The sequence below is a fragment of the Mycobacterium gordonae genome, from assembly GCF_017086405.1.
GTDB lineage: Bacteria > Actinomycetota > Actinomycetes > Mycobacteriales > Mycobacteriaceae > Mycobacterium > Mycobacterium gordonae_D.
The window spans coordinates 4,203,621-4,318,963 of sequence record NZ_CP070973.1 but is presented as its reverse complement, the minus strand read 5'-3'; the positions used below and the strand labels follow the sequence as shown (position 1 = coordinate 4,318,963).

The window sequence follows — 115,343 nt, the reverse complement described above, 5'->3', positions numbered from 1 at the left end:
AGCACGCCGCCGCTGCCGCCGCTGCCACCCGCACCCCCGACGGTGCCCAGCCCCCCGGTTCCGCCGGCCCCGCCGGTGCCGACCAGCCCGGTCACGTTGCCGCCGGTGCCGCCGGCCCCGCCGGCCCCGCCGAGGCCGAGACCGCCGATACCGCCCGAGCCGCCGTTGCCGTACAGCCACCCGCCCGCGCCCCCGGCGCCACCGGCCGTGCCGCCGCCGCCGGCACCGCCCGATCCGCCATTGCCGAACAGGCCGGCGGCCCCACCGTTACCGCCCTGCTGGCCTGCCGCGCCTGAACCGCCGTTACCGCCGTTGCCGAACAACAGCCCACCGGCCCCGCCGCTTTGGCCGGTACCTGGCCGCCCGTTGACGCCGTTGCCGATCAGCGGCCGTCCCAGCAGCGTCTGAGTCGGCGCGTTGATCGCGCCGAGCGGATTCTGCTGAATCGTCTGCAGGGACGCATTCACCGCGTCGGCGCTGCCGTACGCGATCCCGCCCGCGGTCAAGACCCGCACAAACTCGTCGTGGAAGGTCGTCGCCTGGGCACTGACGGCGCGATAGACCTCGCCATGGCCGTTGAACAGTTCGGCGATGGCGAGCGACACCTCGTCGGTGCCGGCGGCCAGCAACTCGGTCGTCGACGCCACCGCGGCGTGGCTGGCCGCACTGACGGCCGACCCGATGCCCGACAGATGAGAAGCCGCGGCCGCCACCCTGTCCGACGACACGATCACAAACGACACTGCTGTCCTCCCGCCCTTGAGACCCGGATACCGAGTCGCGTTGAACTGCTCGGAATATCAGCCGCAAACGTACGGGGGAATATGACAGAATTGATACTAGTTTATCAAATTGTTATCAACGGTGTGCTATCGACGATGCCAATGTTGATTGCGTATACAAATTGCCGCAATGGGACAATTTATCAGCAATTTGTCAAATGGCTTTACAGTGCGAAAACTATTACAGGCACCACGAACATGCTGGCAGGCGACACCAGACCCGGCTCTTCCTCGGTGCCGCAGATGGGGCGTCGCAACCACGGCAGGCACGACAAATACACCCGCAAACTGAATTCAAATCAGGCGAATTTCAGCCGACTGCGACACGAGGGCCGAATTACTTGCGGCGCACTGTGCGCTGTACACCGCGCATCTTGCCGGAGTTGGGCAGCGGCCCTTTTGGCATCATGGCGGCGCCGGCCCGCGAACCGAGCGCAGCCAACCGGGATTCCAACGTATCCATCTGCTTGGCCGTGATGTTCGCCGGAAGGCGATTCAAGTGACGCTCCAACTTCGCCAACGCGACCTCGCCGTCGCCATTGCCCACGATGATGTCGTAGATCGGCACATCGCCGACCACCCGCGCCGTGCGCTTCTTCTCCTGCGCGAGCAGGGGTTTGACGCGAGTCGCCGAACCCTCACCGACCAGGATGACACCGGGCCGGCCGATTACGCGGTGCACCGCATCGAAGTGGCCGGTCGCGGCCACCCCGGGGGTGACGCGCCACTTACCCCGCAGGTTGTCCAGCACCCAAGCGGCAGCGCCGGTCTGGCCCTCGGCCTGCTGGAAGACGCTGCGCTGAGCCCGACGACCGAAGATGATGAACGCCACCAGCGCGCCCAGCAGCAGACCGATCGGGATCATCATGATCATCGTCAGCCCGCCGGCCCACACCCCGACCGCGACACTGGCCGCCACGATCAGAACGAATGCGCCGATCATGTACGGCAGCAGACGCTTATCCTGCTTGCGCTGCATGTTGAACGCCTGCCACAGCTGAGCGCGGCGTTGTTTGGAAGCAGCCTTGCGGGCGGCCGCCGCCTCAGCCTTGGCGGCCTTGTTCTCGGCAGCAGTTCGGGATTTCGCCATAGTCACTAAGGATACGTACGCGGCGGTCAGCCGGGTGTCGAGGTGCGCGCCGTCCGGGCCTGCTCGTAGAGGCGGCCGGCCCGGTAGGAGGAGCGAACCAGCGGCCCGGCCAACACTCCGGCGAAGCCCAGCCCTTCGGCGAACCGGGCGAACTCGACGAACTCATCGGGTGCCACCCACCGCTCCACCGGATGGTGGCGAGCAGTGGGCCGCAAGTACTGGGTGATGGTGACGATGTCGCAGCCGGCGGCGTGCAGATCGGCCAGCGCGGTGCGCACCTCGTCGGGAGTTTCACCCAGGCCCAGAATGAGGTTGCTCTTGGTGACCAAGTTGTCCTCGCGTGCCGCGGTGAGAACGTCCAGACTGCGTTGGTAGGTAAAGGCGGGACGGATCCGCTTGAAGATGCGCGGCACCGTTTCCACGTTGTGCGCCAACACTTCCGGCCGGGACCGGAAGACCGCGGCGAGTCGGGCGGGTTCGCCGTTGAAGTCCGGAACCAGCAGCTCGACGCCGGTGGACGGGTTGAGCTCCTTGATCGCCCGCACCGTCTCGGCGTACAGCCAGGCACCGCCGTCGGGCAGGTCGTCGCGGGCGACGCCGGTGACCGTTGCGTAGCGCAGCCCCATCGTCTGCACGCTTTCGGCCACCCGGCGGGGCTCGTCGCGGTCGAGTTCGGCGGGCTTGCCGGTGTCGATCTGGCAGAAATCACAGCGACGGGTGCACTGGTCACCGCCGATCAGAAAGGTCGCCTCACGGTCCTCCCAGCATTCGAAGATGTTGGGGCAGCCGGCCTCTTCGCATACGGTGTGCAGGCCCTCGCGCCGGACCAGGCTTTTGAGTTCGGTGTATTCCGGTCCCATCCGGGCGCGGGTCTTGATCCACGGCGGTTTGCGCTCGATGGGGGTCTGGGCGTTGCGCACCTCGAGGCGCAGCAATTTTCGACCCTGGGGAGCGACAGTCACATAGTCGATGCTACGCGGCCGGCCAAGTGATCCCGGACTGGCAGCGTCCCGTCCAGGGCGTCGCACACGGCGTCAGCGACCGCGGTTCTGACGCCGTCCACGGCGATGTGACGGCCCAGTTCGACGGACAACGACGTCACTCCGGCGTCGGTGATGCCGCACGGCACGATCGTGGTGAACGACTTCAGGTCGCAGTCGCAGTTCAGCGCCAACCCGTGCAGCGTCGTCGAGCGCGCCACCCGCACCCCGATCGCGGCGACCTTGCGGGCGGGCCGGCCCGGCACCCAGACACCGGAGCGTCCCTCCACCCGTCCCGCGTCCAGGCCGAGGTCGCCACAGACTTTGATCAGCGCTTCCTCGAGACGACGCACGTAGTTCACCACGTCGAGGGGTTCGGCCAGACCAATGATCGGATAGCCGACCAGCTGCCCGGGACCGTGCCAGGTGATCTTGCCGCCGCGATCGGTGTCGACGACGGGTGTGCCGTCCTGCGGCCGTTCGTGCGCCTCGGTACGCCGGCCGGCCGTATAGACGGCCGGATGCTGCAGCAGCAGGAGGGTGTCGGGACCGCCGCCGACCCGCGCATCGGCCCGCTCGCGCTGTAGTTGCCAGGCGTCCAGGTAGTCGATCGTGCCGAGTTGCCGGACTTCGATGGGGGCGGGGCTGGACCGGATTGAACCCCTCACCTGAGCGAGGTTACGCCGTTTCGCCAAGTGCGGGTCCGACAGCTCGATCAGCCGCTAATCTGCCTGCCATGAATCTGCTGCAGATCGTGGATCACGTCGGCTCGGCCATCGACGTCGCAGGTGTCTCGGTGATCGTGATCGGCTGTGTCATCGCCTGTTCGCTGTTCGTTGCGCGGGTCGCGCGCCAGCCCGATCAGGCGTACCGCGACCTGCGCAACAACCTGGGGCGGTCGATTCTGATCGGCCTGGAATTCCTGGTGGCCGGCGACATCGTCAAGACGATCGTCGTGACGCCCAACGCGCAGCACGTTGCGGCCCTGGCCGGCGTGGTGGCGATCCGGACTTTCCTGAGCCTCTCGCTGACTGTGGAGATGACCGGGCGGTGGCCATGGCGGGAAGGAGACGACGCGGGGTCGATCCCGGCCTCGACGGCCACCGACGGGTAAGGATCGCCCGGCCCAGGTGTCCGAACGATCGTCACCGTCGTAGTCGATGACCACCACTTCCGCGTCCTGGACGGCACCACAGAGCTGTCACTGCACGCACGGACATCAATTAGGCCCATCCGCAACTTCAACGCCACCGCCCCCGCCAACGGTAGGCCGCGGACTTCAACCGGGGCCAGCTGATGGGCGTCCCCGACCAACACGGTCTTGCAGCGAGCGGCGGTTGTCGCGGCCAGGAGTTGGTGCAGTGGTGGGGTGCCGATCATGGCGGCCTCATCAACCACCACCAAGTCCAGATGCCCGAGTGCGAGGCTGCCATCCTGGAGCGAGTTGAGGACTTTGATGACGGTGTATCCCGTGTCGCCGGCGCCTTCGCGCACGGCGACGTCGACCGCCCGCCCGAGGCCCGGTGAGCTAACGTCCGATCTGGGCGCAGTCGACCGAGCGCATCTCCTGCATCAGCGCCATGTTCTGGTGGGGGTCGACCGGGGCGTCGATGATGTGCACGCCGCCCGCCCTGGCGGCCTCCTCGAGGACAGCGCCGAACCGGGCCGGATCGTCGAGGCGATGCCCGGTGGCGCCATAGCTGCGGGCCAGGGCCACGAAGTCAGGATTGTCGAAATCGACGCCGTAGCGCTGATATCCGTCGGCGACCTGCTTCATGGCGATCATGCCCAGGCTCTTGTCGTTGAACACCACCACGATCAGATCCAGGCGCAGCCGCACTGCCGTCTCGAGATCCTGGATATTCATGGCGAACCCGCCGTCACCGGTCAGCACCACCACCTTGCGCTCGGGATGGACGAGCTTGGCCGCGATCGCGGCCGGCAGGCTGATACCCATCGACCCGAGCGCGTGGTCGATCAGCATGGTGTTGGGCTGGCGGGCATTGAAATTCCTTGTGGCCCACATCATGTGGATGCCGTTGTCGAGCGACAGGATATCCTCGTCGGCCATGAAGGCACGCAGCGTCGCGATGAGGTGGCCCTGCTTGGCCGGGAAAGACGTGTCGGTTGCCGAGCGTGCGATGCTATCCCGCATCGCTTCGGCCAGGCGCCGGAAGCCTTCGTGGTCCCAGGCGGAGTTCGGCGTCAGCTGCGCGGTGAGCCGCTCCAGCGCGTCGGCCATGTCGCCGACGAGCTGAGCCTGCGGAAAGTAACCGTTGTCACCCTGAGCGGCAAAGGGATTGAGGTGGATGACGGTTTGGGTGCCGTCGGCCCGCATGAACAGGGTCGGCTTTTCCATGACGTCGTGTCCGACGTTGAGAATCACATCGGCCGCCTGGATGGCGCAGTTCGGATAGTCGGCGGGCATGATCGAACAGCCCACATAGAGCGGATGGTCCTCGTCGGCGACGCCCTTGCCCATCATCGTTGCGACGAAGGGAATCTGGGTCTTGTCGATCAGCGCGCGCACGGCTGCTGCCACCTCGGGCCGGTTGGCGCGGGTGCCGCCGCCGACCATGATCAGCGGGCGGCTGGCTTGCTGGATCAGGCCCGCCGCAACGTCGATGCTCTGCTGCGTCGCGACGGGTATCTGACTGTGCAGGCAGGGAACTGACGGGCCGAGCTCGGTGTCGCGAGCCACATCGTCGGGCAGCTCCAGGTGCGACGGACCTTGGCGTTCCTCTAGCGCCGACATCATCGCTTGTCGCACCAACGACCCGGCCATTGCGCCGGAGGGGATCTTGGCTGCGAACTTGGTGATCGGGCGCATCACGTCGACCACGTCGACCAGCTGGTACTGCCCCATCCTGTTGTCGCGCACCGCCTTTTGTCCGGTGATCACCAGCATCGGCATGGCTGCCAGGTACGCGTGGGCCACCGGCGTCGTCAAGTTCATCGCACCCGCGCCCAGCGTCGACATGGCAACAGCCAGCTTGCCGGTGAGCCGCCCATAGGCGGCCGCGGCGAAGCCCGCGGCCTGCTCATGACGAAACAGGATGAAGGTGATGCGGCCGTCTTTGCGCAGCGCCTCCATGAAGTGAAGGTTCTCGTCACCAGGGATGCCGAAGACGTATTCGACCCCTTCGTCGGCCAGGGCGTTGACCAACTGCTCGCTGGTATTGGCCGGGGTGCTCACAGCTCGCCGCTGCCCTGATTCAGCACAGTCTCGGGGTCTTCGTTCTTCAGGCTGTCCTTGGCGGCATCCATCTTGTGCATGATGTTGCGGGCCTTGGTCAGGATCGCCTCCGCCTCGGCGCCCGGGATCACCACGGCCGTGGATCCTTTGGCGAAGATGACGTCACCGGGCACGACCGTGACGCCGCCGACGGAGATCGGGACGTCGGCCAGGTAGGGCTGGACCTCGTTGCCGCCGGCCCGCACCGTCTCGCCCCTGCTGTAGGTGGCGAACCGATAGGTGTTCAGCTCTTCGTAGTCGCGTAGCTTGCCATCGGTGAGAATGCCTGCCATGCCGAGGTTTTCCACCCGGCTGAGTTTGGTGCCTCCGCCCAGCGACGTGTGGGGGTACCCGTTGGACGCCATCACCAGCACCGCTCCGGCGGGGTCATGCTTGGCGACGGCCCGGTAGATGGCCGGCCCGAGGCTGTGCTTCTCCGGGTCCATCAGGTCTTTGCGCACCGGCAGATAGGAGATCGTCACCGCCGGGCCGATGAGCACCCGGCTGGGGTCCGGGCTGTCGAGTTCGATGATGTGGGCGCGGTGCGCATGCGTCATCGTCATCGCGTCGACCACATCGGCGACTCCGAGGCCTGTTACCAACTCGGTCAGCTTCATGCCTATCATCTCTCCAATCACTGGATGTTCTCTTGTGGGCCAACGGGCAGCATCCGCAGCAGCAGGCTCACGATCGGAATCATGCGCCCCATCGCGTGTGGTATCAGCCGTTCCAGCGAAGTTCGCACGGCTGTCGTCGTCGAAGCGTCGGGGAGGCCGGTGCTGCCCAGGGCTCCGCTGACCGCGACACCGCGCCGTCTGCCGTCCTCGACGACGGCGTCGACGGCCGCCAGCAACGATCCGCTGTCGTGCAACGGTTGCAGGGCCGCGTAGTAGAGGACCAACATCCCCGGCCAGCGGGCCAGATTCCTGGGCAAACTGACCTGCAAGGCGCGCCCCGCGCCGCGGGCGCCGATCAGGTTGACGGCACGGACCAGTTCCGCGACATGGGGTGGCATCTGGTCGAAATTCAGCGGGCTCAGCACCGGTGGCGGCGGCGCCGTGCCTGACCGTGGTTGTACAGGCGGGCACGGCGGTGGCGTCGCTCCGTGCAACCGCGCCAGGACCGCGCAGAACGCCACGGTGTTCAGCGGATTACCCCGGTCGTATCCGTAAAGTGTTGCCTTGATTACAGTTTCGTGGTCGCTTTCGATGCCGATGGCACGCAGCGCCGCCCTAGGGAAGCGGGGGACCGGAGGCAGCTCCGGTGCGGCGCGCAGCTCGTCGGCCGCCGCGTACACGGCGCCGTTGGCATACAGCGGCTTCAGCGTCGCCCAGGTCCAGTCCAGACCGCCCGGGATGGAGGCGAGGTGGCGCCACACCAGGTTGACGAACGACATCCCGAGTGTCGTTCGAATGTCGTCGTAGAGTTCGGCGATGTGTCCGGTCGCTTCGGCCTCGCTGACGCTGGGAAGCGGATCACCTTGCATGGCTGAGTCGATGGCTCGACGAAGGATCAGTCCGGCATGTTTTCGCGCATGTACTTGATGGCCTGCTTCATCGCAGCCATCTTGACTTGGTTGCGCCGCATCATCGTTGCGTTCTGTTCGGCGATATTGACGGTGTAAGGGTTGTCGCGCAGCAATTTGGCGGCGAACAGCAGGTTGATGGCGGTCAACTCGGCGTTGCGCCGCACGTACGGTGACAGTTCGCCGCCCGCCTCGATGTAACTGGCTCCCGGCCCGGCGTCGCCCACCCAGTAGAGGTCGGTGTTGGGCGGGACGGTGACGCCGAAGTGCAACAGGTTGGCAAAGGTGTTGGCGACGCAGTCATGGCTGCCGTCCTCATTGCCGGTCACCACACATCCGGCAGCGGTTCCGTATAGCGGGAACTGGCCGGTGCGTTCGCACATCACCGTCTTGGTGGTGCCGTCCAGGCGCTCGATCACCCGCTGCATTACCGAAGAGCGCACCCCCATCCAGATCGGCATTGCGGGCACAATAATGTTGCAGCGCTTGACTTTTTCCAAAATCAACGGCCACTCGTCGCCATCGCCTTCGTCGTTTCCGACGCCGGGCTTCACGTCGTAGTCGACGACGCGGACGATCTCGGTTTCGATGTCCGGTTCGTGAGCCTTGAGGCGTTCGATCAGTAGATTGCACAACGCCTCGGTATTCGATGTTTCCGGGCCCTTCTTCAGGGTGCAATTCAAGAAGAGCGCGTAGAGCGGCCCTTCCTTCTTCAGCTCATGAAAAACCGAGGCAGTCACGCTTCTCCATCGTCCGTCGGGTCGGCTGATACGGGCCGGAAGAAAGATACCGCAAGAGCGACGGAAAGGGGAGAGTGTTCAATCCTGTTCGCGACGGGCGGTGGCGTAGTCGAGCGCCTCGCCAACTGTGTTGTGGTAAAACTTGAAACCAGCCTGCTCCAAGGCCGTCGGGATGGCCCGTTGACCGGTCAGCAGTCCTTCGTCGGCGAACTCCCCGAGCGCCGCGCGCACCGCGAAGCCCGGCAAAGTCATCGGGGTCGGACGGTTGACTGCCCGGCCGAAGGCGGTGGTGAACTCCGCGTTGGTCACCGGCGCCGGTCCGGTCAGGTTCACCGGACCGGACAGCGTCGGGTGGAAAATGGCAAACAGCAGCGCCCGGACCTCGTCTTCCAGGCTGATCCACGACATGTACTGACGGCCGCTACCGAGTCGCGCGCCCAGCCCCACCGAGAACACCGGTCGCATCATCCGCAGCGCGCCGCCCGAGGGGGCCAGCACGATACCCGTCCGGGCCAGCACCACCCGGGTGCCTTCGTACTGTGCCGGTAGCGTGGCCGCCTCCCAGTCCACACACAATTGTGCGAGGAAACCCCGCCCGGCGGCATCGGTTTCGTCGACCACCCGGTCTCTGGTGTCGCCGTAGTAACCCACCGCGCTGGCGTTGATCAGCGTGCCGACCCCCGCATCGGCGACGGCTGCGGCCAGGACTTCGGTCGGCGCGAGCCGGCTGTCGCGCAGGCTCTGCTTGAACGCTCCCGACCATCGTCGCTGGCCGATGTTGACGCCACACAGGTTGACCACGACATCAACATCGGCGAGTGCATCCGGGTCGAATTCGCCGCTTTCCGGATTCCAGTGCAGCTCATCGGAATTCGACGGGGTGCGACGCACGATACGCAGCACTTCGTGGTCGGCCGCGCGCAGCGCCGCGGTCAGCGCCGAACCGATCAAGCCAGACGAACCCGCAATCGCGATCACCGCTTCGGCCACGGTTCGGGGTCCTGCCTAAAGCCCCAGGTCGGCCTCGAAGGCCCCCTCTTCGAGTCGGTGCTTGATCGTGGTCAGGAAACGTCCGGCATCCGCGCCGTCGATGAGTCGGTGGTCATAGGTCAGCGGGAGGTAGCTGACCGACCGGACACCGATGGACTCGTTGCCGAACTCGTCGACGACCACCCGGGGGCGTTTGACGATGGCCCCGGTGCCCAGCATCGCGGCCTGCGGCGGCACCAGGATAGGGGTGTCGAACAGCGCACCCTGGCTGCCGATATTGGTGATGGTGAAGGTGCCACCGGACAACTCGTCGGGCTTCAGGTTGCCCGAGCGGGCCCGGGCGGCGATGTCGGCGATCGCGCGGGCCAGACCGGCCAGCGACAAGTCGCCGGCGTTGTGGATGACGGGGGACAGCAGTCCCTGCTCGGTGTCGACGGCGAACCCGAGGTGTTCGGCGTCGTAGTAGGTGATTTCCTTGGTTTCTTCGTTGTAGCTCGCATTGATGTTCGGGTGGATCTTCAGGGCGTCGATGGCCGCCCGCGCGATGAACGGCAGGAAGGTCAGGTTCACCCCCTCACGCTCGGCGAAGGCCGTCTTGGCACGGTTGCGCAGCGCCACGATCTTGGTCATGTCGACTTCGTGAGTCTGCGTGAGCTGCGCGGTGGCCTGCAGGGACTCGCGCGTCTTAGCGGCGGTGATCTGGCGGATCCGGCTGGCCTTCTGCTTGGTGCCCCGCAGATGGGCCAGCGCCGGGGCAGGGGCGGCCGGCTTTGCCGCGGGTGCCGACGGCTGGGCGGCCGGTTTGGCCTCCTCCTTCGGTTGGCTTTTCTCCGCTGTCTTTTCAGCGAACGCCAGGACGTCCTGTTTGCGGATGCGCCCACCCACGCCGGTGCCGGTCACTTCGGTCAGGTCGACGTTGTGTTCGGCGGCCAGTTTGCGCACCAGTGGCGTCACATACGGGCCGCCTTCGGAGGCGGCATCGCCTTCTGGTTGCGGCTTCGACTCCTGCTTGGGCTCTTCTTTGGGCACAGGCTTTTGTTCTGGCTTGGGCTCGGGCTTCGGTTCCGGCTCCTTCTTGGCTTCCGGCTCCGGCTCCGGCTCCGGCTCCGGTTCGGCCTCCGCTTTGTCCTCACTGGGTTGGGTTTTCGGCGTCGGGGCTGAACCCCCGCCGGAGTCGGAGCTGCCGACCTTGGCCAATTCCCCACCGACCTGCACCACGTCGTCTTCTTCCGCGGTGATGCTGACCAGCACGCCGGCCACCGGGGAGGGGATCTCGGTGTCCACCTTGTCGGTGGACACTTCCACCAGCGGCTCGTCCACCTGGACGGAGTCGCCGACCTTCTTCAGCCAGCGCGTCACGGTTCCCTCGGTCACCGATTCGCCCAATTCCGGCATCAGCACCGGCGTCGCGTCACTGCCGCCTCCGGAGGACCCCTGTTCGGGCTCGGGTTCGCTCTCCGGCTCTGCCTGGGCCGGTTCTTCGGCCGCGGGGGACTCCGCCGAGGCTTCCTCCTCCTGGGCCGGCTCGGACTCCTGAGCCGGCTCGGACTCCTGAGCCGGCTCGGACTCCTGGCCGCCGCCCTGACTGGTGTCCTGCCCGCCGTCGTCGGCAGAGTCTCCGATGAGTGCCAACTCGCCGCCGACCTCTACCGTGTCGTCCTCCTGGGCGATGATTTTGGTGAGCACGCCCGCGGCCGGGGACGGGATTTCGGTGTCAACCTTGTCGGTCGAGACTTCGACCAGCGGCTCGTCGACTTCGACCGTGTCGCCCTCCTGCTTGAGCCAGCGGGTGACCGTTCCCTCGGTGACGCTTTCACCAAGTGCCGGCATCTGGACGGAGAAGGCCATCTCTGTTGACTCCTCGAACGGTCGTCGGATCGGCGCAGATCGACCTCTGGCTTACCACACCGTCAGCAACCGGGTCGGCAAGCCATGTCGAGGTCAAAACCTATCCTTTCACTCTGCCACCGGCTAGCTACATTCAGGGCGCGGCGACTTCAGGTGCGTGTCGCGTCGGTCGGTCTTGCTACGGTGTGGCCACTGGTTCCCGAATCGATCCCAACGACGCGTGGCAGGTGCGGAGGTTTGATGCCGGCAACACAACATGCACCCCAGCAGTTCGTCGACAGCGCGGACGGTGTGCGGATCGCGGTCTACGAAGAAGGCAACCGCGAGGGGCCGACCGTCGTGCTCGTGCACGGCTGGCCAGACTCACATGTGTTGTGGGATGGCGTGGTTCCACTGCTGGCGCAACGGTTCCGGGTGGTGCGGTTCGACAACCGCGGCGTCGGACTGTCGTCGGCGCCCAAACCGGTGTCCGCGTACCGCACCGCCCGAATGGCCGACGACTTCGCCGCGGTGATCAGCGAGCTGAGCCCCGGTCAGCCGGTCCATGTGCTGGCGCACGACTGGGGTTCGGTGGCGGTCTGGGAGTACCTGAGCCGGCCGGGCGCCGGTGACCGGGTCGCGTCGTTCACCTCGGTCTCCGGCCCGGCCCAGGATCAGTTGGTCAGCTTCATCTTCGGCGCATTGCGTCAGCCGTGGCGGGTCCGCAGACTCGCCCAGGCGATCTGCCAGGTTCTGCGGTTGACCTACATGGCCTTCTTCTCGATCCCGGTGCTGGCGCCGCTGCTGCTGCGACTGGCGCTGTCGCGCGCCGCGGTGCGACGCAGGATCGTCGACAACATCCCCGTCGAGCAGATTCACCACTCCGACAAGCTGCCGAGCGACGCAGCGACCTCGGTGAAGACCTATCCCGCTAACTACTGGCGCTCGTTTTCCGGCAAGTTCCGCCGCCAGGGTGTGCACAGCATCGACACACCGGTGCAACTCATCGTCAACACCAGAGATCAGTACGTGCGCCCGCACGGATACGACGAGACGGCTCGCTGGGTGCCGCGGCTGTGGCGCCGCGACATTCGCGCCGGGCATTTCTCACCCATGTCCCATCCGCAGGTGATGGCCGCCGCGGTACACGATTTCGCCGATCTGATCGAGGGCAAGCAGCCGAGCCGGTCGATGTTGCGGGCGCAGGTCGGGCGCCCGCGCGGTTACTTCGGCGACACGCTGGTGTCGGTGACCGGAGCGGGCAGCGGCATCGGCCGTGAAACCGCGATCGCGTTCTCGCGTGAAGGCGCCGAACTGGTGATCAGCGATATCGACGAGGCCACCGTGAAGGAGACAGCCGCCCAGATCGCGGCGCGCGGCGGTGTCGCCCACGCCTACGTGCTCGACGTTTCCGATGCCGATGCCGTCGAGTCGTTCGCCGAACGGGTCTGCGCTGAGCACGGTCTGCCCGACATCGTCGTCAACAACGCCGGCATCGGTCAGGCGGGCGGCTTCCTGGACACCCCGGCCGAGCAGTTCGATCGCGTGCTGGACGTCAACCTCGGCGGCGTGGTCAACGGTTGTCGGGCGTTCGGCAGGCGGCTGGTTGAGCGGGGGACCGGTGGGCACATCGTCAACGTGTCGTCGATGGCCGCCTACGCGCCGCTGCAGTCGCTCAGCGCGTACTGCACATCCAAGGCCGCCACGTTCATGTTCTCCGACTGCCTGCGGGCCGAACTCGACGCCGCCGACGTCGGGCTGACCACGATCTGCCCCGGCGTCATCGACACCAACATCATCGCGACCACCCAGTTCAGTGCCGGCGCCAAGGACGATGAGGTGGTCGACGGCCGGCGCGGCCAGCTGGACAAGATGTTCGACCTGCGCAGCTATGGGCCCGACAAGGTCGCCAACGCCATCGTGTCCGCGGTCAAGAAGAACAAGCCGATCCGGCCGGTGACCTTTGAGGCTTACGCGCTCTACGGCCTGTCCCGGGTGCTGCCGCAAGCGTTGCGCAGCACCGCGCGGATGAAAGTGATCTAAACGTCGAGCTTCGCCCCCCTGGTGCGTTGCACTAGGGACGCACCGGCGACACCGACGATGCCGATCACTGTCAGCGGAATCGTCCACATCCGCCGGCTGGACCCGGCGGACTCGCACTGAGCCACGAAGTCGGTGTGCGGGATGATCTCGTTGAGGATCGGGATGTTGGCGCCGTTGCGGTCGTTTGCCGCCCGGGCACCGGAGAGATCGGCGGCGAACCCGTTTCCGCAGGACACCGTTCCGCCGTTGCTGTTGGACACCTGGACAGGCACCAGCAAGCCAATCACGCCGGCCGCCAAGAGCGCTGCGCTCACCGCGATGATTAACCGTCGTACCGTCACTTTTCGGCCTTTCCTGAGCAGGATCTTGCTGCTCCGGTAAGTAACCGCTGCGGTTCTGAGCTAAACCCTGCGATGTTTGCCAGGGGCGTTTGCGGTACTTTGCGGCGGCCGGGGTACCCCACGTGGGTGAGTGCACCGTGGAAGGGGACATGTCATGACTTTGACGAAGGGGTTGAGCACCATCCGGGACGTGTCGGCGTCCCGCCAGGCCGTGTGGGACGTCATCGCCGACGGCTGGACGTACACGCAGTGGGTAGTCGGGAACAGTCGCACTCGTGCGGTCGACACGAACTGGCCGCAGCCCGGTTCAGCGATCAAGCACTCGGTCGGTGTGTGGCCCTTGGTGATCGACGACAAAACGGAGGTCGAAAGCTGCACGCCGGGTGCGGAACTCGTGCTCAAGGCCCGCGTCGGGCTGTTCGGTGCTGCTCGAATTACCCTGCGGCTCAGCGATAATCCGGACGGATGCCGGATCGAGATGAGCGAGGTGCCGGTTACCGGGCCGGCCAGCCTGCTGCCCGACCGGCTGGCCCTGGCGGCGGTTTACCCGCGTAATCGGGAGTGTCTGTGGCGCCTGGGTGCCCTGGCCGAACGTCTCAAGCCCAGCCAGGTCGGATAACTGCGGACGTGATCGATGCCGCGGTTCTGATCAGGGCCGGCCACAAGGGCTCGCCGGGGACGCTGATGAAGTCAGAGAGGGACGCAGCGCCTCCGGTCGCTCACGCTCTACGACACAGCGCGCGGTCGTCGGAGTCCAGCGCCCGTCAGCCCCGCTCGGAAATGTCTTCCAGCACAGCGAACATGGTGCGGGTCGGCACGCCGGTGGCGCCCTTGGGCGTGCAGCCCCACGGGCTGCCGGTGTTGTAGGCCGGACCGGCGACATCAATGTGCGCCCACTGCACCGACTCGGCGACGAACTCGCGCAGGAACACTCCGGCCACCAGCATGCCGGCGAATCGCTGACCGCTGACGTTGGAAAGGTCGGCCACCGTCGACTTCAGGTCGTCCTTGAGCTCGTCGGGCAGTGGCATCGGCCAACCGTTCTCGCCCACCCGCTGCGAGATCGCGGCGACACGGTCCCGGAACTCCTCGCTGCCCATCACGCCGGGGATGCGGGCACCGAGCGCCACCGTCTGCGCGCCGGTCAGGGTGGACGTTTCGATCAGATAGTCCGGGTTGTCCTCGCACGCCCGCACGATCGCGTCGGCAAGAATGAGCCGGCCCTCGGCGTCGGTGTTCTGCACCTCGACGGTGATCCCACCGTACTGGGTCAGCACGTCGCCGGGCCGTTGTGCTGTCCCCGACGGCATGTTCTCTGCCACGGGAACCGTGGCGATCACATCGATAGGCAGCTGCAGCTGGGCGGCGAGGGTGACCGTCGCGATGACCGCGGCGGCCCCGCCCATGTCCGAAGTCATGTAGTGCATCGACGCGGCCGGCTTGATCGAGATGCCGCCGGTGTCGAAGGTGACGCCCTTGCCGACCAGCGCGACCTTCTTCGCCCGCTTGGGGTTCTTGGCCAGCCGCGACCCGCGATGAATCAATCGCACCAACCGGGGCAACCGCGAGGATCCCTGGCCCACCCCCAACAGGCCCCCGTAGCCCGCTTTCTTCAGCGCCTTATCGTCGAGCACCTCTACTTCCAGGCCCACCGATTCCCCTAAAACCCTTGCCCGCGAGGCGAATTCGGCTGGGAAGAGGTGACTCGGTGGAGTGTTGACGAAGTCGCGCGCGGTGGCCACGGCGGTGGCGACGGCCGCAGCGTGCGCGCTCTGCTTCTTGGCGTCCCGACTAGACGACAGCACGGTGACCTTGCGCAGTCCGGCGTCTTTGGGAGCGGTCTTGGCGCTGCGGAAGGCGCTGAACCGGTAGCTGCCCAGGATCAGGCCCTCCACCGCGGCTTCGCAGATTCCCTGACCTGGCAGATCTGCCAGGGTGGTGATGACGGCTTCGCTGGTGCCGAGCGAACGAGCCGCGGCGCCAGCTGCGCGACGAACCAGATCGGTCGGCCACTCCTCGCGTTGCTTGCCCAGTCCGATCGTCAGCACGCTGGCCACCGGCAGCGACGACACCACCAGTCGGTGTACCTGCTCGGTGCCGCCGGTGGCGCCCAGCGCCCTCAGCCCGGCCTCGATCTCGGCCACCGCCTCGGCGGGCAGCAGTGCGGCACCGGCGGCGACGGTGGCGCCAGGTTCGTCTTTGTCGCCAGCCGAGACGACCGGCACCAGCAGGACCGAGGACCCTACACCCCGTTTGGGCAGGGATGTTGCAACGTTGACGGTGGGAGCCTGGTAGCCCGAAGAGGTGGTGGTCACGGCGAATAACCCTAATCGGAGGACGATGCCGGGCGCTCTGCGGCCGGAGTCCGACGATCCGGACTACCGGCCGCAGCGCAGTCTCGTCGGGCCGGTGCCGTGTTCGCCGTCCCCGGCGCGCAGCTCGAAGGTCGGCACCGGCGCATCAAAGCCCTTGAGCTGCAACGGCCCATGCGGTTGCGCTGGCCAGTCCGGCAGCTGCTCGTGCAGCGCCGCATCCGTCAGGATCTGACCCGGTGCCGCGGCGGCCACCAGGCGCGCCGCCAGATTGACCGCGTTGCCGAAGTAGTCGCCGTTGATCGCCAGGACGGTGCCGAAGGCAAGGCCGGCGCGGACCCGCAGCCCCTCCTCACGAGCTTTAGGGTGTTCGACGAGATCGACGGCGGCGTTGGCCAGCTGCTCGGGCGACGCGCTCACCCACATCACCTCGTCGCCGATGAACTTGACCACCCGGCCGCCGTCGGCATGGACCACGTCGGATACCGCGCCGGCGAACTCGTTGAGCAACTCCGACAGCTGCGCCGGGGTGAGCGCCTGGGTGAGCGCCGTGAAACCCGAAAGGTCGGCAAAACCGATGCCGCACACCACATTCGATGAGGTGTCGCGGATGACGCCCTCGAAGTGGGTGCGGGCGCTGGTGAGATGGTGACGGTGCACGATGTCGATCAGAGCCCCGATCCGCGGGACGAACTCGGCGACCGAGCGGTAGGCCTGGGCGGTGGCGAACTCGTCGTGGGTGTGGGTCATCTGGATGTCCGGCGTGCCGGCGCGGATGAGCGTCGACTCAGCCTCGGCAAGCCGGGCCATCGCGGCGCCGAGCACCCGCAACAGGCCCAGTGCACCCTCCTCGCCGACCACCGCCTTCAACGCCACCCAGGTGGCCAGGGCGTCGACGTCAGCCTGGCTCAGCGCCGGCACGTCCAGACCGGCGAACGTCAGGCCCAGCAGTCCCCACGCGTGAGCGACCTGCGCGGCAGTCAACCCGAGTTGTTCGGCGGCGGCCGCCACGGTGTAGGTGGGGGTACCCGACCAACCCAGAACGTCGCCGGCCAGCCCGAACAACCGGCCCCGCCGCTCGGCCTCCGCCATCTCCTCGAGGGTGAAGCCCAGGTCGTCCAGATACTTGATCAGGTCCGCGCGCTCGCGCGGGTTGGCGATCCCGGCGGCTTCCATCGCATCCCAATCGAACACCTGCCCAAGTGTGCCAGCAGGCAGGCGCATTAGGGTGGGACGCCGTGAGCGACGCGCCAAATCTCCTGCATGGACCACTGGAAGACCGCCACCGCGAACTAGGTGCGAGTTTTGCCGAATTCGGCGGCTGGCTGATGCCGGTGTCCTACGCCGGCACCGTCGGCGAGCACAACGCCACCCGCACCGCCGTCGGACTGTTCGACGTGAGCCACCTGGGCAAGGCGCTGGTGCGTGGCCCGGGTGCGGCGCAGTTCGTGAACTCCGCGCTGACCAACGACCTGCGGCGTATCGGCCCAGGCAAGGCGCAGTACACGTTATGCTGCACCGAATCCGGCGGCGTCATCGATGACTTGATCGCCTACTACGTCGACGACGACGAGATCTTCCTGGTGCCGAATGCCGCCAATACCGCGGCCGTGGTGGCGGCACTGCGGGCTGCCGCACCGGCCGACCTGACCGTCACCGACCTGCATCGTGACTACGCGGTGCTCGCCGTGCAGGGGCCCCGCTCCTCCGACGTGCTCACCGCGCTGGGCCTGCCGACCGAGATGGACTACATGGGCTACGCCGACGCGACGTATTCGGGTGTTCCGGTCCGGGTCTGCCGCACCGGATACACCGGCGAGCACGGCTACGAATTGCTTCCGACGTGGGATTCGGCGGGAGTGGTGTTCGACGCGCTGGTGGCCGCGGTCGCCGACTCCGGCGGTCAGCCCGCCGGTCTGGGCGCGCGCGACACCCTGCGCACCGAGATGGGTTACCCGCTGCACGGGCACGAACTGTCGCTGGATATCTCGCCGCTGCAAGCTCGCTGCGGCTGGGCGATCGGCTGGAAGAAAGACGGTTTCTTCGGCCGTGACGCGCTGCTGGCCGAGAAGGAAGCCGGCCCGCGGCGGCTGTTGCGTGGGCTGCGCACCACCGGCCGGGGGGTGTTGCGCCCCGGGCTGACCGTGCTCGATGGCGACAAGGCGGTGGGCACCACCACGTCGGGCACCTTTTCGCCGACCCTGCAGCTGGGCATCGCGCTGGCGCTGATCGACTCCGACGCCGGGGTGCAGGACGGCCAGCAAATCACTGTCGACGTCCGCGGCCGCGCCGTGGAGTGCGAAGTGGTACGTCCGCCGTTCGTCGAGCTGAAAACCCGGTAGGGACCAATTCGCGTGGCAAAAACCCGTTCGCGCAGGGTTATAGAATCAGCCGCATGACCAGCGGCCCTCTCGAGTTCACGGTTTCGCGCGCGGCAAATCCCGCCACCGAGGCCGAGCGGGTAGCGATCCTCGAAGACCCCGGTTTCGGCAAGTACCACACCGACCACATGGTCTCGATCGACTACACCGACGGCCGGGGATGGCACGACGCTCGTGTGCTCGGGTACGGCCCGATCGAGCTGGACCCGTCGGCCATAGTGCTGCACTACGCGCAGGGAGTGTTCGAAGGGCTCAAGGCCTATCGCTGGGCCGACGGCTCCGTGGTGGCGTTTCGCGCCGACGCGAACGCCGCCCGGATGCGCTCGTCGGCGCGGCGGCTGGCGATGCCGCAGCTGCCCGAGGAACTGTTCCTCGAATCGTTGCGACAGCTCATTGCAGTCGACAATCAGTGGGTCCCCAAGGCCGGCGGCGAAGAGGCGCTCTATCTGCGTCCGTTCATGATCGCCACCGAGCCTGGCCTGGGGGTGCGGCCCGCCAAGGAGTATCGCTATCTACTCATCGGCTCGCCGGCCGGCGCGTATTTCAAGGGCGGCATCAGCCCCGTCACGGTCTGGGTGTCGACGGAGTACGTCCGGGCGAGTCCGGGCGGCACCGGAGCGGCCAAGTTCGGTGGTAACTACGCCGCCTCGCTGCTGGCCCAGGCGGAAGCCGCCGAACACGGCTGCGACCAGGTGGTGTGGCTGGACGGAGTGGAACGCCGCTATGTCGAGGAGATGGGTGGGATGAACCTGTTCTTCGTGCTCGGCAGTGGCGGCTCCGCACGGCTGGTCACGCCGGAGTTGTCCGGTTCGTTGCTACCGGGAATCACCCGAGACTCGTTGTTGCAGTTGGCCCTTGACGCCGGTTTCGCGGTCGAGGAACGCAAGATCGATATCGAGGAATGGGAGAAGAAGGCCGCCTCCGGTGAGATCACCGAGGTGTTCGCGTGCGGCACCGCCGCCGTCATCACCCCGGTCTCGCGGGTGAAATTCGGCGACGGCGAGTTCACTATTGCCGACGGAAAATCCGGCGAGGTGACCATGGCATTGCGCGACACGTTGACCGGGATCCAGCGTGGCACCTTCGCCGACACGCACGGGTGGATGTCCCGGCTGGGTTGAGTCACGCTCGGTGCGTCACCGGGCCGTCAGACCCGCCAGCAGCACCGCGCACACCGTCGTCGTCACTTCGATCGTGGCACCCAGCACATCGCCGGTGATGCCGCCGAATCGTCGCACACAATGGCTGACCAGGGCCGCTCCGCAGCACACCGCCACCGTCACCGCCACCGGTCCCTGCCAGGGCCGCGTCCCGACCAGTGCCGAACCGGCCAGCACCACAGCCAGCCACGCCGTCACCGCCAGCGCCGGCTGGCTGGCCGCTACCAGGACGCCCAATGTGCTGCCCTCGGCCGCCGGCACCGGCCGCCGGCCGGCCAACACCGCGCTGACCCGCCCCGCGAAGACCGCCAGGATGATCGCCGGTGCGCTCAGCACCGTGAACGCGGCGCTCTGTAACCCGATCACCAGCACGACGGCCGCCACACCGAACGGTCCGGAGGAACCGTCGCGCATCACGGCCAGCGCCCGCCGCGGCGGTCCGTAGCAGCCCAGGCCGTCGGCCGTGTCGGCTACCCCGTCGATGTGCAGGCCGCGGGTGGTCAGAACCAGCGTCGTCACCGCGAGTAATCCCGGCAGCGGGCTGCCGTGGCCGAACGCCGCCGCGGCGCCCCACGTCACGGCCGCGGCAAGCGCGCCAAGTGCGGCACCGACCACCGGCAGTGCGGTCAGCGCGCCGCGACCCATTGGACCGGCCGAGCCGCCGACCGGCAGCACCGTGCCGAACGCGAAAGCGGTTGCCAGCGAACGGATCACGTGCCCGGCGGGATGATCGCGCCCGACACCCCGGCCTCAGCGAACGTCGACATGGCCGACAGGGTGGCCACCGCGGCACGCAGCACCGGCAATGCCACGGCGGCACCGGTGCCCTCGCCCAGCCGCATCTTCAGGTCGACAATCGGCTCCAATTCCAGGGCCGCCAGCGCCAGTGCGTGGCCGGGCTCAGTGGACCGGTGGCCGGCCTGCCACCACTGCCGTGCGCCGGGTGCCAGGCGTTCGGCGACCAGCGCCGCGGCCGTCACCGCCATGCCGTCCAGCAACACCGGGGTGCGCCGGACCGCGGCTTGCGCCAAGAAGCCGGCCATCGCCGCGAAGTCGGCGCCGCCGCAGCAGCGCAGCAGCGCCACCGGGTCGCCGGCGATCGGGTGCGCCCGGTACAGGGCATCGCGGACCGCAGCCGTTTTGCGTGACCACGCGGCGTCGTCGATCCCGGTGCCGAAGCCGATCACCGCGACCGGTTCGGTGTTGGTCAGCGCCGCCACCAGGACAGCGGCCGGGGTGGTGTTGCCGATCCCCATGTCACCGGCGATGAGCAGGTCCGCGCCGGCGTCCACCTCGTCGTCGGTGATCTGCTGACCGGCGGCGATCGCCCGCGCAGTCTCCTCGTCGGACAGTGCGTCCCGCACCGCGATGTCGCCGCTGCCGCGCCGGATCTTGTCGCTGAACTTGTCCGAGGACGCGATCAGATGTTCGTCGCAGTCCACGGCCACGTCCACCACGCGCACCGTCACACCCGCGACGTCCTCCAGCGCGTTGATCGCCGCGCCGCCGGCCGTCATGTTGGCGACCATCTGCGCGGTCACTTCGGGTGGGTAGGCCGACACCCCGGACCGTGCCACACCGTGGTCACCGGCGAAGACAACCACCCGCGCCCGTTCGAACTGCAGCGGCGGGCAGTGCCCTTGACAGGCCGCGACCCACACCGAAAGGTCCTCCAGCCGGCCCAGCGCGCCACGCGGCTTGGTCAAGGTGTCCTGGCGGGCACGAGCGGCGGTTTGCGCGTCCGCGTCGGGCGGCGACACCGGGGCGAACCCGTTCATGCGGGCGCCTTGATCGTCAGGGGTTGCCCGGCCACCACCAGCACGACCTGCTCACACAGCGCGGCCATCCGCTGATTGAGGCTGCCCAACTCGTCGGCGAAGCGGCGTCCGGATGCGGTAGCGGGCACGACGGTCAGCCCCACCTCCGGGCTGACCAGCACCAGCGTCGAGCCGAACGCGCCAACCGCCTCCAACAACTGCTCGACGGGTTCGTCCACCGAGCCGCCGTCCCACCCGTCGTGACGATCCAGCGTGCCGGTCAGCCAGGTGCCCAGGTCATCGACCAGGGTCGGCACCGCCGGTGGTTGCCGCAGGGCGCGGGCGACGTCGCCGGTTTCCTCCGTCGTCCAGTGCCCGGGACGACGGTCGCGATGGGAGGCGATCCGCGCCGACCAGTCGGGGTCGGTGCTGTCGAGCGGACCGGCGGCGAGATAGCGGACCGATTGACCTGGTGCCGATGCGTCTGCGATTGCGTCCTCCGCCCACCGGGACTTGCCCGACCTGATGCCGCCGAGTACCAGCGTGCGCACGTCAGGTCAACTGGTCATTCGACATGGGCGCCGCGCTCGACCTGCGGCCGGGGAGCCCGCATCCGACGCATCTGCGAGGCCCGGCCAGCCGCGTAAATCCCGAGCTTCCAATGACTTTCGGTGTTCTTCGGGAACTTTTCGTCCACCAACCTGCCCACCTTGCGGCTAAGGACGATCCCGTCGATCGTCATCAGCGCCATCAACACCAGCATCACCGGGGACATGTAGAACTGCAGCTGCGGCACCGCGAACATGGCGGCGAGCAGCAGCAACGCCGACGGCATGAACAGGCCGAGCACGTTGCGTCGAGCGTCCACCACGTCGCGCACGAAGCGGCGGACCGGACCCTGGTCGCGCGGCAGCAGATAGCCCTCTTCGCCGGCCATCATCCGTTCCCGCCGCTCGGTCATGCGGGCCCGGCTGGCCGTGCGGTCTGCGCGGCGTTCCTCGCGGCTGAGCTTCGGTCTGGCCATCGACTTGCGTCGGGCCCGCGCCTCGGCGGCCGTCATCGGCGCTGGCGCGACCGGACCCTTCCTGCCCCGGGCCTCGTTGCGCTTCGGTGTGGGACGGCCCTTGGGGCCGGTTCGCGCCCCGCGAGCCGCCGCCTCCGCCGCCGCGGAACCATCATCCGGAGCGGCCGGTGCGTCGTCACCCTCGTCATGACCCTTGTTACGGCCCAGCAGCTTCACAGTCGTCAGGTTACTTCGCTTGTGTGAGCCTGCTTAATTGCGGCTGTATTGCCCACGGCGAAGTGCGTGTCCACCTACGCTGGCCTGTGATGAACGGGGCGCAGGCGGGGGGCGATGCTGCCGGTGGCTTCGGTCCCGGCAGACTGCAGCTGCCCGCGATGCGGGTCCTGGTGGCGCCCGACTGCTACGGCGACAGCCTGTCGGCGGTGGAGGCCGCCGCCGCCATCGCCACCGGCTGGACCCGGTCGCGCCCCGGTGACTCCTTCATCGTCGCGCCCCAGTCCGACGGCGGCCCCGGGTTCGTCGAGGTGCTGGCCAACCGGATCGGGGGATTGCGACGCCTGTGTGTGTCCGGGCCGCTGGACGCCGAGGTCGATGCCTATTGGGTGTTCGACGAGCGCTCCCGCACGGCGTACCTGGAATGCGCACAGGCCTGCGGTCTGGCATTGCTGGACGGACCGCCGACACCGGAGACTGCGATGGCGGCCCACAGCAAGGGCGTCGGTCAACTTATTTCCGCCGCGCTCAAGGCCGGCGCGGCGCGGATCGTGGTCGGCCTGGGCGGCAGCGCGTGTACCGACGGGGGCCAGGGGATGATCCACGAGTTGGGCGGTCTGGACACCGCCCGCCAATGGTTGTCCGGTATTGATCTGATCGCCGCCTCCGACGTGGAATACCCGCTGTTGGGCCCCTGGGGTGCGGCCCGGGTGTTCGCGCCGCAGAAGGGTGCCGACAGCGCGACGGTCGCCAAGCTGGAAGCGCGTCTGGAAGCCTGGGCGTTGGTGCTGGACACCGTTGCGGGACGGGACGTGAGTGCGGAGCCCGGCGCCGGTGCCGCCGGCGGGATCGGCGCCGGGCTACTCGCTTTGGGGGGCCGGTGTGAATCCGGCGCGGCGATCTTCGCCGAACTGACCAACTTCGCCGAGGATCTGGAAGATGCCGACATGATCGTCACCGGGGAAGGTCATTTCGACGAGCAGTCGCTGCACGGGAAGGTGGTCGGCGAGATCGCGGCCGCCGCCCGCCCACTCGGCATTCCGGTGATCGTGCTGGCCGGTCAGGTGTCGGTGGACAAGTCCACCACCCGCGTGGCGGGCATCATGTCCGCTCTGGCCATGAGCGAATACGCAGGTTCGGTGCGGTTGGCACTGGCCGATGCGGCCAATCAGCTGATGGGACTGGCTTCCGAGACGGCGGCGCGACTCGGGAATAGCGGCCCGCCGGGGTACCGTTGACCTAGTGGGTTCCCCCGAGCAGGCCCCAGAATCACAGCTGGATAGGCCCACCCGACAATGAGCATGTAGGAGAAGCAATGACGGTGCAGAACGAGCCGACAACCACGACCCACGGCGTGATCCTGACCGAGGCCGCCGCCGCGAAGGCGAAGTCCTTGCTTGACCAGGAGGGACGCGACGACCTGGCACTGCGGATCGCGGTGCAGCCGGGCGGATGCGCCGGCCTGCGTTACAACCTGTTCTTCGACGACCGCACCCTGGACGGCGACCTGACCGTCGAGTTCGGCGGGGTGACACTGACCGTCGACCGGATGAGCGCACCGTACGTGGAAGGCGCGTCGATCGACTTCGTCGACACCATCGAGAAGCAGGGTTTCACCATCGACAACCCGAACGCCACGGGATCGTGCGCCTGCGGCGACTCGTTCAACTGATTCGTCAGTACTGACCCGCGGTACGCAGCACGTAGGAACACACCAGGATCTGCCCGCGCTGGAACAAGAGCTGGGCGATGCCCTGCACCTGCCCTCGTGGCGGGCCGCCGGCCGCGGGTGTCACCTGCATGCTGAACAGCACCTGAGCCTGGTATTGCGACAGGTAAACGATCTTGTCGATGGCGGTGACCTCGACCTCGGAGAATTGTTTACGGAACGCGTCGCTGCTCAGCTTGGCCAATGCCTGGTCGGAGCGCTTGTCTTTGACGGCGTCGTAGAGGCCGCACAGCGTGTTGCGCATGATGTTGTCGATGTCTTTGTGCGCCAGCGCGTTGAGGTAGCCCTGGATCGTGGTCTTGGCCGCGGTTTCCGAGACGGCGCTACCGGTGTTGGCGCCGTTGGTGCGCACCCCGTACACGATGGCGGTGGTCAATGCGGCGACCAGGGCGACGGCCAACAAAACGCCGATGAGCAGGCGCTTATGTCCCCGTTTCGGCCGCGGCGGCGGACCGGGGTAGCCGGCTGGAGGTCCGCCGCGGTTGCCGGGTCCGAAGTCCGGCTCGTGGTGTGGAAACTCGACCGGTTGCGACGCGTTCGGACCGGCCTCGGGGTACGGCTGCGGTCCATCGGCGCCCACGGCGGGGTTCGGTGGGTGCGGACCGGCCATCGTTGTTCTCCTACGCTGGGGGACGAGGCGACGAGCGAGTTGCCGCCCGAGAGTCCAGCCGCGGCAACCGAGTGAGTCTCTAGGCAGGCTAGCGCAAGCCGCGCGGGCCGCCTTGGCCGTCGGCAGCGTTCGTCGCCCGCCGACGTTCGTGAGAGGCTAGACGACTGACAAACGAAGGGTGGATTTTTCGTGACCATCGCGGTGACCGGTTCTATTGCGACAGACCATCTGATGCGCTTTCCCGGCAAATTTTCCGAGCAACTGCTGCCTGAGCACCTGCACAAGGTCTCGCTGAGCTTCCTGGTCGACGACCTGGTGGTGCACCGCGGGGGAGTCGCAGGCAACATGGCGTTCGCCATCGGAGTGCTGGGCGGTGACGTTGCCCTCATCGGTGCCGCCGGCGCCGACTTCGCCGACTACCGGGACTGGCTGAAAAGCCACGGCGTCAACTGCGACCACGTCCTGCTGTCGGACACCGCGCACACCGCACGCTTCACCTGCACCACCGACGTCGACATGGCCCAGATCGCCTCGTTCTACCCCGGCGCCATGTCCGAGGCCCGCGATATCAAGCTCGCGGACGTCGTGACGGCCATCGGCACACCGGAGCTGGTGATCGTGGGCGCCAACGACCCCGAGGCGATGTTCTTGCACACCGAGGAATGCCGCAAGCTCGGGCTCGCCTTCGCCGCCGACCCCTCCCAGCAGCTGGCCCGGCTGTCGGGGGAGGAGATCAAGCAGCTCATCGACGGCGCCGCCATCCTGTTTACCAATGACTACGAGTGGGACCTGCTGCTGTCCAAGACCGGCTGGACGGAGGCCGACGTGATGGCCCAGGTGGGCCTGCGGGTCACCACTCTCGGTGCTGACGGGGTCGACATCTTTGAGCGCGACGGTGCCAAGGTGCACGTCGGCGTGGTGCCCGAGACAAGCCGGACGGACCCGACCGGCGTCGGCGACGCCTTCCGGGCCGGCTTCCTGACCGGACGCAGCGCCGGTCTGAGCCTGGAGCGCTCGGCGCAGCTCGGGTCCCTGGTCGCGGTGCTGGTTCTGGAGTCCACCGGGACTCAGAACTGGGAGTGGGATCGTGCGAGCGCGACCTCGCGGTTGGCCGGCGCCTACGGCGACGAGGCGGCGGCCGAGATCGCCGCGGTGCTCGCCTAAGTCGCGCGAGCAGACGCACAAGCACCCCTTTCGTGCCGAAATGTGGTGCTTGTGCGTCTGCTCGCGGTAGGGGGTGGGCCTACAACTCGACGGGGTAGACCGGCTCGCCAATCTGCGGCACCACGCTGTGCTCGATGAAGATCGCGTGCCACAGCATGAAGATCAGCATCGTCCACAGCCGGCGGCTGTGATCACTGGTGCCCAGCCGGTGCTCGTCGAGCATCCGGCGCACGGCGGCCAGGTCGACCAGGTGGCCGGCCTGCGACGACTCGACCATTTCATAGGCCCACTCCAGCAGTTCGCCGGCCCGCAGCCAGTGCCGGATCGGGACCGGGAACCCGAGTTTGGGCCGGTTGAGCACGTGCGCGGGCACGATGGGCTCCAGGGCGCGTCGCAGCGCGTACTTGGTGGTGGTACGGGTGATCTTGGCCTGATACGGCAGCCGCGAAGCCACTGCGAACACCTCGGGATCTAGGAACGGCACCCGCAGCTCCAGCGAGTTGGCCATCGTCATCTTGTCGGCCTTGACCAGGATGTCGCCGCGCAGCCAGGTGAACAGGTCGATGTGCTGCATCCGCGCGACCGGGTCCCAGCCGGACGACTCCGCGTACACCGGAGCCGTCACGTCGGTGTGTGTCCAGTTTTCCCGGAACCGCGGCAGCACCTCGCGCAGCTGCGCGTCCGAGAAACTGCGGGCATTGCCGTAGTAGCGCTCTTCGAGCGTCAGCGAGCCCCGATGCAGCAGGCTTTTGCCACGCATGCCTTCCGGCAGTGGCTTCGACATCTTGCCCATCGACCGGCGCAGCGGCCGGGGCAGGTAGTCGAACGGTTTGAGCGACAGCGGCTCCCGGTAGATGGTGTAGCCGCCGAACAATTCGTCCGCACCTTCACCCGACAGCACAACTTTGACGTGCTTGCGCGCCTCCCGGGCGACGAAGAACAGCGGCACCAGCGCCGGGTCGGCGACCGGTTCGTCGAGGTACCAGACGATCTCGGGAAGCGCGCCCACGAACTCCTCAGCGCTGACCACCTTGGCGATGTGGCGCGCTCCGATGGCCTCGGCTGATGCCACCGCGACATCCAGCTCGGAGAAGCCCTCTCGTTCGAAACCGGTGGTGAAGGTGATCAGCCGCGGGTTGTGCCGGATCGCCAGGGCCGCGATGGCCGTGGAATCGATGCCCCCTGACAGAAAGGAGCCCACGGTGACGTCGGCGCGCATGTGCTTGGCGACCGAATCCTCCAAGACCGCGGTGATCTCGTCGTAGCGGGCCTGCTCGGTGGCCGAGGTGAACGGCACCGCGGCAAACCGCGGGACGAAGTAGCGGGTGACTTTGGGGGCCGCGCCCGGCCGGATGCGGGCGTAGCATCCCGACTCGAGCCGACGTACGCCGCGGTGCAGCGATTCCGGTTCCGGCACGTACTGCAGGACGGTGTAGTGCTGCACCGCCCGTTCGTCGATCCCGGCGCCTCCGGCGTCGAAACCCACCAGGTCCGCCAGGTCGAGCAGGCACTTCTTCTCGCTGGCCACCGCGGTGCCGCCGGCGCCGGTCGCCATGAACAGCGGCTTGATGCCGAACGGGTCGCGGGCGCAGAACAGCTCCCGGGTGACGGTGTCCCACAGCGCGAACGCGAACATGCCGCGCAACCGGGTGAGAACGCCGGTGCCCCAGTGGTGGAAACCCGCGACGATGGCTTCCCCGTCCCCGTCGGTTGCGAATACGACGCCGTGTTGGGCGCGCAGTTCCTCGCGCAGCTCCAAGTAGTTGTAGATCTCGCCGTTGAAGACCAGCACGTAGCGCTCGGGCGCCTCCGGCGGGCCCCACCGCAGCGGTTGGTGCGAATGTGCGATGTCGATGATGGAGAGCCGGTTGAAGCCGAACACCACCGAACCGTCCGCGTCCGGGTCGGCCCAGGTGCCAGGTTCGTCGGGACCACGGTGGCGCATCAGGTGCGATGCGCGGGCGATCGCGCCGTCGGCTTCGGCGGCATGTGCTGCCGCAGCATCGGCTCCAGCAGGGCCGTCTGGACCCGGGGGAGCGGCGACGAAGGCCAACAATCCACACACGGCGCCCCAGTATGCCGCAGTCTGGAACACCTTGTCGGGTCGCCGTGCGTGCCGTGCCCGGCGGGTCGTGGTGACCAGGCAGTCGCCCGGGGAAGCGGCGTGGTCTACGCTGCGTAGTATTCGACATCCGAGTTAGCCGGATCGGCCGAACGGCCTGACCGGCCCAGCTTGCGATACAGGAGGCGTCAACGTGACACGTCGCGGGCAAGAGCGTTCGCAGAGCTTGTCGCAGAGCAGGTCTCGGCACACTCCCGGAAGGACGCCGGGTCTGTCCCGCCGTTTCCGCCCGGTGGGGATGGCCGTGGCGCTGGGCGTGCTGGCGGTCACTCTGAGCGGATGCTCATGGGAGGACGCGCTGGCGCTGGGCTGGCCGAAGGGCATCACTCACGAAGGCCACCTCAACCGGGAGTTGTGGATCGGCGCGGTCATCGCCTCGCTGGTCGTCGGCGTCATCGTGTGGGCCCTGATCTTCTGGGCGTGCACCTTCCATCGCAAGAAGAAGGGCGACGACGAGTTTCCCCGGCAGTTCGGCTACAACATGCCGCTGGAATTGGTGCTGACCGTCACGCCGTTCCTGATCATCTCGGTGTTGTTCTACTTCACGGTCGTGGTGCAGGAGAAGATGACGCACCTGGCCAAGGACCCCGAAGTGGTCATCGACATCACCTCGTTCCAGTGGAACTGGAAGTTCGGCTACCAGCGCGTGGCCTTCAAAGACGGCACGTTCAACTACGAGGGCGCCGACGAGGCCAAGAAGAAGGCCATGACCTCCAAGCCGGAGGGCAAAGACCGCCACGGTGAGGAACTCGTCGGACCCATCCGGGGGCTCAACACCGAGGACCGCACCTACCTGAACTTCGACAAGGTCGAGATTCTGGGCACCAGCACCGAGATCCCGGTCCTGGTGCTGCCCGCCCACAAGCGCATCGAGTTCCAGATGGCCTCGGCCGACGTGATCCATGACTGGTGGGTGCCGGAGTTCCTGTTCAAGCGCGATGTCATACCGAACCCCGAGGCAAACCACTCGGAGAACCGCTTCCAGGTTGAGGAGATCACCCAGACGGGCGCGTTCGTCGGCCACTGCGCCGAGTTGTGCGGCACCTACCACGCGATGATGAACTTTGAGGTGCGGGTGGTGGAGCCGAATGATTTCGTGGCCTTCCTGCAGCAGCGCATTGCCGGCAAGACCAATGCCGAGGCGTTGCAGGCGATCAACCAGCCGCCACTGGCCACCACCACCCATCCGTTCGACACCCGCCGCGGCGAATTGGCCCCGAGCCCAAGAGGTTAGGACAACTCATGCACATCGAAGCCCGGTTGTTCGAGTTCATCGCCGCGTTCTTCGTCCTGGTGACAGTGCTGTACGCGGTGCTGACCGCGATCTTCTCTCCCGGCGGTGTCGAGTGGGCAGGTACCACGGCACTGGCGTTGACCGGCGGGCTGGCACTGATCGTGGCCACCTTCTTCCGGTTCGTGGCACGCCGCCTCGACACCCGTCCCGAGGACTATGAAGGCGCCGAAATCAGCGACGGCGCAGGCGAACTGGGATTTTTCAGCCCGCACAGCTGGTGGCCGATAATGATCGCCCTGTCCGGTTCGGTGGCCGCCGTCGGTATCGCTTTGTGGCTGCCGTGGCTGATCGTCGCCGGCGTGGTCTTCATCCTCTCCTCGGCGGCCGGGCTGGTCTTCGAGTACTACGTCGGACCCGAGAAACACTGATCGCATCGGCAAAGGTCACAATCTGGTCACCAGTTGACCGGTGGGCAGTTTGCCATGGGACCTCTGTGGCGGCCGGTTGGGTAGGGTTTCCGAGGCACGATGAGTTATCACGGAGTGCACGGATGCAGCCGCGGATCCCCGCGGGCTGGCTGGGCAGTTGGACAGGGTAGGCAGACATGAGCGGGCCGAATCCGCCGGGACGGGATCCTGACGAACCCGACCCTGCAGACGAGGCTGCCGAACCGGAATCCGACAGCGCTGACTTCGGCCACGACGACTTGGAGCCGCTGGACGGCGGCGTCGAGGTGGAGCCCGCGGCAGAGACGGACGCCTACTCCCGGGCCTACTCGGCGCCGGAGTCCGAACTGTTCAGCAGCCCGTACATGCCCGGCGACCTGGCACTGTACGACTACGACAGCTATGACGACGACGACGCGGACGGCGAACGATCCCCGCGTTGGCCGTGGGTCGTCGGGGTGGCCGCGATTGTGGCAGCGATTTCGCTGGTGGTCGCGGTGTCGTTGCTGGTGACGCGCACCGGCACCAGCCAACTTGCCAACCCCGCGACGACCACGACCTCCTCGGTACCTCCGGTGCAGGATCAGATCACCACGACCAAGCCGCCGCCGTCCTCTGAGCCGCCGCCGTCCTCTGAGCCGCCACCACCGCCGCCACCGCCCGAAACGCCCACCGCAACGGAGACACAGACAGTAACCGTGACGCCACCGCCGCCACCACCACCGCCGCCGCCGTCGACCACCGCCGCGCCGCCGCCTGCGAGCAGCAGCACCGCCGCGGCCCCACCCCCCGCCACCACGACGCCGGCCGGCCCGCGGCAAGTCACCTACTCCGTGACCGGCACCAAAGCCCCAGGTGACATCATCTCCGTCACGTACGTTGACGCTTCGGGACGACGTCGCACGCAGCACAACGTCTACATTCCGTGGTCGATGACCGTCACACCCATCTCGCAGTCCGACGTGGGTTCGGTGGAGGCGTCCAGCCTCTTTCGCGTCAGCAGACTCAACTGCTCGATCATCACCAGTGACGGGACGGTGTTGTCGTCCAACACCAACGACTCGCCGCAGACGAGCTGTTGATGGTCGGCAGATATTCGTCGTACCGACGTGGGCCGGACCCGGTCGTCAACCCGAGCATCATCGACCGCGTCATGCTCGGGGCCTGCGCCGCTATCTGGCTGGTTCTGGTAGGCGTCAGCGTCGCGGCCGCCGTGGCGCTGGCGGACCTGGGCCGGGGCTTCCACAAGATGGCGCGCACTCCGCACACCACCTGGGTGCTGTATGCCGTCATCGTCATTTCCGCGTTGATCATCGCGGGTGCCATCCCGGTGTTGCTGCGGGCCCGCCGGATGACGCAGGCCGAACCGGTGGTGCGCTCCCGTGCCCTGCAGGGTGGGGCGGTCCGGCCGGCCAAGCAGATCGCGCGCACCGGCTCCCGCGTTACCGTCGAGCAGGCGCGCCGCGAGCCGGTCAAAGCCTATGGAGCACTTGACGAATGGTCGGGCGCGGTGGTGGACCGCATCTGGCTACGCGGGACACTGGCGCTGACGAGCGCGATCGGGGCGTCGCTGATCGCCGTCGCGGTGGCGACCTATCTGATGGCCGCCGGACACGACGGGGGCGCGTGGGTCAGTTACGGTTTCGCGGGTGTGATCACGGCCGGCCTGCCGGCGATCGAGATCATCTACGTGCGGCAGCTGCGCCGCGGCCAGGTCGCGCACTGAGCTTTAGCGCTCTTGCGCCTGCGGGGCCCGGTTCTCGGTGTGCGCTCACGGCTTCCAGTGTGCGGCGAGGGTGGGGTTTTTGCCCGCTCCGCCGCCTTCTGCGCACACGGCACTGGACGTGACAAATCAAAGCAAAGCCGCCGCCCCCAGGAAGTGGGGACGGCGGCTCTAGCGCTTCGCTGGGCTCCCCCTAGTGGTGTCCGCCATTGGACGAGCCGTTGGAGTGCCCGTTGGAACCGTTGGAGGAGCCGTTTGAGCCCTCCTGGTGCTCCCGCAGCGCGGTGAGGGCACGGTGTTCGGCGGCGTGACTCGCCTCGCGTAGCGCCGTGTCCTGCGAGGTCGGGTCTGCGAACAGGAAGCTGCCGCTGCCCGGTGAGCCCGCCGAGCCCAGCTTGTTCATCTTCTTGGGCAGCGCCGCGCCCTGGTACTCCAGCGCCAGCGGGTGTCCGTGGTCGTCGACCGGGCCGAGCGGTTGGTGCAGTTCGATGTAGGCACCGTGCGGCAACCGCTTAATGATGCCGGTCTCGATGCCGTGCTCGAGCACCGCACGGTCACTGCGCTGCAGGCCAACGGCCCACCGGTAGGCGATGAAGTAGACCAGCGGGGGCAGCACAACCATGCCGATACGCCCGATCCACGTCGTCGCGTTCAGCGAGATGTGGAACTTGAACGCGATGATGTCGTTCATCGCGCACAGCGTTAGGACCATGTAGAAGGTGATCGCCATGGCGCCGATCGCGGTCCGCACCGGTGCGTCCCGGGGGCGCACCAGCAGATTGTGGTGGGCGTAGTCGCGGGTGAACCGCTTCTCCAGGAAGGGGTAGATGACCAGCAGGCCGAAGACCAGGCCCATGATGATCGCAACCCACACGACGGCCGGAATGGTGTGGTGGAAGAAGTAGAACTCCCAGGGCGGCCAGATACGGGCCAGGCCTTCCGTCCACATCATGTAGAAGTCCGGCTGCGAGCCCGCCGACACCTGGGACGGCTTGTACGGACCGAGATTCCAGATCGGGTTGATCTGCAGCAGCCCGCCCATTAGACCCAGCACACCGACGATGCAGGCGAAGAAGGCCCCAGACTTGACCGCGAAGGTCGGCATCACCCGCACGCCGACCACGTTGTGCTCGGTGCGGCCCGGGCCGGGGAACTGGGTGTGCTTCTGGAACCACACCAACGCCATGTGTGCGCCGATGAGGGCCAGGATGATGCCCGGCAGCAGCAGGATGTGCAGGGCGTAGAGCCGGGGAATCAGGATGGTGCCCGGGAAGTCGCCGCCGAACAGTGCCCAGTGCAGCCAGGTGCCGATGATCGGCATGCCCAGCGTGATCGAGGACAGCGCCGCCCGCAGACCGATACCCGAGAGCAGGTCGTCGGGCAATGAGTAGCCGAAGTAACCCTCGAACATGGACAGGATCAGCAGCAGCGACCCGATCACCCAGTTCGCCTCACGGGGCCGGCGGAATGCGCCGGTGAAGAAGATGCGCGCCAGGTGCACCATGATCGACGCAGAGAACATCAACGCTGCCCAGTGATGAATCTGGCGGACAAACAGGCCGCCGCGGACCTCGAAGGAGATGTTCAGCGCCGTCTCGTAAGCCCGTGACATCTCGACCCCACGCAACGGCTGGTACACGCCGTTGTAGGTGACCTCGGCCATCGACGGGTCGAAGAACAACGTCAGGTACACGCCGGTGATCAGCAACACGATGAAGCTGTACAGCGCGATCTCACCCAACAAGAACGACCAATGCGTCGGGAACACCTTGTTGAGCTGACGACGCACCGCCGCCGACGGGTGGTACCGGGAGTCAATGTCATTGCCCTGGCGGGCCAGGACGTCGCCGATTTTGGGGGGACTCAATTTTGGACTCATGTTGTTGTGCGCTCCCAGAATGCCGGTCCCACGGGTTCGATGAAGTCACCGTTGGCGACGAAATACCCGTCGGAGTCGATGGTGATGGGCAGCTGCGCCAACGCACGGGCTGCCGGGCCGAAGATCGGCTTGGCGAAGTGCAATGCGTCGAACTGCGACTGGTGACACGGGCACAGAATTCGGTAGGTCTGTTGTTCGTAAAGCGATGCGGGGCAACCCAAGTGTGAGCATACCTTCGTGTAGGCGAAGAACTCGCCGAAGTTGAAACTCTCCTGCCCCTGACGCTTGACGACCTTGTCCACATCACCGGGCTTGACGCGGATGAGCATCACCGGGTTGCGGACGCCCATCGAGATGGCCGCCAGTTTCTCGTGCGACTCCACGGTGGTGCCGTCGCCGTCGGATTCCCGCCAGGGGAATACCGTCTCCATGCCGCCGGCATCCATGTCCTCGGGCCGCATCTTCGTGTATGGGGGACCGTCATGGGCCCCGGTGGCCCGAGCCAGGTAGATCGTCTCGCCCTTGAAGCGCGGCGTCCACCCGGACGTCCACAGCACCGCCTTCATACCCTCGGCGGTGGGAACGACCGGCTTCCACGGGTTCTTGATGAGGCCGCCGGCAAACGCGACCAGGGTGCCCAGGCCGAACGCGCCCAATCCGATCCCCAGGGACGCCCCGATCAGCTTGCGGCGTCCGACGGTCGAACCCTCGTAGGCGTCGGCCAGGTTGGCCACCACGGTCTTGCGGTCGATCTCCCGCGAGGCGCCGTCGTGGCGGTCCTGGATCGTGATCTCTTCTGGGATAAAGCGTTTCTGCATCAGCACCGCACCGATGGCGATCGACAGGATCGACATCCCGAAGGTGAAGCCGTACAGCGGGGTGGCCAACGAGTACAGGAAGTTCCCCGAGCTGCCGGTGGGTTTGTATTCCCACGGCCAGAACAGGAATACGAGCAGCAACGCCAGCCCGAAGAAGCCGCCCAGCAACAGCCAGCCGGCAACTCCGCGCGCGGCACGCTTCTCGGCCTTGGTGCCTTCGACGGGCCAGCGCGGCTCCTTGTAGACGATCTGGACGCCGTCGATCTTGCTGCCCAGCGCCAGCAGTTCCTCGCGGGACATCGCGGCCAGCGCCGCGTCGTCCGGCTCCTTCTCGCCCGCGTGCGTGCTGGTGTCGGTGTCCGAACCGGTCTTCGCGGTTTGTGCCACTTCAGACTCGTCGCTCATGAACGCGCCCCAATCCACAATGCCAACCCGATGGCCGAGACCATGCCGATGATCCACATCGCCATGCCCTCGGGCGCGGGCCCGAATCCACCTAGCCCGTAGCCGCCCGGGGAGCGTTCCTCGGCGGCGGTCCGCACATAGGCGATGATGTCCTTCTTCGATTCGAAGGAGAGCTGACGGTCGGCGAACTTCGGCATGTTCTGCGGACCGGTCAGCATCGCGGTGAGGATCTGCTGCTCGTTGGCCTCACCGAGGTCGGGTGCATATTTGCCAGACGACAGCGCGCCGCCCTTACCGGTGAAGTTGTGGCACGAGGCGCAGTTGAGCCGGAACAGGTCGCCGCCGCGGCCCAGGTCGCTGCCGCGCAGCGACTGCATCGCAAGGCTGCCGTCGGGGTTGCGCACCACGGTGGGGCCGCCACCGTTGGCCTGCACGTAAGCGCCGATCGCGTCGATCTGCGCCTCGTCGAAGATGGGCTCTTTACGCGGCGCCTGAGCCTCACCGCGCATGGCGGGCATCCGGCCGGTGGACACCTGGAAGTAGACGGCGGCCTCGCCGACGCCGATCAGGCTGGGCCCGTGGTCGGGCACACCCTGCAGGTTGGCGCCGTGGCACGACACGCATGACGTGTCGAACAGCTGCTTGCCGGTCCGCAACAACGCCGAGCCGGATTCGTCGGCGACCGCGACCTGCGGCGTCGGAGTCAGCACGGCTGCCAATCCACCGGCGATGGTCAGAGCGATCAGCAGCAACAGTCCGCCGGACAGCCGGCGGTGCAGACGCCGCCGGGAACGACCACTCTTGCTGCCACCGGATCGGGTGAACCCCAGTCTTTTCAACTGAGCACTCCTGTCGTTTCCTGGTTCGGGGCTTCGTTCGGGGCGAGTCTTAACGGATGAAATAGATGACGGCGAACAGCGCAATCCACACGATGTCGACGAAGTGCCAGTAGTACGAGACCACGATGCTGGCGGTGGCCTGCGCCGGGGTGAACTTGCTCATCGTGGTGCGGACCAGCAGGAAGATGAACGCGATCAGACCGCCGGTGACGTGCAGGCCGTGGAAACCGGTGGCCAGATAGAACACGCTGCCGTAGGCGCTGCTGGGGATGGTCGTCCCGTGCGTCACCAGATGCACGTACTCATATGCCTGGCCACAGATGAAGAACAGCCCCATCAGGAAGGTGATCACATACCAGCGCCGCAGACCGAAGACGTCGCCGCGTTCGGCCGCGAAGACGCCCATCTGGCAGGTGAACGACGACGCGATCAACACCAGCGTCACCGGCACGGCCTGGTACAGATTCAGCTCGGTCGGCGGCGGTGGCCAGTTCCCGCCGGCCTGCGCTCGCGCCGTGAAGTAGAACGCGAACAGCCCAGCAAAGAACATGAGCTCGCTGGAAAGCCACACTATGGTGCCAACACTGACCATGTTGGGGCGGTTCAGCGAATGGACTCGCGACGTAATCGCGGTACCCGAGGTCCCTACAGCACTCGTCACATCCGCAAGTATGACGCTTTGTAGTTGTCGAACACTACCCGGGTCACAAATTTCTGAGATTTCGTGTCGCCCGGGAAGTCTGGCCGTGGGGGAGCGCAGTTGGGAGCAGGGGATTCTCGTGGGACCATCGGCGACGTGGCTGGGTCCTTTGAGGCTTACTCGTCCGCCGCGCCGTCGTGGCCGCGGGTGCTGGGGCGCTTGACCGACCGGCAGCACTTGCGGCGCGGTGAGGCCGCCTGGGCGATGAACCAGATCATGACCGGCGCCGCGCAGCCGGCCCAGATCGCCGCATTCGCCGTGGCGATGAAGATGAAGGGCCCGACGTCCGACGAAGTCAGCGAACTGGCCGGGGTGATGCTTGACCATGCCCGCCCAATGCCCGAGGGTGCCATCCCCGACGACGCCGTCGACGTCGTCGGCACCGGAGGCGATGGGGTCAACACGGTGAATCTGTCCACGATGGCCTCGATCGTGGTAGCGGCGGCAGGCGTGCCGGTGGTCAAACACGGTAACCGGGCCGCTTCCTCGTTGTCCGGCGGCGCCGACACCCTTGAGGCCCTCGGGGTACGCATCGATCTAGAGCCCGACGAGGTCGCGCGCAGCCTCGTCGAGGTGGGGATCGGCTTTTGCTTCGCGCCCCAGTTCCATCCGTCCTACCGGCACGCATCCGTGGCGCGCCGGGAGATCGGAATACCGACGGTGTTCAATCTCCTTGGACCCCTGACGAATCCGGCCAGGCCGCGGGCCGGGTTGATCGGCTGTGCGTTTGCGGACCTCGCCGAGGTCATGGCCGGCGTGTTTGCTGCACGTCGTTCCAGTGTGCTGGTGGTGCACGGTGACGACGGGCTCGACGAGCTCACTACCACCACTACGAGCACGATCTGGCGGGTGCAGGCCGGCACCGTGGACAAGCTCACGTTCGATCCAGCGGGTTTCGGGTTCGCGCGCGCCGAGCTCGACGAGCTGCGCGGCGGAGATGCTGTGGCCAACGCCGCTGAAGTGCGAGCGGTGCTGGCCGGGGCCCCTGGGCCGGTGCGCGACGCCGTGGTGCTCAACGCCGCGGGTGCACTGGTCGCCCACGCGGGGTTATCCAGCCGCGCTGAATGGTTGCCGGCGTGGGAGGACGGGTTGCAGCGGGCCGCCGCTGCGATCGACAGTGGCGCGGCCGAACACCTGCTCGCGCGATGGGTGCGGTTCGGCCAGCAGATCTGACTGCGCGTCGACCTGGCGACCGGCCAACCGCGCCGACCGTGCGGTGGCCGCCCATGCCGCCCACGTGCCCGCCCCGCGCAGCGGAGACGCCCAGCCCGCCTCGTCGGACGAGGACACCGCGACGATGCGGACCCCGGGTGCGCAAAGCCAGCGCGCGATGAGCGCCGTTTCCTCCACTAGGGCCCCACCCAGCGGGGCCTGGGTCGGCAGGACGATCTGGGCTCCGGCTGCGATTGCCTCGACCACCGGCATCGGCGGCACTCCGCGCCGGGCACTACCGGCCGCGGCGAGTTGGCCGTGCCGGACGACCGCAAAGTGGTAGCCGCCCGCACCGTCGGGCGTCGCGGCGATCAGCTCGGGCAGCGCGGCCAGGGCTCGCAGGCGCTGGCCCCGCCACAAGCCCTCGACGGCGGTGGCGATGTGGTCGCGCAGGCGGGCCGCGCTTTCGTAGTGGTGACGCTCGGCCAGCGCCGCCACCTGGTCGACGGCCGCGGCTAGCGGGGAGCTGTCCGCACCGTTGACCAGCGCCTCGGCGCGTCGCACCGTCTCGGAATACTGCTCGGCTGTGGCGTCACGGGCGGCGGGGCAGGGCGCGAGCTCCACCTCGGGGCAGACAGGACCGTGCAGAGCCGAGCGTCCCAGTCGTCTGGTGCACGTCCGCACGCCGGTGAAGCGAGCCAGCAGTGCCGCGGTGTCGGCGGCGTCAGTGCGCGCGCGAAATGGGCCGATGGCCCGATCGTGCCGCGGATTGCGGATCACCGAGAACCGCGGGAAAGCCTCAGCGGTCAACACCACCCACCACCAGCGGTGGGGAAACTTCGAGCGGCGGTTGTACGGCGGAGCATGCGCGGCCAGCAGCCGGAGTTCGCGTACCCCCGCTTCCAGCGCGTGGGCGCATTCCACATGGTCCACGCTGCCGGCGAGGCCGACCATCTCCTTCATCCGGCTGCGCGGATCGGTGCCGTTGAAGTATTGGCTGACCCGCCGCCGCAGATCGACCGCGGTGCCGACATACAGCACCTCGCCGGCGGGGCCGCGAAACAGGTAGACGCCCGGCCGCTGGGGGAGTCCGTCGGCCAATACCCGCTTGCGGCGCTGCGCAGGGGTGACATCCGGCAGGTACGAGCGCAAGTCGGCGTAGGTGTGGATGCCCTGGTTGCCGACTCGTTCGATGAGTGCGTGCAACACGTCGACGGTCGCGCGGGCGTCGTCGAGAGCGCGGTGGGTGGGCTGGGTTGCGACGGCGAAGATGCGCGCCAGCTCGGCCAACCGCACACTGGGAGCTTCTTCCCGGCTCAGCACCCGTCGTGCCAGCCGGACCGTGCACAACACCCGGGACCGCGGCCACCTGATGTGGCACCGTTCGGCAGCGGCTCGCAGGAACCCGATGTCGAACCCGGCGTTGTGTGCCACCAGCACCGAGTCACCGGCGAACTCGAAGAACATCGGTAGGACGGACTCGATGGTCGGGGCGTCGCACACCATTGCCGTGGTGATCCCGGTCAGTCGGACGATCTGGGGCGGGATGCTGCGTTGCGGGTCCACCAACGTGGCGAATTCACCGAGCACCGCGCCGCCGCACACCTTGACCGCGCCGATCTCCGTGATTGCGTCGGGCGCGGCACCGTCGCGAGCCTTGGCGCGGCCACCGGTGGTTTCCAGGTCGACCACGACGAAGGTGGTCTCGCGCAGCTGCGATTCGTCGGGGGCGCTCAAGTCGTCCAGCCCGGCGAAGCTGAGTTGAGTCCCACCGGTCGCACTCATGGCGGTGACGTTAGGCATCCGCACTGACAGCCGGCAGTTCCCACGCCGGGTGTCGTTGTCGGTGGCCACCATTACCGTGCGGTGGAGTTCGACTTGGGATAGAGCACTACGGAGAGGACCGACCCAGATGGCACACAGCAGCGGACCCGAAAGGACCGGTGGCGCAGCGGCCAGACCAGGAGAGCCGGTGGTCATCGACTGCGACGATTGCGCGGTCCGGGGGCCGGGATGCCGAGAGTGCGTAGTGAGTGTTCTGCTCGGGGTGCCCGAAACCCTTTCGTACGACGAACAAGTCGCGTTGGAGGCGCTGGCCGAGGCCGGGCTGGCGCCGCGGTTGCGTCTGGTGCCGATCCGGCGGGACCGTGATACGTCGGCTAGCGCGGTGACCCGGCGAGTCGTGTAGGGTCAACGGCGGCCAGAATCCCTGTCTCACATAGAAATGACATAAATCTACCCAATTTCTTAACTCCCCCCTTTGGACAAACGTCGATATCGTTTCGTAACCTGTTTGAGACCTAAACCAGCTCGGCGAATTCACGTCGATGGCAGTTTAAGGAAGCAAATCTTGAGGCTCGACTGTAAGCATTCGATCGCGCGCGTCATTAAGCGCTTCGCCATCGGTTCGTTTGCGAGCTTCATCGTGTTCTCAGGCATCACGGCCGCCGGTGCGTTGGCCGATCCTGCCGACGACGCGTTGGCGAAACTCAACGAGCTTTCCCGGCAGGCCGAGCAGACCACCGAGGCGATGCACAGCGCCCAGCTCGATCTGAACGAGAAACTCGCTGCTCAGCAGGCGGCGGAGCGCAAGCTGACCGATGACCAGGCCAAGCTGGAAGCCGCGAGAGCGCGCCTGGCCAACTTCCAAGGTGCGGTGAATAAAGTCGCCGCCGCGACTTACATGGGTGGTCGCACCGATGGTCTGGATGCGATCCTCACCGCCGCGTCGCCGCAGTCCTTGATCGACGGGCTTGCGATACAGCGGGTGATGGCGGGTCAAATGTCTTCGCAGATGGCCAGTTTCAAGGCCGCCGGCGAGGAGGCAGTGAAGGCCGAGCAGGCCTCGGCCAAGTCTGCGGCTGATGCCAAGGCTGCGGCCGAGCAGGCCGCCGCTGTGCGGGCGAACCTGCAGCACAAGCAAAGTCAGCTGCAGGTTCAGATCGCCGTCGTCAAGTCCCAGTACCAGGCGTTGACTCCAGACCAGCGCACCGCCCTGGCCAATCCCGGCCCGATCCCCGATCGAGTACCCGACCGTGGGCCCGGCGCGCCGGCACCGGATGCATTGCCGCCGGGGGCGCCGGTGCCGCCGGAAGGCGTTCCCGGTGAGGCACCCGCTCCTGGCGGGGCGTCCAACGTGCCCTTCATCGGTGGCGGCGGTGGCGACCGTGCGGTGGTTGTGCAGGCTGCGCTGACCCAGATCGGCAGTCCCTACGTGTGGGGTGGCGCGGCTCCCGGTGGATTCGACTGCTCGGGCCTGGTGATGTGGGCTTTCCAGCAGGCCGGCATCTCCCTTCCACACTCCAGCCAGGCGCTGGCGCACGGCGGTCAGCCGGTGTCGCTTTCCGACCTGCAGCCCGGCGACGTATTGACCTTTTACTCCGATGCGTCGCACGCGGGGATTTACGTCGGCGACGGGATGATGGTCCACTCGTCGACCTTTGGCCAGCCGGTACGCGTGGTGCCGATGGACTCGTCCGGTCCCATCTACGACGCCCGCCGCTACTGACGGTTCCGCCCGCTCTGGTCCGGGCGCGGGTCTTGCTGACCTGTGTCTTCACGGCTGAATTGATCGCCGCGGTCGTGATCTCGGGCCGCGAGCGCGCTTCCGAGCCAGTGCCGGCCGTTGCCGGCGCCGAACCCGTGACGACGATCTCTCCCATCGGTGACCGTGTCGTGCGACTGGTCAGCCTGGGCGGGCCGCCGTCTGACCGCCTGCTGTCGCGGGCTGCCGCTGATCTCGGCAGCGCGATTGACGCGGTCGTAGGTTTCTGGGGCGCCGACTGGACGCATGAGATCGCGCTGGTCGCGACCGGATCCGACGGGCAATTCCAGCAGTCCGCCGGTGGCGGCGCATCCTCGCAGTGGGCGGACATCGCCGCGGTGACCGTGGCCGAGCGCGTCGATCCAGTGGCCCGGACGATGGAAGATGCCCGCATCGTGCTGGCGCCCGGCGCGACTCACATGACTGCGCAAGCGCTACGAATAGTGCTCGGCCATGAGCTTTTCCACTATGCCGCTCGGGTGGACACCGCCTTGGACGCGCCGCGCTGGCTCACCGAAGGGGTGGCCGATTATGTCGCCCGGCCGCAGACGCCGCTGCCCGCCGATGTGCCAGCGCAGTCGTTGCCCGCGGACGGCGACCTCGACACTCCCGGCCCGCAACGCTCGTTGGCCTATGACCGTGCGTGGTGGTTCGCCAGGTTCGTGGCTGACACCTACGGGCCCGCCAAATTGCGCGAACTCTATCTCGCCGCGTGTGGCGTCGGACATGCCGATCAGCCCAGCGCCTTCACCGCCGTACTCGGTGTCGATGCGGCCGGTCTGCTGCCGCGCTGGCAGCGGTGGATGACCAGCCACGCCTGATCTGTTCCTGTTTTCTCTCCGCGAACGTGCACTCCGGTACGACGACACGCCGGGGCGACCGGCATTCCGCGCACGTTCGGCGGGAAACAGCCCGCTAACCTCACGGGGTGGCCCGGGTCCTGCTGGTAACCAACGACTTTCCCCCCCGACGCGGAGGTATCCAGTCCTATTTGGGGGAGTTCGTCAACCGGCTGGCCGACTCCGGGTCGCACAGCGTGACGGTGTATGCGCCAAAGTGGAAGGGCGCCGAGGCTTTTGACGATGCGGCCAAAGCGGTGGGATATCGGGTGGTGCGCCACCCCACCACATTGATGCTGCCGGTCCCCACCGTCGACGCCAGGATGCGCCGGCTGATCGCAGAGCGCGACATCGACACCGTCTGGTTCGGCGCCGCCGCCCCGCTGGCGCTGCTGGCGCCGCGCGCCCGGCAGGCCGGCGCCAAACGTGTACTGGCCAGCACCCACGGCCACGAAGTGGGCTGGTCGATGCTGCCGGTCGCGCGATCAGTGCTGAGAAGCATCGGCGATCACACCGACGTCGTGACCTTCGTCAGCCGCTACACCCGATCAAGGTTCGCGCCGGCGTTCGGGCCCAATGCCGCGCTGGAGTATCTGCCACCCGGCGTGGACAGCGACCGGTTCCGGCCCGACCCCGCCGCGCGGGCCGAACTGCGCCGCCGCTATCGGCTGGGCGAGCGGCCCACCGTGGTGTGTCTGTCGCGACTGGTGCCCCGCAAAGGACAGGACATGCTGATCAGGGCCCTGCCATCGATCCGCCGGCGCGTCGAGGGTGCGGCGCTGGTCATCGTCGGCGGCGGGCCCTACCTTGAGACTTTGCGCAAGCTCGCACGTGACGGCGAGGTGGAAGACCACGTCACCTTCACCGGCGGCGTTCCCGCAGACGAGCTGCCCGCCCACCACGCCATGGCCGATGTGTTTGCGATGCCCTGCCGTACCCGCGGTTCCGGGATGGACGTCGAGGGCCTGGGCATCGTCTTCCTGGAAGCGTCTGCCGCCGGCGTTCCGGTGGTGGCCGGTGACTCCGGCGGAGCTCCGGAAGCGGTGCAGCACAACAAGACTGGACTGGTGGTCGACGGCAACTCGGTGGACGAGATCGGCGAGGCCGTCACCGAGCTGTTAATCGACCGCGACCGCGCCGCCGCAATGGGCGCCGCCGGGCGCGAATGGGTCCGCAGCGAGTGGCGCTGGGACCTGCTGGCCGACCGGCTGGAAAAGCTGCTCGGTACTCAGTCCTTCGAGTAGATCGCCTCAATGTCGGAGGCGAACTTTTCGGCCACCACGTTGCGCTTCACCTTCATCGTCGGGGTCAGCTCGCCGGTGTCCTCGGTGAAGTCGACGGGCAGGATGCGGAACTTGCGAATCGACTCGGCGTGGGAGACCTGCAGGTTGGCCTGCTTGACTGCCGCGTCGATCTCGGCGACCAGATCCGGATCGGTGGCCAGGTCGCCGACCGTCGCAGCCGAGGCCTTGCGATGGTGGTGCTTCCAGCCCTCGAACGCTTCGGGGTCGATGGTGATCAGTGCACCGATGAACGGCTTGGCGTCCCCGACCACCATCGCCTGGCTGATCAGCGGGTGTGCCCGCAATTGATCTTCCAGCACGGCGGGTGCGACGTTCTTTCCACCGGCTGTGACGATGAGTTCCTTCTTGCGACCGGTGATGCTGACGAAACCGTCTTCGTCGACGGCGCCGAGATCGCCGGTACGGAACCAGCCGTCGGTGAACGCGTCCTCGGTGGCTTGCTCGTTGCGCCAATAGCCGCTGAACACGACGCCGCCGCGCACCAACAGTTCCTTGTCCTCGGCGATTCGCAGGCTGTTGCCCGGCACCAGCTTGCCCACAGTGCCGATCTTGAGGCCGTTGATCTGGTTCACCGTGATCGCCGCACTGGTCTCGGTGAGGCCGTAACCCTCGAAGATGGTCACACCCACACCGCGGTAGAAGTGCCCCAGTCGCGCGCCCAGCGGAGCTCCCCCGGAGACGGCGGCGTGGCATTCACCGCCCAGTGCGTTGCGAAGCTTGCCGTAGACCAGTCGGTCGAACAGCGCGTGCTTGGCGCGCAGCACCAATCCGGGCCTGCCGTTGTCCTGGGCCCGGCTCCAATCGACCGCCGTCTGCGCAGCTGCCTTGAAGACGGGGCCTTTGCCATCATTGGCGGCGTTCTGCTCGGCGGTGTTGTACACCTTCTCGAATACCCGTGGAACCGACACCACCACGGTCGGTTTGAACTCCGCCAGCAGCGGAAGCAGGTTCTTGATGTCGCTGGTGAATCCGACGGTCACTTTGCTGGTGAAAGCCGCGAGGGTGAGCGCGCGGGCCAGAACGTGGGCGAGCGGGAGGAAGACCAGCAGGCGTTGGCCCTCGCACAACAACGTCGGCAGGCACTCGCCAGTGCCGCGGATCTCGTGCAGGAGATTGGAATGGGTCAGTTGGCAGCCCTTGGGCCGGCCGGTGGTGCCAGAGGTGTAGATGAGGGTCGCAGGGGCATCGGAGCGCAGTCCCTCCTGCCGCGCCGTGAGTTCGGCCGCATCGACCGACTCGCCGGCCTGCACCAACTGGTCCAACGCCTTGGGGCCGGAGCCGTTGATGTGCAGCACGCGGCGCAGTGCGGGCAGATCACCGGTGATCTCTGTGACGATCGCGGCATGCGCGTCGGTTTCGGCGAATGCCAGCACCGCCTCGGAGTCCTGCAGCACCCAGCGCACCTGCTCAGCTGAGGATGTTTCGTAGATCGGCACCGTTACCGCGCCCACCGACAGGATCGCCAGATCCAGGATCGCCCATTCGTAGCAGGTGGCCGAGAAGATCGAGACCCGGTCGCCGGGTTGTACTCCCAGCGAAATCAGACCCAGTGCGGCGGAACGAATCTGGTTGGCAGCCTCGGCGCAGGTGACGTCCGTCCAGGCCCCGTCGACCCGTCGACGGTAGATCACGTAGTCGGGATCGTTGCGCTCATGCTCGTAGACCACCGCCGCGACGTTGTCGTGGTCGTAGACGGAAAAGCGGGCCGGAACACTGTACTGACGCACTCTGATTACCTCGCTTGACCCTAGGGTGGCGCTTCTTGCCGGTCGGCTTGCTGTTGACCAGCCTATCCGTGACATTCGCGCAGCCCGGTGACGGCCGGTCGGGGTCCGGTGCGATTGCCGGAAGGTCGAGGGCTGCACCGTTGCCGAGCGGGCGGGTATGTGAAGCTGAGGCGATGAACAGCATCCAGATTGCCGACGAAACCTACGTCGCCGCCGCTGGCGCACTGGTCGGGGCCGCAATCGCAGATCGGTCGCAGTGGCGCCGCTGGTGGCCGGACCTGCAGCTGAAGGTAACCGAGGACCGCGCCGACAAGGGCATCCGATGGGCGGTCAGCGGTCCGCTGACGGGCACCATGGAGGTCTGGCTGGAACCGTCGATGGACGGGGTGATCCTGCATTACTTCCTGCATGCCGAACCGACCGGGGTCTCGCCATCAGAACTGGCCAGGCTCAACCTGGCGAAATTGACGCACCGTCGCCGCGTGGCGGGCAAGAATATGGCGTTCGAGGTGAAAACGACACTGGAACGGGCGCGTCCCGTCGGGAGTTCTCCGGTAGTTTAACCGGGTCAAGGTTGGCATCAAGATGGGCCAGAGAGAGTACCGTTTCTGCCGGGAGATCTGGGGCACTCCCGCAGGTGGCCGGGGTTTGACCGGGAAAGGGAAGCAGCCAAGTGGCGGACAAGACGAACCAGACGATCTACATCGACGCGGATCCAGCTGAGGTGATGAAGGCGATCGCCGACATCGAGTCCTACCCGGATTGGATCAATGAATATAAGAAAGTCGAAGTCCTCGAGGCCACCGACGACGGGTATCCCAAGAAGGCGCGGATGTTGATGGACGCAGGGATCTTCAAAGACACCCTGATCATGAATTACGAGTGGCCGGCCGACCGTCAGTCGCTGAGCTGGACGCTGGAATCCAGTTCGCTGCTCAAGTCGCTCGAGGGCTCCTACATCCTGGCGCCCAAGGGTTCTGGCACCGACGTCACCTATGAACTAGCGGTCGACCTGGCCGTTCCGATGATCGGGATGCTCAAGCGCAAAGCCGAACGCAGGCTGATCGACGGCGCGTTGAAGGATCTGAAGAAACGAGTCGAGGGCTGAGTGATTCCGTTCCGCCTACCGCGGCCCGGATCAGCCTCTTTGTCGGCAAGGGCGGGGTAGGGAAATCCACCCTGGCGTGCGCGACCGCGGTTTGCGATGCCGGCGGTGGTCAGCGCGTGCTCGTGGTCTCGACCGACCAGGCACACTCGCTGGGTGACGTCCTAGGCATTTCGGTTCCCCCGGTCGGCAACGGCGAACCCGTGCGCGTGCACGCCGACGACTCGGAGGTCGGCGGCGGATTCCTCGACGCGCTGGCTTTGGACACCCTGGCACTGCTGGAGGACCGCTGGCGCGATGTCGTCGGTGCCCTGGACGCCCGATTTCCCGAATCCGAACTGAGTCGCATTGCGCCTGAAGAACTTTCGGCGCTACCCGGGATCCAGGAAGTGCTCGGATTGCACGCCGTCGGCGAGCTTGCGACGTCGGGTCGGTGGGATCACGTCATCGTCGACTGCGCGTCGACGGCCGACGCGCTGCGGATGTTGACCCTGCCGGGCACGTTCGGGCTGTATGCCGAACGCGCGTGGCCGCGCCACCGCCGGCTCAGCATCGGTGCCGACGACTCGCGCTCGGCCGCGGTTGTGCAACTGCTGGAACGGACCAGCGCCGGCGTTGATCGGCTCAGCTCGCTACTGACCGATGGCGAGTTGGTCAGCGCACACCTGGTGCTCACACCCGAGCGGGTGGTCGCAGCCGAGGCCGCCCGCACGCTGGGATCGTTGGCGCTGATGGGTGTGCGGGTCGAGGAGTTACTCGTCAACCAGGTGCTGGTGCGCGACGAAACCTACGAGTACAGCAGCCTGCCCGACCACCCCGCGTTCTACTGGTACGCCGAACGGATCGCCGAGCAACGCGCGGTGCTCGAAGAACTCGACGCCACCATCGGCGATGTCGCGCTGGTGCTGGTGCCGCACCAGGCGGGAGAGCCGATCGGGCCCAAAGCATTAGGCGGTCTGCTCGACAGTGCCCGGCGGCGCCGCGGTGCGGCCCCGCCGGGGCCGCTGCACCCCGTCGTGGACCTGGAGTCAGGGACGGGGCTGGAGTCCGTGTACCGAATGCGGTTGTCACTGCCGCAACTCGACGCCAAATCGCTGGCCCTGGGCCGCTCCGACGACGACCTGATCATCAGTGCGGGCGGTGTGCGGCGGCGGGTTCGGCTAGCCTCTGTGCTGCGCCGGTGTACGGTGCTCGACGCTCATCTGCGGGGCAGTGAATTGACTGTCCGTTTTCAACCCGATCCGGAGGTATGGCCGAAGTGAACAGGGCTCATACCGATGTCGGCCCCGAGCTGCGCAGGCTGGCCCAGGCGATTTTGGACGGCATCGACCCGGCCGTGCGGGCGGCGGCCGGGATGGCGGCGGGTGGCGCGCCCGGCAAGTGCCAGCAGGTGTGGTGTCCGGTGTGCGCGCTGGCCGCGGCGGTCAGCGGTGAGCAACACCCGTTGGTGACGGTCATCGCGGACCACAGCGTCGCGTTACTGCAAGTGATTCAGTCCATCGTCGACGACATCGATCGCTCGGCGGTGCCGCCGGCGGATGAGGCCGGTGAATCCGACGGCGCCGGCGAACCGCCCGCCCCGGCCACAAACGGCAAGCCCACCACCAGGATCGGTTACCAGGCCATCCCCGTTACGCTGCAGGAGTAAGCCGGCACCGGGCCGGGTCTCGCGAGGTGGTCGCAGCCAGCGCGGGTGGGTACAGTTGGCGCAGACACCAACGGGTGTGGGCGAGAGGGAGGGCCAATGTGGTACTACCTGTTTAAGTACGTCCTCCTAGGTCCGTTGCTGTCCCTGATCGGCCGTCCCAAAGTGGAAGGGCTGCATCACGTTCCGAGTTCCGGCCCGGCGATCTTGGCCAGCAATCACCTGGCGGTGATGGATAGTTTCTTCTTGCCCCTGGTAGTGCGGCGCAGGATCACGTTCCTCGCCAAATCCGAGTACTTCACCGGTACCGGGATCAAGGGCTGGTTCAATCGCTGGTTCTACACCGCTGTCGGACAGGTACCGATTGACCGCACCGACTCCGAAGCCGCTCAGGCCGCGTTGCAGACCGCCGAGCAGGTGTTGGGTCAGGGCAAATTGCTGGGCATGTATCCAGAAGGCACCCGCTCACCGGACGGGCGGCTCTACAAGGGCAAGACCGGCCTGGCGCGCCTGGCCCTGCAGACGGGCGTTCCCGTGATCCCGGTCGCGATGATCGGCACCGATGTGGTGAACCCGCCCGGCACGACGCGGCTGCGCTTCGGCCGGGTCACAGTCCGCTTCGGCAAGCCGATGGACTTCTCCCGGTTCGACGGACTGGCCGGGAATCATTTCATCGAACGCGCCGTCATCGACGAGGTGATGTACGAGCTGATGGGCCTGTCCGGTCAGGAGTATGTCGACATCTACGCCGCCAGCGTCAAGGACGGCAGCGCCGAGAACGGCGACACGAAGGGTTCCGAACCGGAATCGTCGGTTGCCGCCAGGATCCCGGAGACCGCTGCCGGTTGAAGGCCGGTTGAAGGCCGGTAGCGCCGGTCGCGTTAGGCGGCCGCGACGGGCGTGCGTTCGCGAGGTGCCGACCGCGTCGAGGGGATCGCAGCGGTGACCGTGAAGCCGGCGACAACGATGACGGCAAGTGCCCACCAGACGTAGGACATGCCCAGTAGCTGGCGCCACCAGTTCGCCGTCGTCTCATGGTGCTTGGGCAGCAGGTCTATCGGCGACCAGTGCATCAAGGCCAGCCCCACCACGGTGACCACCCCCAGAGCGGCGTTGCGGCGGCGCCAGGCCAGCACCCCGGTCACGAGCACCGCCGGCAACATCCACACCCAGTGGTGCGACCAGGACACCGGAGAAACCACCAAGCCGAACAGCGCGACGCAGATCACTGCCAGTGTCGGCTCGCCGGCTCTGAGTACCCGGCGCATCGCCCAGATGGTTATGGCCAGTACCACCAGGCAGGCGAGAACCCACAACGGAAAACGCTCGTGCTGATCCAGTCCCAGCCGGGCCAGCGATCCCGCAATGTTCTGGTCGGTGTTCAGCGCCGCTTCACCGATGCGGTCGGTGTGTTGCAGAGTGCTGGTCCAGTATTCGCAGGAGTCCCGCCAGGCCAACAGGAAGCCCAGCACCGTTGCGCCCGCGAAGGTCGCCACCGACGTCAGGGCGGCCCGGTTGTCGCGGCGCAGCAGGAAGTACAGCAGGAACACTGCTGGGGTGAGCTTCAGCGCGATCCCCAGACCCAGCAGCAGGCCGCGCGGCCATGGTGTGCGCCGGGGGAAGCAGTCGGCGATCACCAACGTCATCAGCACGGCGTTGATCTGGCCGAAGGCGAAGTTCGACGTGATCGGTTCCAGCCAGATCGAGGCCAGCGCGACGACGACGACGGTCAACCACAGCCGCCGCAGCCACGCCGGGCCGGGCAGCAGGGTTGACTCGGCCCACACCTCGAGGCAGGTCAGCACGATCGTCGTGGACACCAGGAGCACCACCAGCGTCAGCGCGGTGATCACGACGCTGGCCACCGGCATCCCCATCCAGGCGAATGGACTGAACGCGATGGCGGCCAGCGGCGGATAGGTGAACGGAAGATCCACGATGGGTGTGTGGAACATCACGTTGCCGGTGTAGAGCGGGCGCCCGTCCAGCCATGCCTGCCCGCCCATCTGATACACGTCGATATCGATGCGGTAGGGAATGTGGCCGAACAGTTGCCAGCACGTGTGGGTAAGTGCCAGGGCGGCAAGCAGCCAGAGCAGGCACCATAGCGAAACCCGCCCAAGTCGACTGCCCACCCCGGGCGACCGCAATTTACTCATGTCTTCTCATTTTCAGGAGACAGCCTAATCGTAATTTCGGCTCGTCTTGCCCGCACAGCGCGGCTTGCGGGTGCGGCGTGCCGGTCGGGCGTAGCTTTTTTGAGTGCACCACTGGTTGCAGCACGACATCATCGACCGGGGTCGGCTTCCGCTGCTGTGTTGTCTGGTCGCTTTCATCCTGACGTTCTTCGTCACCCGCTCGTGTGTGCGCTTCATCCGCCATCGGTCCGACAGAGACCGGCCGGCGCTGTGGTGGCAGCCGCGCAATATTCACATCGGCACGGTCCACATCCACCATGTGGCCTTCGGGGTGGTGCTGGTGATGCTGTCCGGGCTCACCCTGGTGACCCTGGCCGTCAACGGCCAGGAACCGCAACTCACATTGGCGGCCATACTTTTCGGAGTGGGCGCCGCGCTGGTGCTGGACGAGTACGCGCTGATCCTGCACCTGTCCGATGTCTACTGGGAGGAAGACGGCCGCAGTTCGGTGGACGCGGTGTTCGCCGCGATCGCGGTGGCCGGACTGTTGATGCTGGGTCTGCACCCGTTGATGTTCGTATTGCCCATCCGCTACGACGGTGACTGGGTGAACCTGCAGAGCACGCTGATCTCGGCCCTGGTGGTGACGCTGCCGTTGGCCGTGATCGTACTGCTCAAGGGCAAGGTGTGGACCGGATTGCTCGGCATGTTCATCGTCGTGCTGCTGATCATCGGAGCGGTACGGCTGTCCCGTCCGCATGCCCCGTGGGCGCGATGGCGTTACACCGCCCGGCCGGCGAAGATGCGGCGAGCCCTGGCGCGCGAACGCAGGTTGCGGCGCCCGGTGGTGCAGGCCAAGCTCTGGCTACAGGGCGCGATTGCTGGAACTCCGCGACTGCCCGACGTGCGCACCGTCGATGCGCAGCTGGATCTCGAGGTGCACCCCGCGCCGCCACCGGACACCGGGCCCATCCGGATCGGTGGCTAGGCAGGCAACCTGCGCAACTAAGCTGCGGCGGTGCGGTACTTCTACGACACCGAATTCATTGAGGACGGCCGCACCATCGAGCTGATCTCGATCGGGGTGGTGGCCGAAGACGGCCGGGAGTACTACGCCGTGTCCTCCGAATTCGACCCCGGGCGAGCCGGCAATTGGGTGCGGACGCACGTGCTGCCGAAACTACCGTCGCCCTCGTCTCAGCTGTGGCGCTCGCGCCGGCGGATCCGCGCTGATCTGGAGCAATTCCTGGGCATCCGCGGCTCGGAGCCCATCGAGCTGTGGGCCTGGCTGGGGGCCTACGACCACGTCGTTCTCTGTCAGCTGTGGGGAACGATGCCCAATCTGCCTCGCGCAATCCCGCGATTCACCCGGGAGCTGCGCCAATTGTGGGAGGACCGCGGATCCCCACGGTTGCCACCCCGGTCTGCGGATGCGCACGATGCACTGGTCGATGCCCGGGATCAGTTGCGCCGCTTCCAGATAATCACTTCCGCCGACGGGGCGGGCTAGCGGCGTTCGCCCTGATCAGCCGGGAACGGCCACAGTTACCATGGACCGATGAACTGGACCGTCGATATTCCGATTGACCAGCTGCCGCCGTTGCCGCCGCTGCCTGCCGACCTGCGGGCGCAGCTCGACGCCGCCCTGGCCAAGCCGGCCGCCCAGCAGCCCAGCTGGGACGCCGATGAAGCGGCGGCCATGCGCAAGGTGCTCGAAAGTGTGCCACCGGTAACGGTGCCTTCAGAGATCGTCCGGCTGCAGGAGCAACTCGCGCAGGTGGCCCGGGGCGAGGCATTCCTGCTGCAGGGTGGCGACTGCGCGGAGACATTCACCGACAACACCGAACCGCACATCCGCGGCAACATCCGCACGCTGCTGCAGATGGCCGTGGTACTCACCTACGGCGCCAGCATGCCGGTGGTCAAGGTAGCCCGGATCGCAGGCCAGTACGCCAAGCCACGGTCGGCTGACATCGACGCGCTGGGTCTGAAGTCCTACCGCGGTGACATGATCAACGGCTTCGCTCCCGACGCCGCGGTCCGGGCCCATGACCCGTCGCGGCTGGTGCGCGCCTACGCCAACGCCAGTGCCGCGATGAACCTAGTGCGCGCGCTGACGTCGTCGGGCTTCTCCGCCCTGCACCTGGCACACGACTGGAACCGTGAGTTCGTGCGCACGTCACCCGCCGGGGCGCGGTACGAGGCGCTGGCTTCGGAGATCGACCGCGCCCTGCGGTTCATGAGCGCCTGCGGGGTGGCCGACCGCAACCTGCAGACCGCCGAGATTTACGCCAGCCACGAAGCCCTCGTGCTCGACTATGAGCGCTCCATGCTGCGGCTGTCGGACGTGGAGGACGGCGAGCCGCAACTGTACGATCTGTCGGCGCACACGGTCTGGATCGGCGAGCGGACCCGCCAGCTCGACGGCGCCCACCTGGCGTTCGCCGAGGTGATCGCCAACCCGATCGGCGTCAAGATCGGTCCTACTATGACCCCCGAGCTGGCCGTGGAATACGTCGAGCGGCTCGACCCGCACAACAAGCCCGGCCGGCTGACCCTGGTGAGCAGGTTGGGCAACAACAAGGTGCGCGATGTGCTGCCACCGATCATCGAGAAGGTTCAGGCGGCGGGCCACCAGGTGATCTGGCAGTGCGACCCCATGCACGGCAACACCCACGAGTCCTCGACGGGTTACAAGACCCGGCACTTCGACCGAATCGTCGACGAGGTGCAGGGGTTCTTCGAAGTGCACCGCGCGCTGGGCACCCACCCGGGCGGCATCCACGTCGAGATCACCGGCGAGAACGTCACCGAATGCCTTGGTGGGGCACAAGACATCTCGGACACCGACCTGGCGGGGCGGTACGAGACGGCGTGCGATCCGCGGCTGAACACCCAACAGTCGCTGGAGCTGGCCTTCCTGGTCGCGGAGATGCTGCGCGACTAGACGCGGTCAGAGCAGCGTGCTCAGGTGGACGCCAATCGTCCACGCCGCGCTCGCGACCAAACCGGTCAGCGTCAGCACCACGGCCACCCAGACGAGCACCATGCGACGGCCGTGTTGGCGCGCCCAGACGAACTCGTCGAGGGATATTCCGCCGAATTCGCCTGATTCCCCAGCGAATTCGTCATCGTCCCCGACGTATTGGTCGGCCGTCTCTGCGAAGATGTCGGGCGGTGCCGGAGCCGCAGGTGGTGACTCTCCGGGTTCGCGGGTGAACTGTCGGGTCGGGTGGGGAGCAGGGGACGGCGCAGGGCGGCCGGTCCTCCGGCTGTGCTCCAGCGCCCGGTGCTGAGCCGAGTTGCGCGGCGCCGGCACCCGGAACTCGGGCAAGCCCAACTCCTCGACGATCGAGTCCAGATCAGCGGCCATCTCGATCGCATCGGCATATCGCTGCGCCGGGTCCCGCGCGGTGGCGCACGCCACGAAATCGTCGAATTGTTCTGGCACGCCGTCGATTACAGCGCTGGGTGGCGGCACATCGTTATCCAGCCGCTGGTAGGCGACCGATAATGCGGTATCGCCAGTGAACGGTGTGTGCCCGGTCAGCAGCTCGTAGGTGAGGATCCCGGCCGAGTAGACGTCGCTGCGTGGACCGGCGTTGCCGTCGCGGACCTGCTCGGGCGACAGATACGCGGCGGTGCCTAGGATTACGCTGCTGGACGTGATTCCTGCCGCGGCGACGGCGCGGACCAACCCGAAGTCCGCGATTTTGACCTCGCCGTCGTCAGAGATCAGCACGTTCTCCGGCTTCACATCGCGGTGTACCAGCCCGGCCCGATGCGCTACCGCCAGCCCGCCCAGCACCGGGCGCAGCACCGCCGCCACGGCGTAAGGCGGCATCGGGCCTCGCTCGGTCAGCAGTTCGCGCAGTGTGCCGCCCTCCACGAGTTCCATCACCAGAAACGGGTGTCGGCCGTCCTGGCCCTGGTCGTAGACCGCGACCAGTCCCGGATTCTTCAGCCGGGCGACGGTGCGCGCCTCGAGCTGGAAGCGGTGCAGGAACTGTTGATCCCCGGCGTAGCGGGAATCCATCACCTTCAGCGCGACCGGGCGATCAAGGCGCGTGTCCACGCCCCGGTAGACGGTCGAGGTGCCGCCACTGCCGATCTTGGCCTGCACCAGATACCGGCCATCCAGCAAGGTGCCGTCCAACGGGTCCCCTCCAACCACGGAGGCCATCGTAGGTGGACGGCGCAATTTGATCGCGGAACGCGCAGACTTGCCCGTCCGGCAAGTTCTAGACTGACGTCGTGGGCAGCATCCCGGCCGGCGACGATGTTCTGGATCCCGACGAGCCAACCTACGACTTGTCCCGGGTTGCCGAGCTGCTCGGCATCCCGGTGAGCAAAGTCCAGCAGCAGCTGCGGGAAGGCCACCTGGTCGCGGTACGCCGCGCCGGTGGTGTGGTGGTGCCGCAGGTGTTCTTCACCAGTACCGGTGAGGTGGTCAAGAGCCTGCCGGGCCTGTTGACGATCCTGCACGACGGCGGCTATCACGAGACCGAGATCGTGCGCTGGCTGTTCACTCCCGATCCGTCGCTGACCGTCACCCGTGACGGCTCGCGTGATGCGTTGAACAATGCCCGCCCCGTCGACGCGCTGCATGCCCACCAGGCCCGCGAGGTGGTGCGGCGCGCCCAGGCTATGGCGTACTGACGGCGACCGGATCGTCGCTCGGTGCCGGCTCGCGGTACAGCCAGTACCAGGCGAGCATCGCGAAAGCGGTCGCCAGCCCGACATGCAGCCACGAATACATGCCATGCGACCCGTCGGGCTTGAAGATCACCATGATCCACGTCGAGAACCCCGCGATCGCCGCCATTGCCCGTCGGGACTGGGCCAGCGGGGCAAGCACCGCCAGTGGCCAGGAGTAGTACCACGGCAGCGCGGCGGGGACGAACAGCACCACGATGACCATCACCCAGAAGATCCCGAGCAGCGCATCCCGGTCGTCGCGGCGGAAGCGCCACCACAGCACCGGCAGTGACACCAGGATGACCAGGATCCCGATCAGGCGGGCGATCCGCAACACGGTGTAGAACTGCACCGCGAACAAACCGCTGGTGAAGGCGTGAATCAGGTTGGCCGCCGCGGTCGGGACGGTCAACCAGTTGATGATCTTCACCGAACCGGCCAGCGCCGTGAGCCAACCCAGCCCGACCCCCGCCACCAGCGACAACACGGCGAAGCCGACGACACAGATGACCAGCGAGGCGAGCACGGCCGCTCCGAACGCCCGGACGGGTCGCCAGCCGCGATCCTCCCGCAGATGACGCATCCACACCCAACACAGGAAAGGCAACGCGAGCCCCGCGGTGGCTTTGACCGCGATCGCAATGGTGAGCAGGGTGATCCCCGCGACGTGGTGACGTTGCAGGGTCAGCGCGATGCCGGCGGCCATCAGGCCCACCATCAGCATCTCGTTGTGCACGCCGCCCATCAGGTGGATCAGCACCAACGGGTTCAGCACACAGATCCACAACGCCTTCGCGCCGTCGGTGCCCAGATGATTCGCCAGCCGGGGTGCGGCCCAGATCAACAGCGCCAAACCGGGCAGCATGCTCAGGCGCAACAGCATCGTGCCGGCGACGACGTTGTTGCCGACGATCATCGTGACCAGCTTGGCCACCAGGATGAATGCCGGACCGTAGGGCGCGGTGGTGATGGTCCAGATGGGGGAGACGTCGTCCAGCAGCGTGTTGGGGTTACCGACCGGCCCGACCGCGTAGGGGTCCAGGCCGTCGCGCAACAACGCGCCCTGCGCGAGATACGAGTAGGTGTCGCGGCTGAACACCGGCACCGACAACAGCAGGGGCGCCAGCCAGAACGCCGTGGTGGCCCGCATGGTGAATTCGGTGGCGGCACCGGCCAGACACTGCCGGCCCAGCCGCAGCCAGGCGATCAGCATCAACCCGACGCCGAGCCACAGCAGTATCGACGACAGCACCAGGCCGTGCCCGAAGCGCATCCAGGACAGGTGAATGGACTCCAGCACCGGGTCGTGCTGACGGGTGCTGCCGGCACCCAGGCCGCCGACCGTGATGAGCACCGCACCCGCGAACCCCAGCCGCGCGGGACCACCCTCGGCGGCGGTGGCGAACACCCGCAACCGGGAAAGGCGTTGACTGTAGCGCTCTTTGGTGATTGTCATTGGGTCAGGCGGTTCGGTCGGTGGCCAGGCGGGCCAGTTCGGAGAGTCCTGCTTTGGCCGTCACGCTGATCGGTGCGGCGGACAGCGTCGCCAGCGCGCGCTGGGTGAGTTCGCTGATACGGTTCTCCGCGGCGGCCAGGGCGCCCAGATCCTTGATCACCGTGCGCAATTCACGCACCTGCGCATCGGTCAGCTCGGTCCCGACCGAGGTGCGCAACAGGTCGGCCGCCGCCGGGTCTGACTCGTCGGCTAGTTGGATGGCCTCGGCCAGCAGGACGGTGCGCTTGCCTGAGCGCAGGTCGTCACCGGAGGGTTTGCCCGTCACCGCCGGGTCGCCGAACACGCCCAGCACGTCGTCGCGAAGCTGGAACGCCACCCCGAGGTCGGTCCCGAATTGGTGGAAGGTCGCCATGACGTCGGGTCGGTCGGCAGCAGCTGCCGCGCCCAGTTGCAAGGGTCGCGAGACCGTGTACGAGGCGGTTTTGTAGGTGGCGACGGCCATCGCCGACGCGACCGACTCGGCCGTCGAGGCCGGTGGTGCGGCCTCGGCGACGATGTCGAGAAACTGGCCGCCCAGCACCTCGGTCCGGATGTCGGACCAGACCCGTTCGACGCGTTGCCGGGCCGGTGGGCACAGCCCAGCGCCGGAGATGACGTCGGTTGCCCAGGCGTGCGCGATGTCACCGAGCAGTATTGCCGCCGACAAACCGAACTGCTCGGATGCGCCATGCCAGCTGCGTTCGCGATGCAGGGCCGCGAAATGCACGTGAGCGGTCGGCCTACCGCGGCGCGTCGCTGACGCGTCGATCACATCGTCGTGAATCAGCGCGAAGGCGTGCAGCAGCTCCAGCGCACCGAACAGCAGCAGTGCATCCGGATCGGGTGCCTCGGCGCTCACCGCGTCCCAACCCCAGTACGCGAAGACGGGACGCATCCGTTTGCCGCCGCCGAGCACGAAGTCTTCCAGCCAGCCGGTCAAGGTGTTGTAGTCGTCGCCGAGATAAGCGGCTTCGCTGCGGCGGTGATGCACATACCGTCGCAGTTGTTCGGTGATGGCGCCGGCCATTTCGACGGTCGCCGATGCTTCCAGGCTCACCGGAGGTGCCCCTTTCTGCTCGGCGTGCTTCTGGCCCGACAGTGTATGCCGCCTGGTTGCCGGTGGCCCGCCGACAGCCCCGGCTGGTTCGGTCGCGCCACCGCCGCCCCTATGCTGTCGTGGTGGCCCGGCAGCGGGCATCGGGGGGTGGCCGCAGTGGGAACCATAGGGAGAAGGAGCCGTGACGCTCAACACCATCGCGCTGGAGCTGGTGCCGCCGAACGTGGACGGGGGTCGGGAGAAGGCGGCAGAGGACGCGCAGAAAGTGGTGCGGTACTCAGCTGAGTCGGGGCTCGACGGCCGCATCCGGCACGTCATGATCCCGGGCATGATCGCCGAGGACGACGACCGTCCGGTGCCGATGAAGCCCAAGATGGACGTCTTGGACTTCTGGTCGATCATTAGGCCGCAGCTTCCCGGGATGCACGGCTTGTGCACCCAGGTCACCGCGTTCATGGACGAGGCATCCCTCGGCGAGCGCCTAGCCGAGCTGACCGACGCCGGCATGGAGGGAGTGGTGTTCGTCGGAGTGCCGCGCACCATGAACGACGGTGAGGGCTCCGGCGTCGCACCGACCGACGCGCTGTCGATCTACCGGGACGCGGTGACCAACAGGGGGGTGATTGTGATCCCTACCCGGGAGGGCGAACAGGGCCGGTTCACCTTCAAGTGCAACCAGGGCGCCACCTACGGCATGACCCAGTTGCTGTACTCGGACGCGATCGTGGATTTCCTGGCCCGGTTCGCCAATGAGAACGATCACCGGCCGGAGATCCTGCTGTCGTTCGGCTTCGTGCCCAAAATGGAGACCCGCGTCGGCTTGATCAACTGGCTGATTCAGGATCCGGGCAATGCGGCGGTGGCCGGCGAACAGGAGTTCGTCAAAGAGTTGGCCGCCGGCGAACCCGCGCACAAGCGCCGGATGCTGGTGGACCTGTATAAGCGGGTGGTCGACGGCGTGGCCGATCTCGGCTTTCCGCTGAGCATCCACTTCGAGGCCACCTACGGTGTGTCCGGTCCGGCCTTCGAGACGTTCGCCGAGATGCTCGCCTACTGGGCGCCCGACAGCGCCTGAGCACGCCTTAACCGGAACTTGTCTGGTCCCCCGAGGCCGTGAACCGGGGTGAGCGGTCCCGGCTGATCCAGGCCAGCAACGCCACCACTCCGGCGGCCGCGAACGAGGCGATGCCCAGCCAGATCCCCGCGCCGGTGAACGACCGCGTGTTGGGATCGGTGTAGCGGGCTTGCGCGGTCATGGTGCTGACGACGCCCGGTTTGAGCTTCCACTGCACCACTTCGGGCTCGATCCGGTCGCCGTTGGTGGAGGTGACCGTGCCCGGGAAGGCGACGGTCAGCTCGACGTCGGCGTCCGGGTCGGTCAGCGAGGTGAGGTCGGCCCGGCCCTCCAGGATCACCAGGTTGCCGTTGCGGCGCAGCGACAGATTCACCCCGGCGGCGTCGGGGTTCATGTGGGCCAACTGCGGCAATTCGGCGAACGTCAGGTCGGAGAAGACGGCCTGCGAGCCCACGTAGCCGTCGCTGTCGTAGTTGGAGACGGCGACCTTCTGGCTGAACGGCAGGTTCGTATCGAGCTGCGGCCCGGTGTCCTTGTTGTTCTTGGGTTTGGCCGCGGCGATGATCTCGCCGGACACCTGATCGTCGGGCGAGATCGTCAACGACGCCCGGACACGCAGGCACCCGGTGGCCAATGGCACCAGCATCAGCAGCATCAGAATGGCCAGCACGCGGCGCCGCCGGGCGGTAAATCCGCGGGCTGGAAGCGGGGGAGAGCTGGCTTGCACCAGGTCATCGTGCCAGACCCGGTGCGAGGTATGAGCGAGCCGTCCGGTTATAGGGCCGGTTATAGGGGAAGTGGCCGGCCCAGAATCGCGAAGGGTCGCGGATCACCGGCGAAGTAGTAACTGCGGATGATGTCGGTGAAACCCAGCCGTCGGTACAGGCGCCAGGCGCGGTTGGCCTCGCCGTTGTTCTCCGGAGTGGAGAGCAGGACGTTGTTCTCGTCGCGGCCGGCGAGCAGGCGCCGGGTCAGCGCCTCGCCGAGGCCACGGCCCTGGGCACGCGGATGGATGTGCAGCTCGGTCAGCTCGAAATAGCTGGTCATCAGCCGGTCGATGGCGTGCGGCGGAAAGCCGCTGCGCTGCAGCCCCAGGACCACCTGTTGTTGCCACCATTGACCAGGGGCACCGGGATAGCCGTAGGCGATGCCGACCAGTGGCGCGGCGTGCAGCTCAGCCTCCGACGGCCCGCCGGGATTGCTGCGCGCGCCGTCGGCAGCAACCTCCGGGGCAGCAACCTCGACGGCAGCGACCGCCTTCCAGCCCCGCCGCCGGGTGTGCTCCAGCCACATCCCGGCCCGTTGGTTCTCCGTGCCCCTGGGGTAGCGCATCGCGTCGACGTAGACGCTCAGAGCGTCGCCGAGACGGCGCTCCATTTCCTTGGCCGGCAAATCGATGAGAAATGTCGCCAACTTGCGGTGTCCTTTTCATCGTCTGCGGACGAACTCCGGGTGGTTCCAGTATCGGACGCAGCATTCGGGTAGCTGCGACTGGGCGCGCGGCGGGTTCTGACGGGTTACACCGTCGTCCTGCTGCAGCCGATCACGTCACAGTGCCGCAGCCGAGATAGAATCGCCTTCGAACCAGTGGTACGGCACAGATTGACCTCGTATCATTGGGGTTAATTGCCCTAAACGACGGGCAGAGGTGTGCTAGCGGTGGCTACGTGACAGTGTTTCGGCAAGGAGGGACGAATGCCACTCTCCGATCATGAGCAGCGAATGCTCGATCAGATCGAGAGCGCTCTCTATGCCGAGGATCCCAAATTCGCGTCAAGCGTGCGCGGGGGCGGCTTCCGGGCACCGACGGCGCGCCGACGTCTGCAGGGCACGGCGTTGTTCGTCGTGGGCCTTGGCATGCTGGTTGCCGGCGTGGCGTTCAAGGCCACGATGATCGGCAGTTTCCCGATTCTCAGTGTAGTCGGCTTTGTCGTTATGTTCGGCGGCGTGGTCTATGCCGTCACCGGCCGGCGGTTGTCCGGCCGGCCGGACCCCGGCGGGCCGACGGCGGGTTCGTCGCGCCAGCGTCGATCCAAGGGTTCGGGCGGTTCCTTCACCAATCGCATGGAGGATCGGTTCCGCCGTCGTTTCGACGAGTAGGGCAACGCAGGAGTTTCGGACGGGGTAGCCCAACGGGCTGCCCCGTTTTTTCGTGTGTGCGCCGGGGTGTTCATAGCTTGGCAGATTCCGTCGCTCCGACACGCCATCCACGCCGCCCGATGCGGTCCCGTTCCCCACTTGTAGCGCACCTGTGTCCATAGCGCCCCACTGTGCCCCACTCCTCGCCAGCGACCCGAAATATCGCCTCTGACATGGCATTTCATACCAGCCGGGTGGTGGCCCGAGTGTCTGAAAGGCGGGTGCTGAACGGCTTGGCGTGGGGAAACGCCACTCCGGGACGCGCGGAGGGGGTATTTATGGGGCGAAGTGGGGGGTTGTGGGGTATGGTGGCCGAAGTGTTTGGGTGAGAAGCAAGTTGGAGGTGCCCCAGTGTTTCTCGGCACCTACACGCCCAAGCTCGACGACAAGGGCCGGCTGACGCTGCCGGCGAAGTTCCGCGACGCACTGGCAGGGGGTCTGATGGTCACCAAGAGCCAAGACCACAGCCTCGCTGTCTACCCGCGAGCGGAGTTCGAACAGCTGGCCCGCCGGGCGAGCAAGGCACCCCGCAGCAATCCGGAGGCTCGGGCATTTCTGCGCAACCTCGCGGCCGGCACTGACGAACAACACCCCGACGGGCAGGGCCGCATCACCCTGTCCGCCGACCATCGCCGCTACGCCGGCCTGTCCAAGGACTGCGTGGTGATCGGCGCCGTCGATTACCTCGAGATCTGGGATGCCCAGGCCTGGAACGACTATCAGCAAATTCATGAAGAGAACTTCTCCGCGGCCAGCGATGAAGCACTCGGCGACATCTTCTGAGGTGCATGCCTGTGCACCGTGGTCTCTGCCCGAACCGACCCTGGCGTACTTCCCCAACGCCAGGTGCGTCTCGGACAGGGGCCTCGGTGCACGGTCACGACGGCCACTAATCCGGAGCGGGGGAGGGTTCGCCGTGCCTGAGTCGGATTCCGCCGCCGGTGATTCCGCCGCAACCGGTTCCGGCGCAACAGATTTCGGCCACGTGCCGGTGTTGGCCCAGCGTTGTGTCGACCTGCTTACGCCGGCGCTGACCCGGCACCGCCCCGACGGCTCCGGGGCCGTCCTGGTCGACGCCACGCTCGGGGCGGGCGGGCACGCGGAGCGGTTCCTGACCGAACTACCCGGCCTGCGCCTGATTGGCCTCGACCGCGACCCGAGTGCTTTGGACATCGTTCGCGACCGGCTGGTTCCCTTCGCCGAGCGGATCAACCTGGTGCACACCCGCTACGACGGCATCGCTGACGCATTGACCGAATCCGGTTACGGCACAATCGAATCGATCGACGGCATACTGTTCGACCTCGGCGTCTCGTCGATGCAGCTCGACCGCGCCGAGCGTGGCTTCGCCTACGCCAAGGACGCTCCGCTGGATATGCGGATGGACCCGTCGTCATCGCCGACAGCCGCAGACATCGTCAACACCTACGGCGAGGCCGAGCTGGCCGACATCCTGCACCGCTATGGCGAGGAGCGGTTTGCCCGTCGCATTGCCGCGCAGATCGTTCGCCGGCGTGCCCGCACCCCGTTTACCTCCACCGCCGAGCTGGTCGCCCTGCTCTACGAAGCCATACCGGCTCCGGCCCGGCGCACCGGTGGGCACCCGGCCAAGCGGACGTTCCAGGCGCTGCGGGTGGCCGTCAACGACGAACTGAACTCATTGCGCAACGCCGTTCCCGCCGCGCTGAACGCGCTCGCCGTCGACGGCCGCATCGTGGTGATGGCCTACCAATCCTTGGAGGATCGCATCGTCAAGCGCTTGTTCGCCGACGCGACCGCCTCGCGTACTCCGCCGGGCCTGCCGGTCGAACTTCCTGGCCACGGGCCGCTGTTCCGCTCGTTGACCCACGGCGCGGAAAAAGCGGACTCAGCCGAGGTGGAACGCAACCCGCGCAGCGCCCCGGTCCGATTGCGGGCCCTGCAACGAATCGAGCACGCGAGGGGGAAGGCAAAGGCATGAGTGCAAAGCGCGAGGTGACGAAGCGCCGCGAGAGCGAGCGTCGCGGCCGGCGTGCCGGTGCCGCCCGTCCCGGTGCCGTGGACGCATCGGCACGGCGGGCCCGGGGGCGCTCGGCCAAGCCGGCAACCCCCGCTCGCGAGGCGAGGTTGCCGCGGTCGGGTCCGCAGACCAACCCGATGACCCGACCCGTCGACCGGCCGGCCCGCGCCAAGAACACCAGTCAGGCGAAGGCTCGCGCGAAGGCTCGCAAAGCCAAAGCGCCCAAGGTGATTCGGCCCAAGCTCACTGAGCGGCTGGCCACCAGAATCAGCGAGATCGACCTGCGGCCGCACACCCTGCTGAGCCGGATCCCGTTCGTCGTGCTGGTCATCGGAGCGCTCGGAATCGGGCTGGGTCTGACGTTGTGGTTGTCCACCGACGCCGCCGAGCGTTCCTACAAGTTGAGCGATGCCCGCGAGCGGACCCGCATGCTGCAGCAACAGAAAGAGGCCCTGGAACGCGACGTGCGGGAGGCGGAGTCGGCGCCCGCGCTGGCCGAGGCGGCCCGCAAGCAGGGGATGATCCCCACTAGGGACACCGCCCACCTGGTCCAGGCGCCTGACGGCAACTGGGTGGTGGTGGGGACACCGAAACCGGCGGACGGTATCCAGCCGCCACCGCTGAACGCCAAGTTGCCCGACGAGGCACCCCCCGCGCCGCCGAAGCCGGCGGTGACTCCACCGGAGGTGGCGGTGCGGGTGCTGCCGCCTCCCGCTGACCCCGCGCAGCCGGGCCGGCTGGGCCCGCAGGTGCTGTTGCGTGGGCCCGACGGTTCGGCGACGGTGAATCCCAACCTGCAAGCTCCGGTGCCGGGTCAGGTCCCCACGGCGCCGGGTCAAGTCCCTGCCGTCCCGGGTCAGCTGCAGACGGTGCCTGGCCAGGTGCCAGGGCAGCTGCCGGGCCAGGTGCCAGGACAGCAGCCGGATGTGCACGGACCGTTGTTGACGTATCCCGGTCAGGGGCCGGCCCAGCTGCCGACGTCACCAGCACCGGCAGCCGTACCGAACCCTTTTCACGATGATCTGCCGCCGGTCAATACGGGACAGGTCGCACCCGTCGCCCCGCCGGCGGTGACGATACCCGGGATACCGCGATGAGTCGCGGCGACTCGAGGCGGGGCAGCCCGGAGCGCGGTCCCCGTCGGCCGCGCGGCGAACAGGTGCCCGAACCGAAGCCAGGCCGGAAACCCCGAGAAGCCGACAAGTCCCGCGGCGCCGCGCGACCGGAGACGGCGCACTCGGCCAAAGAGCGGCGCACCCGCCACGTGGTGGAAGTGGCCAGCAGCGGTGCGTCGTTCGTCTTCCGGCATCGGGCGGGCAACGCGGTCATCTTGGTCTTAATGCTGGTGGCCATTACCCAGCTGTTCTATCTGCAGGTGTCCAACGCCTCGCAACTCAACGCGCAGGCGGCCGGCCAACTCAAGGTCACCGACGTGGAAAGGGCCGTCCGTGGCTCGATCATCGATCGCCACAACGACCGGCTCGCGTTCACCATCGAGGCGCGTGCGTTGACGTTTCAGCCCAAACGGATTCGACAGCAACTCGAAGAGGCCAGGAAGAAGACCCCGAGCGCTCCCGATCCGGACCAGCGGCTCAAGGACATGGCCAAAGACGTTGCCGGCAAGCTGAACAACAAGCCGGACGCCGCCACACTGCTCAAGAAGCTGCAGAGTAACGACTCGTTCGTGTACCTGGCTCGAAACGTCGAACCCGCTGTTGCCCATGCTATTTCGGCAAAGTATCCCGAAGTGGGCTCGGAACGCCAAGACCTGCGGCAGTACCCGGGCGGCGCCTTGGCGGCCAACATCGTCGGCGGTATCGACTGGGACGGCCACGGATTGCTGGGCCTCGAGGACTCCCTGGACGCCATGCTGGCCGGCACCGATGGTTCGGTCACCTACGACCGTGGCTCCGACGGTGTCGTCATTCCCGGCAGCTACCGCAACCGGCACAAGGCCGTGCACGGTTCCACCGTCCAGCTCACCCTGGACGACGACATCCAGTTCTACGTCCAGCAGCAGGTGCAGCAGGCCAAGAACGTCTCGGGAGCACACACCGTTTCGGCGGTGGTGCTCGATGCCAAGACCGGTGAAGTCCTGGCGATGGCCAACGACAACACCTTCGACCCCTCGCAGGACATCGGGCGTCAAGGCGACCGGCAATTGGGTAACCTGCCGGTGTCCTCGCCGTTCGAACCTGGCTCGGTCAACAAGATCATCACCGCGTCCTCGGTCATCGAGTACGGACTGTCCAACCCCGACGAGGTGCTGCAGGTACCGGGGACCATCTCCATGGGTGGTGTCACCGTGCACGACGCGTGGGAGCACGGCGTGATGCCCTACACCACCACCGGCGTCTTCGGGAAGTCCTCGAACGTCGGGACGCTGATGCTGGCGCAGCGAGTGGGCCCCGAACGCTTTTACGACATGGTCCGCAAGTTCGGGCTGGGCCAGCGCACCGGCGTCGGGTTGCCCGGTGAAAGCGCCGGGCTGGTACCCCCGATCGACCAGTGGTCGGGCAGTACTTTCTCCAATCTGCCTATTGGGCAGGGTATTTCGATGACACTGCTGCAGATGGCCGGCATGTATCAGGCCATTGCCAACGACGGCGTGCGGATCCCGCCGCGGATCCTCAAGGCCACTATCGCGGCCGACGGCTCGCGCACTGAGGAAGCGCGGCCGGAAGGCGTCCGGGTGGTGTCGGCACAGACCGCCCAGACCGTGCGCCAGATGCTACGCGCTGTGGTGCAGCAGGACCCGATGGGTTACCAGCAGGGCACCGGTCCCGCGGCCGCGGTGCCGGGTTATCAGATGGCCGGCAAGACCGGCACCGCCCAACAGATCAACCCCGGCTGCGGCTGCTACTTCGACGACGTCTACTGGATCACCTTCGCCGGCATGGCAACGGTCGACAATCCCCGCTACGTCATCGGCATCATGATGGACAACCCGCAACGCAACGCCGACGGGACCCCGGGGCACTCCGCGGCGCCGCTGTTCCACAACATCGCGGGGTGGCTGATGCAGCGGGCGAACGTGCCGCTCTCGCCCGACCCGGGACCGCCGTTGACCCTGCAAGCCAGCTAGGTCTCCGTCCGAAACTCAGAAGTGAGACTCAGACTCACTGGTAGGACGGGCACGATCTGCCGCGGACGACGAGCACAGGCTGACCATTGCCGTGTCTTCGCCGGTGCCGAGCTGCACCGGGGTATACCCGCCATAGTGCGGCGTGCCGGCAGCAGAATATCTGCGCGCCAGGCTGGAAGACACCGCTTATATCTGGGCTGGAAAATCTACGACACCGTAGCGGGCAATCTACGCGCTATGGCCGATGGCGCTCGCCGCTGCGAGATCCATACTTAACTCAGCGTTTATTCAATAGGAACACCGCAGGCGGGGGATCCCCTCAGCAGCCGCCTTCCCGGTGAATACAGCGTGCGCCTGGCGTCGCTAGAGCGGACACGCGCCGGGGCCGAAGCGGGTCTCGGCTCGCGACTGCCCGCGCGACGACAGTCCCCGTCACCGCACTGCAGTGTTGCAGCGACGTGACAATGCGCCATCGGTCAATTTGTGAATCATCAAGCAGCTCTTCGCGATTCGCTGTGCCAGGACTCTGCCGCGCAGCGGACGGTGAAGCCTGCGCGGCCACTGGCCCGACGACTGGCGAGTCGACTCAAGGAGGTCTACGCGATGAAGAACCGCCCCCCTATCGATGGCATGAAGTTGGTGGCCGACCAGGTCGCCGCAGCCAGCCCCCGGTTGATACGTGAGCTGCAGTCGACGTTCATTCACACCTTGATGAGCGCTGAGGCTGATGCAGTGTGCAGCGCCGACTACCGTAAACGCAGTCGACGGCGGGCTAACAGTCGTAACGGCTATCGGAGGCGTGCTCTGATGACCCGAGCCGGCAAGATTGACCTCGCAATCCCCAAATTGCGCTTCGGCAGCTACTTTCCCCAATGGATCTTGGGTCCTGGTCAGCGCGCGGAGAACGCAATCACGAATGCGGCGATCACATGTTATCTGTTGGGCGTATCCAGGCAGCGGATAACAGCACTGGTCGAATCCCTTGGTCTAGAGAGCCTATCGACATCTCAGATAGCAGCTGTGGCCGACAAGCTGGAGCAATCTGTCGACGCTCTCCGCAACAAGGCGCTGGACAGCGGTCCATACCGGTTTGTCGCCGTCGACGCGTTGACGCTCAGCGTGCACCGGCAAGGTCGAATCAGCCATGTGCAGTTGCTGATCGCGACCGGATTGAATGCCAAGGGCTACAGCGAGATCCTCGGCGCGTACATGTGCTCCGCCGAGAACCAGGATCGCTGGCTGACCTTCTTCCGCAATCTGGGCGCCCGCGGACTATCCGGAGTGGCTCTGGTGACCGGGCACTACGACGCCGACCTGATCGCAGCCATCGACGCCACCATGCCGGAAGCGACCTGGCAACGATGCACCACGCATTACATCACCGAGCTGATGGCGATCACTCCGACCAGTTGCTGGTCAAGAGTCCGCCAGCTCGTAAAGTCGATCTTCGATCAGCCCGACGTTGACTCTGTTGCGGCTCAATATGACCGGGTCTTCGACATACTCAGTGAGGCGCTGCCGGAGGCGGCAAAACACTTTGAGGCGGCCCGAGAAGAACTGCTCGGCTATACCGCTTTTCCCGATCAGCTCTGGCGGCAGATCTGGCTGAACAATCCGTGTGCCCTGCGGCGTTGTGGCGCGCTTTCCTGAAAGGGCGCCGGGTCCTCGCGTCGTCGTGCGACTTGAGGGCACTCGCCGTCAAAGAATCGGTCTGGCTCGTGCAATCGACAGCGCCGGTTTGGCCGTCGTGGAAGTCGAGTGCCCCGCCGGCGTCAGCGCCGCCGCGGAAAGTCCGATCCTATCGATGCACGCCTTGCCGCGCTTGAGGTGCTGCAGGTGGTTGCTACCGAAAGCCGTTGCCGTGCAGTGATGGTGATCGTGAAGCCATCCGCATTCTTCTCGGAGCGCGGTGTGATAGGTCCGTCGCCCGGACTGCCCAGATCAACAGGCTTGGCGAAGCGTTGCCCCAGGCATCATCTCAAGCGAGCATTGCACGACGTCGTGTTGACCCGGTGGCGGATATGCCCACGCACCCACGCCTACATTGCTGCAGGTCGAGCACGAGGCAAATCCGACGCAGAGATCCGCCGGGCCCTCAAGCGCAATACCGCTCGCGAACTCTTCCGCGCCCGCAACGCCTCAGTCGCGCATTGACACACATAGAAGCGTCCTCCGAGACACCGACCAAAGTCACTCGCGCAAACGAATCGACGCGATGACCGCTGCCCGCGATTATCGACCCGCCCGCACTGCTGGCCGAACGACTCACCACGACCCACTCCGATGTGCTGCGCGAACTGCTGGCGCAGTGATATCCGCGGGGTGGAAGACTGCCCTTCCTGCACTTGGACTTTGACCTGGAATCTGCGACGCAGCGCAGCACGATACCCGCTCACCTTCACCACGGTTGCGGCGTTGCGCATTGGCTGAGTTCCCGTGCACCGTGGTAAGCAGGTCGTTTGGCTGCTGCCCTTGGGCTCGGCGAAGATGATCGGAGGCGCAGATCGAAATCCTTGGCATCTCAATGCCTTAGCCGCTTCTCCTCAGCCGCCTTTGGTGGCTACTCGGCTAGGTGGCCGTCCGATTCATGGCATCTACCCTCGGCACCAGGTCGAGGCACCTTAATTCTGGAGGAACAGGCCCGAAAGTTGGGACCCGACGCTTCCGATCCCGGCGACAACGCTGTTCACGGCGAAGGGCAGCAGGCCCTTATTGACAATGCCCGAGATGCCGCTGCCGAGGTTGGAGAAGCCGGAGAAATTGCCGCCGTAGTTCTGGTAGCCCGAGCCAGAGATGAGTGCTCCCAGCGGATTCGTGTTTGACCAGCCCGAGAGTGCCGAGCCGTTGTTGCCGTAACCCGAGTTTCCTCCTGCCCCGGCATTGAAGAAGCCCGATGAGGGAGCGCTGGTCGAGTTGAAGAATCCTGGCCCCGGCGGAATGTCGAAGGCAGTGATGGTGGTGGACGGCAGGGTAATGCTGGGAATCGTCAGGGGCGGAGTGGTGAAGGAACCCACACCAATGGGGGGAATGGTCATTGGTGGGGTCGTGATCGGCGGGATTGAAAGCTGTGGCAGGGCAAAGCCTCCGACGCCGATCGGCGGGATGGTCAGTGGTGGGGTGGTGATGGGTGGGGTGGTGATTTCGGGTAGGAGGAATCCTCCGACGCCGATGGAGGGGATGGTCAGTGGTGGGGTGGTGATGGGTGGGGTGGTGATTTCGGGTAGGAGGAATCCTCCGACGCCGATGGAGGGGATGGTCAGTGGTGGGGTGGTGATGGGTGGGGTGGTGATTTCGGGTAGGAGGAATCCTCCGACGCCGAGCGAGGGGATGGTCAGTGCTGGGGTGGTGATGGGTGGGGTGGTGATTTCGGGTAGGAGGAATCCTCCGACGCCGAGCGAGGGGATGGTCAATGCTGGGGTGGTGATCGGTGGAGTCGTAATCTCCGGCAGCGCAAAGCTTCCCACGCCGATCGGCGGGATGGTCAATGCTGGGGTGGCGATGGCGGGGGTGGTGATTTGGGGCAGGAAGAATCGGTCGATGCCGATGGCGGGGATGGTCAGTGGTGGGGTGGCGATGGCGGGGGTGGTGATTTGGGGCAGGACGAACTGGTCGATGCCGATGGCGGGGATGGTCAGTGGTGGGGTGGCGATGGCGGGGGTGGTGATTTGGGGCAGGAAGAACTGGTCGATGCCGATGGCGGGGATGGTCAGCCCAGGTGTTGTAAATTCGGGTATCGTGATCTGCGGGAGCGTAAAACCTTGAACTTGGGTAGCGGGGATCTGAATAGATGGGAGATCCCAAGCTCCAATCGCCAAGCTCGGTATTACATAAAAGTCACCGTCCGGATTCTTAATGGTGATGAAAGGTAGGTCAAACTTGGATATCTGTAGGCCAGCAACAGTAAACGAGCTAATAATCCCTGGCGATTCCGTTCCAAAGAAGAATGAATTCACATTCAAGGGCGGGATATAGAAATTCAGATCGCCGATTGCTCCGCCGTTAACATCTATATATAGGATTCGAGTGGGAGCACCACCTGTCCCTGGGTAAGTTACCGACGGTGTTTGAAAATAGGGCACGGTGACACGTGGAAATGTTACATCAGGTAGCTGAAATCCGCTCACCGATACCAATGGGGTTTTGATCGGTGGAATAAGTATTTCGGGTAAACCGATTAATGGGAAGTCAATCTCAGGTGTCGTTATTCCGGGCAAGCTGAAGGCGCCGACAGTGATATTTGCGGGAGTCTGCCATTCCGGAATGGTAACCGGAGGAATTTCCAACGCCGGCAGTGCGAATCCGTCGACGGCGATGTTGCCGAGGGTGACCGGGGGGATGAGCAGGGAGGGGATGGTGAGTTCGGGTAGTGCGAATCCGTCGACGGCGATGTTGCCGAGGGTGACGGGCGGGATGAATAGGGAGGGGATGGTGAGTTCGGGTAGTGCGAATCCGTCGACGGCGATGTTGCCGAGGGTGACGGGCGGGATGAATAGGGAGGGGATGGTGAGTTCGGGTAGTGCGAATCCGTCGACGGCGATGTTGCCGAGCGATACCGGCGGGATGGTCAGCGAGGGGATGGTGAGGTCGGGCAGGCCGAATCCGTCGACGGCGATGTTGCCGAGCGATACCGGCGGGATGGTCAGCGAGGGGATGGTGAGGTCGGGCAGGCCGAATCCGTCGACGGCGATGTTGCCGAGCGATACCGGCGGGATGGTCAGCGAGGGGATGGTCAACTCGGGCAGGCCGAAGCGGTCCACGGCGATGTTGCCGAGCGATACCGGCGGGATGGTCAGCGAGGGGATGGTCAGCTCGGGCAGGCCGAAGCGGTCCACGGCGATGTTGCCGAGCGATACCGGCGGGATGGTCAGCGACGGAATGGTCAATTCCGGTAGTTCAAACGCGCCGACGAAGATGTCATCCGGTGTCTGGAAGGCGGGGATTGACAGGGAGGGCAGAGATATCGCCGGCAGATTGAACCCGGGGACTGTGATGGAGGGGATGCCAATGGGCGGAAGAGTTATGTCGGGCGTTGTGATGACGAAATGGAGTCTGCCCTGGTTCTGGCCGGCGTAGAACGCGCCGTTATTCATGTCGCCGGTGTTGAACATGCCGGTGTTGATATTGCCCGCGTTCGCTAAACCGGTATTTGCGTTGCCGGTGTTGAAGCTGCCCGTGTTGGACACACCGGGGTTGAAATCGCCTGTGTTGTAGTCGCCGACATTGAGGTTGCCGGTATTTGCGTTCCCCGCATTCAGTATGCCGGTGTTGAACATGCCGGCATTGAAGATGCCAGTGCTGGCAGTTCCGGTGTTGAAAAGCCCCGTGTTGTAGCTTCCTGAGTTTCCGATACCGAAATTACCGGTGCCCGAGTTGAAGAAGCCTACGTTCCCGCTGCCGGAGTTGAACAGGCCGAGGTTGCCCGTGCCGGAATTGAGCTGTCCGACGTTGAACTGGACTATGCTTGAATTCTCCAGGCGGACATACGTGTCGCCGAAACCGATCAGATTGTTGCCGGTCAGGCCGAGGCCGAAGTTGTTATCGCCCGTATTGGCCAGGCCGATGTTGAAAGCACCCGCGTTGCCCAGGCCAAAATTGCTGCCGCCGGTGTTTCCCAGGCCGATGTTTCCGGCGCCGAGGTTTCCGAAGCCGACATTGGAACTGCCGAAGTTTCCGAAGCCTAGGTTGTAATCGCCAAGGTTGCCAGCACCGAAGTTTCCGGAGCCGAGGTTTGCGTTGCCGAAGTTGGCGGCGCCGACGTTGGCCAAGCCCAGGCTGAGTGCGATCGTTCTGATTGCGGGTGGCGACGCCGCCGCCAGGGCGGGCGACTGCGTACCGAGTGTTTGGACCTGCAGGCTGGCCAGCTGCTCCACGGTCTGGGTGAGTGGAGGGAGCGCGGAGACGACCTCGGATGCTGCGAAATGATAGGTCGACATCGTGGACACGGCCTGGGCCCACATCTGCTCATAGTGGGCTTCAGTGGCGGCGATGGCGGGGAGGTTTTGGCCGAAGATGTTCGAAAGCACCAGCGACACCAGCTGAGAACGGTTGGCCGCCACCAGCTCCGGTAGCACCATCATGGCTCGGGCTGACTCGAAGACTGCCGCCAGGGAGCGCGCTTGCTTCGCTGCCTGATCGGCCTGGGTGGCCATGCTGGAGAGCCACCGCGCGTAGGGGTCTGCCGCGGCGGCCATCGCCTGCGCGGCTGGTCCCTGCCACACCTGATGTGTCAGCCCTGTCGTGATCGACCCGAAAGAAGCTGCTGCGTCCGATAATTCGGCCGCTAGCCCGTCCCAGGCGGCGGCCGCAGAAACCATCGGTGCCGACCCTGCGCCAGAGAACAAGCTGGCTGCGTTGATCTCTGGTGGCAAGACGAAATAGTTCACCGGCTCAAACCTTCCCGCGCTCAGCACGGCGTAGCCGAGGCGCACAGGTGGCAAAAATTACGGGCGGACAAAGAATCCTGTCCAGGGAAGTGGTGTACAGCCCACGGTGGGCGGGACGGCGGCACGATCGCAACAACGCTCTGCCGTACATCGGGATTGCGTCGTCGTGCGACTTCGACATCCACAGCCGGCGGACTTCGCATGGTTCAGCGGGTCCGCTGCGGCATGGACGCCGTCGCCAGCGTGGCCACGGTCGACACTCCCCGCTACGTCATCGGCATCACGATGGACAAACGCCGCGCAATGCCGGCAGCACTTGGGTGGCTGATGCGGCGGGCACGTGCCGATGCCCCGGAATTGGGCCCGCGGCTGTCGCTGCGGGCGGTGTAGCAGCCGGGGCCGCAGCATCATGGGCCTCATGGGCCCGAAAACCGCGACATTTTGGCGGAGCAATGATCAGAACTTACTTATCAGTGAACGGTGCACCAGCGGCACGGACATCTGATCAGAACAGGACTGTTGGTAGGTCTATCCACAGGCTAGGTGCCGAGCTGCCGGTCGGCGTTCGCCAGCTGGGCCCGGCGACCTGTTGTCTTCCTAGGCACGCGGGAGCCGGGTCGGGCGCGCTGTCGTTGGTGACTCCTGTGGACCTTCAGGACCTTGAATCCTCCAAGAAGACCGGGAGCCTGGGCGGCAGCAGGAGCGGCCGGACCGGGAACGGCGTGTCGTCCCGGTCCACCGCTCGTCAACGGTTGGGATTGCTCGTGGTTCGAGCCTGCTTGCACGACCGGACGCCCTGAATCTTTTCGAGAGCCGCAGAGTTCTGACGAAGACCGGCGCCGTGCGGGTGCGCTGGGATCGCGGACAGCTCATCGGAGGAGGCTCGTAAGTAGGGTGCTGCGCGTTCTCGCTGAGGTCTTGGACCAGTGGTATTACCTGACATGACGGAGGTGTGAGGATTGAACCGATTTTGCGGAATCGACTGGGCCGAAGGGCATCACGACGTCGCGATCGTCGACGGCGATGGCAAGCTGGTGGCTAAGAAACACATCAGCGACGACCCGGCCGGATTCAGTGCATTGACCGAGCTGCTCGCCGACGCTGGCGATGGCCCGGAAGACCCGATTCCGGTCGCGATCGAAACCCCGCGCGGGCTGCTGGTAGCGGCTCTGCGTGGCACGGGACGGCCGGTTTTCGCGATCAACCCGATGGCTGTCGCGCGTTACCGGGAGCGGCATTCGGTGGCCCGCGCGAAGTCCGACCACGCCGATGCGATGACGCTGGCGAACATTCTTCGCGTTGATGCGCACCTCCATCGACAACTGCCCGCTGACAGCGAATTAGCCCAAGCCATAGCGGTTTTGCCGCGCGCCCAGCAGGATGCGGTGTGGCGACGCACCAAGGCTGGCAACGAACTGCGATCGATCCTGCGCGAATACTATCCGGCGTTCCTGGACACTTTCGCCGGCAAGTCCGCCACCAACCTGGCCAAACCGGAAGCCCGCGCGATCCTGGCCATCGCGCCCACGCCCGCGCACGCCGCCCGGCTCACCAAGGCCCGCATCACTGCCGCGCTGCGGCGCGCCGGTCGCAAACGCGGCATTGACGATCTGGCCACCGACATCCTGCAACGCTTGCGGATCCCGCATTTGCGGCAGCCCGACCTGGTCGAAAAAGCCATGGGCCGCCAGGCGATGGCCCTGCTGGCGATGCTCGACGCCGCCTGCGCCGGCGCTGCCGATCTCGAACAGGCCGCGACCGAGGAATTCCGCAAACACCCCGATTATGCCGTCATCACCAGTTTTCCCGGCCTGGCTGAGGTGACCGGCGCCCGCATCCTCGCCGAGATCGGTGATGACCGCGACCGGTTCGCCGACGGCCGCGCACTGAAGGCATACGCCGGATCAGCGCCAGTCACCAGGGCCTCCGGCAAGGTCACTTCCATCACCCACCGGCGGGTCAAGAACGACCGGCTCGCCGCTGTCGGCTGGGTCTGGGCCACCTACGCCTCGATCAACCCCGGCCCTGCCCGCGCGCACTACCGCGCGCGCCGCGACCACGGCGACCGCCACGCCGCCGCTCTGCGGCACTTGTTCAACAAGATGATCGGCCAGCAGTACCACTGCCTACAAACCCGCCAAACCTTCGACGCACAGAAAGCCTTCAGTCACCCCGGCGACACACCCCAGAATGAAGCTGCCGCTTGACAGTTAGCGGAATCGGAGGTCTGTGGATGAGCCTCGGCGAGGCGGCGTGAAAGTGGGCGCAGCCTTCCCGGGGATGATCTGAAAGTCGAAGTAGTTCTGATCAAGACCGGCGTTGGCGCGCTGGTTGGGAAGGTACGCCCATGCTCACCGTAGTCCACGATGCCGATGAGGCCAGCGGGCACAGCAGCGATGCTGGTCGGTCGTTGTTGGATGAGATTGTCCGTGATGGGGCTCGGCAGATGTTGGCTACGGCGTTGTGGGCCGAGGTCGCTACCTACATCGAGCAGTTCGCCGATCAGCGCGACGAGAACGGCCAGCGCCTGGTGGTGCGCAACGGTTACCACCCGGCCCGTGAAGTGCTGACCGCCGCCGGTGCGGTCACTGTGAGAGCGCCGCGGGTCAACGACCGCCGTGCGGACCCCGACACTGGTGAAAGGCAGCGGTTTTCCTCGGCGATCCTGCCGGCGTGGGCGCGTAAGTCCCCGCAGATCAGCGAGGTGTTGCCGCTGCTGTATCTGCACGGGCTGTCGACCAGCGATTTCGGGCCGGCGTTGGAGCAGTTCCTCGGGTCGGGGGCGGGGTTATCGGCCACCACGATCACCCGCCTGACCAGCCAGTGGCAGCAGGAAGCCCGCGCCTTCGCCGCCCGGGACCTCTCGGGCACCGACTATGTGTACCTCTGGGTCGACGGCATTCACCTCAAGGTCCGCCTGGGACCAGGAGAAGTTGTGTCTGCTGGTGATGCTCGGGGTGCGCGCTGAGGGCCGCCAGGAGCTGGTCGCGATCACCGACGGCTATCGGGAGTCATGCGAGTCGTGGGCTGATCTGCTGCGCGACTGCAAACGGCGCGGCATGACCGCCCCCGTCCTGGCTGTCGGCGACGGCGCATTGGGGTTCTGGAACGCGGTCCGGGAGGTGTTCCCGGCCACCCGCGAGCAACGCTGCTGGTTCCATAAGCAGGCCAATGTCCTTGCTGCACTACCGAACAGCACATCCGGCCGCGTTGGCAGCGATCAAGGACATCTACAACGCCGAGGACATCGACAGGGCCCAGGCAGACGTCAAGGCGTTCGAGGTCGACTACGGCGCCAAATACCCCAAAGCGGTCGCCAAGATCGTCGACGATCTGGACACCTTGCTGGGGTTCTACAAGTACCCCGCCGAGCATTGGATTCACCTGCGCACGACCAATCCGATCGAAAGCACTTTTGCCACAGTACGTTTGAGGACCAAGGTCGCCAAAGGTCCGGGATCACGCGCGGCCGGGCTGGCCATGGCCTACAAGCTGATCGACGCCGCACAGGCCCACTGGCGCGCCGTCAACGCCCCACACCTGGTCGCCCTGGTCCGTGCCGGCGCGGTCTTCCACAAAGGCAAACTCCTCGAACGACCCATCGATATCACCCCACCAGTGCCACCCTCAGACGGCGATCAGCACGCCGGAACGGAGGTCGCCCAAAAACATCCAATCCACAAGTATTGATTATTGCTCTGGCGAATGTCCAAACGGAATCGGGTTTCGGTATGCATACTGGCAGCCGCTCACCAGTGGTCAGACAGGAGGCATCCGATGTCGTTCGTAAGTGTTGTTCCGGAAGTACTGGGGACGGCGACACAACAGGTGGCGCGTATCGGCACATCGCTGAGCAGCGCGAACGCGGCCGCCGCTGCGTCGACCACGCAAGTGCTTGCTGCCGGCGCGGACGAGATATCCGCTGCTATCACAGCGGTTTTCAGTAGTCACGGAGCGCAGTACCAGTCGTTGAGCGCGGCGGCCGCGGAGTTTCACCAGACATTCCTGCAGACACTGAATGCGGCCGGTGGAGCCTACGCGGCGGCGGACGCGGCCGCCGCCTCGCCACTGCAGGCGTTGCAAGACAGTGTTCTGAGCGTGGTGAACGCGCCTACCCAGGCGCTGTTGGGGCGGCCGCTGATCGGTGACGGCGCGAACGGGACTGCCGCCAACCCCAATGGTGGGGCCGGTGGCCTCCTGATCGGCAACGGGGGCAACGGGTTCAGCTTCAACAGCGGGGGCACTCAGAACGGCGGCAGCGGTGGTGCCGCCGGATTGATCGGCAACGGGGGTGCCGGCGGCACCGGCTTCGCGGGCGGCAACGGAGGCGCGGGCGGCAATGGGGGCTTTCTGATCGGCAGCGGCGGCGTCGGCGGTGCCGGAGGGGCAAGTATTCTCACCGACGGCGGCTCTGGCGGAAGCGGAGGCGCCGCCCCCCTGATCGGCTGGGGTGGTAGCGGCGGCGCCGGTGGCGACTCAGGCCTGGGAATCGGCGGGGCCGGCGGCGCCGGTGGTGCGGGGGGAAGACTCGTAGCGATCGGCGGCACCGGCGGTGCAGGCGGTTATGGCGTCGCCTCCGGTGGGGCCGGCGGTGCCGGTGGTGACGGCGGCGGCGCACTGTTCTCCATGAGCGGCGCCGGCGGCGTCGGCGGAACGGGCGTGCAAGTGGGCGGTGCCGGGGGTGCCGGCGGTAACGGCGGTGGTTATCTCTTCGGCCTAGGCGGCGCGGGGGGCGCCGGGGGTGCGGCCCTCGATAACGCCGGTATCGGCGGAGCGGGTGGCGCCGGCGGCACTGCCGGCGTGTTGTTCGGCTATGGCCAGGGCGGCGCCGGCGGTATGGGTGGCTTCGGCACCGCCGCCGGCGGCGCGGCCGGTGCGGGCGGCGGCGGCGCCGCGGTCGTCGGCGTCGGCGTCGGCGGTGCTGGCGGCATCGGCGGGGCCGCCGATGCCGCCGCGGGCACCGGAGGTGCGGGCGGGGGAGGTGGCATCGGCGCGGCGGTCACCGGTCTGGCTCTCGGCGGTATCGGCGGCGCCGGTGGCTTCAGCCTTAACGGGGTCGCCGGGGCCGGCGGCGCGGGCGGCCAGGGAGTCTTGGTCTCGGGCCTGGGTGTCGGAGGTCTCGGTGGCGCAGGTGGCGGCAGCATCAACGGAACCGGTGGCAACGGCGGCGCCGGCGGCAACTCCGGCGGTCTGCTCGCCGTCGGCGCCGGCGGCAACGGCGGTAACGCCGGCAACGGCGTCGGAGCTGCCAGCGGCGGCGCCGGTGGAAGCGTCGGGGGGATCTCGCAGGGCTCCTTCGTCCCGACCTTATTCGGTAACGGCGGCAACGGCGGCAACGGCATCAACGGCGGCGCCGGCGGTACCGGCGGCAGCGGCGGCTTGCTTCTCGGAACCAACGGCAGCAACGGATTGTCATAGTTCCGTAGCGCTCCCGCGGGCGCGGCTTTGCGCGGTGAGCGGGCGCCTCTCGATAGGGTGTCAGGGCCGATCAATCCGATCCCTGAACATCTGAGCTCAATCGGAGGTGCTGCCCGTGGCGGAGTCGACGCCCTTTGGGCTGCGCCCCCGCACCGTCGCCGGCGTGCCATTGGCCACGCTGGGCGCGCAGATCGCAGCAACCCCGGCCAACGTCACCGATGTCCTCATCACCGGCGTGACGCTGCGTGCTCAGGACGTCCAGCCCGGTGACCTGTTCGCGGCGCTCCCGGGCTCGACCACACACGGCGCCCGGCACGCGGCCGACGCGATCGCGCGCGGCGCGGTCGCAGTGTTGACCGACGCCGACGGTGTTGTCGCGATGGGTTCGCAGGTGGCGACTGTGCCGGTCCTGGTGCACCCGGCGCCACGCAGCGTGCTCGGCGGATTGGCGGCCACCGTCTACGGGCGCCCATCCGACCGGGTCACCGTCGTCGGCATCACCGGCACATCGGGCAAGACCACCACGACGTATCTGGTGGAAGCGGGATTGCGGGCCGGCGGCCGGGCAGTCGGTCTGGTCGGCACCATCGGCATCCGCATCGACGGCGTCGACATTCCCAGTGCGCTGACCACGCCCGAGGCGCCGGCCCTGCAGGCGCTGTTCGCCGCGATGGCCGAACAGGGCGTCGACACCGTCGTGATGGAAGTGTCCAGTCACGCGCTGGCGCTGGGTCGGGTCGATGGCACCGACTTTGCCGTCGGCGGCTTCACCAACCTCTCGCGCGACCACCTGGACTTCCACCCGACCATGGCCGACTATTTTGAGGCCAAGGCGCTGTTGTTCGACCCGGCCTCGGCTTTGCGCGCTCGCAGGGTCGTGGTGTGCATCGACGACGACGCCGGACGGGCCATGGCGGCCAGAGCCGGTGACGCGATCACCGTCAGCGTCGCCGGCCAACCTGCGCACTGGCGCGCCCTGGACGTCACGACCACCGGGCCGGCGAGCCAGGAATTCACCGCGGTCGATCCCACCGGGGCGCGACACCGCGTCGGCGTCAACCTGCCGGGCCACTATAACATCGCCAATTGTCTTGTCGCACTTGCTGTTCTGGACGCAGTCGGGGTCTCCCCGGCGCAGGCGGCCCCGGGTCTGCGGGAAACGCGGGTGCCTGGACGGCTCGAGCAGGTCGACCGCGGTCAGCATTTCCTCGCGCTCGTCGACTACGCGCACAAGCCGGGTGCGCTGCGCGCGGTGCTGTCCACGCTGGCCGAGCCGGACCGCCGCCTGGCGGTGGTGTTCGGCGCCGGCGGCGACCGCGACCCCGGCAAGCGGGCGCCCATGGGTGCGGTGGCCGCCGAACTCGCCGACCTCGTCGTCGTCACCGACGACAATCCGCGCAGCGAGGATCCCACCTCCATCCGTCGCGAAATCCTTTCCGGCGCAACCGAAGTAGGTGGTAAGGCGGAACTGATCGAGATCGCAGACAGGCGGCTGGCGATCCGACATGCGGTCGCCTGGGCCAAGCCGGGGGATGTGGTGCTGATCGCCGGGAAAGGTCACGAGACCGGCCAGCGCGGCGCTGACGAGGTGCGTCCGTTCGACGACCGGGTGGAACTAGCGCGCGCTTTGGAGGCCCGTCAATGATCGACCTGACCGTGGCCCAGATCGCCGACATCGTCGGCGGCACCCTGCACGACATCACCCGGGACCAGGCGGCGGCCACCCGGGTCACCGGGACAGTGGAATTCGACTCGCGCGCTGTCGGCCCGGGCGGGCTGTTCCTCGCGCTGCCGGGCGCCCGTGCCGACGGGCACGACCATGCCGCATCGGCGGTGGCCGCAGGCGCCGTTGCCGTGCTGGCAGCCCGGCCGGTGGGCGTGCCCGCCATCGTTGTCGAACCGCAAGCCGCGCAGGACGACCGGGCCTCGGTGCTCGAGCACGACGCCGACGGCTCGGGTGCTGCGGTGCTGGCCGCGCTGGCCAAGCTGGCCAGGGCGGTGGCCGCCGAGCTGGCCTCCAACGGGCTGAGAATCATCGGGATCACCGGCTCGTCGGGCAAGACCTCGACCAAGGACCTGGTGGCCGCGGTGCTGCGCCCGTTGGGCGAGGTGGTGGCACCGCCGGGGTCGTTCAACAACGAGCTGGGTCATCCCTGGACGGTGCTGCGAGCTACCCGCGAAACCGATTTTCTGATTCTCGAAATGTCGGCCCGCCATCCCGGCAATATCGCCGCCCTGGCCGATATCGCAACACCGTCGATCGGCGTGGTGCTCAACGTCGGTACCGCTCACCTGGGCGAATTCGGCTCCCGGGAGATCATTGCCCGAACCAAATCTGAACTGCCGCAAGCGGTTACGTCATCCGGCGTGGTCGTTCTGAACGCCGACGACCCGCTGGTGGCCGCCATGGCCGAGCTGACGGCGGCGCGGGTGGTCCGGGTGAGTCGCAATGCCGGTGACGTGTGGGCCGGGCCGGTGTCACTCGACGAGTTGGCCCGGCCGCAGTTCACCCTGCACGCGGGAGACGTGGAGGCCGAGGTTGCGCTCGGCGTATACGGCGACCATCAGGTGAGCAACGCACTGTGTGCGGCAGCGGTCGCACTGGAATGCGGTGCCAGCGTCGATCAGATCGCGGCGGCGCTCGGCGCGGCGGGTCCGGTGTCGCGCCACCGCATGCAGGTGAGCACCCGCGCCGACGGCGTGACCGTCATCGACGACGCCTACAACGCCAACCCCGACTCGATGCGGGCCGGCCTGCAGGCGCTCGCCTGGATCGCGCACCGCGACGACCAACCGCGACGCAGTTGGGCGGTGCTCGGGGAGATGGCCGAGCTCGGCGAGGATGCGATAACCGAGCACGATCGCATCGGCCGGCTCGCGGTGCGATTAGATGTGTCTCGACTCGTTGTCGTGGGAACCGGGAGGTCGATGAGCGCCATGCACCAGGGTGCGGTGATGGAAGGCTCGTGGGGCTCCGACGGCGACCGAGGGGCTGTCATCGTTGACGATGCGGCCGCTGCCCTCTCTCTATTGCGCGCTGAGCTTCGACCCGGAGACGTGGTTCTGGTCAAAGCGTCCAACTCGGCCGGCTTGGGGGCGCTGGCTGACTCGCTGGTCGCGGATGGCGGGAGCACACGCCCGTGAGACAGATCCTGATCGCCGTCGCCATCGCGGTGACCGTCTCCATCCTGCTGACTCCGGCGCTGATCCGGCTGTTCACCCGGCAGGGTTTCGGTCACCAGATCCGCGAGGACGGCCCGCCGAGTCACCACACCAAGCGGGGTACGCCGTCGATGGGTGGGGTGGCGATTCTGGCCGGCATCTGGGCCGGCTATCTGGGCACCCATCTGTTCGGGCTGGCGTTCGACGGCGAAGGCATCTCGGCGTCGGGTCTGTGTGTGCTGGGCCTGGCCACCGCCCTGGGCGGGGTCGGTTTCATCGACGACCTGATCAAGATCCGCCGCTCGCGCAACCTGGGCCTGAACAAGACGGCCAAGACGGTCGGGCAGATCACCGCCGCCGTCCTGTTCGCGGTGCTGGTGCTGCAGTTCCGCAACAACGCCGGCCTGACGCCGGGCACCGCGGACCTGTCCTACGTGCGGGAGATCGCCACCGTCACCTTCGCGCCGGGACTGTTCGTGCTGTTCTGCGTGGTGGTGGTCAGTGCCTGGTCCAATGCGGTGAATTTCACCGACGGACTGGACGGCCTGGCGGCCGGCTGCATGGCGATGGTCACCGGCGCCTACGTCCTGATCACCTTCTGGCAGTACCGCAATGCCTGCGTCACCGCGCCGGGCCTGGGCTGCTACAACGTGCGCGACCCGCTGGACCTGGCGCTGATCGCGGCCGCCACCGCCGGCGCCTGCATCGGGTTTCTGTGGTGGAATGCCGCGCCGGCCAAGATCTTCATGGGCGACACCGGGTCGTTGGCTCTGGGCGGCATCATCGCCGGCCTGTCGGTGACCAGTCGCACCGAGATTCTCGCGGTGGTGTTGGGGGCTTTGTTCGTCGCCGAGGTCACCTCGGTGGTGTTGCAGATCCTGGCCTTCCGCACCACCGGTCGCCGGGTCTTCCGGATGGCCCCCTTCCATCACCACTTCGAACTCGGCGGCTGGGCGGAAACCACGGTGATCATCCGATTCTGGCTGCTCACCGCGATCAGCTGCGGCCTGGGCGTCGCCCTGTTCTACGGCGAGTGGCTGTCCACGATCGGTGCCTGACGTGCTGGACCCGTTGGCGCCTGGTGCGCCCGTTCTGATCGCCGGGGCCCGGGTGACCGGCCGTGCCGTGCTGTCCGCGTTGACCCGTTTCGGCGCCGCGCCGACGCTGTGCGACGACGACCCCGCGATGCTGGCCCCGCTTGCCGAGAATGGTGTCGCGACCGCCGACCCGGCGACCGCCATCGCGCAGATCCACCGGTTCGCGCTGGTGGTCACCAGTCCCGGGTTCCAGCCGGACACCCCGGTGCTGGCAGCCGCCGCAGCGGCCGGTGTGCCCATCTGGGGTGACGTGGAGCTGGCCTGGCGGCTGGATGCGGCCGGCCACTTCGGGCCACCGCGGCGGTGGCTGGTGGTGACCGGCACCAACGGCAAAACCACGACCACTTCGATGCTGCACGACATGCTGACCGCCGCCGGACTGCGCAGCCGGCTGTGCGGCAACATCGGCGACCCGGTGCTCGACGTGCTGGACCAGCCGTTGGACGTGCTCGCCGTCGAACTGTCCAGCTTCCAGCTGTACTGGGCGCCCTCGCTGCGGCCCGAGGCCGGCGTCGTACTCAACATCGCCGAAGACCACCTGGACTGGCACCACACCATGGCCGCCTACACCGCCGCCAAGGCCCGGGTGCTCACCGGCCGGGTCGCGGTCGTCGGCTTGGACGACGACCGGGCGGCGGCGCTGCGCGACACCGCGTCGGCGGCGGTCCGGGTGGGCTTCCGGCTCGGTACACCCGCGCCCGGAGAACTCGGCGTGCGCGACGGGCAGCTGGTCGACCGCGCGTTCGCCGAGGGCCTGCCGCTGCTGCCGGTGACGTCGATTCCGGTGCCCGGTCCGGTCGGCGTGCTTAACACCCTGGCAGCCGCGGCGCTGGCGCGCGCGGTGGATGTGCCCCCCGAAGCGATCGCCGCGGCCATCGACTCGTTTCAGCTGGGCCGCCACCGCTGTGAAGTGGTGACTGTCGTCGACGGCATCACCTATGTCGACGATTCCAAGGCCACCAACCCGCACGCCGCGCAGGCGTCGGTGCTGGCCTATCCCCGGGTGGTGTGGCTGGCCGGCGGTCTGCTCAAGGGCGCATCCCTGGATGCCGAGGTCGCGCGCATCGCGTCGCACCTGGTCGGAGCGGTCCTCTTCGGGCGAGACCGCGCCGAGGTTGCCGACGCGTTATCACGACACGCCCCCGATGTCCCCGTCGTACAGGTCGTTACAGGTGAGGATGTTGGGATGCATGCGACTGGTGTGGTTTCTGTTGCTGATGTGACACAAGTCAATAAAGGCGGCGAGGATGTCGGATCTCGTGTGATGGCCGCGGTCGTGGCCGCGGCCCGCGAGCTGGCCACGCCCGGGGACGCGGTGTTGCTCGCCCCGGCTGGCGCATCGTTTGACCAGTTCACCGGCTATGCCGCACGGGGCGACGCATTCGCGGCCGCCGTCCGCGCCGCGGTCCGGTAGGGGTGTGGGTATCGCAGTGACCCGGCTGTTCCGCCGGGACAAGGGGGAGAAGGCCGGCGCTGCCGAGGTGACGGGACAGGCCGACCAGGCCGATGCGGCCGTTGCCGAGGATGCCGGCGCGCCCAAGGCCGAGCCGGGCGGGCCGCGCACCGCGTTCGGCGCCTGGCTGGGCCGGCCCATGACCTCGTTTCACCTGATCATCGCTGTTACCGCGCTGCTGACGTCGCTCGGCCTGATCATGGTGCTGTCGGCCTCCGGTGTGCACTCATACGACAACGACGGGTCGGCCTGGGTCATCTTCGGCAAGCAGGTGCTCTGGACCATCGTCGGGCTGGTCGCCTGCTACGCCGGGTTGCGGATGTCGGTGCGGTTCATCCGGCGCATTGCCTTCACCAGCTACGCGATCACCATCATCCTGCTGGTTCTGGTGCTCATTCCGGGTATCGGCAACCTGGCCAACGGGTCTCGCAAGTGGTTCGTCATCGCGGGCTTCTCCATGCAGCCCTCCGAGCTGGCGAAGATCGCCTTCGCGATCTGGGGCGCCCACCTGCTGGCGGCCCGGCGCCTGGAGCGGGCCTCGCTGCGCGAAATGCTGATTCCGCTGGTGCCGGCCGCGCTGATCGCGCTGGGGCTGATCGTGGCGCAGCCTGACCTCGGGCAGACCGTCTCCCTGGGCATCATCCTGCTGGGGCTGCTCTGGTATGCCGGGCTCCCGCTGCGGGTCTTCGTCAGTTCGCTCGGCGCGGTCTTCGCCGCCGGGGCCGTGTTGGCCATGTCGGCGGGCTATCGCTCTGACCGGGTGCGGTCCTGGCTCGACCCCGAAGACGACCCGATGGACACCGGTTATCAGGCGCGACAGGCCAAGTACGCGCTGGCGCACGGCGGCATCTTCGGCGACGGCCTGGGCCAGGGTGTGGCCAAGTGGAACTATCTGCCCAATGCCCACAACGACTTCATCTTCGCGATCATCGGCGAGGAGCTCGGGCTCATCGGGGCGGTGGGTCTGCTGGGACTGTTCGGATTGTTCGCCTACACCGGCATGCGCATCGCCCGCCGGTCCGCCGATCCGTTCCTGCGCCTGCTCACCGCCACCACAACGTTGTGGGTGCTCGGGCAGGCATTCATCAACATCGGCTATGTGATCGGCCTGCTGCCTGTGACCGGCCTGCAGTTGCCGCTGATCTCCGCCGGTGGAACATCAACGGCGGCAACACTTTTCATGATCGGGATCATGGCGAATGCGGCCCGGCACGAACCGGAGGCGGTGGCCGCACTGCGCGCCGGCCGCGACGACAAGGTCAACCGGCTGCTGCGGCTGCCGCCGCCGGAGCCATATGTGCCCAGCCGGATCGAGTCGTTCCGCGAGCGCAAGCGTCCGCAACCGGCCCGCAAGCCGCCGCGGGAGCCGGTCCGGCGGGTCGCCGGGCCGCCGCAGAAGGCGCAGCCGCGTACCAGTCGGCGGTCTGCGGGAAGCGGCCGCGGGCGGGAAAGGCATCATAGATCTGGCCAGCAATACGCTGGCCGGCGCCAGCCAGGGCGCGTAGGGGCATTGGAAGGTCAGCGTTACGGGTGAACGACAAGGTCACAGAGCCGGCCGGCGGGCCAGGGGACAGCCCCCTGCCCGCCGGTGGTGCGTTCTCTGTCGTGCTGGCCGGTGGCGGGACCGCCGGTCACGTGGAGCCGGCCATGGCCGTGGCCGACGCGCTGACCGCCCTTTGCCCCGGGATCAGGATCACCGCGCTGGGCACCGCCCGCGGGCTGGAGACTCGGCTGGTACCCGCACGCGGCTACCAGCTGGAGCTGATCACGCCGGTGCCGCTGCCACGAAAGCCCAGCGGCGACCTGGCCCGCCTGCCACCCCGCGTTTGGCGCGCCGTCCGGGAAACTCGGGCGGTGCTCGACAAGGTGGCCGCCGACGTCGTCATCGGTTTCGGCGGTTACGTGGCGTTGCCGGCCTACCTGGCTTCGCGCGCTAGGCCGGGGCGCCGCCGCATCCCGGTGGTGATTCACGAGGCCAATGCCCGGGCCGGGCTGGCGAACCGGGTGGGCGCCCGGACCGCCGACCGGATCCTGTCCGCCGTGCCCGATTCGGGGCTGCGGCGCGCCGAAGTGGTGGGAGTGCCGGTACGGGCGGCGATCACAACGTTGAACCGCGCCGCCCTGCGCGCGCAGGCGCGGGCCCACTTCGGCTTCGCCGACGACGCCCGCGTGCTGCTGGTGTTCGGCGGCTCCCAGGGCGCCGTCTCGCTGAACCGGGCCGTCTCCGCCGCGGCCGCCGACCTGGCCGCCGCCGGCGTGTCCGTGTTGCACGCGCACGGCCCCAAGAACACTCTCGACCTGCGCACACCCGATCCTGGCGATCCGCCGTATCTGGCAGTGCCCTACCTGGACCGGATGGACCTGGCCTACTCCGCCGCCGACATGGTGATCTGCCGATCGGGCGCGATGACGGTGGCCGAGGTCTCGGCCGTCGGCCTGCCCGCCATCTACGTGCCGCTGCCGATCGGCAACGGAGAGCAGCGGCTCAACGCGCTGCCGGTGGTCAACGCCGGGGGCGGCATGATCGTCGCCGATGCCGCGCTGACGCCGGAGCTGGTGGCGCGCGACGTATCCGGGCTGCTCAACGACGCGCCCCGGCTGGCGGCGATGACTGCGGCGGCGGCCCTGGTGGGGCACCGCGACGCCGCGCAGCAGGTGGCGCGGGCGGCGCTGGATGTCGTCCGCCAGATGCGCGGAGCCCGCCGGTGACCGCCGAACAGCTGCCGCCGGAGCTGCAGCGCGTGCACATGGTGGGCATCGGTGGCGCCGGCATGTCCGGCATCGCCCGCATCCTGCTGGACCGCGGCGGGATGGTGTCGGGCTCGGACGCCAAAGAGTCGCGCGGTGTGCATGCGCTGCGGGCGCGCGGCGCGCTGATCCGGATCGGTCACGACGCGTCGTCGCTGGATCTGCTGCCCGGCGGCGTCACCGCCGTGATCACCACTCACGCCGCGATCCCCAAGACGAATCCCGAGCTGGTCGAGGCCCGGCGCCGCGGGATCCCGGTGGTATTGCGGCCGGTGGTGTTGGCCAAGTTGATGGCCGGGCGCACCACCTTGATGGTGACCGGCACGCACGGCAAGACGACGACCACGTCGATGCTGATCGTCGCGCTGCAGCACTGCGGGCGCGACCCGTCGTTCGCCGTCGGCGGCGAGCTCGGCGAGGCCGGCACCAACGCCCATCACGGCAGCGGCGACTACTTCGTCGCCGAAGCCGACGAAAGCGACGGCACGCTGCTGGAGTACACCCCGAACGTCGCGGTGGTGACCAATATCGAGTCCGACCACCTGGACTTTTACGGCAGCACCGACGCATATGTCGGGGTGTTCGACTCCTTCGTCGAGCGCCTCGCCCCCGGCGGTGCGCTGGTGGCCTGCGCCGACGACCCGGGAGCTGCGGCACTGGCGCAGCGCACGGACGAGCTGGGCATCCGGGTGCTTCGCTACGGATCGCAATCGGGGGGACCGCTGGCCGCTCGCCTGCTGTCCTGGGAGCAGCACGGCACCGAAGCCGTTGCCCTCATCCAGCTTGCCGACGAGCCGCAGCAGCGGGTGATGCGGCTGTCGGTGCCGGGACGCCACATGGCACTCAATGCACTGGCGGCGCTGCTGGCGGCGACCGAGACCGGCGCGCCCGTCGACGAAGTGCTCGACGGGCTGGCCACGTTCGAAGGCGTACGGAGGCGCTTCGAACTGGTCGGCACCGCCAATTCGGTGCGGGTGTTCGACGACTATGCCCATCACCCCACCGAGATCAGCGCCACCCTGGCGGCGGTCCGTTCCGTCGTCCAGCAGAGCGGCAGCGGTCGCTCACTTGTCGTGTTTCAGCCCCATTTGTATTCGCGGACAAAGGCTTTCGCTCAAGCATTCGGGCACGCACTGGACGGCGCCGACCGCGTGTTCGTACTCGACGTCTACGGCGCGCGCGAACAACCTCTGACCGGCATCAGCGGAGCCAGCGTCGCCGAACATGTCAGCGTTCCGGTGCGCTACCTGCCGGACTTCTCGGCGGTGGCCGAAGAGGTGGCCGACGCCGCGGCACCGGGCGACGTCGTTGTCACCATGGGCGCGGGCGACGTGACGCTGCTCGGCCCCGAGATCCTCGCCGCGCTGCGGATGCGGGCCAACCGCAGCGCACCGGGTCGGGGAGTGTCGCAGTGAGCGAACCCGGCGAACCAGGGGCTCGACCCACCGATCTGGCGAGCGAGGCTCCCGGCTCCGCCGACACCGGCGAAGAGACGACCGAGCCGCTTGCCACCGGTACCTCGCAAGCCCCGGAACCCCAACCGGAGTCCCAAGAGGAAGAGGACTTCGAAGGGCCGCGCCGGCGTGCCCGCCGGGAACGCGCGGAGCGCCGGGCCGCCCAGGCGCGCGCCACCGCCATCGAGGAGGCCCGTCGCGAGGCAAAACGGCGCGCGAAGGGGACGGTCCTTCCCGAGCCCAAACCCGTCGGGCGCGGCGTCGTTCGCGGCCTGAAGATGCTGTTGGCCACGGTGCTGCTGGTGGTCGTCGGGATCGGCCTCGGGCTGATCCTCTACTTCACGCCCGCGATGTCGGCGCGCAACGTCGTGGTCACCGGCACCGGCGTGGTGACGCGGGAGGAGGTGCTCGACGCCGCCCAGGTGCGGATCGGGACACCGCTGCTGCAGATCGACACCAATCTGGTCGCCGACCGGGTCGCCGCGATCCGGCGGGTGGCCAGCGCGCGGGTCCAGCGACAGTACCCGTCGGCGCTGCGCATCACCATCGTCGAGCGGATCCCGGTGGTGGTGAAGGATTTTCCGGACGGACCGCACCTTTTCGATCGCGACGGCGTTGACTTCGCGACCGATCAGCCGCCGCCGTCGGTGCCCTACATCGACGCCGACAATCCGGGGCCCACCGATCCGGCCACCCTGGCCGCGCTGAAGGTGTTGAGCACGCTGCGACCTGAGGTCGCCGGCGAGGTGGGGCGGATCGCGGCGCCGTCGGTGTCCTCGATCACCCTCACCCTGACCGACGGCAGGGTGGTGATCTGGGGGACCACCGACCGCGCCGCCGAGAAGGCCGAAAAATTGGCGGCGTTGTTGACCCAGCCGGGACGCACCTACGACGTGTCCAGCCCGGACCTGCCAACAGTGAAGTAGCGCGAGCGGACGCCAGAGCCCCCAATATGTGCGGGAAGAAGGAGTTTTCGCGTCTGCTCGCGCCGCGGACGCAACCAAAAAACCCGTCGGCGCGTCGGCGCGCCTGCACGGCTAGTGCCCGTCGTACCCATACGGTTCTGGTTACGCGGAACTACTTGACATAACTCTAACTCTATGGTTGAGGTTGAGGGTTTTGCAAGGAGACACACCGCACGCAGACCCAGGGGAACTTGAGTCCATCAGGGAGGAAGACGAATGATGACCCCCCCACACAATTACCTGGCCGTTATCAAGGTCGTGGGCATCGGTGGTGGCGGCGTCAACGCCGTCAACCGGATGATCGAGCAAGGCCTCAAGGGCGTGGAGTTCATCGCCATCAATACCGACGCGCAGGCGTTGCTGATGAGCGATGCCGACGTCAAGCTCGACGTCGGCCGTGACTCGACTCGCGGACTGGGCGCCGGCGCCGACCCGGAAGTCGGCAAGAAGGCGGCCGAGGACGCCAAGGAGGAGATCGAGGAGCTGCTGCGCGGCGCAGACATGGTGTTCGTCACCGCCGGTGAGGGCGGCGGCACCGGTACCGGTGGGGCGCCCGTCGTCGCCAGCATCGCACGCAAACTCGGCGCGCTGACTGTCGGCGTCGTAACCCGGCCGTTCTCGTTCGAGGGCAAGCGGCGCAGCAATCAGGCCGAGAACGGCATCTCAGCGCTGCGGGAGAGCTGCGACACCCTCATCGTGATCCCCAACGACCGCCTGCTGCAGATGGGCGACGCGGCGGTCTCGCTGATGGACGCCTTCCGCAGCGCCGACGAGGTATTGCTCAACGGTGTCCAGGGCATCACGGACCTGATCACCACCCCGGGCCTGATCAATGTCGACTTCGCCGACGTCAAGGGCATCATGTCCGGTGCCGGCACCGCCCTGATGGGTATCGGTTCGGCCCGCGGCGAGGGCCGCTCCCTCAAAGCCGCCGAGATCGCCATCAACTCGCCGCTGTTGGAAGCCTCGATGGAGGGCGCGCAGGGCGTGCTGATGTCGATCGCCGGTGGTAGCGACCTGGGGCTGTTCGAGATCAACGAGGCTGCCTCGCTGGTGCAGGACGCCGCCCATCAGGACGCCAACATCATCTTCGGCACCGTGATCGACGACTCGCTCGGCGACGAGGTGCGCGTCACTGTGATCGCGGCGGGCTTCGACGCCGGTCCCGGCCGGAAAGCCGTCAGCGGCAACGAAACCGGTGGTGCTCATCGCATCGAGACGGCCAAGGCCGGCAAGCTCACCTCGACGCTGTTCGAACCGGTCGACGCCGTCAGCGTCCCGCTGCACACCAACGGTGCGACCCTGAGCATCGGTGGCGACGACGACGACGTCGATGTGCCGCCCTTCATGCGCCGCTGAGGTCTCGATTTGCTTGCCACTGCGCGACAAACCGGCCTCGAAACATCGTGGCCCGACGTCGATGCACCCTGACAAGCAACGGAATCCAGATACTGGGGACGTGAGCGTTCGGATCCGCCGGGTAACCACCACTCGGGCGGGCGGCGTGTCGAAACCGCCGTTCGACACCTTCAACCTCGGCGACCACGTCGGTGACGACCCGGCTGCCGTGCGGGCCAACCGGTCCCGGCTGGCCAAAGCCGTCGGTCTGCCTGGCAACCGGGTCGTGTGGATGAATCAGGTGCACGGCACCCACGTCGAGGTGGTGGATGCACCGCAGCGCGAGGCCCTGCATGACACCGACGGAATGGTCACGGCGACAACGCGATTGGCCCTGGTCGTGGTGACGGCCGACTGCGTGCCGGTGTTGCTCGCGGATGCGCGGAGCGGTGTCGTCGGCGCGGTGCACGCCGGTCGCGTCGGCGCCCAGCACGGCGTGGTGGCGCGGACCGTCGAGGCGATGCAGGAGCTGGGTGCCCAGGTCGGTGACATTTCGGCGCTGCTGGGTCCTGCGATCAGCGGCCGCAACTACGAGGTGCCCGAGGCGATGGCCGCCGAGGTGGAATCCGCGTTGCCCGGCAGTCGCACCAAGACCCCTGCCGGCACCCCGGGTCTGGATCTACGGGTCGGAATCGCCGGCCAGCTTCGTCGGCTCGGCGTCACCTCCATCGAGGTCGACCCGCGCTGCACCGCCGCCGACCCGGCGCTGTTCAGTCACCGGCGCAACGCACCGACCGGCCGGCTGGCATCCCTGATCTGGATGGAAACACCGGGATGACCGCCGAGGACGCAGCACAGAGTGAGCGCCAATCCGACTTGACCCGCGCGTTGGCCTCGGTGCGTTCCCGGCTTGCGGCGGCCGCGGAGGCGGCCGGTCGCAAAGTCGGAGAAATCGAGCTGCTGCCGATCACCAAGTTCTTCCCGGCGACCGATGTGGCGATCCTGGCCCGATTGGGCTGCCGGGCGGTCGGCGAGTCGCGGGAGCAGGAGGCCTCGGCGAAGGTGGCCGAGGTGGCGCGGTTGCTGGGCGCGTCCCCGGACGGCCGATCTCGGGACCTGCAGTGGCACATGGTGGGCCAGATCCAGCGCAAGAAGGCCAAGTCGCTGGCCCGCTGGGCGCACACCGCCCACTCGGTGGACAGCGAGCAGTTGGTGACCGCCCTGGAGCGGGCGGCGTCCGGCGCGCTCGCAGAGCGCCGCCGCAGCGCGCCGCTGCGGGTATACGTGCAAGTCAGCCTTGATGGCGACGTGTCGCGCGGCGGGGTCGACATCGCCCAGCCCGCCGTGGTGGATCGGGTCTGCGAACTGGTGGACGGTGCCGCCAGCCTGGAACTGGTCGGGTTGATGGGCGTCCCGCCGCTGGACTGGGAGCCCGAACATGCCTTTGACCGGCTGCAATCCGAGCACTGCCGGGTACTCCGGGCCTTCCCTCATGCCGTGGGATTGTCGGCCGGCATGTCGGGCGACCTCGAGATCGCCGTCAAACATGGATCGACGTGTGTGCGTGTCGGTACCGCGCTATTGGGTCAACGGCGGTTACGGTCACCGTGAATAGTCACTCGAGTCACACCTTCATCACAAACAACATATATCCCAGGCTAGAAGGGGTCGCACGATGAGCACTCTGCACAAGGTCAAGGCCTACTTCGGTATGGCTCCGATGGAGGATTACGACGACGAGTATTACGACGACCGCACGCCGTCCCGGGGTTATTCACGGCCCCGATTCGACGACGAATACGGGCGTTACGAGGGGCGGGATCGGGAATACGACGAGCCTCGCCGGGACCCGCGCGGCGACCTGCGCGGCGAGCTGCGCGGTGAGCCCGCCGACTACCCGCCGCCGAGCAGCTACCGCGGCGGCTACCCCGAGGAGCCGCGCTTCCAGCCGCGCGAGTTCGACCGGCCCGACATGGCGCGGCCCCGCCTGGGATCGTGGCTGCGGAGCTCCACGCGTGGTGCGCTGGCGATGGACCCGCGGCGGATGGCGATGATGTTCGAGGACGGCCACCCGCTGTCGAAGATCACCACGCTGCGGCCCAAGGACTACAGCGAGGCGCGCACCATCGGAGAGCGGTTCCGCGACGGAACGCCGGTCATCATGGATCTGGTCTCGATGGACAACGCCGACGCCAAGCGACTGGTCGACTTCGCCGCCGGCCTGGCTTTCGCGCTGCGCGGGTCGTTCGACAAGGTGGCGACCAAGGTGTTCCTGCTGTCGCCGGCCGACGTCGACGTATCGCCGGAGGAGCGCCGCCGGATCGCCGAAACCGGTTTCTACGCTTACCAATAGGCGGAACTCTGCGGCGCGGCCCGGTAGGTCACCAGGTGGCCGACCGGGCCGTGTGCGTACCGGCTGTCCCCGTGCGATATGTGCGGCGCGGCCGGGTCGGTAGTCTTGCTGGTGCCGCTGCCGTAGCGGCGACGGACTTCCTCTCATTCTCATCGTTAAGGTCGGGCTCTCGTTGGTGCTGTTCTTTCAGATCCTTGGGTTTGCGTTGTTCACCTTCTGGCTGCTGCTCATCGCGCGGGTGGTCATCGAGTGGATCCGCTCGTTCAGTCGGGACTGGCGGCCCACCGGCGTCACGGTGGTGATCCTGGAGCTCATCATGTCGATTACCGATCCACCGGTGAAGTTGCTGCGTCGGCTGATCCCACAGATCACCATCGGCGCCGTTCGTTTGGACCTGTCGATCCTGGTGTTGTTGCTCGTGGCATTCATCGGGATGCAGTTGGCGTTCAGTGCTGCGGCGTAGCGGCTGCTGGCCACGGACCGAATATAGCTAGGAGACGGTTCGGCCACGATTCGGCGACAAGTAGGATGCGCGTGATTTTTCTCATCTAAGAAATGTGATTTATTTGCCTTAGAGATTGAAATTGCTCCTTATTTATTAGTCCAATCGGCGACCGCCGAGTCTGGTGTGACAGGATGGGCGGCAGTTGCCAGACGGCTACCGCACCGTTTTAGACTCTCCAGATCGCTTGACCGTCCAGGAACTTTGAGGGGACAAAGAATGCCGCTTACACCTGCCGACGTCCACAATGTGGCGTTCAGTAAGCCGCCCATCGGCAAACGCGGGTACAACGAAGATGAGGTTGACGCCTTCCTCGACCTGGTGGAAAACGAGCTGACCCGGCTGATCGAGGAGAACTCCGATCTGCGTCAGCGCATCGCCGAGCTAGACCAGGAGTTGGCCGCGGGGGGAGGCGGGGGTGCCGCCGCGCCCACCATCGCGCAGCCGATCCCGGCGTTCGAGCCCGAGCCGGAGCCGGTCAAGCCGGTGCCCGTCGCGGCCCCCGCTGCGGCGCCGTCGTCCAGCAACGAGGAACAGGCCATGAAGGCCGCGCGGGTGCTCAGCCTGGCTCAGGACACCGCTGACCGGTTGACCGGCACCGCCAAGGCTGAGGCGGACAAAATGCTGTCCGACGCGCGGACGAATGCGGACCAGATCCTCAGCGAGGCTCGCCACACCGCCGAGACCACCGTCGCGGAGGCTCGCCAGCGGGCCGATGCGATGCTTGCCGATGCCACCTCGCGGTCGGAGACCCAGCTGCGCCAGGCGCAGGAGAAGGCCGACGCCCTGCAGGCCGACGCCGAGCGCAAGCACTCCGAGATCATGGGGACCATCAACCAGCAGCGGACTGTGCTGGAAGGCCGCCTCGAGCAGCTGCGGACGTTCGAGCGCGAATACCGGACCCGGCTCAAGACATACCTGGAATCCCAGCTCGAAGAGCTCGGCCAGCGTGGGTCTGCGGCTCCGGTCGATTCCAGCGCGGACGCGGGCGGATTCGACCAGTTCAATCGCGGCAACTGACGCATCGCGGGGGGGCTGGACAAGCGCGGGCTGCCCCTCCGGCGCTGCCGACCCTGGTAGGTTGGGCAGTCGCACCGCGCCGGCCGGAGGATGACCAATGTTGATCATTGCGCTCGTATTAGCCCTGATCGGGCTCGTCGCCCTGGTGTTCGCGGTGGTGACGAGCAATGAGCTGGTGGCGTGGGTGTGTATCGGCGCCAGCGTGCTGGGGGTCATCTTGCTGATCGTCGATGGGGTACGGGAGCGCCAGCAGCGCGACGCTGCCGCCGCGGACGAGCCGAACACCGAGGACGAGGACGACGGCGAACCTCTCGAGGCCGTCGACTACCCGGAAGAGGCCGACGAGGCCGACGCCTCGACTGCGGAGACTCCAGAGACCGCCGAGGAAGCGGTAGACGAAAGCTCCAAGAAGTAGCGGATTCCAGCGCTACGGGAGGTCGCGGGCCGGTGTAGCCAGCAGCGCCCGCACCTCGTCGTCGGTGACCTGGCGAAAATCCGCATAGACTTGCCCGACGGCATCGAAGTCGACCGGCATCGTGGCGCACACCACATCATCGGCTTCGGCGGTGAGTTGGCGGCAGGCAGAGCGGGGTGCCACCGGCACCGCGACCACCACCGATTGCGCACCGGCGGCGCGCGCCGTCCGGACCGCGGCCAACATGCTCGCGCCGGTGGCGATGCCGTCGTCAACCAGTACCACGGTGCGGCCGTGCGGGTCGGCTTCCGCCCGACCGCCGCGGTAGGCGTTTACCCGCCGGCGCAGCTCCGTCGTCTCGCTCTCGATGACCGAGCGCACCTGATCCTCGTCGATGTGCAGGCTCGACACCACGTCGTGGTTCATCACCACCCGCCCGCCGCTGGCCAGCGCGCCCATGGCCAGTTCGGGCCAGTTCGGCACGCCGAGCTTGCGCACTACGAAGACGTCCAGATAAGCGCTCAGGGCCGCGGCGACCTCCCACGCGACGGGCACCCCGCCGCGGGCCAGTCCGAGCACCAGCAGCCCGGGTTTGCCTCGGTAGGACGCTAGTTCGGCCGCCAGCACCCGACCCGCTTCGCGGCGGTCGCGGTACCTGCGAGCCGGCTTCCGCCGGAGAAATCCCCTGGAAGGGGTCATGTCACACTCCCGACTGCAGGAACCCAGCGTACGACCCCGGCGCGCCTGGAATCGAGTCAGCGGTGTGGGTCGTCGGCAGTCGGGACACGTCGGCCTGAGCGCAGTCTGAACGCCGCTGGCGCAGACTCGGCAGACCGCGGCTCACATCGGCGCCGCTGCGCCCCTGCGGAGCGTTGACACGTTCAAGGCCACTGCAAACACCGTGCGAAACTCGAGATGTCGTCGATTGTTGATCGGTACACGTCGCCAAGTGCCTCGGGCAACAGCGCGTCGCCGCCGTGGCAGGTGCCGCCCGACGGAGCGGCTGACGGCGCTCACTCCTGCATGCAGTAGCTTGCGGGCGTATGCGAGACCTTCGTCGCGGAACGGGTCGAGTTCGTTCACCGCGATGACGTGTGGCGGCAGGCCCACGAGATCGTCGGGCTGGGCGCGGTAGGGCCAGCACAGGGGATTGTTGTCATTTCCGCCGCTGGGATCGTAGACGCTCGCCAGCACGTCCATGGCGCTGACGTCGAGCAGGTAGCCGTCGTTCTCATGCAGTGAGGGCAGGTCGGGGGATTTGGTGCCCCAGTACCGCGCATGCTGCCAAATGTCGTCGTGGTCCGGATCGCCTGGCGCTCTTCGTCGCTGAGCGGGGCGTTGCGCGCCGGCAGGACATAGTTCGGGGTCCGCTGGAAGACCATGACGTGGGCCGCGGTCTGAGCGACGATGGGGATGAGTGGAATGGCGGTGGCTCCGGTGCCGATCACCGCGACGCGCTTGCCCGCGAAGTCTACTCTCTTCTGTGGCCAGCGGCCGGTCACGTACGATTCGCCTGCGAACGTGTCTATCCCGGGAAACGGTGGCGTGTAGGGCAGCGACAGCACACCGGTCGCCGCCACCAGGTACTTGCAGGTGTAGGTATCGCCTTGGTCGGTTGTCACGGTCCAGCGTTGGTCGGTTTCGTCGTACACCGCCGACTCCACCCGCGTCTGGAACTGAATGTCGCGGCGCATGACGAAACGATCGGCCACGTATTGCAGGTACGCCAACGCCTCGGCCTGGGTAGGGTATCGCTCCTGCCAATCCCACTCGTCCTGAAGCTCTTTGGAGAAGGAGAAGGCGTATACCCAACTTTGACTGTCGGTTCGGGCGCCGGGGTATCTGTTCCAGTACCAGGTGCCACCGACATCGGGTGCGGCTTCGATGACCCGGGCCGACAAGCCTAGTTGTCGAAGCTCCCACAGCATCCGGAGGCCGCTGAATCCGGCTCCGATCACGACGGCTTCAAAGTGCTTGGTAGTGCTCATGATTTGTCTTCGATCCTTTGGTGCGGTTCGAGTTGTGCGGTTCGGGCATCAGCGAAAATTGGGCGCGACCTCGGTCACGAAGAGCTCGACGTGTTCGTCGCTCCATTCCGGCGGCAGCCCCGGTGGCAAGGTCCAGCTGTAGAACCGGGTTAACTCGTTGTCGTCGATGAAGTCGGTGAGGATCTCGTTGGCCTGCTCGGGTGTCACGATCAGGCAGCCCTGCTGCTCGAGCGCGGCGCGGTCGTGCGCCGGTTGGACGAAATCCAAACCGGCTTCTTTCGTCCAGGTCGCGTAACGGTTGATCTGGTAGGACAAGTGCGCTTGGGCTTGCTTCCACCGCGCCTCGGGATCTCGTGAAACCAATAGCCACATCATCGCCGAGGCTACTTGCGCAACGTCGGGATCTTTACCGGCTTTCCGCAGTTCGTCGCGGTAGGTGGGGATCATCGGCCCGATCGGGCCCAGTCCGAGGAATCCGTCGCAGTGTTTGGCCGCTCGGCGAATAGCCGCTGGGGTGGTCCCGCCGGCCCACAGCGGCAGCGCCGCGCCCTGCACCGGAAGCGGCCGCAGCGACACCTCGCCGTAGCGGTAGTACTTGCCCTGGTGGGTCACCGTCTCGCCCGCAAAGAGGCTGCGCAACAAGGGAAGCGCCTCGTTAAGCCGCCCCGCCCGCTCGGTGGGATCGATGCCGAATCCCGCGAACTCCTGCCCGCGGTAGCCGCCACCTATGCCGAGCTCCAACCGGCCGTTCGACACGATGTCGACGACAGCGGCATCCTCGGCGACCCGCAGCGGATCGTGAAAGGGCAGGATCAGGATGCCGGTACCGATACGAATCCGCTTGGTACGCGCCGCGATTGCGGCGGCCATCGGAGAAACGGACGGCAGGTAGTCGTCGTCGCAGAAATGATGTTCGGAGATCCAGACGTCGTCCCAACCGAGTGTTTCGGCTCGCACGATCTGATCGAGAATCCCGTCGTAGAGCTTCGCCGGATCCTGACGGCTCCCGGGCGGATTACGGAAGTCGTAGTAGAGACCGAAGCGAACTCGCTTGCGCGTCACGGTCCTCGCTCCTCGGTGTCAGGCGGGATCGAACGACACGGGCAGGCTGCCCGGCACGCGGAAGAACGACGACGACCACTCGATGTGCCCGGGGTGGTCCAGGCGCAGGTTGCGGGCCCTTTCGAAAAAGGTTCGGAAGCCAATCTCCGCCTCGAGGCGCGCCAGGTGCTGGCCGAGGCACCAGTGGCGACCCCCACCGAAGGACAGGTGATCGGTGTCGGTTCGCGAGATGTCGAAGCGATCGGGGTCGGGAAAATGCCCCGGGTCGCGGTTCCCGGAAGCCACCATCGCCCACACCTGCGCGCCGGCAGGAATGGTCTTGCCGCCGAATTCGCAGTCCTCCCAGAGAATTCGCCAGTTGAACAGGATCGGCCCCTCGAAGCGCAGGCACTCCTGAACGGCGAGTGGCCACTTCGAGGGATCCCACGCCGACGACGACCGCAACGCCCCCAGGGCCACGACGCACCAATGGTGTTTCCGGATGGTCTGCCACGGGTACGGACGCAAGATGAGAGAACGTATGATCTTAGTAGTCGCCTATTTCTTTGAACTCGAAATATATCGACGCTCATTGACCATCGGTGCACATTGGTCATACGCTTTGATCAAGTACGTCCGTAGATCCGCCTGCGACGGCGGGATTTTGGTAGGTGAGGAATTGATGAACGCGAACAGCACTGCTCCCAGCGTCTTCGACGCCGGCCTACCCACGTTCAGCTACGACCTCAACGCCACTCCGCATGACGTCCTCGAGGACCTCCGAAACGCGCAATCGCGCTCACCTATCGCAATCGGGCCGCTCGGTCCGGAGATACTGGACTATGGGATGGCTCGCGACCTTCTGCGCGACAACAGATTCCGCCTACCCCCTGGAGTCACCTTGGCGGCACAAGGCATCACGTCAGGGCCGTTGTTCGACAAGATGGCGAACAGCCTCCTGGGCCTGGACGGTGCATCACATGTGAGGTTGCGCAAGCTGGTATCCAAGGCGTTCACTCCTCGTGCGACCTCGCGTCTTCAAGACACCATCCGCGACGTGGTCAACGGGTTGATTGACCAGGTCGCCGACGCCGGACGGTGCGACGTCGTTACCGACATTTCGTACCAGTACCCGACCCCGATCATCTGCGCGCTACTCGGTGCGCCCCCCGAGGACTGGCAGATGTTCGCGGACTGGACAGAGGAGGTTTTCAAGGCCCTCAACTTCCAGCCTCACTTCAACTTCGACGAGGCCGCGATTATGCGCGCGTGGAGCGAACTCGACGCCTACGTCGACGGCATGGTCGCGGCCCGACGAGACAATCTCAGGGAAGACCTGCTGTCCGAGCTGATCCGTGCCGAAAGTGACGGTGACCGGCTCAACCTCGACGAACTCCGCATGCTGGTGGCCGGATTCCTGATGGCCGGAACGGACACGACGCGAAACCAATTGTCGGCGTCAGTGCAGGTGCTGTGCGAGCATCCTGACCAATGGGCGAAGTTGCGCGACCAACCAGAGCTTGCGATGCAGGCCGTGGAAGAAAGCATGCGCCACTCGCCCGCAGCCTGCATCGTGCCGCGAGCCGCCGCTGACGATGTCGAATTCGCCGGCTACATGTTCCCGGCCGGAACTCTCGTCGTCGTCAACACCTTCGCCGCCAACCGAGATCCAGCGATCTATGACGATGCGGACCGCTTCGACATCGCGCGCAACGACGTTCCCGCAATTCTCACGTTCGGTGGCGGTGCGCATTACTGCCTAGGGGCGAACCTCGCACGCCGGGAACTCGCGGAAGCACTCACAGTCCTTACGCGCCGCCTTCCGGACGCTCACCGCGTTGGTCCGGCTCCGTGGAAGCCGTTGCTGGGAATGACCGGGCCGTCGACTCTTTCAATTGAGTTCACCAGCGCAAGGGTGGTGACGGCGAGTGCGTAGTCGCGGCTGGGCAGGTTCGACGCCCTCTTCGGACGAGGAAGCTATTTCGCGCATCCTGAGTGCGGTAGACGAGGAGGTCGCCGAAAATGGAGCGGCGATACGTCTTGCCGACGTCGCCCGCAGGCTCGGGGTCACACGCCAGACGGTTTACCGCTACTTTCCCAATGCCGACGCATTGCTCATGGCCAGCGGGATGCGTGCCGTCAACGGATTCATCGACCAGGTTGCCCACCACGTCAGCGGCCTCGAAGACCCGGTCGCCGTGGTGGTGGAATGTATTGCCTTCGGAGTCGAGAACCTCGCCGGCGATCCGCAGCTAGAAAGCCTGCTGAATGCGCGAAATGACGGCCAAGCCGTCACGTCGCTATCCTCCGACACGGCAATCTCGATCTGCTTGACCGCTTTTCATCAATTCGAGGTCGATTGGGAACTTCACGGCTTCGATGCCCTTGCCCTTCGTGACCTTGCCGAGATGACCTTGCGCACGGTGCAGTCCATCCTGACCGATCCTGGCGAGGAACCGCGTGAGGGACTCGCGTTGCGCCGCTTCGTTGCTCGATGGCTCGGTCCAGCAATCCTCTATCCACGGCAGGCGTCGCTGTCGATTTACGATCGGCCCGCACCACCGGGTCGGCACACCGAAGCCGAAAGACGCACTCAGGTTCGTTCGCGATAGGAACGGCCTCAACACCCCGAAAGGCGCGCATCCGGCACCACGCTGCGACGCGTTCTGATCATCGACTCATCCCGCGGCTCATCGTATTCGGCCCGGTATTCCCGCGCCTCGTTCGCGGCCCACGCGCGGCACTCGTCACACGAACAGCCCTCGAGCCGGTATCCCGTCCGGGCGCCGTGCTCCCACCGCGCCGCGTCGGCCTTGACGCACCGCCCGCAGCGGCGTCGGTGCTGTCGCGGCTGGTGGTCCGGTGCGAACGACTTTCGTCCGGCGACCTATTGTTCCCAGCGCGCGCCGGCGGGTACTCGAAGCGGCCAAGCTACGACTCAACGGGATGGTTCAACCGGGCCATCGAGCGCGCCGAAGTGCAGCTCATCACACCGCACGGCCTACGGCACACACGCGCGAGTCTGACGGAAGTTCAGGCGCGAATGTCCTTGCGGGGTCGCGGATGCTGGGCCAAAGGATCCGAGCGTCACACTTCGGATCCACGCCGACGTGTTCGACAGCGACCTCGACGCGGTGGCCGTCAATCTGGACGCGAAAATCGCGGAGAGTGTCCAAACCGTGTCCGAAGCACCTGTCGACCGTCGCCGGAAAGGCCAAGGGTGTGACGGTGTGGTTGAGCGAGGAGAACATCGGCCTCGGTGTGCCCTTCATGCGTGCCATCGACAAGGGCTTGTCGAAGTCGCGCGCCGGAATCGTATTGGTAACTCCCGCGCTTCTGAAGCGCCTCCCGACCGGCGGAGTTGCCGACAAGGAACTCTCGGAACTGCTGGCTCGCGACCTGCTCATCCCGATTGTGCACGAGACGACGTACCAGGCTCTCCGCGAGGAGAGCCCGCTGCTGGCGTCGCGGAACGGGCTCGACACTGCCGATGATTCGATGGAGGACATCGCAATCGAGATCTCCGAGCTGGTCAACGTGACCGGACTGGTCGACGCGTAAGCGGGCGCGGAGCACGGCTTCGCTTCGCTGAAGTTTGGTGAATTGAACGAAATGCCAATTGGACAACAGAATTTATGCGCGTTGCTCTTGTCATGGTGGGCAACCGCCACCTGCCAAGTGCTCAAAGTAGGTGAGGCACGCCGCGCAGCACCCCGTGGATCGCTGGTCGGGCTAAACTAAACCTATGGACGCAGGCCGGCGGCAGAAGGATGCAGCACGCACGCGTCTCTTGGCGCGCCGCGGTGGCGGCCCCGCATCGGACGATCAACTCATCGACGAAGCGCTGAATATCCCCGCGGCAGACCTGTCCGCGGCGGTCGACGATTCGGCGGTGAACAGGTTCGTCGAGGAAGAGATGGCGACCATGCGGGCCGAACGTCGTTCACGCCACAACGCCCGCGCCCGCTAACGCTAGATGCTTAGAGTCGTCCTCGACACCAACGTCCTGGTGTCTGCAGCCATCGGCTCATCGCAGGGTGCATCAGCAGTTCTCCTCGCAGCAGCCCAATCGCGCGAGATCACTATTCTTGCCTGCACTCGGCTGATCGACGAGCTGTCCGACACTTTGGGGCGTCCCCACCTGCGGAAGAGAATCTCTCAGGATGAGGCCGACGCCTACGTCGACGGCGTGACCCTCCTGGCGGAGTGGGTTGACGATCGCCCGGCTGAGCAGATTCCGCGGATCTGCGCAGACTCAGAAGATGACTTCTTGGTAGCGCTATATCAGGACGGTGACGCCGTGATGCTGATTAGCGGCGACCGGGCCGTGCAGCAGATCACGTATCCGAACGTGTACGTATACACGCCGGTCGAAGCGGTCAAGGTGCTAGCTCGCCGCCGTGAACAAGGTGCAAACTATCTGCCCGGGGAAGCCGAGGATTTCCGGCTTCACGTCGAAGCTGAAGGCCATCGCCCCCTGGTCACGCTCTACGCGCATCTGCATCGCCTGCTGATGCTGGGCAGTCCCGAAGAGCTCGAAACCAAGCTGCCGGCGCTCGTAGTGCCGGACGCTTTGGCTGGCTTTCGCGCCGAAGTGGACGCAGTGCGTGAACTTCTCACCGACCGTGCCCTGTATTCGCGGCCTTCCTACGCTGCGCCCGATATCGCACACCTGCGACTGCCCCCCGACACGGGAGAGCTCATTCGTTACGCCGAGAACGTGGTGCTTCCCCAATCGACGGTTTTCGTGACAGTGCAGCGCTGCCCTGATCTGGATGACCCGCCATGGTTGCCGGTTGACCACTGGCGGATCTACAACGTCGGCGTCGATCCTGTTCCGCCGCATGCAGTTCCGCCAAGACCTCCGGCCTGACCCGTCACCTGTACCGCAGTTTGGCGCGCGGCGGTGCCGACGCGATTGCTCAGCACACGGGGTGCCGAGGATGAAGCAGCCCTGCCGATTGGGGCCGGATCACCGGTGTCTGAGAGGTGCGCCGATCGCGGGGCCGGTTGTATCAGTGATAACCGAAAATCCAAGGTCATGTGTCGGCGAACCGTGATGCTCTGTCGATGAGAGCAAACATCGAAAAATCGCTCGACCCAGTTCCGGTCGGTTTGCAAGATGGGTCAGCTAAGAAGTTGTGTCCGAGGGGGGACTTGGCCACTTACGACACGGGTTCTGACCTGGCGAATCGGTACCTGATCGTCATCCATGCCGGGGTCGACCCACCTCTGACGTCGAGCGGTCGGATTAGGGGTCGAGTTGGGCGGGGGCGAGTCGGCACCCGGCGGCTTGGGCTCCGGCGTGCAGGCGTCGGTCCCAAACGGCGACGATCAGGCCGGGTTCGCCGACTGCCAACGCGCTGGCCAGATGGACAGCGTCGGCTTCGCGCAAGGCATGGGCGCGGGCGAGGCGGCCGGCGTGCTGTTCAACCGTGGCGGTGAGTTCGATTGGGCGGGTGGCGGCCCAGAAGTCCTCCCAGTCACGCTCGGCGTCGGCGAGCTCGGATTCGGTTAGGTCGTGATTGCGGGCTGCTGCAGCGAGTGCGGCGCGGACTTCGGGGTAGGCCAGGCGGCTGGACAATGCGGCGTCGCAGCCGTCCCACAGCGCGGATGCCAGCGAGCTTCCTGTCTCGGTGGTGAGAAGTTTAACGAAGGCGCTGGCGTCGAAGTAGACGAGCGGCACCGGTCAGCGCCGCTGGTCGCTGACCTGGTCAGACACCGGCCGCCGCGGTCGGGGCCGGGACCGTCCCGCAGCGACGGGCCGCTGCGCGGTGGCCCTGGCAATCACGCCTTCGGCCGTGAGACGCTCCAAGGTGCCTGCGCTGTCCAGCGCAGCGAGTCGCGCGACCGGAATCCCGCGGTCGGTGATGACGACCTCATCACCAGCCCGAACTCGATCGAGCCAATCGCTAAGGTGCGCGCGCAACTCGGTCACGGATACCTCCACACCGTGAACTGTACACTCGCTGAACCGTGATTTGTACATGTCACTTCTGAGTGTGGCAACGACGACCTGAGAGATTGACCCGCGCAAGCCGGAGGCGAGGTGGCAACGGGCCGGTACACCGATTCGTCCGCGGTGCTGGCGACGCCGAGACGGTCGATATTATGGTGGCTGGTGGCCTTCCGTCCAAGCTGCATCCGAAGGTGTTGCGGCGGAAGGTGTTTGCCGTCCCCGGTGGGACTTCGGCGCGGCTGGCGTTCGTGGTCAGCTGTATGAAGACGGCAGCGCCTCGGTGTCGGACGCCGGGTCTAGCTTGCAGCAGCGGGCTCTTGAATTCTCTGCGTGAGGTGCTGTGTGCGGTGACTGCCGACGATCGCCTTCATTGGCGTTCTGTTGCCAGCGACCCGATTGAACGACTCTCCCAGTAGTAACAGTTGGCCTGAGTCGCGAAGAACCTCGACATCCCTTGGATCGTATTCGTATGACGGAGCGTGCTTCAAGCTGGTGTAGGCGTCCCAGAACAGTTGGCTCCACATGTCCAGTTGGTGGCATTACCCCGAGACCGTGGCTAAGAGACCGAAATCACAACTACCCGTTTGAAATTCAATAGCCCACAACTGACTAGGAACATAAGGGGTAACCGAGCTTCAACTTGGGTGCGATTGCTGAACAACCGTTTTTACTCAATCGTCACGTCGAGGGGCTCGCCCATCGGGCGGCCAGGAGTCGGTACCCGACTCAAGCGGAATATTCAAGGATCGAAGCAGGATCGAAAAGAGCCGCCAATTGGCGATCGCTCCGACAAGTTCGACCAAAACCGCGTGATCGCCATTGAATGCCTTGTGGCACGCGGCCCAGTTTTCCTCGGCAATGACCCCGTCACGTACCACATCATCGGTCGCCGCCAGGACCGCACGCTCGGCATGGCCCAGACGATTGGAACTCTGCCAGTCACGCACCGCCAGAAGGTCATCCGAAGCCACACCGAGCAGCGTCGCGATTCGCCAATGCTGTGTCCACTCATATACCGACCCCGTTACCCAGCCGATGCGCATGATGATCAATTCGCGTAGCCGGGCGTCGAGCACACCGTTAAATAGCAGCGCCTCAAGCATTCCGTACAGGGCCACTGCGAGGCTCGGCTGGTGAAGTGCCACGCGAAATACTGACAGTTCTGCCATCTCTGCGGGCAGCCCACACTCGGCAGCCCGCAGCCGGGCCTGCTCAAGGTCGAGCATCGGTACGCGTTCCGTTCTCGTCACGTGTGACCTTCCTCTGTTGAAGCTCCGCATGCTGTGAGGGCGTGGGCACGAAGACGTTGTGCAGGGCCGCACTCGATTTGGCATTTTCATCTGCAAGCGAACTGAGCAGCGGCGCGAGACCAGCGAATCCGGTTGATTCTCTTGTGATCCGGTCGAACGGCCAGCGGCGCGTGGCCAGAATCTCGAGGGCTGCCCGGTAGGCGGGATACTCCACGCCGAGTGCACCGGCGATGTGTAATTCCTTATACACCAGCGTGTCTGGTTCAAAGCCGGGCGCGCCGCCTCCGCCGCGGGTGCCAGCAACCACGACCCTGCCGCCAGGCCTGGCAAGGGCGACGGCGTCGGCGAACGCGGAGGGTGCTTTGGCGGTGACATCGATGACCACGTCGGCAAGCTGTCCGCCTGTCTCACGCTGGAGCGCTGTCACTGCATCGTCCTGCGATACGTCGATGGGCAGGTCGACACCGAATGATCTGGCTATGGCCAGTCGCTGATCGTCGCGTGGACCGATGCCGGTCATCGCGACGAAAGCGGCTCCCGCCTCTTTCGCCGCCACCGCCGCGCAGATCCCGCGGATGCCCGGTCCCAGTATCGCTACGATACCCCCCGCCTTGGTGTCGGGAAGAGTTTTCCCCCATTGGATACCGGCCCCGAGAGGGTTGAACAACGTGGCGAGAACGGGGTCCATGTCTTCGGCAATCGGGAGTAGCATCGCGTCCCACGGAAGCTCCACATGGGTGGCGTATCCGCCCCATAACCCGGCGCCGATCTCCACGTCGACGAACCCGAACATGGTGGCGATGCCGTTCACCGCACATCGCCGGTATTCGCCGCGGCGACACTCCGGGCAGTCTCGGCAGGACCGGAACACCTCGACGGCCACGCGCTGGCCGGCCCGGACGCACCAGCGTTCGCTGGCCGCATTGCCGACATGTTCGACGATGCCGACGATTTCGTGACCTGGAACGAATGAGAAGCCGGCAGGCAGGTGTCCGGTGAATTGTTCGTGATCTGTACCGCATAGACCACATGCTTCAACTCGCAGGATCGCACCGCGGTCACCGACGTCGGGGATGGTCATCTGGCGCCGCTCCAGATTCCGCGGTCCGGTCAACACCATGGCCTCGGCGATCATGGAAGCTCGAATCCCGTGGACGACCCTGTGTTTCGGAGGCAAACCGTTCTGCCAACGTACATCTCGCCCGCCATCGCCTCGGCAATCTGCGGATCGTCGCTGCGTGCGACGACTCTTCGCCCGTCGGACAGGTGCGCGATGGTCGGTGTCCATCGAGGTCGCCCGTCTCGGTCGTATTCGACCGTGTACCCGTCCACTGTCGCGCGACCGGTCGCCTCGTCGACGCCTGCGACGGCCAGCCGCGATGAATCGATCGGAGTTTGTTCGTCTGCCGTGTCGATCAGTCGCCACCCGGTTGGTGGAGGGGTGGCCGACCACACACCGACCGAATGTTTCGTCGAATACCAACCGAGGCCGGTGACGACGTCGTCCCCGCGATGGGTGACTTCGCCTACGCCGACCGCCACCGGAGTACGCGCTTCTACCGACAATCGATCACTCGCTCAGGGCCACGGGCTGTTGTGAGACACGAATGCGATGGTGTCATATCTGCAGTCAAGCCACAATGGTGTGCGCCCGCGGCATACTGGCTGTTGTGTCGACGAAGTTGGTGCGATGGGGTGCCGCCGCGCCGTCAGATCGTGATTCCGCTCGCGACCGATTGCTAGATGCTGCCGAGCGGTGCCTAGAGAGTTGCGGCGTGGTAGGCACGACCATGGAGGACATCGGCAGAACAGCGGGTGTCTCCAGGGCAACGGTGTATCGCTACTTCCCTAATCGGGAGGCGGTGATGTCGGGCGTCATCATTCGCGCCGCCGAGCGCTATCTCGATCGCATCAACCCCCGGATCGCGGAGCACACCGATCTGGGCTCCGCTCTCGTCGATTTCGTGGAATACACAGTTGAGGCCGCGCGCCGCGAAGAGATCATCGGATTGTTGTTCGGCAGCGACGAGGAACTCGCCGGCGTTGGCCTCGCGGCGGGGACCTCGACGTCACTCTTCGAACTCGTCACCGAGTTTCTCCGTCCCATCTTCAGGAGACACTGGAGTTACGTAGAACCGGGCGTCTCCGTCGACGACGCCGCCGAGTGGGTTCTCCGCACGATACTGAGCCTGCTGACTGTTCGAGGACCGCGGGAGCGCAGTCGTGACGGGCTCCGGACATTTCTTTCAAGGTTTCTCCTTCCCGCAATCCTGGCGAGCGACCATTGTCGACCGATGTGACAGACAAGGCGTAATGTCTCAACCACAGCTGAGGTAGGAGGCCGGACATGTCTGTGCAGTTCACCGCGTTCAACCAGCAGGTCGCTGAACAACTGCAGAGCGCAGCAGAAACCACGGGCGGGCTGGCCGGTTACCTCGGCTTCCGGCACACTGAATTCACTGCTGGACGGCTCGTCGCGGAGATGGACGCACGCGACGACCTGAAGACGCCTTTCGGCAACTTGCATGGCGGCTGCTTGTCGGCCATGGTCGACCATTGCCTTGGAGTGGTGTTTTATCCCGTGATTCCGATGGGATCCTGGGTCGCGACGACGGAGTTCAAACTGAATTTGCTTCGTCCAGTCTCCAGCGGAACCTGTGTAGCCACGGCTGAGATCATCTCGCTGGGCAGAACCAGCGGTGTGGCACGTATCGACATCTGCAACGACGGCAGAGCGGTGTGTGCGGCGCAGGGCACCGTCACCGTCGTCGCACCGAAGGCCATCTCTTGATGTCTGCAAACAGAGCACATGATTCGTCCGCTCCTGTCGTCGAGCGCGTGCCCACGGTGGATGGGCTCTCGCTGGCGGTCGACTTCTACCGCTGTGACGGACCGCGGGCGGTCGTGTTGCTCCTTCACGGCGGTGGTCAGAGCCGGCACGCCTGGGATGTCACCGCCCAACGATTGCATCAGCGGGGCTACACCGTTGCCGCCTACGACGCAAGGGGACATGGTGACAGCGACTGGGATCCAGACGGACGCTATGACATCGAACGGCTGGGGTCCGACCTGTTGGCCGTGCGCGCGTACGCCGGCTCCGCCCGCCCAGTTGCCGCGATCGGGGCATCGTTGGGCGGTTTGACCATCCTCGGCACGCACTTGCTCGCCCCATCGGAGCTATGGCAGGCCGTCGTCCTGGTTGACATCACTCCGCGAATGCAGATGCACGGCGCCCGCCGAGTCCTATCGTTCATGTCGGCCCATCCCGAAGGTTTCGACAGCCTAGAGTCGGCCGCTGACGTGATCGCCGCCTACAACCCGCACCGCCCTCGCCCCGAAAACGTCGACGGCCTTCAAAAAGTCCTCCGCCGACGTGGAGACGGTCGCTGGGCCTGGCGATGGGATCCGGCGTTTGCGACGTCGAATTTTCAGTTCCTGCAGAGTGATTCAGACGACGGCGCAGAGGAGTTCGAGATGATGAGCGCATTCCTTGTCGATGGCGCGCGACAGGTGTCCGCGCCGGCGCTGCTGGTCCGCGGCCTGCTGTCGGACATAGTCTCCGAAGAGACAGTGAAGGATTTCCTCACCTTGGTTCCCCACGCGCAAACCGTTGACGTGTCGGGCGCGGGCCACATGGTTGCTGGCGACAACAACGACGCATTCTCGACGGCGGTCGTCGACTTTCTCGACCGTACCGTTTGACGCCAGTCGTCGGGCTGCGCGGGAGATCCCAGTTCGCCACCTATTCTGCTCGTATGCCAACTGATTCGGCGCGGATGTCGTTTCGCCGACATATCCGCGAGCAGGTCTTGAGGGCGACACGGGAACTCACCATTGAGAAGGGCTGGGAACAAGTCCGAGTGAGTGAGGTCGCCGAACTTGTCGGCGTCTCCCGACCGACGCTATACAAGGAGTTCGGCGATAAGCAGGGACTTGGTGACGCGCTCGTGGTGGCCGAGGGTCAGCGCTTCCTGGAGGGTATCCACGCCATCCTCGCCGAACACACCGGCGACGTTCAGGGCGGCATCACCGCAGCGGTGCGGTTCACCCTGCGTGAAGCAGAAGCCAGTCCGCTCCTGAAGTCGGTGCTGACGTCCAGCCACTCAGGGGATGATCGCGCCGGTGCGCCGACGACGGGCGTTCTTCCTCTCCTGCCGACATCGGCGTCCCTGCTCCAGCTCTCCTCCGCGGCTTTGGTCGCGTGGTTTCACGACCACTTCGCCGATCTCGACTCCGAAGACGTCGAGGAGGTCGCAGACGTTCTGGTGCGGCTCACCGTGAGTCACGTCGTCCTTCCCTCCGCGGACATCGCCACCACGGGTGCGCGGATCTCGCGGGTGGCGCTCCGCTACCTCGGCGTTGGCTATAGATAGCTGTGACTTGAGCGGTCTTAGCCTCGATCCACTGACAATGGACTGTTTGTCGGGGTGTCGGGATAAGGAAAGTGCGTTCTGAGCTGGGAAGATTGATATTGTTCAGGCAACAATCGGTCCAGTTCGAGAACGGCACTTCCGGCGCGAGTGTCCCACACGTTCACCCCGCGGTCCGATGTGTTCGATGAGGACATCTGGTGTCGTGCGCGGGCCTGGTGCCGGTGATGGCGCTGGCTGAGCAGGCAGGCCTATCGGAGTTGTTGGCCAACAAGATTCACATCGCAGCTCCCAGGGTCAAGTCGAGGTCGGCCAATCCGGCTCCGAAACTGGCCACCCTGATCGCGAGCATGTACGCGGGCGCGGATTACATCGATGATGTCGACCTGGTCCGCGCTGGCGGCATAAAAACCCTTTTTCCGCCGGGTGTATCCCCCGTCAACGATGGGAACGCTGTTGCGGGAGTTCACTTTCGGTTATGCCCGCCAATTGGATTCGGTGCTGGCCGAGCATCTGGCCGGCTTGTGTGACCGGGTGAATCTGCTGCCCGGCGCGCAGGCTCGGGCCTTCATCGAACACCCGGGGAGAGGCGACGCTGCAGAAAGACGCCGCAAAGGTCGGGATCTCCGGACCCGCCGGGACAGCTCAATGTGGTGAGAGCCGAAACTCGCTCGGAGAGCGGCCGGTCCATCGCTTGAAGGCGTGTGAGAAGTTGGCGAGGTCGCTGTATCCGAGATCCGTGGCGATCTCACTCACCGATAGGGATCGGTCGAGTAGCTGCAGCATCGCGCGCTCGCGCAGGAATGCTTGGCGCAACTCGCGAAAGGTGGTCTCCTCTTCGGAGAGGCGCCGCTTGAGTGTGCTGGTGGACATCGACAGCTCATGTGCGAACCAATGTTTACTTCGGCGTCCGGGCTCCTTCTGCAGCAGCCGTCTCACCTTCTCCGAGAACGACGTGGTTTCGCTCCGCTGGTCGAGAGTTCGCTGCAGATCGACGATGGCGAGTCGGTATGCGACGGGATCGGAGAACCGGCACACCTCGTTGAGCGTGTCCGCGGGAACATGGAGGAAGGACATCGGAGCGTCGAAGAACAGGCGCCCGGCGGTAAGGTCGTCCTCGCGATCTTTCAAGGCGGCGGGCGCTGGCCAACTCAAGTGGAGTGTGAGGGTCGGCGCCGCACGGACGAGCATGTCCAGCAGTCGCAACAACGCCAACCCGGCGTACGTGACGGCGAGGCAGTCCAGGGCACGATCGCTGGTGTGTCCCCAGAGCCCGACGGTGAGGCCTTGGTCATCTGGATGAAACTGTGCTTTGACAGCCGTCGTGATCAACGGCAGATAAGTCAGCAGCTCTACGATCTCGGCCACTGAGCCCGCGCTGACCAGCGGAACACTCAGCGGGCCGAAGGACGTCAACTGTGCCTGTTCGGCTAACGCAAATCCGAGCAGCGTTGCCTGATCGATGTCTAGACCGGGGTACGCCTCACGAAACCACCGTAACGGGGCCTGGATATCACGCTGAATCAGCGTCGCCTCGTCGGTTCCTTCGCGAGCCATGATGTTGCGAAGCCGCGCGACGGCGTCTGGGTCAAACGCCGGGCTCTCGAGCATTTGCACGAATGCGAGTGGGGGCACACCCGCGTCATTGGGGTTCACTGACCATGGCCCCTTTGAGCCGAAATCACAAGTTTCTGACTCCGGCGAACATAGCCGCAGCGCTCATCTGGCGCAAGACTTGTGTCAAGTAACTGAGGACACGCAAGGAGCCTGGCTATGGCAGTTGTCACATTTGTCTCCCACGGCGGCGAGAAGTATGAGGCGCCTCTCGAGGAAGGTCAGTCACTGATGCGGGTCGCGACCAACAATGCGGTGCCCGGCATCGACGGCGACTGCGGAGGCGAAGCCGCGTGCGGCACCTGCCATGTGATCGTCGATCCGCAATGGTCCGATCGGGTCGGCCTCTCCGGGGCCAATGAAGAGGAGATGCTCGCGATGAACCCCGAGCGTCAGCCGACCTCCCGGCTGTCCTGCCAGATGCAGGTCTCTGAGGCGTGGGACGGTTTGATCGTCCATCTGCCCGAGTTCCAACTGTGATGACGAAAGAGAGGTGAGACGTGAGCAATATTCGCGAGGCAGTCACTGCCAAGGCTCAGGCAACAATTCCGATGGACCGAATAATCCAGGGCGCCCACCTCTACGACAGAACGCGGCGCTGGGTCACCGGCACCAACGGTGAAAAAATCTTCATCGAGCGACCGATCCCGCCGGCTGACGAGGTTGAACTGACCGACATCGACCTTAGCAATCCTTTCCTCTATCGTCAGGGTCGCTGGAAGTCCTATTACGAGCGCCTACGCAACGAGGCTCCCGTGCACTATCAGGCCCACAGCGCGTTCGGCCCGTTCTGGTCGGTGACGCGGCATGCCGACATCGTGGCCGTCGACAAGAACCACGAGGTCTTCTCCTCCGAGCCGTTCATCGTCATCGGGAGCCCGCCGCGCTTCCTCGACATTGCGATGTTCATCGCGATGGACCCCCCAAAACACGACCGGCAACGGCAGGCTGTCCAGGGTGTGGTCGCACCGAAGAACCTGCGTGAGATGGAGGGCCTCATCCGCGAGCGGGTGGTAGACGTGCTCGACGCTCTGCCGCTTGGCGAACCGTTCAACTGGGTGCAGCACGTCTCGATCGAGCTAACCGCGCGCATGCTGGCCACGCTGCTGGACTTCCCGTTCGAGCAGCGGCGCAAGCTCGTCCAATGGTCCGATCTCGCCACCTCCATGGAGCAAGCCAACGGTGGGCCCTCGGACAACGACGAGATATTTCGCGGCATGGTCGATATGGCTAGAGGTCTCAGCGCTCACTGGCGGGACAAGGCAGCCCGGACAGCTGCCGGAGAGCTGCCCGGCTTCGATCTGATCACCATGTTGCAGAGCGACGAGAGCACCAAGGACCTGATCGATCGCCCGATGGAGTTCTTGGGCAACTTGGTATTGCTGATCGTGGGTGGCAACGATACGACCCGCAATTCCATGAGCGGTGGTGTTCTGGCGCTGAACGAGTTCCCTGACCAGTTTGAGAAGCTGAAGGCGAACCCCGAGCTGATCCCCAACATGGTCTCGGAGATCATCCGGTGGCAAACCCCGCTCGCGCATATGCGCCGGATCGCCAAGGCCGACACTGTGCTCAACGGGCAGTTCATCCGCAAGGGCGACAAGGTCCTGATGTGGTACGCCTCGGGCAACCGCGACGAGCGCGTGTTCGATCGGCCCGATGACCTGATTATCGATCGGGCCAACGCCCGTAACCACATCTCCTTCGGTTTCGGCGTGCACCGCTGTATGGGTAACCGGCTGGCCGAGATGCAGTTGCGGATCCTGTGGGAGGAGCTGCTTCCGCGGTTCGAGAACATCGAGGTCGTCGGTGAGCCCGAGTACGTGCAGTCCAACTTCGTGAGGGGGATCAGTAAGCTGATGGTCCGCCTCACCCCGAAAGGTGGCGCATGACCGTGCAGCGAGCGGTCATCGCGGGGGCCAGCCACGCGGGCACCCAGCTCGCCGCCAGTCTTCGCCGAGAAGGGTGGGACGGCGAAATCGTCCTCGTCGGCGATGAGTCGGCGTTGCCCTACCAGCGGCCCCCGCTGTCCAAGTCGTACCTGGCCGACAAATGCGAACTGGCCGAACTCGCGATCCGCAACTCGGATTTCTACGCCAAGCAGCGGATCCGACTCCTGGATGCGACGGTGGCGGCGGTCGACCGCTCGGCTGGTCATGTCGTGCTGAGTACCGGCGACGCACTGCCCTACGACAAGCTCGCGCTGTGCACTGGCGCCCGGCCTCGTCGGCTCCCCACCCCGGGAGCGGACCTGGCCGGAGTCTTCTACCTACGCACCGCCGCGGACGGCGAGATGATCCGAGAGGCCGCCGGCCCCGGGCGTCGGGCGGTGATCGTCGGCGGCGGCTACATCGGACTGGAGACAGCCGCCTCGTTGCGTGCACTGGGTCTGGAGGTCACCCTGCTCGAGGCGACCGGGCGCGTCCTTGAACGGGTCACCGCCCCGGAGGTATCGGAGTTCTTCGACCGGATCCACCGGGAGGAGGGCGTCAACATCCGGACGGGCACGCTGGTCGAGGCTCTGTCCGGCGACGGCAGGGTCCGCGAAGTAATCCTGGCCGGTGGCGAATCAATTCCCGCCGACCTCGTCATTGTCGGCATCGGCGTGGAGCCGAACACCGAGCTCGCCGCCACCGCGGGCCTGGTCGTCGACAACGGCGTCGTGATCGACGATCAGGCCCGGACTAGCGACCCCGACATCGTGGCCGCCGGGGACTGCGCCAGCCACGACATGGCCCGTTACGGCCGTCGCATCCGCCTGGAGTCCGTGCCGAGCGCGGCCGAGCAGGCCAAGGTCGCCGCCGCGACCGTCTGTGGGAAGTCCAAGAAGATAGCGGCCCTTCCATGGTTCTGGTCAGATCAATACGACCTCAAGCTCCAGATCGCCGGTCTCAACACCGGGTACGACGAGGTCGTCCTCAGCGGCGACCCGACCCGGGAGCGCGACTTCACCTGCTTCTACCTCCGTGCCGGCGAGCTTCTTGCCGCCGACTGCATCAACCGTCCCCGCGACTTCATGTTCAGCAAGCGGGTCATCACGCAGCAAGTCGCCGTCGAACGGGCCGAACTGGTGCTCGCCGGCTCGGACTGAGGTGCCGGCGGTGCGTAGGCGGTGGGAACGACGACGGCGGATGCGACGCGTGTCTTGGAGAGGTACTTCAGTGACAATTGCCATCCAGCCCCGCTGGCAAAGGAACGCTAGCGGCTGCCCGGCGGTCGCCTTGGCGCAGCGCATCAGGACCTAGTGGGGTTTCCCAACGAGCATGACGATTCTTTCCGGAGGAGCAGCGTCAGAAGTCGGTGCCTGTTCTGTTCTGTTCTGTTCTGACAATGAGGTTAGTTGAGGTTGACGGTGGCGGTATTTAGGGACGAGGACGAGGTCTATGCCTTCCTGGGCGGGATCTTTCGGCGGGGTTTGGAGAAGGAGGGTCTCGCGGACAAGCTCGCGAATTCGGGTGTGGTGTTGCGGGTGCATTACACAGATCCGGATGCGGTTGTGACGGTGGACATGCCGAACAAGGTGGTGGAGACCGGAGCGGCCAGTACCGCGGTGCCCAACGTGGAGTTGTTCATGTCGGCAGACACGGGGAACAAGTTCTGGTTGGGGAAGGTGAACTTGACGATGGCGATGGCCAAGGGAACGGTACGTGCGAAAGGTCCGGTGCCGAAGTTGATCAAGTTGATCCCGCAGGCCAAGAACCTGTTCCCCGAGTACCGGTTGATGCTGGAGAGCCAGAATCGGCAGGACCTCATCGATGCGTGACCCTCGCCTCACCGCGGGCTGTAGGGCGGGTGTGCGATGAGGAGCACGATGCAGGACGTTGCGTTGACTGTGCCCGCGATCGTGGCCCATGCTTCGGCAGTCCATGGCGATCGCGAGGTGCTGACTGCGCGCGGACCCCGGCAGATCTCTGGGGTGTCCTATCGCGAGGTGGGTGAGCGTGCGGCACGGTTGGCAAATGCTTTGCGCCAGATCGGCATCCGTGGAGATGAGCGTGTCGCGACGCTGCAATGGAGCAACCAGGAGCATCTGGACTGTTACGCGGCGGTGCCGTCGATGGGCGCGGTGCTGCATACGTTGAACCTGCGGCTGCCGCCGGAACAGCTGACGTGGATCGCCAATCATGCCGAGGATCGGGTGATCATCGTCGACAGTACGGTGCTTGCCCTTTTGGCGGCGGCGTTGCCGTCGATGACCTCGGTGCGCACGGTGCTAGTGACCGGAACCGGCGATCTTGCCGCGGTCGAGGGGTGCGGAAAGGACGTCCTACGGTACGACGATGTGGTGGCCGCCCAGTCGAGTACGTTCGAGTGGCCCGATGTCGATGAGCGGTCGGCTGCAGCGATGTGCTATACGAGCGGTACCACCGGGCACCCGAAAGGTGTTGTCTACAGCCATCGTTCGACGTGGTTGCACTCTCAGGCGGCGTGCACCTCGAATGCCTTGGGCATCGGTCATGACGACACGGTGTTGGCGATCGTTCCGATGTTCCACGCCAACGCGTGGGGGTTGCCGTATGCGGCGATGATGGCCGGCGCGCAGCTTCTGCTGCCTGACCGTTTCCTGCAGGCGGGGCCTTTGGTGGAGATGATCGAGGCGGTGCGGCCGACGATGGCGGGGGCGGTGCCGACAATCTGGACCGATGTTCTGCATTACTTGCGCGACAATCCTGGCCATGACGTGAGTTCGCTGAAGATGGTGGCCTGCGGTGGTTCGGCGGTTCCGCGGTCGTTGATGACCGCCTATGACGAGCTGGGCATCCGCATTGTGCAGGCTTGGGGGATGACTGAGACTTCCCCGCTGGCCTCGGTCGCTCTGCCGCGGAGTTCTGATACCCCGGAGAGGTCGCTTCACCTGCGCGCAACCCAAGGCCGGGTGGTGGCCGGTGTGCAGGCCCGCATCGTCGATGACAGCGGTGCAGAACAACCGTGGGACGGAAAATCGGTGGGGGAGATTCAAGTCCGCGGCCCGTGGATCACTCAGTCGTATTACGAGAATGACAGTCCGGCGGCGTCGCCGGACGGGTGGTTGCGTACCGGGGACGTCGGGACGATCAGCGCGGACGCGCTCATCGCGCTGACCGACCGCTCCAAGGATGTCATCAAGTCCGGGGGCGAATGGATCTCCTCGGTGGAATTGGAGAACGAGTTGGCCGCTCACCCTGCGGTGCGCACCGCCACGGTGATTGGAGTGCCCGACGACAAGTGGCAGGAACGGCCGCTGGCGGTGGTCGTCCTGGCTGCCGCCCGCACCGCCACCGCGGCGGAGCTGACCGAATTTCTGCGTGCGCGGGTGGCCAAGTGGTGGCTACCGGAACGGTGGGCGTTCGTCACCGACATTCCGCTGACTTCCACTGGCAAGTTCGACAAGAAGAAGCTGCGCCGCCAGTTCGCCGACGGTGACCTCATCATCGAGACGCTGGCGTGAATCATCAATCCACTGCGACCGAAACACTGACGTTAAGGAGACACACATGAAGACACGTGCTGCAGTGCTGTGGGGCCTAGGAGAAAAGTGGGAAGTCGAGGACATCGAGTTGGATCCTCCCGGCCCCGATGAAGTGCTCGTCCAGCTGACCGCGACCGGGTTGTGCCATTCCGACGAACACCTCGTGACCGGCGACCTGCCCATTCCGCTGCCCGTCGTCGGTGGCCACGAGGGTGCCGGCACCGTGGTCGAAGTGGGTGCGGGTGTCGAGAACGTCGCCGAGGGCGATTCGGTGATCCTGACGTTCCTGCCGT

At 66.3% G+C, this 115,343-nt stretch carries 105 protein-coding genes and 7 pseudogenes (2 of these 112 cut by a window edge); 68 read left to right on the top strand and 44 right to left on the bottom strand.

The window, feature by feature from the left end; translation table 11 throughout:
• The 4 genes from JX552_RS18450 to lipB form a co-directional block, all read right to left on the bottom strand.
• Positions 1 to 743, bottom strand: the beginning of a protein-coding gene (locus tag JX552_RS18450; RefSeq protein WP_205873416.1) for a PE family protein. The gene continues 1,594 nt to the left of window position 1, outside the view; only the first 743 of its 2,337 coding nucleotides appear in the window; its start codon is at positions 741 to 743; its stop codon lies beyond the left edge, outside the window.
• Between the two features lie 376 nt (positions 744 to 1,119).
• Positions 1,120 to 1,872 (bottom strand): DUF4191 domain-containing protein, encoded by a 753-nt coding sequence (locus JX552_RS18445; protein ID WP_205873415.1) that lies wholly within the window; start codon positions 1,870 to 1,872, stop codon positions 1,120 to 1,122.
• Positions 1,873 to 1,898: 26 nt separating this feature from the next.
• Entirely contained in the window at positions 1,899 to 2,834 is a 936-nt protein-coding gene (gene lipA, locus JX552_RS18440; protein ID WP_205873414.1) for a lipoyl synthase, read from the bottom strand.
• The gene (gene lipB, locus JX552_RS18435) at positions 2,831 to 3,520 is read right to left on the bottom strand and encodes a lipoyl(octanoyl) transferase LipB (RefSeq protein ID WP_205873413.1); all 690 of its coding nucleotides are present in this window, start codon (positions 3,518 to 3,520) and stop codon (positions 2,831 to 2,833) included. The genes lipA and lipB overlap by 4 nt, the downstream gene beginning before the upstream one ends.
• Before the next feature lie 68 nt (positions 3,521 to 3,588).
• Between lipB and JX552_RS18430 the strand changes: the two genes are divergently transcribed.
• Positions 3,589 to 3,966: a DUF1622 domain-containing protein gene (locus JX552_RS18430; protein WP_205873412.1), complete on the top strand. Its 378-nt coding sequence runs from the start codon at positions 3,589 to 3,591 to the stop codon at positions 3,964 to 3,966.
• 215 nt (positions 3,967 to 4,181) lie between these two features.
• Here JX552_RS18430 and JX552_RS18425 read toward each other — a convergent pair.
• The 7 genes and pseudogenes from JX552_RS18425 to sucB form a co-directional block, all read right to left on the bottom strand.
• Positions 4,182 to 4,346 (bottom strand): annotated as a pseudogene (locus JX552_RS18425) (AAA family ATPase); the annotation flags it as partial.
• Positions 4,347 to 4,380: 34 nt separating this feature from the next.
• The gene (locus JX552_RS18420) at positions 4,381 to 6,048 is read right to left on the bottom strand and encodes an acetolactate synthase large subunit (RefSeq protein WP_205873411.1); all 1,668 of its coding nucleotides are present in this window, start codon (positions 6,046 to 6,048) and stop codon (positions 4,381 to 4,383) included.
• A complete protein-coding gene (locus tag JX552_RS18415; RefSeq protein WP_205873410.1) occupies positions 6,045 to 6,704 on the bottom strand; it encodes an RraA family protein in 660 nt (219 codons plus the stop codon). Before JX552_RS18415 ends, JX552_RS18420 begins: the two co-directional genes overlap by 4 nt.
• A 17-nt stretch (positions 6,705 to 6,721) precedes the next feature.
• Positions 6,722 to 7,573, bottom strand: coding sequence for a hypothetical protein (locus JX552_RS18410; protein WP_205873409.1), 852 nt, complete (start codon positions 7,571 to 7,573; stop codon positions 6,722 to 6,724).
• Positions 7,574 to 7,599: 26 nt separating this feature from the next.
• Positions 7,600 to 8,352, bottom strand: coding sequence for a flavodoxin family protein (locus JX552_RS18405; protein WP_205873408.1), 753 nt, complete (start codon positions 8,350 to 8,352; stop codon positions 7,600 to 7,602).
• 78 nt (positions 8,353 to 8,430) lie between these two features.
• A complete protein-coding gene (locus JX552_RS18400; RefSeq protein WP_205873407.1) occupies positions 8,431 to 9,342 on the bottom strand; it encodes a TIGR01777 family oxidoreductase in 912 nt (303 codons plus the stop codon).
• 15 nt (positions 9,343 to 9,357) lie between these two features.
• Positions 9,358 to 11,190: a 2-oxoglutarate dehydrogenase, E2 component, dihydrolipoamide succinyltransferase gene (sucB, locus tag JX552_RS18395; protein WP_205873406.1), complete on the bottom strand. Its 1,833-nt coding sequence runs from the start codon at positions 11,188 to 11,190 to the stop codon at positions 9,358 to 9,360.
• Between the two features lie 240 nt (positions 11,191 to 11,430).
• On the opposite strand from sucB, the gene JX552_RS18390 reads away from it, so the two are divergent.
• Positions 11,431 to 13,212 (top strand): SDR family oxidoreductase, encoded by a 1,782-nt coding sequence (locus JX552_RS18390; protein ID WP_205873405.1) that lies wholly within the window; start codon positions 11,431 to 11,433, stop codon positions 13,210 to 13,212.
• Here the strand turns inward: JX552_RS18390 and JX552_RS18385 are convergent.
• Positions 13,209 to 13,553 carry an aminopeptidase gene (locus JX552_RS18385; protein ID WP_205873404.1) on the bottom strand — a complete coding sequence of 115 codons (345 nt, stop codon included), beginning with the start codon at positions 13,551 to 13,553 and terminating at the stop codon, positions 13,209 to 13,211. The genes JX552_RS18390 and JX552_RS18385 overlap by 4 nt on opposite strands.
• A 154-nt stretch (positions 13,554 to 13,707) precedes the next feature.
• Here JX552_RS18385 and JX552_RS18380 point away from each other — a divergent pair, with 154 nt between their 5' ends.
• Positions 13,708 to 14,172 carry an SRPBCC family protein gene (locus JX552_RS18380; RefSeq protein WP_205873403.1) on the top strand — a complete coding sequence of 155 codons (465 nt, stop codon included), beginning with the start codon at positions 13,708 to 13,710 and terminating at the stop codon, positions 14,170 to 14,172.
• Positions 14,173 to 14,317: 145 nt separating this feature from the next.
• Here JX552_RS18380 and JX552_RS18375 read toward each other — a convergent pair whose 3' ends face one another.
• A complete protein-coding gene (locus tag JX552_RS18375) occupies positions 14,318 to 15,868 on the bottom strand; it encodes a leucyl aminopeptidase (protein WP_205873402.1) in 1,551 nt (516 codons plus the stop codon).
• Positions 15,869 to 15,931: 63 nt separating this feature from the next.
• Entirely contained in the window at positions 15,932 to 17,089 is a 1,158-nt protein-coding gene (locus tag JX552_RS18370) for an adenylate/guanylate cyclase domain-containing protein (RefSeq protein ID WP_205873401.1), read from the bottom strand.
• Positions 17,090 to 17,103: 14 nt separating this feature from the next.
• Here JX552_RS18370 and gcvT point away from each other — a divergent pair, with 14 nt between their 5' ends.
• Positions 17,104 to 18,207, top strand: coding sequence for a glycine cleavage system aminomethyltransferase GcvT (gene gcvT, locus JX552_RS18365; protein WP_205873400.1), 1,104 nt, complete (start codon positions 17,104 to 17,106; stop codon positions 18,205 to 18,207).
• Between the two features lie 53 nt (positions 18,208 to 18,260).
• Positions 18,261 to 19,367, top strand: a complete 1,107-nt coding sequence (locus tag JX552_RS18360; RefSeq protein ID WP_205873399.1) for a branched-chain amino acid aminotransferase — start codon at positions 18,261 to 18,263, stop codon at positions 19,365 to 19,367.
• Between the two features lie 15 nt (positions 19,368 to 19,382).
• Here the strand turns inward: JX552_RS18360 and JX552_RS18355 are convergent, their stop codons facing one another.
• The 4 genes from JX552_RS18355 to JX552_RS18340 are packed head-to-tail and all read right to left on the bottom strand — an operon-like array spanning position 19,383 to position 22,403.
• Entirely contained in the window at positions 19,383 to 20,120 is a 738-nt protein-coding gene (locus JX552_RS18355) for an adenosylcobinamide-GDP ribazoletransferase (RefSeq protein ID WP_205873398.1), read from the bottom strand.
• Positions 20,117 to 21,184 carry a nicotinate-nucleotide--dimethylbenzimidazole phosphoribosyltransferase gene (gene cobT / locus JX552_RS18350; protein WP_205873397.1) on the bottom strand — a complete coding sequence of 356 codons (1,068 nt, stop codon included), beginning with the start codon at positions 21,182 to 21,184 and terminating at the stop codon, positions 20,117 to 20,119. The genes JX552_RS18355 and cobT overlap by 4 nt, the downstream gene beginning before the upstream one ends.
• A complete protein-coding gene (locus JX552_RS18345; RefSeq protein ID WP_205873396.1) occupies positions 21,181 to 21,714 on the bottom strand; it encodes a bifunctional adenosylcobinamide kinase/adenosylcobinamide-phosphate guanylyltransferase in 534 nt (177 codons plus the stop codon). Before JX552_RS18345 ends, cobT begins: the two co-directional genes overlap by 4 nt.
• Positions 21,715 to 21,728: 14 nt before the next feature.
• Positions 21,729 to 22,403 carry a DUF3043 domain-containing protein gene (locus JX552_RS18340; protein WP_205873395.1) on the bottom strand — a complete coding sequence of 225 codons (675 nt, stop codon included), beginning with the start codon at positions 22,401 to 22,403 and terminating at the stop codon, positions 21,729 to 21,731.
• Between the two features lie 158 nt (positions 22,404 to 22,561).
• Here JX552_RS18340 and JX552_RS18335 point away from each other — a divergent pair, with 158 nt between their 5' ends.
• Positions 22,562 to 23,638 (top strand): glycerate kinase family protein, encoded by a 1,077-nt coding sequence (locus tag JX552_RS18335; RefSeq protein WP_205878532.1) that lies wholly within the window; start codon positions 22,562 to 22,564, stop codon positions 23,636 to 23,638.
• Positions 23,639 to 23,715: 77 nt separating this feature from the next.
• Positions 23,716 to 24,072: an iron-sulfur cluster assembly accessory protein gene (locus JX552_RS18330; protein ID WP_205873394.1), complete on the top strand. Its 357-nt coding sequence runs from the start codon at positions 23,716 to 23,718 to the stop codon at positions 24,070 to 24,072.
• A gap of 4 nt (positions 24,073 to 24,076) precedes the next feature.
• Here JX552_RS18330 and JX552_RS18325 read toward each other — a convergent pair whose 3' ends face one another.
• The gene (locus JX552_RS18325) at positions 24,077 to 24,739 is read right to left on the bottom strand and encodes an Rv0361 family membrane protein (protein WP_205873393.1); all 663 of its coding nucleotides are present in this window, start codon (positions 24,737 to 24,739) and stop codon (positions 24,077 to 24,079) included.
• A gap of 189 nt (positions 24,740 to 24,928) precedes the next feature.
• Here JX552_RS18325 and JX552_RS18320 point away from each other — a divergent pair, with 189 nt between their 5' ends.
• Positions 24,929 to 25,903, top strand: coding sequence for a carbohydrate kinase family protein (locus tag JX552_RS18320; RefSeq protein WP_205873392.1), 975 nt, complete (start codon positions 24,929 to 24,931; stop codon positions 25,901 to 25,903).
• Positions 25,904 to 25,982: 79 nt separating this feature from the next.
• Here JX552_RS18320 and asnB read toward each other — a convergent pair whose 3' ends face one another.
• Entirely contained in the window at positions 25,983 to 27,968 is a 1,986-nt protein-coding gene (gene asnB, locus JX552_RS18315; protein WP_205873391.1) for an asparagine synthase (glutamine-hydrolyzing), read from the bottom strand.
• A 190-nt stretch (positions 27,969 to 28,158) separates the two neighbouring features.
• Here asnB and ctaC point away from each other — a divergent pair, with 190 nt between their 5' ends.
• The 4 genes from ctaC to JX552_RS18295 all read left to right on the top strand — a co-directional run bounded on the left by ctaC (position 28,159) and on the right by JX552_RS18295 (position 31,431).
• A complete protein-coding gene (gene ctaC, locus JX552_RS18310; protein ID WP_205873390.1) occupies positions 28,159 to 29,259 on the top strand; it encodes an aa3-type cytochrome oxidase subunit II in 1,101 nt (366 codons plus the stop codon).
• 8 nt (positions 29,260 to 29,267) lie between these two features.
• The gene (locus JX552_RS18305) at positions 29,268 to 29,687 is read left to right on the top strand and encodes a cytochrome c oxidase subunit 4 (RefSeq protein WP_205873389.1); all 420 of its coding nucleotides are present in this window, start codon (positions 29,268 to 29,270) and stop codon (positions 29,685 to 29,687) included.
• 176 nt (positions 29,688 to 29,863) lie between these two features.
• On the top strand, positions 29,864 to 30,787 hold the full coding sequence (locus JX552_RS18300; protein ID WP_205873388.1) for an MmpS family transport accessory protein: 924 nt from the start codon (positions 29,864 to 29,866) through the stop codon (positions 30,785 to 30,787).
• Positions 30,787 to 31,431 carry a DUF2561 family protein gene (locus tag JX552_RS18295; RefSeq protein WP_205873387.1) on the top strand — a complete coding sequence of 215 codons (645 nt, stop codon included), beginning with the start codon at positions 30,787 to 30,789 and terminating at the stop codon, positions 31,429 to 31,431. Before JX552_RS18300 ends, JX552_RS18295 begins: the two co-directional genes overlap by 1 nt.
• A 190-nt stretch (positions 31,432 to 31,621) precedes the next feature.
• On the opposite strand, the gene qcrB is transcribed toward JX552_RS18295, so the two are convergent.
• Genes qcrB through ctaE form a run of 4 tightly spaced genes read right to left on the bottom strand, consistent with a single transcriptional unit; the run spans position 31,622 to position 36,030 of the window.
• Positions 31,622 to 33,307 carry a cytochrome bc1 complex cytochrome b subunit gene (gene qcrB, locus JX552_RS18290; protein WP_205873386.1) on the bottom strand — a complete coding sequence of 562 codons (1,686 nt, stop codon included), beginning with the start codon at positions 33,305 to 33,307 and terminating at the stop codon, positions 31,622 to 31,624.
• A complete protein-coding gene (gene qcrA, locus JX552_RS18285; RefSeq protein ID WP_205873385.1) occupies positions 33,304 to 34,530 on the bottom strand; it encodes a cytochrome bc1 complex Rieske iron-sulfur subunit in 1,227 nt (408 codons plus the stop codon). The genes qcrB and qcrA overlap by 4 nt, the downstream gene beginning before the upstream one ends.
• Entirely contained in the window at positions 34,527 to 35,369 is an 843-nt protein-coding gene (gene qcrC / locus JX552_RS18280) for a cytochrome bc1 complex diheme cytochrome c subunit (RefSeq protein WP_205873384.1), read from the bottom strand. The genes qcrA and qcrC overlap by 4 nt, the downstream gene beginning before the upstream one ends.
• Positions 35,370 to 35,418: 49 nt before the next feature.
• Positions 35,419 to 36,030, bottom strand: coding sequence for an aa3-type cytochrome oxidase subunit III (gene ctaE, locus JX552_RS18275; RefSeq protein WP_065045069.1), 612 nt, complete (start codon positions 36,028 to 36,030; stop codon positions 35,419 to 35,421).
• A gap of 126 nt (positions 36,031 to 36,156) precedes the next feature.
• Between ctaE and trpD the strand changes: the two genes are divergently transcribed.
• On the top strand, positions 36,157 to 37,242 hold the full coding sequence (gene trpD / locus JX552_RS18270; RefSeq protein ID WP_431195992.1) for an anthranilate phosphoribosyltransferase: 1,086 nt from the start codon (positions 36,157 to 36,159) through the stop codon (positions 37,240 to 37,242).
• On the opposite strand, the pseudogene JX552_RS18265 reads toward trpD, so the two are convergent.
• A pseudogene (locus JX552_RS18265) lies at positions 37,180 to 39,006 on the bottom strand (DEDD exonuclease domain-containing protein); the annotation flags it as partial. The gene trpD and the pseudogene JX552_RS18265 sit on opposite strands and share 63 nt — an antisense overlap.
• Before the next feature lie 127 nt (positions 39,007 to 39,133).
• Between JX552_RS18265 and JX552_RS18260 the strand changes: the two are divergent.
• The 4 genes from JX552_RS18260 (at position 39,134) to pimB (ending at position 42,848) form a co-directional block, all read left to right on the top strand.
• The gene (locus JX552_RS18260) at positions 39,134 to 39,409 is read left to right on the top strand and encodes a hypothetical protein (RefSeq protein ID WP_205873383.1); all 276 of its coding nucleotides are present in this window, start codon (positions 39,134 to 39,136) and stop codon (positions 39,407 to 39,409) included.
• 162 nt (positions 39,410 to 39,571) lie between these two features.
• The gene (gene ripC / locus JX552_RS18255; protein ID WP_205873382.1) at positions 39,572 to 40,729 is read left to right on the top strand and encodes a peptidoglycan hydrolase RipC; all 1,158 of its coding nucleotides are present in this window, start codon (positions 39,572 to 39,574) and stop codon (positions 40,727 to 40,729) included.
• A gap of 32 nt (positions 40,730 to 40,761) precedes the next feature.
• Positions 40,762 to 41,586 (top strand): gluzincin family metallopeptidase, encoded by an 825-nt coding sequence (locus JX552_RS18250; protein ID WP_205873381.1) that lies wholly within the window; start codon positions 40,762 to 40,764, stop codon positions 41,584 to 41,586.
• A gap of 107 nt (positions 41,587 to 41,693) precedes the next feature.
• Positions 41,694 to 42,848: a GDP-mannose-dependent alpha-(1-6)-phosphatidylinositol monomannoside mannosyltransferase gene (pimB, locus tag JX552_RS18245; RefSeq protein WP_205873380.1), complete on the top strand. Its 1,155-nt coding sequence runs from the start codon at positions 41,694 to 41,696 to the stop codon at positions 42,846 to 42,848.
• Here the strand turns inward: pimB and JX552_RS18240 are convergent.
• A complete protein-coding gene (locus JX552_RS18240; RefSeq protein WP_205873379.1) occupies positions 42,833 to 44,635 on the bottom strand; it encodes an AMP-dependent synthetase/ligase in 1,803 nt (600 codons plus the stop codon). The genes pimB and JX552_RS18240 overlap by 16 nt on opposite strands.
• Positions 44,636 to 44,808: 173 nt before the next feature.
• Between JX552_RS18240 and JX552_RS18235 the strand changes: the two genes are divergently transcribed.
• The 5 genes from JX552_RS18235 (at position 44,809) to JX552_RS18215 (ending at position 48,234) form a co-directional block, all read left to right on the top strand.
• The gene (locus JX552_RS18235) at positions 44,809 to 45,198 is read left to right on the top strand and encodes a polyketide cyclase / dehydrase and lipid transport (RefSeq protein ID WP_205873378.1); all 390 of its coding nucleotides are present in this window, start codon (positions 44,809 to 44,811) and stop codon (positions 45,196 to 45,198) included.
• A gap of 110 nt (positions 45,199 to 45,308) precedes the next feature.
• Complete coding sequence (locus JX552_RS18230; protein WP_205873377.1) at positions 45,309 to 45,743, top strand: SRPBCC family protein; 435 nt, start codon at positions 45,309 to 45,311, stop codon at positions 45,741 to 45,743.
• Positions 45,740 to 47,002, top strand: a complete 1,263-nt coding sequence (locus JX552_RS18225) for an ArsA family ATPase (RefSeq protein WP_205878530.1) — start codon at positions 45,740 to 45,742, stop codon at positions 47,000 to 47,002. Before JX552_RS18230 ends, JX552_RS18225 begins: the two co-directional genes overlap by 4 nt.
• On the top strand, positions 46,999 to 47,388 hold the full coding sequence (locus tag JX552_RS18220; RefSeq protein ID WP_205873376.1) for a hypothetical protein: 390 nt from the start codon (positions 46,999 to 47,001) through the stop codon (positions 47,386 to 47,388). Before JX552_RS18225 ends, JX552_RS18220 begins: the two co-directional genes overlap by 4 nt.
• Before the next feature lie 96 nt (positions 47,389 to 47,484).
• Complete coding sequence (locus tag JX552_RS18215) at positions 47,485 to 48,234, top strand: lysophospholipid acyltransferase family protein (protein WP_205873375.1); 750 nt, start codon at positions 47,485 to 47,487, stop codon at positions 48,232 to 48,234.
• A 32-nt stretch (positions 48,235 to 48,266) separates the two neighbouring features.
• On the opposite strand, the gene JX552_RS18210 is transcribed toward JX552_RS18215, so the two are convergent.
• Positions 48,267 to 49,544, bottom strand: coding sequence for a glycosyltransferase 87 family protein (locus JX552_RS18210; protein WP_205873374.1), 1,278 nt, complete (start codon positions 49,542 to 49,544; stop codon positions 48,267 to 48,269).
• 103 nt (positions 49,545 to 49,647) lie between these two features.
• On the opposite strand from JX552_RS18210, the gene JX552_RS18205 reads away from it, so the two are divergent.
• Genes JX552_RS18205 through JX552_RS18195 form a run of 3 tightly spaced genes read left to right on the top strand, consistent with a single transcriptional unit; the run spans position 49,648 to position 52,470 of the window.
• Complete coding sequence (locus JX552_RS18205; protein ID WP_205873373.1) at positions 49,648 to 50,511, top strand: hypothetical protein; 864 nt, start codon at positions 49,648 to 49,650, stop codon at positions 50,509 to 50,511.
• 30 nt (positions 50,512 to 50,541) lie between these two features.
• Positions 50,542 to 51,033, top strand: a complete 492-nt coding sequence (locus JX552_RS18200) for a polyadenylate-specific 3'-exoribonuclease AS (protein ID WP_205873372.1) — start codon at positions 50,542 to 50,544, stop codon at positions 51,031 to 51,033.
• 48 nt (positions 51,034 to 51,081) lie between these two features.
• Positions 51,082 to 52,470: a class II 3-deoxy-7-phosphoheptulonate synthase gene (locus JX552_RS18195; RefSeq protein WP_205873371.1), complete on the top strand. Its 1,389-nt coding sequence runs from the start codon at positions 51,082 to 51,084 to the stop codon at positions 52,468 to 52,470.
• A 6-nt stretch (positions 52,471 to 52,476) separates the two neighbouring features.
• Here JX552_RS18195 and JX552_RS18190 read toward each other — a convergent pair whose 3' ends face one another.
• A complete protein-coding gene (locus tag JX552_RS18190; RefSeq protein WP_205873370.1) occupies positions 52,477 to 53,706 on the bottom strand; it encodes a protein kinase domain-containing protein in 1,230 nt (409 codons plus the stop codon).
• Positions 53,707 to 53,777: 71 nt separating this feature from the next.
• On the opposite strand from JX552_RS18190, the gene JX552_RS18185 reads away from it, so the two are divergent.
• Positions 53,778 to 54,182, top strand: coding sequence for an Rv2175c family DNA-binding protein (locus JX552_RS18185; protein WP_205873369.1), 405 nt, complete (start codon positions 53,778 to 53,780; stop codon positions 54,180 to 54,182).
• On the opposite strand, the gene JX552_RS18180 is transcribed toward JX552_RS18185, so the two are convergent.
• Together JX552_RS18180 and idsA2 are read right to left on the bottom strand one after the other, a co-directional pair.
• On the bottom strand, positions 54,169 to 55,677 hold the full coding sequence (locus JX552_RS18180; RefSeq protein WP_205873368.1) for an alpha-(1->6)-mannopyranosyltransferase A: 1,509 nt from the start codon (positions 55,675 to 55,677) through the stop codon (positions 54,169 to 54,171). The genes JX552_RS18185 and JX552_RS18180 overlap by 14 nt on opposite strands.
• 4 nt (positions 55,678 to 55,681) lie before the next feature.
• On the bottom strand, positions 55,682 to 56,743 hold the full coding sequence (idsA2, locus tag JX552_RS18175) for a bifunctional (2E,6E)-farnesyl/geranyl diphosphate synthase (RefSeq protein ID WP_205878529.1): 1,062 nt from the start codon (positions 56,741 to 56,743) through the stop codon (positions 55,682 to 55,684).
• Positions 56,744 to 56,954: 211 nt separating this feature from the next.
• On the opposite strand from idsA2, the gene JX552_RS18170 reads away from it, so the two are divergent.
• Positions 56,955 to 57,848: a mycobacterial-type methylenetetrahydrofolate reductase gene (locus JX552_RS18170; protein ID WP_205873367.1), complete on the top strand. Its 894-nt coding sequence runs from the start codon at positions 56,955 to 56,957 to the stop codon at positions 57,846 to 57,848.
• Between the two features lie 7 nt (positions 57,849 to 57,855).
• Here the strand turns inward: JX552_RS18170 and lppM are convergent, their stop codons facing one another.
• Together lppM and JX552_RS18160 are read right to left on the bottom strand one after the other, a co-directional pair.
• Entirely contained in the window at positions 57,856 to 58,503 is a 648-nt protein-coding gene (gene lppM / locus JX552_RS18165) for a lipoprotein LppM (RefSeq protein WP_205878528.1), read from the bottom strand.
• Positions 58,504 to 58,634: 131 nt separating this feature from the next.
• Positions 58,635 to 59,261: a GNAT family N-acetyltransferase gene (locus JX552_RS18160; RefSeq protein ID WP_205873366.1), complete on the bottom strand. Its 627-nt coding sequence runs from the start codon at positions 59,259 to 59,261 to the stop codon at positions 58,635 to 58,637.
• A gap of 282 nt (positions 59,262 to 59,543) precedes the next feature.
• On the opposite strand from JX552_RS18160, the gene JX552_RS18155 reads away from it, so the two are divergent.
• The 6 genes from JX552_RS18155 to JX552_RS18130 all read left to right on the top strand — a co-directional run bounded on the left by JX552_RS18155 (position 59,544) and on the right by JX552_RS18130 (position 66,721).
• Positions 59,544 to 59,948: an SCO2097 family morphological protein gene (locus JX552_RS18155; RefSeq protein WP_205873365.1), complete on the top strand. Its 405-nt coding sequence runs from the start codon at positions 59,544 to 59,546 to the stop codon at positions 59,946 to 59,948.
• Between the two features lie 390 nt (positions 59,949 to 60,338).
• Entirely contained in the window at positions 60,339 to 60,770 is a 432-nt protein-coding gene (mraZ, locus tag JX552_RS18150; RefSeq protein ID WP_205873364.1) for a division/cell wall cluster transcriptional repressor MraZ, read from the top strand.
• Positions 60,745 to 61,947, top strand: a complete 1,203-nt coding sequence (gene rsmH / locus JX552_RS18145; protein WP_431195991.1) for a 16S rRNA (cytosine(1402)-N(4))-methyltransferase RsmH — start codon at positions 60,745 to 60,747, stop codon at positions 61,945 to 61,947. Before mraZ ends, rsmH begins: the two co-directional genes overlap by 26 nt.
• A complete protein-coding gene (gene ftsL / locus JX552_RS18140; protein WP_241010611.1) occupies positions 61,944 to 63,083 on the top strand; it encodes a cell division protein FtsL in 1,140 nt (379 codons plus the stop codon). Before rsmH ends, ftsL begins: the two co-directional genes overlap by 4 nt.
• Positions 63,080 to 65,071 (top strand): peptidoglycan D,D-transpeptidase FtsI family protein, encoded by a 1,992-nt coding sequence (locus JX552_RS18135; protein ID WP_205873363.1) that lies wholly within the window; start codon positions 63,080 to 63,082, stop codon positions 65,069 to 65,071. The genes ftsL and JX552_RS18135 overlap by 4 nt, the downstream gene beginning before the upstream one ends.
• 603 nt (positions 65,072 to 65,674) lie before the next feature.
• A complete protein-coding gene (locus tag JX552_RS18130; RefSeq protein ID WP_205873362.1) occupies positions 65,675 to 66,721 on the top strand; it encodes an IS256 family transposase in 1,047 nt (348 codons plus the stop codon).
• Between the two features lie 971 nt (positions 66,722 to 67,692).
• Here the strand turns inward: JX552_RS18130 and JX552_RS18125 are convergent.
• Positions 67,693 to 71,454, bottom strand: coding sequence for a PPE family protein (locus tag JX552_RS18125; RefSeq protein WP_205873361.1), 3,762 nt, complete (start codon positions 71,452 to 71,454; stop codon positions 67,693 to 67,695).
• Between the two features lie 201 nt (positions 71,455 to 71,655).
• On the opposite strand from JX552_RS18125, the gene JX552_RS18120 reads away from it, so the two are divergent.
• From JX552_RS18120 to JX552_RS18030, 19 genes and pseudogenes are all read left to right on the top strand, one after another.
• Positions 71,656 to 71,844, top strand: a complete 189-nt coding sequence (locus JX552_RS18120) for a hypothetical protein (protein ID WP_205873360.1) — start codon at positions 71,656 to 71,658, stop codon at positions 71,842 to 71,844.
• Positions 71,845 to 72,413: 569 nt separating this feature from the next.
• Positions 72,414 to 73,661, top strand: a complete 1,248-nt coding sequence (locus JX552_RS18115) for an IS110 family RNA-guided transposase (RefSeq protein ID WP_205873359.1) — start codon at positions 72,414 to 72,416, stop codon at positions 73,659 to 73,661.
• Positions 73,662 to 73,900: 239 nt separating this feature from the next.
• Positions 73,901 to 75,144 (top strand): annotated as a pseudogene (locus tag JX552_RS18110) (IS256 family transposase).
• Between the two features lie 87 nt (positions 75,145 to 75,231).
• A complete protein-coding gene (locus JX552_RS18105) occupies positions 75,232 to 76,872 on the top strand; it encodes a PE family protein (RefSeq protein WP_205873358.1) in 1,641 nt (546 codons plus the stop codon).
• Positions 76,873 to 76,987: 115 nt separating this feature from the next.
• Entirely contained in the window at positions 76,988 to 78,517 is a 1,530-nt protein-coding gene (locus tag JX552_RS18100; protein WP_431195867.1) for a UDP-N-acetylmuramoyl-L-alanyl-D-glutamate--2,6-diaminopimelate ligase, read from the top strand.
• Complete coding sequence (locus JX552_RS18095) at positions 78,514 to 80,016, top strand: UDP-N-acetylmuramoyl-tripeptide--D-alanyl-D-alanine ligase (protein WP_205873356.1); 1,503 nt, start codon at positions 78,514 to 78,516, stop codon at positions 80,014 to 80,016. Before JX552_RS18100 ends, JX552_RS18095 begins: the two co-directional genes overlap by 4 nt.
• Entirely contained in the window at positions 80,013 to 81,092 is a 1,080-nt protein-coding gene (gene mraY / locus JX552_RS18090; RefSeq protein ID WP_205873355.1) for a phospho-N-acetylmuramoyl-pentapeptide-transferase, read from the top strand. Before JX552_RS18095 ends, mraY begins: the two co-directional genes overlap by 4 nt.
• A 1-nt stretch (position 81,093) precedes the next feature.
• A complete protein-coding gene (gene murD, locus JX552_RS18085; RefSeq protein ID WP_205878526.1) occupies positions 81,094 to 82,545 on the top strand; it encodes a UDP-N-acetylmuramoyl-L-alanine--D-glutamate ligase in 1,452 nt (483 codons plus the stop codon).
• A 4-nt stretch (positions 82,546 to 82,549) separates the two neighbouring features.
• A complete protein-coding gene (gene ftsW, locus JX552_RS18080) occupies positions 82,550 to 84,118 on the top strand; it encodes a putative lipid II flippase FtsW (RefSeq protein ID WP_431195866.1) in 1,569 nt (522 codons plus the stop codon).
• Positions 84,115 to 85,293, top strand: a complete 1,179-nt coding sequence (gene murG, locus JX552_RS18075) for an undecaprenyldiphospho-muramoylpentapeptide beta-N-acetylglucosaminyltransferase (RefSeq protein ID WP_205873354.1) — start codon at positions 84,115 to 84,117, stop codon at positions 85,291 to 85,293. Before ftsW ends, murG begins: the two co-directional genes overlap by 4 nt.
• Entirely contained in the window at positions 85,290 to 86,747 is a 1,458-nt protein-coding gene (gene murC / locus JX552_RS18070) for a UDP-N-acetylmuramate--L-alanine ligase (RefSeq protein ID WP_205873353.1), read from the top strand. The genes murG and murC overlap by 4 nt, the downstream gene beginning before the upstream one ends.
• Positions 86,748 to 86,782: 35 nt before the next feature.
• Complete coding sequence (locus tag JX552_RS18065; protein WP_205878524.1) at positions 86,783 to 87,712, top strand: cell division protein FtsQ/DivIB; 930 nt, start codon at positions 86,783 to 86,785, stop codon at positions 87,710 to 87,712.
• A gap of 258 nt (positions 87,713 to 87,970) precedes the next feature.
• Positions 87,971 to 89,110 carry a cell division protein FtsZ gene (ftsZ, locus tag JX552_RS18060; protein ID WP_065135863.1) on the top strand — a complete coding sequence of 380 codons (1,140 nt, stop codon included), beginning with the start codon at positions 87,971 to 87,973 and terminating at the stop codon, positions 89,108 to 89,110.
• A 100-nt stretch (positions 89,111 to 89,210) separates the two neighbouring features.
• Positions 89,211 to 89,927, top strand: coding sequence for a peptidoglycan editing factor PgeF (gene pgeF / locus JX552_RS18055; protein ID WP_205873352.1), 717 nt, complete (start codon positions 89,211 to 89,213; stop codon positions 89,925 to 89,927).
• On the top strand, positions 89,924 to 90,700 hold the full coding sequence (locus JX552_RS18050; RefSeq protein ID WP_205873351.1) for a YggS family pyridoxal phosphate enzyme: 777 nt from the start codon (positions 89,924 to 89,926) through the stop codon (positions 90,698 to 90,700). Before pgeF ends, JX552_RS18050 begins: the two co-directional genes overlap by 4 nt.
• 64 nt (positions 90,701 to 90,764) lie before the next feature.
• Positions 90,765 to 91,442, top strand: a complete 678-nt coding sequence (locus JX552_RS18045; RefSeq protein ID WP_205873350.1) for a cell division protein SepF — start codon at positions 90,765 to 90,767, stop codon at positions 91,440 to 91,442.
• Positions 91,443 to 91,614: 172 nt separating this feature from the next.
• Entirely contained in the window at positions 91,615 to 91,905 is a 291-nt protein-coding gene (locus JX552_RS18040) for a YggT family protein (RefSeq protein WP_205873349.1), read from the top strand.
• Between the two features lie 258 nt (positions 91,906 to 92,163).
• Positions 92,164 to 92,964, top strand: coding sequence for a DivIVA-like cell division protein Wag31 (gene wag31, locus JX552_RS18035; RefSeq protein ID WP_205873348.1), 801 nt, complete (start codon positions 92,164 to 92,166; stop codon positions 92,962 to 92,964).
• A gap of 97 nt (positions 92,965 to 93,061) precedes the next feature.
• The gene (locus tag JX552_RS18030; protein WP_205873347.1) at positions 93,062 to 93,379 is read left to right on the top strand and encodes a hypothetical protein; all 318 of its coding nucleotides are present in this window, start codon (positions 93,062 to 93,064) and stop codon (positions 93,377 to 93,379) included.
• A gap of 12 nt (positions 93,380 to 93,391) precedes the next feature.
• Here JX552_RS18030 and JX552_RS18025 read toward each other — a convergent pair.
• From JX552_RS18025 to JX552_RS18005, 5 genes and pseudogenes are all read right to left on the bottom strand, one after another.
• A pseudogene (locus JX552_RS18025) lies at positions 93,392 to 94,078 on the bottom strand (phosphoribosyltransferase); the annotation flags it as partial.
• A gap of 141 nt (positions 94,079 to 94,219) precedes the next feature.
• Complete coding sequence (locus tag JX552_RS18020) at positions 94,220 to 94,573, bottom strand: alpha/beta hydrolase fold domain-containing protein (RefSeq protein WP_241011170.1); 354 nt, start codon at positions 94,571 to 94,573, stop codon at positions 94,220 to 94,222.
• On the bottom strand, positions 94,459 to 95,367 hold the full coding sequence (locus tag JX552_RS18015; RefSeq protein ID WP_241010610.1) for a flavin-containing monooxygenase: 909 nt from the start codon (positions 95,365 to 95,367) through the stop codon (positions 94,459 to 94,461). Before JX552_RS18015 ends, JX552_RS18020 begins: the two co-directional genes overlap by 115 nt.
• 48 nt (positions 95,368 to 95,415) lie before the next feature.
• Complete coding sequence (locus JX552_RS18010; RefSeq protein ID WP_205873344.1) at positions 95,416 to 96,429, bottom strand: LLM class flavin-dependent oxidoreductase; 1,014 nt, start codon at positions 96,427 to 96,429, stop codon at positions 95,416 to 95,418.
• Between the two features lie 18 nt (positions 96,430 to 96,447).
• Positions 96,448 to 96,936, bottom strand: a complete 489-nt coding sequence (locus tag JX552_RS18005) for a cytochrome P450 (protein WP_241010609.1) — start codon at positions 96,934 to 96,936, stop codon at positions 96,448 to 96,450.
• Positions 96,937 to 97,090: 154 nt separating this feature from the next.
• Here JX552_RS18005 and JX552_RS18000 point away from each other — a divergent pair, with 154 nt between their 5' ends.
• From JX552_RS18000 to JX552_RS17980, 5 genes are all read left to right on the top strand, one after another.
• Positions 97,091 to 98,344 carry a cytochrome P450 gene (locus JX552_RS18000; protein WP_205873343.1) on the top strand — a complete coding sequence of 418 codons (1,254 nt, stop codon included), beginning with the start codon at positions 97,091 to 97,093 and terminating at the stop codon, positions 98,342 to 98,344.
• Complete coding sequence (locus JX552_RS17995) at positions 98,337 to 99,020, top strand: TetR/AcrR family transcriptional regulator (RefSeq protein ID WP_205873342.1); 684 nt, start codon at positions 98,337 to 98,339, stop codon at positions 99,018 to 99,020. Before JX552_RS18000 ends, JX552_RS17995 begins: the two co-directional genes overlap by 8 nt.
• 556 nt (positions 99,021 to 99,576) lie before the next feature.
• Positions 99,577 to 99,969 (top strand): toll/interleukin-1 receptor domain-containing protein, encoded by a 393-nt coding sequence (locus JX552_RS17990; protein WP_241010608.1) that lies wholly within the window; start codon positions 99,577 to 99,579, stop codon positions 99,967 to 99,969.
• 184 nt (positions 99,970 to 100,153) lie between these two features.
• Positions 100,154 to 100,378 (top strand): hypothetical protein, encoded by a 225-nt coding sequence (locus JX552_RS17985; RefSeq protein WP_205873340.1) that lies wholly within the window; start codon positions 100,154 to 100,156, stop codon positions 100,376 to 100,378.
• A 6-nt stretch (positions 100,379 to 100,384) separates the two neighbouring features.
• A complete protein-coding gene (locus tag JX552_RS17980; RefSeq protein WP_205873339.1) occupies positions 100,385 to 101,281 on the top strand; it encodes a putative toxin-antitoxin system toxin component, PIN family in 897 nt (298 codons plus the stop codon).
• Between the two features lie 378 nt (positions 101,282 to 101,659).
• Here the strand turns inward: JX552_RS17980 and JX552_RS17975 are convergent, their stop codons facing one another.
• The 5 genes and pseudogenes from JX552_RS17975 to JX552_RS17955 all read right to left on the bottom strand — a co-directional run.
• Positions 101,660 to 102,094, bottom strand: a complete 435-nt coding sequence (locus JX552_RS17975) for a type II toxin-antitoxin system VapC family toxin (protein ID WP_012394840.1) — start codon at positions 102,092 to 102,094, stop codon at positions 101,660 to 101,662.
• A 3-nt stretch (positions 102,095 to 102,097) separates the two neighbouring features.
• Positions 102,098 to 102,552 (bottom strand): annotated as a pseudogene (locus tag JX552_RS32470) (type II toxin-antitoxin system Phd/YefM family antitoxin).
• A gap of 486 nt (positions 102,553 to 103,038) precedes the next feature.
• Complete coding sequence (locus tag JX552_RS17965) at positions 103,039 to 103,617, bottom strand: carboxymuconolactone decarboxylase family protein (RefSeq protein WP_012394838.1); 579 nt, start codon at positions 103,615 to 103,617, stop codon at positions 103,039 to 103,041.
• Positions 103,580 to 104,752, bottom strand: a complete 1,173-nt coding sequence (locus tag JX552_RS17960; RefSeq protein WP_012394837.1) for a zinc-dependent alcohol dehydrogenase — start codon at positions 104,750 to 104,752, stop codon at positions 103,580 to 103,582. Before JX552_RS17960 ends, JX552_RS17965 begins: the two co-directional genes overlap by 38 nt.
• Positions 104,749 to 105,117, bottom strand: a pseudogene (locus JX552_RS17955) (hypothetical protein); the annotation flags it as partial. The gene JX552_RS17960 and the pseudogene JX552_RS17955, both read right to left, overlap by 4 nt.
• A 275-nt stretch (positions 105,118 to 105,392) precedes the next feature.
• On the opposite strand from JX552_RS17955, the gene JX552_RS17950 reads away from it, so the two are divergent.
• The 5 genes and pseudogenes from JX552_RS17950 to JX552_RS17930 form a co-directional block, all read left to right on the top strand.
• Complete coding sequence (locus JX552_RS17950; RefSeq protein WP_008256180.1) at positions 105,393 to 105,917, top strand: TetR/AcrR family transcriptional regulator; 525 nt, start codon at positions 105,393 to 105,395, stop codon at positions 105,915 to 105,917.
• A gap of 53 nt (positions 105,918 to 105,970) precedes the next feature.
• Positions 105,971 to 106,408: a PaaI family thioesterase gene (locus JX552_RS17945; RefSeq protein WP_041325313.1), complete on the top strand. Its 438-nt coding sequence runs from the start codon at positions 105,971 to 105,973 to the stop codon at positions 106,406 to 106,408.
• Positions 106,408 to 107,319 carry an alpha/beta fold hydrolase gene (locus JX552_RS17940; protein ID WP_012394833.1) on the top strand — a complete coding sequence of 304 codons (912 nt, stop codon included), beginning with the start codon at positions 106,408 to 106,410 and terminating at the stop codon, positions 107,317 to 107,319. The genes JX552_RS17945 and JX552_RS17940 overlap by 1 nt, the downstream gene beginning before the upstream one ends.
• A 92-nt stretch (positions 107,320 to 107,411) precedes the next feature.
• A complete protein-coding gene (locus JX552_RS17935) occupies positions 107,412 to 107,990 on the top strand; it encodes a TetR/AcrR family transcriptional regulator (protein ID WP_172827193.1) in 579 nt (192 codons plus the stop codon).
• 147 nt (positions 107,991 to 108,137) lie between these two features.
• Positions 108,138 to 108,563, top strand: a pseudogene (locus JX552_RS17930) (IS1380 family transposase); the annotation flags it as partial.
• A 69-nt stretch (positions 108,564 to 108,632) separates the two neighbouring features.
• On the opposite strand, the gene JX552_RS17925 reads toward JX552_RS17930, so the two are convergent.
• A complete protein-coding gene (locus tag JX552_RS17925) occupies positions 108,633 to 109,598 on the bottom strand; it encodes a helix-turn-helix transcriptional regulator (protein WP_046188922.1) in 966 nt (321 codons plus the stop codon).
• Between the two features lie 162 nt (positions 109,599 to 109,760).
• On the opposite strand from JX552_RS17925, the gene JX552_RS17920 reads away from it, so the two are divergent.
• The 6 genes from JX552_RS17920 to JX552_RS17895 all read left to right on the top strand — a co-directional run.
• Positions 109,761 to 110,081, top strand: a complete 321-nt coding sequence (locus JX552_RS17920; protein WP_012394830.1) for a 2Fe-2S iron-sulfur cluster-binding protein — start codon at positions 109,761 to 109,763, stop codon at positions 110,079 to 110,081.
• 71 nt (positions 110,082 to 110,152) lie between these two features.
• A complete protein-coding gene (locus tag JX552_RS17915; RefSeq protein WP_046188902.1) occupies positions 110,153 to 111,493 on the top strand; it encodes a cytochrome P450 in 1,341 nt (446 codons plus the stop codon).
• Positions 111,490 to 112,692, top strand: coding sequence for an NAD(P)/FAD-dependent oxidoreductase (locus tag JX552_RS17910; protein ID WP_012394828.1), 1,203 nt, complete (start codon positions 111,490 to 111,492; stop codon positions 112,690 to 112,692). The genes JX552_RS17915 and JX552_RS17910 overlap by 4 nt, the downstream gene beginning before the upstream one ends.
• A gap of 261 nt (positions 112,693 to 112,953) precedes the next feature.
• A complete protein-coding gene (locus JX552_RS17905; RefSeq protein ID WP_016889191.1) occupies positions 112,954 to 113,364 on the top strand; it encodes an SCP2 sterol-binding domain-containing protein in 411 nt (136 codons plus the stop codon).
• A 48-nt stretch (positions 113,365 to 113,412) separates the two neighbouring features.
• On the top strand, positions 113,413 to 115,029 hold the full coding sequence (locus JX552_RS17900) for a fatty acid--CoA ligase (protein ID WP_081283115.1): 1,617 nt from the start codon (positions 113,413 to 113,415) through the stop codon (positions 115,027 to 115,029).
• 46 nt (positions 115,030 to 115,075) lie between these two features.
• On the top strand, positions 115,076 to 115,343 hold the 5' end (the start) of the coding sequence (locus tag JX552_RS17895; protein ID WP_012394825.1) for an NDMA-dependent alcohol dehydrogenase. It continues 839 nt past the right edge of the window; the window shows 268 of its 1,107 coding nt (coding positions 1–268); it begins with the start codon at positions 115,076 to 115,078; its stop codon lies beyond the right edge, outside the window.

Coding starts and splice junctions, on each gene's coding strand:
- JX552_RS17960 (WP_012394837.1), bottom strand. CDS start 104,752: ATGATCGCCGAGGCCATGGTGTTGACCGGACCGCGGAATCTGGAGCGG.
- JX552_RS18410 (WP_205873409.1), bottom strand. CDS start 7,573: ATGCAAGGTGATCCGCTTCCCAGCGTCAGCGAGGCCGAAGCGACCGGA.
- JX552_RS18430 (WP_205873412.1), top strand. CDS start 3,589: ATGAATCTGCTGCAGATCGTGGATCACGTCGGCTCGGCCATCGACGTC.
- JX552_RS18305 (WP_205873389.1), top strand. CDS start 29,268: ATGCACATCGAAGCCCGGTTGTTCGAGTTCATCGCCGCGTTCTTCGTC.
- ftsZ (WP_065135863.1), top strand. CDS start 87,971: ATGACCCCCCCACACAATTACCTGGCCGTTATCAAGGTCGTGGGCATC.
- JX552_RS18120 (WP_205873360.1), top strand. CDS start 71,656: ATGGTTCAGCGGGTCCGCTGCGGCATGGACGCCGTCGCCAGCGTGGCC.
- JX552_RS18235 (WP_205873378.1), top strand. CDS start 44,809: ATGAACAGCATCCAGATTGCCGACGAAACCTACGTCGCCGCCGCTGGC.
- JX552_RS18380 (WP_205873403.1), top strand. CDS start 13,708: ATGACTTTGACGAAGGGGTTGAGCACCATCCGGGACGTGTCGGCGTCC.
- lppM (WP_205878528.1), bottom strand. CDS start 58,503: ATGCTGCTGATGCTGGTGCCATTGGCCACCGGGTGCCTGCGTGTCCGG.
- JX552_RS18295 (WP_205873387.1), top strand. CDS start 30,787: ATGGTCGGCAGATATTCGTCGTACCGACGTGGGCCGGACCCGGTCGTC.
- JX552_RS18105 (WP_205873358.1), top strand. CDS start 75,232: ATGTCGTTCGTAAGTGTTGTTCCGGAAGTACTGGGGACGGCGACACAA.
- JX552_RS18045 (WP_205873350.1), top strand. CDS start 90,765: ATGAGCACTCTGCACAAGGTCAAGGCCTACTTCGGTATGGCTCCGATG.
- JX552_RS17985 (WP_205873340.1), top strand. CDS start 100,154: ATGGACGCAGGCCGGCGGCAGAAGGATGCAGCACGCACGCGTCTCTTG.
- rsmH (WP_431195991.1), top strand. CDS start 60,745: ATGAAGCACTCGGCGACATCTTCTGAGGTGCATGCCTGTGCACCGTGG.
- JX552_RS18325 (WP_205873393.1), bottom strand. CDS start 24,739: ATGGCCGGTCCGCACCCACCGAACCCCGCCGTGGGCGCCGATGGACCG.
- JX552_RS18335 (WP_205878532.1), top strand. CDS start 22,562: ATGCGGGTCCTGGTGGCGCCCGACTGCTACGGCGACAGCCTGTCGGCG.
- JX552_RS18095 (WP_205873356.1), top strand. CDS start 78,514: ATGATCGACCTGACCGTGGCCCAGATCGCCGACATCGTCGGCGGCACC.
- JX552_RS18445 (WP_205873415.1), bottom strand. CDS start 1,872: ATGGCGAAATCCCGAACTGCTGCCGAGAACAAGGCCGCCAAGGCTGAG.
- JX552_RS18390 (WP_205873405.1), top strand. CDS start 11,431: ATGCCGGCAACACAACATGCACCCCAGCAGTTCGTCGACAGCGCGGAC.
- JX552_RS18360 (WP_205873399.1), top strand. CDS start 18,261: ATGACCAGCGGCCCTCTCGAGTTCACGGTTTCGCGCGCGGCAAATCCC.
- JX552_RS18190 (WP_205873370.1), bottom strand. CDS start 53,706: ATGGCCTCCGTGGTTGGAGGGGACCCGTTGGACGGCACCTTGCTGGAT.
- JX552_RS17925 (WP_046188922.1), bottom strand. CDS start 109,598: ATGCTCGAGAGCCCGGCGTTTGACCCAGACGCCGTCGCGCGGCTTCGC.
- JX552_RS17900 (WP_081283115.1), top strand. CDS start 113,413: ATGCAGGACGTTGCGTTGACTGTGCCCGCGATCGTGGCCCATGCTTCG.
- JX552_RS18000 (WP_205873343.1), top strand. CDS start 97,091: ATGAACGCGAACAGCACTGCTCCCAGCGTCTTCGACGCCGGCCTACCC.
- sucB (WP_205873406.1), bottom strand. CDS start 11,190: ATGGCCTTCTCCGTCCAGATGCCGGCACTTGGTGAAAGCGTCACCGAG.
- JX552_RS18180 (WP_205873368.1), bottom strand. CDS start 55,677: ATGACAATCACCAAAGAGCGCTACAGTCAACGCCTTTCCCGGTTGCGG.
- ftsL (WP_241010611.1), top strand. CDS start 61,944: ATGAGTGCAAAGCGCGAGGTGACGAAGCGCCGCGAGAGCGAGCGTCGC.
- qcrB (WP_205873386.1), bottom strand. CDS start 33,307: ATGAGTCCAAAATTGAGTCCCCCCAAAATCGGCGACGTCCTGGCCCGC.
- JX552_RS18210 (WP_205873374.1), bottom strand. CDS start 49,544: ATGAGTAAATTGCGGTCGCCCGGGGTGGGCAGTCGACTTGGGCGGGTT.
- JX552_RS18030 (WP_205873347.1), top strand. CDS start 93,062: ATGTTGATCATTGCGCTCGTATTAGCCCTGATCGGGCTCGTCGCCCTG.
- JX552_RS18130 (WP_205873362.1), top strand. CDS start 65,675: ATGAAGAACCGCCCCCCTATCGATGGCATGAAGTTGGTGGCCGACCAG.
- JX552_RS18330 (WP_205873394.1), top strand. CDS start 23,716: ATGACGGTGCAGAACGAGCCGACAACCACGACCCACGGCGTGATCCTG.
- JX552_RS17920 (WP_012394830.1), top strand. CDS start 109,761: ATGGCAGTTGTCACATTTGTCTCCCACGGCGGCGAGAAGTATGAGGCG.
- idsA2 (WP_205878529.1), bottom strand. CDS start 56,743: ATGGCCGGCGCCATCACCGAACAACTGCGACGGTATGTGCATCACCGC.
- qcrA (WP_205873385.1), bottom strand. CDS start 34,530: ATGAGCGACGAGTCTGAAGTGGCACAAACCGCGAAGACCGGTTCGGAC.
- JX552_RS17980 (WP_205873339.1), top strand. CDS start 100,385: ATGCTTAGAGTCGTCCTCGACACCAACGTCCTGGTGTCTGCAGCCATC.
- JX552_RS18215 (WP_205873375.1), top strand. CDS start 47,485: ATGTGGTACTACCTGTTTAAGTACGTCCTCCTAGGTCCGTTGCTGTCC.
- JX552_RS18155 (WP_205873365.1), top strand. CDS start 59,544: ATGCCACTCTCCGATCATGAGCAGCGAATGCTCGATCAGATCGAGAGC.
- JX552_RS17915 (WP_046188902.1), top strand. CDS start 110,153: ATGGACCGAATAATCCAGGGCGCCCACCTCTACGACAGAACGCGGCGC.
- wag31 (WP_205873348.1), top strand. CDS start 92,164: ATGCCGCTTACACCTGCCGACGTCCACAATGTGGCGTTCAGTAAGCCG.
- JX552_RS18135 (WP_205873363.1), top strand. CDS start 63,080: ATGAGTCGCGGCGACTCGAGGCGGGGCAGCCCGGAGCGCGGTCCCCGT.
- JX552_RS18195 (WP_205873371.1), top strand. CDS start 51,082: ATGAACTGGACCGTCGATATTCCGATTGACCAGCTGCCGCCGTTGCCG.
- JX552_RS18300 (WP_205873388.1), top strand. CDS start 29,864: ATGAGCGGGCCGAATCCGCCGGGACGGGATCCTGACGAACCCGACCCT.
- JX552_RS18415 (WP_205873410.1), bottom strand. CDS start 6,704: ATGAAGCTGACCGAGTTGGTAACAGGCCTCGGAGTCGCCGATGTGGTC.
- JX552_RS18050 (WP_205873351.1), top strand. CDS start 89,924: ATGACCGCCGAGGACGCAGCACAGAGTGAGCGCCAATCCGACTTGACC.
- JX552_RS18370 (WP_205873401.1), bottom strand. CDS start 17,089: ATGCGCCTGCCTGCTGGCACACTTGGGCAGGTGTTCGATTGGGATGCG.
- JX552_RS17910 (WP_012394828.1), top strand. CDS start 111,490: ATGACCGTGCAGCGAGCGGTCATCGCGGGGGCCAGCCACGCGGGCACC.
- cobT (WP_205873397.1), bottom strand. CDS start 21,184: ATGAACGGGTTCGCCCCGGTGTCGCCGCCCGACGCGGACGCGCAAACC.
- JX552_RS18260 (WP_205873383.1), top strand. CDS start 39,134: ATGGCACACAGCAGCGGACCCGAAAGGACCGGTGGCGCAGCGGCCAGA.
- JX552_RS18015 (WP_241010610.1), bottom strand. CDS start 95,367: ATGAGCACTACCAAGCACTTTGAAGCCGTCGTGATCGGAGCCGGATTC.
- JX552_RS17940 (WP_012394833.1), top strand. CDS start 106,408: ATGTCTGCAAACAGAGCACATGATTCGTCCGCTCCTGTCGTCGAGCGC.